This is a genomic window from Parabacteroides sp. 20_3 (genome assembly GCF_964238835.1).
Taxonomy (GTDB): Bacteria; Bacteroidota; Bacteroidia; order Bacteroidales; family Tannerellaceae; genus Parabacteroides; species Parabacteroides distasonis.
Genome location: NZ_CAXSNO010000008.1, coordinates 173015 through 288357, shown reverse-complemented (window position 1 = coordinate 288357; position 115343 = coordinate 173015). Strand labels below are relative to the sequence as shown.

Sequence of the window (115343 nt, the reverse complement as noted above, 5' to 3'; positions counted from 1 at the left end):
GATTACAGGTACCAGCCTAGGTGGGTTCCCTGCCGCTTACGCTGAAACACAAGCGGAATACATGGCTTCGGGAAAAGCGACTGAACAGGAAAAGTTGGTTGCCGGATGCCCGGAGTACGCATTTAATGAATACTTGCAGATTGGATTAGAACAGGGGTTAGTAGGATTAGCCCTATTTATAGGCTGGCTGGGGCTTCTATTTTATAAAGGAATAAAGAACAAAAGGTATGCTTGTTGCGGGGGATTGATGTCTCTGGCTATATTCGCCTTCTCTTCTTATCCATTACAATTGCCGGAGTTTTGGGTAGTATTGATATTCCTAGGGGTGATGAGCGTAACACCGGACAAGGATGAGATCCGTGAGAACCAAGCCGAATCAAATGGCCATAGATGGGGCAAACAGATATTTTTTATGGGAATCGCTATCCTTGGAATTGGTTTGTTCTGGATGCAAAAAGATCATTATAAGGCTTATCAACAATGGAATAAGGCGCAAATGTTTTACAATAATAAAGCTTACGAAGCGGCCTTGGAGGTATATGAACCTTTGTATCCATTATTGAAGCATAAACCGGAATTCCTTTTCGAGGCCGCTCAATCTCTTAGCAAAACCGGACAATATGAGAAAGCGAATGAATATCTGGAGAGAGCTGTCTTATTAAGCTCCGATCCCATGCTTTATTACGTAATGGCTAAAAATGAGCAGTGTTTAGGTGAATACCGACAAGCGGAAAAGCACCTGTTACATGCCATTGATATTTTACCGGAACGTATCTATCCGTATTATCTGTTAATGAATCTTTATACGGAACCATCTTATTTTCAACCTGCAAAATTGAAAATGGCGATTGATTCCGTATTAACTAAGAAACCCAAAGTGGAAAGTTCCGCTATTAAAGAAATGAAAGAGAAAGCACGAAGTATGTTAAACAACACATCAATATGAATACAATATCCTTATTTTTATAGCAATTACGACTACATCGTAACAATAAATACTTATATTTGCGAATGACAAATTGTACAAACCGATCAATCATACGAGTATGAAATACTATAAATTGTTGACCTTTACGCTTTTATTCTGTTTAAGCGCATGCGGCGGAGAAAAGAAAGATACAGATACCACACAGGATTCCGTAGAAACCGTATTGCCGGATGAGGCGAACGAAGTCACGATCATGACTTTGAAGCAAACGGAATTTAATCATGAGTTGATAAGCAATGGTAAACTGTCCGCTCGCAAGTTGGTGGACTTACAATTTGAGTCGGCAGAACCCATCGCCCGCATCTACGTGAAGAACGGAGACCGGGTAAACAAAGGACAGAAAATAGCGGAACTCGCTACTTTCCGGCTCACGAACAAAACAGCGCAAGCCAAGGATGCCCTAGAGAAAGCGAGGCTTGAATTAAAAGACGTATTGATCGGTCAAGGATATATGCTGGAAGACTCAGCGAAAGTCCCGCCTGCGACGCTCAACCTAGCACGGGTAAAAAGTGGATATGATCTGGCGCTCGCCCAATATCAACTTGCCCAATATGAGGAACAGAACGCGACGCTAATCGCGCCTTTCGACGGTATTATCGCAAACCTTTTCGCTAAACAAGAGAACGTGGCGTCTACGACGGACGCATTCTGTACCGTTATCGATCCTCATAGTCTGGAAGCCTCTTTCACCGTATTGGAAAGTGAGTTGCCGCTTATCCAAAACGGAGATAAAGTGGAAGTTACCCCTTTCGCCACCACCAGCTTAAAGACTGAAGGACGTATATCCGAGATCAACCCGCTAGTGGATGAGAACGGGATGGTACAAGTGAAAGCGGCGGTAAACGACAAAGGTAAATTATTCGAAGGCATGAATGTACGGGTTAGCGTACAACGCTCGCTCGGGAAGCAATTGGTCGTACCGAAAACGGCCGTGGTATTACGTTCCGGAAAACAAGTCGTATTTACTTTAATTGATGGGCACGCTTATTGGAACTACGTGCGCACCGGACTGGAAAACGCGGATAGTTATACCCTTTTGGAAGGATTGAAAGAAGCGGATGTCGTGATTACAAGCGGCAATATTAATCTGGCGCATGAGTCACCGGTCAAGGTAATTAAAAATTGAGAATTGAGAATTGAAAATTAGTTGCGTATGATTCGCTTCCTGCTACAACGTCCGATAGCGGTATTGATGGCTTTTACGGCTTGCTTTATCGTGGGGTTGGTGACTTATTTCACCATACCGGTCTCCTTATTGCCTGATATCGCCATACCTGAGATTACCGTTCAGATATCCGGACAAAATACATCCGCACGGGAATTGGAAAACACCGTCGTGAAGCCGGTCCGTTTGCAATTGATGCAAGTGGCAGGATTACGGGATATCCATAGCGAGACTCGTGATGGAGCGGGTATTATCCGCCTTAGCTTCGACTTTGGCACGAACACGGATCTTGCCTTTATAGAGGTCAATGAGAAAATAGACGCCGCCATGAATTACCTGCCCCGTGAGGTAGAACGTCCACGGGTAGTCAAGGCGAGCGCTACGGACATTCCGGTGTTTTGCCTCAACCTCACACTCAAGACAATTGAAAATGATGCCGCTTTCCTCGATCTTTGCCAATTCGCGGAAACAGTAATCAAACGAAGGATCGAACAGTTGCCGGAAGTCGCAATGGTGGATATCACGGGCATATTAGGACGGCAATTACAGATCGTACCGGATATGAAGCTCTTGGATATGGCTGATATTACGTTAAATGAGTTGGAATCAGCCTTGTCTGCCAATAATATAGAGCCGGGAAGCATGACCGTACGGGATGGTTATTATGAGTACAATATCAAATTTTCTACCTTATTACGTACACCGGAAGACGTACAAAATATCTATATCCGTAAGAATGACCGGATCTTCCAGATAAAAGATCTGGCAAAAGTAGCTGTCGTACCGGAAAAAGAAACCGGCTTATCGCTAGCCAACGGGGAAAGGGCCGTCACGTTAGCCGTTATCAAGCAAGCGGATGAGAATATGGACAATATGAAAGAGGCGCTTGCCGAGGTTACCGATTATTTCAAGTCTATTTACCCGGATATTGAATTTACGATCACAAGAAACCAGACCGAGTTATTGGATTATACGATCTCCAACCTCAAACAGAATCTATCGTTAGGTTTCTTATTTATCTGCATCGTGGCGATCCTTTTCCTCGGGGACGTAAAAAGCCCGGCGGTAATCGGACTAAGTATGGTAGTCAGTATCATCATTAGTTTCTTGTTCTTCTACCTTTTCAATATGTCCTTAAATATCATCTCCCTATCCGGATTGATTTTGGCATTGGGTATGATGATAGACAGTTCCATCATCGTGACGGAGAATATAGCGCAATACCGGGCAAAAGGAGATAATCTGGAAGAAGCGTGTATAAAAGGGACCACAGAAGTAATCACCCCCATGCTTAGTTCCACATTTACCACGATCGCCGTATTCGTCCCGCTGGTATTTATGAGTGGTATAGCGGGAGCGATTTTCTTCGATCAGGCGTTTGCTGTTACGGTTGGTTTAATGGTCTCTTATTTCACTGGAATCATGTTACTGCCTGTACTTTACAAATTAGTTTACAGCATACCGGAGATCAAGCATTCCTTTTTCAATCTGAAAATAAACAATTTGATCAAGGAGCATACGCTAGACCGATTCTATGACGGAGGGGTTGATTTCATATTCAGGCATAAAACCACTAGCCTACTATTTGTAGCTGTCACTATCCCCCTTTGCGCGATCCTATTCTATATGATCCCCAAAAGCCGGATGCCGGAAATCGATCAGAATGAGTTAATCGCACATGTTGAATGGAATGAGAACATCCATATTGATGAGAATAGAAAGAGAGTCACCGAATTATTTGGTGAGGCCGATCGGTTAGGCGCGCAACACACGGCCTATATCGGACAGCAACAATTCCTGCTAAACCGAGACAGGGAATTATCCATCTCGGAAGTAGAGCTTTATTTCAAGACAGAAGAGACCGATGCTATCGCTCCTTTACAACAAGAAATCTCCGCTTGGGTAAAGCGAAATTACCCGACAGCCGTATTATCGTTCTCTCCGCCGGAGACTGTGTTTGAGAAACTGTTCGTAACCGGTGAGGCCGATATCGTAGCCGAGTTCTATGCCCGTAACAAAGAACAAGCTCCGGATGCCCCTACTTTGCAAAAACTAGAGAAAACACTAGAGAGTAAGACCGGTCTCGCTCCCGTTGGCGTAGCTTTCGAGAATCAATTAAACATATCCATAGACCATCAGAAACTATTACTTTATAATATCTCCTATGAAGAGGTCTACCGGGTACTTAAGACGGCCTTCAAGGAAAATGAAGTCGCTACCTTACGCTCTTATCAACAGTATTTACCGATCACGCTAGCCGGAAACGAGCAAACGGTCGATCATATCCTACATAATACGTTAATCCGTACGCAACCGGACGAAAACCAAAAGACGAATCATGTCCCTCTTAGCGCAGTAACAAAAATTACTCCCGGAGAGGATTTGAAGATACTCACCGCTGGAAAGAACGGGGAATATATTCCTTTTAGCTTCTATCAAGTAGAGAACGCGGAACAGTTAATGGAAAATATTCGGGAGCTCGTCCGCTGCGAATCCAAAGATAAGACGAATTGGGACATCGATTTCTCGGGAAGCTTCTTCTCGAACCAACAAATGCTGAATGAACTGGTCGTCATCTTGTTCATATCCATTCTCTTGATGTACTTTATCTTAGCGGCGCAATTCGAGAGCTTCTTGCAGCCCTTGATCGTCCTGCTGGAAATACCTATAGACGTAGCCGCCTCCTTACTGGTATTATGGATATGCGGGCATACCTTAAACCTGATGAGTGCTATCGGTATCGTGGTAACTTGCGGTATCATCATAAACGACTCTATCTTGAAACTGGACGCAATCAATGAGCTTCGGAAAGAAGGTGTACCCTTGATGGAAGCGATCCATGAGGCGGGTCGTCGCCGTCTGCGCCCGATTATCATGACCTCATTGACAACTATATTCGGTATGGTACCGCTACTATTCACGTTCGATATGGGAAGTGAGTTGCAAAAGCCACTCTCCATTGCCATGATCTCGGCGATGCTGATCGGTACGGCTGTCAGTTTATTTATTATCCCTTTGGTTTATTGGTTTATCTATAGGAGACATGCATTATGAAAAAAAGATACAAGAGGACATTCCTAGTTTTATATGCGTTCTGTTCGCTATTAGTCGGAGGAGTATCGGCCCAATCGCTCGTCCTTTCCCTTGAGAAGACGATCTCATTGGCCGCCGATAGCTCGCTGGAGGCTTTTCGTACGAAAAACCTATTCTTATCCGGTTACTGGGAGTTTCGCAATTACAAGGCGGAGCGACTGCCTAGTCTTACGTTGAATATCACGCCCGCCGAATATTACCGGGATATCACGAAACGATACGATTCAGAAAAAGACATCGACGAATACCGTAAGCAACAGTCCTTTTATGCGGGAGGAAACTTAAAGATCAAACAGAACTTCGATATGCTGGGTGGTAGTTTCTTCGTGGACACGGATCTGGGGTATATGCGCTATTTCGGCTCGAATACTTATAATCAGTTCACCTCCGTTCCAATCCGTATCGGATACAGCCAAGATTTATTGGGATACAATCCTTTCCGGTGGGAGAAGAAGATAGAGCCTCTAAAATATGAGAAAGTAAAGAAAGAGTTGCTTTATAATATCGAGACCGTCAGCGAGCAAGCCACCACCTACTTTTTCTCTTTAGCCATGGCTCAAGTAGAATATGATATGGCTAAAGAAAATGTAGCGACAACCGATACGTTATACCGTACCGGCCAAGAGCGGCATAAGATCGCGGCTATCAGCCAAGCGGATTTACTGACACTCAAGCTGGATGCGATCAATGCCCGCAACACGTTACAAAACGCCGATATAGCCTTGAAACGAGCCATGTTCAGTCTGGCCTCGTATCTGAATTTCGATAAGAATACGGAGATACGGCTTCGGTTGCCGTCACGCCCCCATGATATGGATATTCCGGTGGATCAAGCATTGACGTTAGCCCGGGAAAATAACCCCAAGTTTCTGGAAGTGCGGCAAGAGGTACTAGAGGCCGAGCAACAAGTAGATAAGACCAAGAAGGAAACCTTATTCAACGCATCCTTAAATGCCAGTATCGGTTTCAATCAAGTAGCGACCCAGTTTAAGGAAGTTTACAAGAATCCGCTGCAGCAGGACTTGGTATCGATATCTATCTCTATTCCCCTTATAGACTGGGGAGTACGGAAGGGTAAATACAATATAGCCAAAAGCAATCTAAATGTTACGCAAATATCCGCACGGCAGACGGAAGTCACTCTGGAGGAAGACGTAATCATGACTGTCGGCGATTTCAATGTACAGCAAAACCTGATCGCCAGTGCCGAAGAGGCTTTGGACATCGCGATCATGGCCTATAACGAGACCAAGCAACGTTTCATGATCGGCAAAGCGGATATCAATAGCCTTACGCTCTCCTTGAACCGACAGCAGGAAGCGCAACGTAATTATATCACGGCCTTGCAAAATTATTGGTTGAGCTATTACAAAATACGTAAGCTCACCTTACATGATTTCGAGACAGGCATCTCATTAGCCAACGAATTTGATTACGAGCATGGGTTCTAAGCCGAACATATCATCCTTTACGATCATCGTCACCTTCCTCTGTATCGCATTGGCGGGGATCGCTTTCGTGCCTTTATTGCCGATCAAGCTATCTCCCTCCCGTACGCTGCCGAAATTAAGTATCAGCTATAATATGCCCTCCAACTCAGCGAGGGTTATCGAGATGGAGGTAACCTCCCGGTTGGAGGCGATGCTTGCCCGTATCAAAGGAATTAAAGAGATCTCCTCGACCTCGGGAAACGGATGGGGAAGGATTACCTTAGAACTAGATAAACATACGAATATAGACGCCGCACGTTTCGAGGCATCAACCATTGTAAGGCAGACGTGGCCGGACCTTCCGGAAGAATTAAGTTATCCGATTTTAGAGATGAGCCGTCCGGACGACAAGGAATCACGCCCGTTCATGAGTTATACCTTGAACGCTTCCGCTACCCCGATATTCATTCAGCGATTCGCCGAGGATCAGATAAAGCCCCGGCTTAGCAGCGTGCAAGGTATTTATCGTATCGATGTTAGCGGGGCAACCCCTATGGAATGGCGCTTGGAATACGATAGCCGCCAGCTACGGGATCTGGGGATCACGATAGAGGATATCCAATCGGCGATCAGCCAATATTACAAAAAAGAGTTCCTTGGAACCGCTAATATGGGACAAGGAGATATCGGCAAGGAATGGATTCGTCTGGCGTTAATGCCGGAAAAGATCACGAATGGGTTCGAACCATCGCATATCACCGTCGCAAACAAAGATGGTAGCTTAATCCGGCTGGATCAATTGATAAAGGTAACCCGGCAAGAAGAGGCCCCGCAAAGTTACTACCGGATCAATGGTTTAAACTCTATTTACCTGTCTATCCGTGCGGAAGAGACTGCCAACCAGTTGCAATTAGCCAAGAAAGTGAAGGAAGAAATGGAACATATCCGCACCTTGCTTCCTCCCGGTTACGAGATCCATACCAGTTACGACGCTACCGAATTTATCCAAGAAGAATTGGATAAAATCTACGTCCGTACAGGCTTGACCATCTTGATCCTCTTGCTCTTCGTTCTGCTGATTACCCGGAATGTACATTATCTATTCTTGATCATCATCAGTTTAAGTATCAACCTGTGTATAGCCGTTATCCTTTATTATTTATTAGGGTTGGAGATGCAATTGTACTCGCTGGCGGGTATCACGATCTCTCTCAGCTTGGTGATCGATAATACGATCGTGATGACTGATCACATCCGGCACCATCATGACCGGAAAGCTTTCTTGTCTATTCTGGCGGCAACTTTGACGACTATGGGTGCCCTCGTGATTATCTTCTTCTTGGATGAGAAGATACGGTTGAATTTACAAGATTTCGCCGCTGTCGTGATCATTAATCTGGCCGTATCTTTGTTCATCGCGTTATTCTTGGTTCCGGCATTGATCGATAAGATGAATTTGCACCCGAAGAAAGCCGCTTCTTCTTCCCCAAAAGCTCGAAGTCATTGGAAACAACATCCGGTGGTCCGTCCGATACGGTCGTTCATACACCGTTTCCCAGTCTATTTCTCTCATTATTACCGGGCGCAGATCCGTTTCCTTTGCAATTGGAAAAAGCTGGCTTGCCTTATTCTAGTACTGGCTTTCGGACTACCGATATTTTTATTGCCGGAGAAGATCGAGCCGGAAGAGAAGGATCTATCCGCAAGGGACTCTTTGTGGATCGCCCGCTACAATGAATTCGCAGCGAAAGATATTTGGAAGGAAACGATAAAACCTATCGTCGATAAGAGTTTGGGAGGAACCTTGCGGCTATTTGTCCAAAAGGTATACGAGGGAAGTTATTTTACCCGGAATGAAGAAACGGTATTAAGTATCAGCGCTTCCATGCCAAACGGTACGACCCTTGATCAAATGAACCACTTGATCAACCGAATGGAGGCTTACTTGAGTACCTATAAGGAAATACGGCAGTTCCAGACCAGTATCTATAACGCACGTCAAGCCAGTATCAACGTCTATTTCACCCGTGAGAACGAGCGAAGTGGTTTCCCCTACACCTTGAAAAGCAGGGTGATTAGCAAAGCGTTGGAATTAGGTGGTGGAAGTTGGGGCGTATGGGGACTTATGGACCAAGGTTTCAGCAATGATGTCCGTGAGAACGCAGGTTCTTTCCGGATCGAGATGTACGGATATAATTATGACGAGCTATACGAATGGGCGGAGAAACTGCGGGAGAAATTGCTTACGTATCGCCGTATCAAGGAAGTATTGATCAATTCCGAGTTTTCTTGGTGGAAGGATGATTATCAGGAATTCTACTTCAACTTGAATAAATCCCGTATGGCGCAAGCGGATATATTGCCTATCGATTTATTCGCGTCTATCCGGCCTGTTTTCGGTAAAGATATCTACGCAGGTACCATCGTCGTTGATAACGAGACGGAAAAGCTAAAACTTTCTTCCCGCCAATCAAAGGAGTTCGATATATGGAGTATGCAATATGTACCTCAAACCATCCGTGATAAATCCTATAAGTTGTCCGAACTCGCTATCGTCGAGAAAAGCCAGACCCCTCAACAGATAGCGAAAGTAAACCAGCAATACAGGCTCTGCCTGCAATATGAATATATCGGAGCTTCCTCACAAGGCGAGAAGATACAGAAAAGGGAACTTAGAGAGTTTAACAAGATCCTGCCTATGGGGTATACGGCTAAAGCGGAAAAGAACTATTGGTCATGGGATCAGAAAGATAATAAACAATATGCGTTATTATTCTTGATCATCGTTATTATTTTCTTTACGACCAGTATCTTGTTTAATTCCTTGAAACAACCGCTGGCGGTCATTTTTGTCATACCGATCTCTTATATCGGGGTATTCCTGACCTTCTATTGGTTCAAACTGAACTTCGACCAAGGTGGATTCGCCTCCTTCGTTTTATTATGCGGTATCACGGTAAACGCCAGTATCTATATCTTAAACGAATATAACCAAATTCGGGAACGGATACCCGCTATTTCCCCAATCCGTGCTTATCTAAAGGCATGGAACGCCAAGATCACGCCGATTTTCCTAACCGTTATATCGACCATACTCGGATTTATCCCGTTCATGCTAGGCACCGATAAAGAAGCCTTTTGGTTCCCGCTCGCCGCCGGAACGATAGGCGGCCTTATCATGTCTATCCTAGGCATCTTCTTTTATTTACCGATATTTACGCTGAAAAAAGAACGGCATTAAACAGGAATACGTATCTTTAACGGATAAATCGTTAATCAAATTCATTAAACTTATGAGACACATAAATTATTTAGTATTGCTTCTGGTAGCTTGCTGCGTAGGTGCTTGCAGTTCCCCGAAAAATGATACGAAAGATGCTTATCCGATGTTCTGGACTTGGTTGGATTACCAGCCCGGAATGAATTTCGACTCCATCTGCACGATCATGAATGAGGCGGGGATAGACGGTGTCATGCTAAACGCCCCTACTCCGGATGATTATCGGGCCGCTATTCCCATCGCCCAAAAACATGGGATAGAGGTCTACGCTTGGTTATGGACGATGAATCTGGAACATGACCGAGACGCTATCTTAAAAGAACATCCCGAATGGTTCAGCGTAAACCGTAACGGACAAAGCTTGGCCGATACGACCGCTTACGTGGATTACTACAAATTTATGTGCCCTGCCTTACCCGAGGTACGGGAGTTTATCAAGAAGAAAATAGAGGCTTACTGCGAGGTAGAGGGTTTGAACGGTATCGCTATCGATTACAACCGTTTCGTGGACGTTATCCTGCCGACTACCCTTTGGCCGAAATACGGTATCGTGCAAGATCAAGAATATCCGCAATGGGATTTTGGCTATCACCCGGCTATGATCGAGAAGTTCAAGGCCGCTTACGGATATGATCCAAGGGAACAAGAAGATCCCTCGCAAGACGAGAAATGGCTTCAATTCCGTTGTGACCAGATTACCGAGGTTGCCAATATGATCGCCGACGTGGTTCACTCCTATGGAAAGAAAATGGCAGCCTCCCCTTTCCCAACCCCCAAGATGGCGTCCAAAATGGTTCGTCAAGACTGGGGTAAATGGAATCTGGACATTGTCTTCCCCATGGTATACCATAACTTCTACACGGAAGATATTAGTTTTATCTCAGACTGTATGATAGAGGATGTCCGGGATAAGAACCCGAAAACTACGCTTTACTGCGGCTTAATGGTTTCAGACGATATGCAAGCCAGCATGGACGCCGCGCTAAATCATGGGGCGGAAGGAATCTCTATCTTTACCGTATCCGCTTTACGCACTCCGGAAAGCCGTGCGATGTTCAAGGCTTACGCGGATAGTGTTCGTTCGGTTCGTGCCGAGAACAATGGGGTGAATCCGGCTTTATCCAAGAGTACCAAAGTAACGAATCCTTTCGAGAACATGGATATCTTGAACATGATAAACGCAAAGATCAAGGAGCTCGCCAACGTGCCTATTCCGAATATCGCCGATTATAAATTGGTGAACGAAAAAGGTGCCACGAAATACTACGAGGTCAAAGAGCTAAACACAGGAAAAACATTCTGCGTAGACTTTTACTTCTACGGAGGTATTCTTTCCGGATGGAATGTTACGGTTAAATAAGTACTTGATAATAGCTATTTTTATGCGGCCTACCTCGTAAATTCATGAGGTAGGCCGCACGCGTAAACACCCCTATTCCAGAACGCCGAAACAAACAATCACCTTTAACAAGAATACTTAATAAAGCCCGACGAGACGGCCTATTGGCAGATCATCAGCCCGAGACACCTCGCCTCATTGAAGGGAACTTGCCCTTATTACCGTCCGAACAAGAAAGTACGCTATGCCGCGGGATTCGTAAGCCTATTGGAGAGCTTGCCGCACAAACAGATGCTCTCCGTTATCCCGGGACTCATGAGGCACTTCAGCCGGCGTACTTACTACCGTGTCCGCAAGGGAGAAAGGCCGCTCTCACCCTCCGAGCAACAGGTCGTATTGAATGCGCTCAAACGCTGTGGGGTAAAAGAGCCAAAAGGTTTCGACGCTTATTTCTAGGAGTACGACTGGTAAACCAAGGAAGAGAGGCTTGTGCCACTACCCATGTTACGAACGTGCCAATAGCATGGCACATCATTGGCACCACAAAGTACTATTAATAAAGCAATTGGATTGATATCACGGAGTCACCTCCCAGCATTTCCATCCTTTGTTGGCACAGATATATACAATGTAGGAACGGACATGGTAGTACGGGAACTTCTCCTTGGTATCCTTGGCGTAGGCGAGTACTTGCGCCACGTCCTCGGGACGGGGATCGCTGAGCGCCAGCATGCGCTCCGCCTCCTTCGCCTTGAAATACTTGAATTCCACCAACCGGTCATCCTTGTAATAGTCCGTACCGGGGATACCGGTCATCTCGAAATCCGAACGGCCCGCCGAATTGTTCTGCTCGATGGCGAACGTATAGTAGCTGCTCAGGTAACGGGAACAAAGCTCGAAGAAGGAGCAACGGATGAAATTCTCGTTGATCCTGTCGAACACCTGCGCCGGGAACTGCCCGAGGTATTGCTCGAAGTAGTTTTGTACCAGCGGCTCGAAACGACGCTCTTCCGTGAAACGCTCGTAAGTAGGCACATAGCGTTGGGCGTTTCCCTCTATATGATTCATCTCGTTATAATAGTCCATGTAGATGCTGCGCATCGTAAGGTTGGGTAGCACCATGCGGTAATTATTCCGCAGCGTGGTCATACCCAGATAAAAGAGGCTGACCGGATAGAAGTTCTTGTCGAAGAATTTCCTCTTGTTGAACTTGCTCGACAGGTCGGAAACGTTATAGGATAACTCGTCGTCAATCACCAACGCATCCAGCATCTCCTTGGAGTTCTCTTGCGAGAGGGTCAAGCGACGGATCCAACCGATATCCGTACGCAGGTTCTCATCCACCAGCTCACTCGGGATCATACCATCCATCGTGGCGAAGTTCTTAAAGAAATAGGTCAAGATCGTGGAATTGAACAAAGGCTCCGCGCCGGGACGGAAACGATAGCCGTCGTAGTTGTTCACGATCAGTTGCCAAAGTTCCTCAAAAGAGTCCTGCCCCGTACCGTATTTGTCAAGGACATAACGAAGATAAGCGCTCGCTTCCTCATACGTAAAACCAAGCATATCCAGAAACCTCGGATGCAAGGTCAGGATCTCCGCTATATTATATCCGCTTGTCAAATCGTCCATCGTGACGGGAAGAACCCCCGTGCAGAAACATGTACGGATACTACCTTCGCCGATACCCGCTTTGATCACCTTGAAGAAAGTGCGCAGGAAACTATCCTTCGTGGTTACCTGCTCATAGAGCGGATCCTTGTAGGCCGTCAACAACTGATTGGTGAAATTATCGTACTCATCGATCAACACATACACTTTAGGCAGTCCATGCTCACGGGCGTACCCCAAAGCTTCCTCAAGCATCTTGGAGGCCTCTTTCTTGCTGGAGAACTGAAAATCCTTAAACAAGTCCCGGTTATGCGTTACCATGATCTCCACGGGAGAACGATTCAGATCGTTGAAATTCCGCTCCAACCCTTCCATGTCATCGGCCATCACCATCTTGGAAAAATCATAGCGCACGATCATATAACGATTATGCTCCTCCGTCGGGTGCTCCCCGATCCAAGTCCCGCCGAACAGTTCCTCGAACCGGTCGGCCTTGGTACGGTCGTAGTAACAAGCCAAGGTAGAGATAAACAGGCTTTTCCCGAAACGACGGGGACGCAAGAAGACTGGAGCCTTATAGTCTTCCAAGCCCGGAATGAAATCGGTCTTGTCCACATAGTAGAAATTGCGTTCCCGCATCTCTACAAAATCCGCTACCGCATAAGGAATCGTTATTCGTGCCATAAGCTTTCTTTTTTCTGATACAATACTACAAATTTAAGAAAATAACTTGTTCTTTCAAACAAAAGCCCTATCTTTGCCGAAATTTTGAAGAGAGAGCAGATGACAAACAAGACACATAAGGATAATCCGAAGTTCTATTCCGGTTATATGTCGGAGGTTGAGGCTCTTTTCTCTATTTTACGGGATTATAATTTGGTTATATAAGATGCGTTGGTTACTTTTACTAACGCATTTTTTTTGTGTCCATCGGTCCGGTGATATAATATAAAGTATAATATTCTAAAATCATTATAATAAACAAAACAACCCAAATTACTATGTCGAAAAGTGATATCAAAAAGGTGATTGTTCTGGGCTCGGGTGCCCTGAAGATCGGACAGGCCGGGGAGTTTGACTACTCTGGTTCGCAAGCGTTAAAGGCTCTGAAAGAAGAAGGGATCAGTACCGTATTGCTAAATCCGAATATCGCGACTATCCAAACATCCGAGGGAGTAGCCGATAAGGTATATTTCTTGCCTATCACTCCTTACTTCGTGGAGGAAGTTATCAAAAAAGAACAACCGGACGGAATCCTATTGGCGTTTGGCGGGCAGACCGCTTTGAACTGCGGTACTCAACTTTACACCAGCGGCACGTTGGCTAAATATGGCGTGAAAGTATTGGGTACATCCGTTGAGGCTATCATGTACACCGAGGACCGTGACCTATTTGTTAAGAAACTGAACGAGATAGAAGTGAAGACCCCGATCAGCCAAGCCGTAGAAAGCATGGACGACGCCGTGGCTGCCGCTTATAAGATCGGTTTCCCCGTAATGATCCGTTCCGCTTACGCATTAGGTGGTATGGGCAGTGGTATCTGTAAGGACGAGGCCGAGCTTCGCACCTTGGCGGAAAGCGCTTTCGCTTACTCATCCCAGATCTTGGTCGAGGAATCTTTGAAGGGTTGGAAAGAGATCGAGTTCGAGGTGATCCGCGACAAGAACGACCATTGCTTCACGGTAGTGAGCATGGAGAACGTAGACCCGCTAGGCGTACACACCGGCGAGAGTATCGTAGTAGCTCCGACTTGCTCCTTGACCGAGAAAGAATTAGATTTATTGAAAGAACTTTCTACCAAGACGATCCGCCACTTAGGTATCGTGGGTGAATGTAATATCCAATACGCTTTCAACTCCGAGACTTGCGATTACCGCGTGATCGAGGTGAACGCTCGCTTGAGCCGTTCTTCCGCCTTGGCATCCAAGGCCAGCGGTTATCCATTGGCTTTCGTCGCCGCTAAGTTGGCGTTGGGCTACGGATTGGACGAGATCGGCGAGATGGGTACTCCGAACTCCGCGTACAAAGCGCCGGAGGTAGATTATATGATCGTGAAGATCCCGCGTTGGGACTTGACGAAGTTCGTGGGTGTCAGCCGCCAGATCGGTTCCAGCATGAAATCCGTCGGCGAGATCATGTCGATCGGTAAGAGCTTCGAGGAAATCATGCAGAAAGGTCTTCGTATGATCGGACAAGGAATGCATGGTTTCGTAGGTAACAACGATATCCATTTCGATAACTTGGACGAGGAGTTGGCGAACCCTACCGACTTGCGTATCTTCGCCGTGGCGCAAGCCTTGGAACAGGGATATAGCGTAGACAAGATCCATGAGTTGTCAAAGATCACACGCTGGTTCTTGGAGGGCTTGAAGAATATCGTGGATTACGCCAACGTATTGAAAGGTTACAACAAGATCGAGGATCTTCCGGAAGATGTATTGAAAGAGGCGAAACGCCTTGGTTTCTCAGACTTCCAGATCGCTCGTTACGTAGAGAACCCGGAAGGAAATATGGAGAAAGAGAATATCCGCGTACGCAACTTGCGTAAGAAAATGGGCATTCTCCCTACCGTGAAACGTATCAACACGATCGCTTCCGAACACCCGGAATTGACCAACTATCTATATATGACTTACGACGGCACGCCGCACGATATCACCTACTACCCGAATGAGAAGAGCGTGATTATCTTGGGGTCCGGAGCTTACCGTATCGGCTCGTCCGTTGAGTTCGACTGGTGTTCGGTGAATGCCGCCCAGACCGCTCGTAAGCTAGGTTATAAATCGATCATGATCAACTATAACCCGGAGACCGTATCTACCGACTACGATATGTGCGACCGTCTTTACTTCGACGAGCTTTCATTCGAACGCGTGCTAGACGTGATCGATCTGGAATTGCCGAAGGGCGTAATCGTCTCCGTAGGTGGACAGATCCCGAACAACTTGGCGATGAAACTGTACCGCCAGAATGTTCCGGTATTGGGTACTTCCCCGTTATCGATCGACCGTGCCGAGAACCGTCATAAATTCTCCGCGATGTTGGATTCGCTAGGTATCGACCAACCTCGTTGGGCAGAGCTTACCAGCATGGAAGAGATCGACGCGTTTATCGAGAAAGTAGGTTTCCCGATCTTGATCCGTCCGTCTTACGTATTGTCCGGAGCGGCGATGAACGTTTGCCATACGAAAGAGCAGATGATCGAGTTCTTGGATTTGGCCGCTAAGGTTTCCAAGGAATATCCGGTGGTCGTATCCGAGTTCATGCAAGGAACGAAAGAGATCGAGTTCGACGCTGTCGCTATGAATGGCGAGGTGGTTGAGTACGCGATCTCCGAGCATATCGAGTTCGCCGGTGTTCACTCCGGTGACGCTACCTTGGTGTTCCCGGCTCAGAAGATTTACTTCGAGACAGCCCGCCGTATCAAGAAAGTAAGCAAGATGATCGCGAAGGAGTTAAATATCAGCGGTCCGTTCAATATCCAGTTCTTGGCGAAGAATAACTTCGTGAAAGTAATCGAATGTAACTTACGTGCCTCACGTAGTTTCCCGTTTGTATCTAAAGTATTGAAACGCAACTTTATCGAGACGGCTACCCGCATCATGCTGGACGCTCCGTACACGAAACCGGATAAGAGCGCGTTCGATATCGACTGGATCGGAATCAAGGCTTCCCAGTTCTCATTCGCCCGTTTGCACAAGGCAGACCCTGTATTAGGTGTAGACATGAGCTCCACCGGCGAGGTAGGTTGTATCGGCGACGATTTCAACGAGGCTTTGCTTTCCGCTATGATCGCCGTAGGCAACAGTATTCCTAAGAAGAACATTTTAGTATCTTCCGGCGCAGCTAAGAGCAAGGTCGATTTATTGGAGCCTTGCCGCATGCTGGATGCCAAGGGTTACACGATCTATGGTACGCACGGAACCGCCAAGTTCCTGAACGATAACGGAATCAAGGCAACCGCCGTTTGCTGGCCGGATGAGGAAGGTGATTTGAATATCATGGATATGTTCAGCAATCACGCTTTCGAATTGGTAGTAAATATCCCGAAAGATCATAGCAAACGTGAGTTGACCAATGGCTATAAGATCCGCCGTGCGGCGATCGATCATAACATTCCATTGATCACGAACGCCCGTCTGGCTAGCGCCTTTATCGACGCTTTCTGCAATATGAACGTAGAAGATATACAGATTAAGAGCTGGCAGGAGTACAAGTAATCAAAATTTGATTATATTTGCATGTGTGTAATATAAAGAGACAAGGCTTTATGCCTTGTCTCTATAGTTTAAAGACCATGTACAGACGGCTACCTTTTATCATATTATTATCTATACTGGCGGTTTTCGCCTTGCGTGCGTCTGTGGTCGCTCCCTCTATCCTCGTACAAAATTATTCCGTAGACGATTATAAGGCTAGTTGCCAGAATTGGGATTTAGCGGTTTCCTATCATGGCATCTTATATGTAGCTAATAATTCCGGTCTGGTTACTTTTGACGGGAATACATGGAACACATATCCATTACCGGATAAAACCCCTATTTATAAAGTATCTTTCCAGAACGATTCTATCTATACCCAAGGCAAATCATCGTTAGGCTATTGGCTATACGACGAACTCGGGAATCTGGAATACCATCCGATCGATACGCTCCCATCGCACGTCGGTTTCGATAACCCCGAGACGAACTACACGATCCCGAAAGAAATCGAGGAAAAGCACCCTACTTCTTTCGCTAGCGCCGGAGGTCTCAATTTCACGGGAACATCTACGTCCGGCATTTATATCACCAACGACGAAGGGGAGATCTTTCAACATCTCAACATCAATAATCAGTTACAAGATAATATCGTACGTTCCATCTGCGTACAGGATAATAACTTAATCTGGGTCGCCTTGGATAATGGTATCTCCCAAATAGATATCAATCCTCCCATCGCCATGTTAGGTAAAAGAAGCCAGATCGGAAAGTTGGAAGACGCTGTAAAAGAGGATAACCGCCTCTATATCCGGACAAATCTCGGCTACTTCAGCCGGAGCTTGATGTTTGGTGATAAGTTTACCCCGATATCCGATGAGATCGGACGTTCATATATCCATCCGGATACGGCCGACAATCATTTATCGGTAAGCACTTTATTTAAGAATAAAGATGTATTGGGCGTATTCGCCAACGCAGAAAGTATTTACCCGGTTCCAGACAATTTGTATTGGCTCACGATCCAGAATGAGGCCGGACTCTTCCATCGGGAAAACGGTACAGGAACTTTAAAATGCCGGATCCTATTCGATAATTACGATCTGAATCTGGTGACCAACGGCAAACGGATCATCCCCTTGAATGATTCTCTTGATTTGGTATCCGCCATGCAAGGAACCCTATTAATCAACACCCGCCAATTAATAGAGGGAAGCCTAGGAGGATTGACGATGCCACGGTTTATGCGCATCGAGTATCAAGATCAAGAAGGTACACATTATTTATATCCAGATACTCAAAGAATCAACATGCCCCATAACTTCCAAGAACTCTCGCTATACATCGGGACAACGGTATTCACCCCTAATCACCAAATCAGTTATAAGCTGGAAGGGGTATCCGCCGATTGGTCTTCTTGGCAGAAAGACGGCAAAATTACCTTCTTACAACTTCCGGAAGGAACTTATGAGCTAAGGGTACGTAAATATGTAACCCGGGGTCCGTTTCCCGAGATCACGATGCAAATCACGGTGCGCCCTCCTTGGTATAATACCGTATGGGCCTATTTGATCTACGTCGCTTTGATATGGTTCGCCATTCAAGAAGGGCTTCGGTATCATTTAAGGAACTTGCGAAAAAAAGAACAAGAAATGTTGGAGGCTGAACGACAAGCCGAACAGCAAAGGCTTCAACAAATGAAAAGCGAGATGCTGGAAACGGAGTTGCAAAACAAAAACAATGAGCTTACTCTCCAGACAACAGCTTTGGTAAAAAGAAACGAGGCAATCCAAGCTTTGTTGGAAGAACTGGATAAACAGAAAGAGACATTGGGTGACCGATATCCCAATAAGTTATATACCCGTTTACGTTCCTTGATCGAATCTACCTTGAACGATCAAGCGGATTGGGTGCAGTTCGAGACCTATTTTAATAGCGCCCACCAGAATTTCATGGATCGTTTACGCCAGCAATACGCAGATATAACGGCAGGCGATTTGCGCATATGTTGTTTACTCCGCATGAACCTTTCCACGAAGGAAATTGCGTCGTTAATGAATGTATCCGTACGAGCTATCGAGCTAAGAAGATACCGCTTAAGAAAGCGATTAGCCCTTGATGGGGATACGAATCTTGTCGATTTCTTAATGAACTACTAAAAATATTTTCTAGAATATGCTTAATATATAATATTCTACATAACAGCATATTAAACGCACATAGAAAGAGATTGAGAAAGTCTTGTAGTAGTCTTATTCAATAAAAAAATCATTTGCGCAAGTCGTGTAGTAGTCATTTTCATGGCTACCGTAATTTATTGTGTTTCCTTTGCCGGCGAATAAAATCTTAAATTCTTTCGACATGATGAAACACGAACTGGAGAAACAATTAGATGCGCTAGAAAAGAAAGGTGTCGACAGACGACATTTCTTTAAGTTATTAGCGGCGACAGGACTGATCGCGGGAGCTAATACCGGAAAAGCAAACGCTTTTTCAAGCAGCGCAAAAGGTAAAATCGTTATTATCGGTGGAGGAGCCGCTGGTATCAGTATGGCTGCCCGATTAAAACATTGGCTTGATGAACCGGATATCACTCTGATTGACCCCAGCGATCGTCAGTTTTATCAACCGGGATTCACTCTGATCGCCTCAGGTGTGTACCAACCGGAAGATGTTTGGAAGAAGCAAGAGGATTGTATGCCTAGCGGTATAAAATGGATAAAGGACTCGGTCGCTGCGGTTGATCCCGTATGGAATCAAGTAACGACCAAAAGTAACGGAAAGATTCCATACGACTTTTTAGTACTGACCCCGGGATTACAATGTAACTGGGAAAAAGTAGAGGGTATTACCCACGATACCTTGGGACAAGGAAACGCAAACTCTATTTACGATTTCGAAGGAGCCCAAAAGACATGGAAAGCTCTTCAAGAATTCGCGAAAAAAGGAGGCAAAGGTATTTATACCGATACCTATACAAAACATAAATGTGGCGGCGCCCCCAAAAAGATCTGTTTATTATCCGAGCATTACGCAAGGAAACAAGGGACACGCGACAAACTGCAATTGAATTATTTTACCGCATCGAAGGAACTATACGATATCCCGTATTTCACACCTCGCTTGCTAGAAATATATAATGAACGTAACATACCTATTAACTTGAATGTACGTGTAAAAGGTGTAGACACATCCGCAAAGCAAGTACATTTTGAGAAGATAGAGACAAAAGGCGAAGAAAAGATCGTAACGCCGTTCGTAGAGGATTACGATTTCTTACACTTCACCCCGCCTATGTCCGCTCCCGATTTCGTTCGTGATGCCGGATTAGGTTGGACAGAAGGTAAATTGGCCGCGGACGCATGGGTAATGGTCGATAAAGAGACCTTGGTACATAAGAAATACCAGAACATCGTTTCTCTGGGTGATGTAGCCGGTATCCCGACCAGTAAAACATCTGCCGCTATCCGTAAGCAAGTACCTATCGCCGCCAAGAACCTGATCGCGCTCATGGAAGGCAAAGAGCCGACCGAGAAATACAACGGTTATGCCGCTTGCCCGATCGTCACGGATTACGGCCATGTGTTGCTTTGTGAGTTTGACTACGAAAAGAAACCCGACGTTTCATTCCCATTCTCAATGATTGATACATCAAAAGAGCAATGGCTTGCTTGGATCTTAAAGGTATATATTTTAAAACCGATGTATTTCAACGGAATGCTTAACGGTTACGCATAATATGAATAAAAAAAATCTATGAAATAAAACTCCCTATAATTTCGAATGCCAAACTACAAAGCCCCGGGTTTCAGTTGTACGAAACCGGGGTTTTTGATTTTTAACGAGTAGCCTTTTCCACTAAATATACGATCGATTTATAGGATATCCCACTATTCATCGTCAAACCGATCTCGCACGTACGGCTATTGCTATATCCTTCCGTCGCCCCATGCAAGTTCGGTTTCAAGTAATGAAGACCGGAAGCGTTTAGTTCCGGATAGAAGAAACCACGATCGCCCGCCCAACCGCAACAAGTAACTTGAGCGGGAGAGACCACCCGGTTCGCGCATAAGCCCGCCAGTTCCACCAGCTTGTCTTGTACTCCCATCTTCGTTGTACTACAAGTAGAGTGTACCGCTACCGTAACCGGCAACTTAGTAAAGTTCAGACGATCACGCATAAAGTCATAGATAAACTCCACAGGTTCATATAATCGTAAACGTTTATCCAAGGTTTCCCTCATATGCAGCAAGCAAGGGCTCATGTCACACAAAATAGGCAAGCGGCCGTTATCGCTCGCTCGTAAAAGAGCCTCATTCAATTCCTTTGCCTTCTGCGCCGCTTGCTTCCGAAACCCTTTACTGCTAAAAGCCATGCCGCAACAAAGCTTACTTAGATTCTCAGGATAACGAATCGTAAAGTCCGCTCTTGTCAATAAAGCGATTGTTTGTTCCGTTACACTTACAAAATCCACATCTTCATAATCAGCTGAAGCTCCCATCGTACGGGTAATACAAGACGGGAAATAAACCATTTCCATCCCATTCTCTACACCTGTCAGTTCCTTGAACTTTGATGCGCCAGAAGGTGTATGCCGAGTCCAAAGCGGGAATTTATGAGCGGAAGCCCTAAACAAGAAAGAGGCAAATCTCTCGAATGCGTTATACCCCACCAGCTTTGAAAGCACATGAGGCAGCTTAAGCAAAGGACGAAGCATACCCGTTACGGTTCCCATATTCCCGGCGATGCCCGAAGCGATAGCATTCGCCAAGGCACCATTCTCTTTCCACCGTAACTCTTTGATCAATAAACCGGTATTAATGCCAACCGGACATGCCGTAGCACATAGGCCATCGGTAGCGCAGGTAGCGTTTCCTTTATAGTTAAAGGCTTTCTTGAGTTCTTTATATCGCTTAGAGTTTGTTTCCCCCTGTTCCGCCAAAGCCGATAATTCCCTATAGATCACGATACGTTGCCGGGGTGTCAATGTCACATGCCTTGACGGACATTGTATCTCACAAAAACCACACTCGATGCATTTATCGATCAGCTCATTCGCCAACGGTATTTGCTTTAAGTTCTTTATAAACACATCCGGGTCCCGATTTAAAAGGACACCCGGATTTAATATATTTTCCGGGTCAAAGAGCCTTTTGATCTTCCACATCAACTCATAAATCTCCTCACCCCATTCATCTTTAACAAATGGAGCCATATTTCGTCCCGTGCCATGCTCCGCTTTCAAGCTACCGTCGTAGTAAAGTACCACATCTACAAGGCTACGCATAAAAGAAGCGTAATGATCGATACCTTCCTGTGCGTTTATATCCGGAAAAATCGTGAAATGAACGTTTCCATCCAATAAATGTCCCCACATCACCGCATTTCCGTATCCATAATCCGACAAGACCCCACGCACTTGTTCCAAAGCCTCTCCTAAAACCTCTTCCCGGAAAGCAATATCTTCAATAATAGATACTGTCCCCCGTGGCCGTCTTCCCGCAGCGGAAGTAAATAAACCGTTTCGTACCCGCCAATAAGTAGCGTAAAGCTTCGGATCGGTCGTAAATGATACCGGACATAAGGTCTGTATATCTGCTAGCCGCTCCTCTATATCCCGGAATTGGATTTGAAGTTCTTCTTCCGAATTAGAAGACGTGTCGATCAGCAACGCTACCGCATCCTCGGGTAAAGAATGTAATATCTCCGGCATCCCCGGTTCATCCTCTACCGCATGTAAGGCGTTTCTATCCATCAACTCGGCGGCGGACACTTTGCATTGGCGTAACGGGGCTATGGCTCTGCACGCCTCCATCAAAGAGGGGAAATAAATCAAGGCGGAAGCTTTTAAAGACTCATCCGGGACTGTCTCGAAAGTAACCGAAGAAATAAACCCTAAGGTTCCTTCCGAGCCAACCATTAAATGCATGAGTATATCGTATGGATCAGTATAATCCAAGAAAGAGTTCATTCCATAACCGCAGGTATTCTTCAACTCATATTTAGATAGAATCCGGTCTTCCATGTCCGGATTCAACAAGATCTCCAAACGGAAATTCATCAACTTTTCCAATAAGCCTATATGCGTTTGCATGAAATCCCTGCGACTCGCTAACGAAGAAGTATCCAAAAAGGCTCCATCCGCGAAGATAATTTCCATATCCCGAATCGTATTATACGAGTTATGGATAATACCATAGCTAGAACCACTCGAGTTATTCGCTACGATCCCACCTATACGCGCGGATTTGATGGAGGCAGGGCTAGGACCCAGTTTGCGGCCATAAGGCCTCAGCCACCGGTTCGCCTCTTCTCCAGTTATACCACAGGGGAATTTAGCTAAACTCCCATCTCCTGAAATCTTAACCTTTCCATAATCAGGACTGATTTCCATCAATACAGAATCTGTGATAGTCTGGCCGGATAAAGAAGTCCCCCCAGCTTTAAAGGTTACAGATTTACCAGTCTTCTCACATTCAGCAAGAACACGTTTTACATCCTGCTCACAACTCACGATTTCAACTCGTTTGGGATTCAACCTGTAAATCCCGGCATCTGTTCCCTTCGCTAATGTAGTTAAAGCATCAGCATATACCTTTTTTATCTTCATAGTCTAATACCTTTATTTGTCTAGAAACGACATTTCAACAAAGATATGAAACCTTTAAGACAATCAGGGCATTTCTCTAAAATAACGAGGAGAATACCCGAATACTAGCTCCGGATGGAAAATCCAGATTAAATCTTTCAATAGATATTCCGGATGTATAGGGAATTCCTCGTAATAAGGAACTGCACCTGTATTACAGGTATAAATCCGTTTTTTTTTAAAAGCGTCGAAATTCTCGTAAGGAGTATATTCGGAGCGTAAATCGTTATAGGTCATCTCAGAAGACTGATTATATTTAACAAGCCAAATATCCGCATGGATCGCTTTATCAAACACGGTCTCAAACGCTAAGGGGGTACTTCCGGCACCCGGTAAATCCTTAAACATATAATCAGCTCCGGCGTCCTCGATAAGATGAGCCATATAACTATCTCCGGATGGTACATACCACGAAGAGCCGAACTTTTTCTCCGACAAAACAGTAGGACGATTATCTATATTTGCGGTTAAGTCCTTTAGAGACAAATAGGCTTGCTCTGTTTCTTTAAATATAGAATCGGCCATCTCTTCCTTTCCGAATAGCAAACCATAAAAGCGAATCCACTCCGTACGCCCCAAAGGAAATGCCTCCATATAGTCGGCTCCTTCGATAATGGGTATCCCTATCTTCTCGACAGGCCCATAACTACTGTTCTGGAATGGGGAAGCTATCACGAGTTCCGCGCCGATCTCTATCATTTTCTCTATATTCGGAGAGGTAGCCTCACCTAAATCAGCGATTCTTCCGGCCTGTATACCCTCTTGTATGGCAGGAGTATCCATATAACGAGGCTCACAAACGCCTATAACCTTATCGGTTTCGTGCAGTTGATCAATAATAGCCGCATGGACAGAAGTATAAATCACAATATCTTTTACCGGGACCTTCACGATCGTCCCTTTGGGTAATCCGCCGGGAACCGACTTTGTCCGGTCTACCAATAAATAGCGTTGAAGCAGACGGGTGCTATCCCACGGATCACGAACTTCCACCATTATATAGGTATCAAAGCGCTGAACCGTGAAACCTTGGGCATATTGAATACTATCAGAGGAAAGAGCTTCCTTGGAAGAAGTTTGCTTTCCGGATGGCGTACATGCCACCATCCAGAAAGCGAACCCTAAGAGAATCAGTAATCGCATTAGATATTATCTTTTTGAGCGAGGACTACTTTCATGGGATTTAAACCGGCCTCAAACTTCTTGAACAATTTACCGTCACCTCCGAAACAATAGATATCGCCATTATTCTTATAATCAGACTCTGCGACATAGACATTTCCACCCACGGCACTGATTGAATAAGGGGATTGTATTGAGGTTCCATCTGTAATAAAGCTCGTTCCCGCAGATTGGCTCTTTGTATCAAATGTTAAAAATGCAGGGCTAGACATTCCCCATTGCGCATAGAACAGAAATAGCTTGCCATCCTCATAGGCCATCTCCGTTGCGTTTGGACAATTCGTAAGGGAAGTAACCTCATAAGTCTCCGTATTTATCTTTTGTACCGTATTGGGTATATCCGCATAGTTACCCATAGAAACCACATATACATTTCCTTGCTCATCCGCCTGTATCCGTGTGGGATTCAATACTACATCCAACTTCTTTATCTCTGTAAAAGTAGACAGATCAACCACTGATACCGTTTTATCATACCCAACCTCGGTACTGTAATCCATACCTCCGGAGTTTGAGACAAACAATTTATTAGAAGATACCGCCAATTGTTCCGGATTCCGTCCGACCTTTACTTTCGCCTCAACCTCCAAGGATGCGGTATCCAAACGAGCGACATATCCATTATAATAGCTAATATAGACTTTTCCACCCTCTGATACCATATAACGGGGCTGCCCCTCTGTCTTGACTTGCTTAATGGATTTTGCCTTCAGATCTGTCACTTCTATCGTAGACTCTCCATATACCGCGATATACATCTTATCGCCATACACGATCATATCCTGTGCCGTATCTCCCAGCCCCCTGCCATTTTGAGCCAAGAAATAATCGGGGACAACCTCATCCTTTTCTATGTCGTACATATATAAAGAAGAGTTGTTATTTCCCATATTGCCCGAATTCAAGAAATATAAAGCCATGAAAGAACTATCCTTCACAAAATCAATAACTCTTACGGAAGCATAAACAGAAGACTCACCTTCCGCATTTGCGGCTATAACTAATAAATAGCCTATATTTACGACATCCGTAATAGCATATGAATGTGTTCCAACTTCTACCTCCGCAATTTTCATATCTTTAGCGGTTCCATCAGAGGAACCATAAATCACGTACTTTGTTACATTGTCAACAGAAGACGGAGCTGTCCAATTTAAGGTTCCGCTAACTTTTAAAGCTTCCGGATTCTCATCCGTAAAACTGACATTAGTTACAGATACATTTGGTATGTTCAGTGAAGGCTCATTGTCATCATCACAGCTGACAAACGAGAAAGACATCAATGCACACAAGGCAGAGACACAAACTAAATTCTTCTTTTTCATTACTTTACTTTTATAGTTTACTAATAGGATAAACAAATACTTAAACGCCAAGAACGGCCCGGCATGGGATAATACTGAATAACATCATAATTCACGTTCGCAAGATTTAACAATTCACCTTGCAAACGCAAACCGAAATATCGAAAACGAAAATCTCGATTTATAGAAATACTCTGTTCTATATAAGAATCAATCCTGTTCCGATCTATATTTTGCGGCAATGCATAACGATCACCAACCGCAGTCAGTATATAAGAGACATTTACCCATGGATTTTCCAAGGTTACGGAAACCGTGCCAGAATGACGAGGTGTATAAGGAATCTGATCCTTATAATTCTTAGCTTCCGGATCTGTCACATCAACCGCGTATTGAAAAGAATAAGTGGAAGCCAAAAGCAAGCTCATTCGTAAGGGCAATCGGAATTGTGTAGATAAATTTACATCTACCCCTTTAATATCCACTTCGCCCATATTCATCATCTTCCAAACATACATGGTAGGTAAAGCCACGATCTTATCTTTCACCGTATTATAATATCCATCCGCCGAAATACTGAAATGCCGCAGCCAATCCCCACAGGAAGAACTCCATGTTACCCCTACATTATATTGGGAAGTTTCTTCCGGTTTCAAATTTGTATTTCCCATACGGAGGTAATACAAGTCCGTAAATGTAGGAACCCGGAATATATCTTTGTAAGAGGCACGTATCCGCAAAGTACTTTCCGAGAATGGCCGCCAAGACAAACTTACAGCCGGGGATAAACGCCTCTTATCATCCGGTTTTTCCCCTTGCTCCACTTTATCAGTGATATATGTTCCCAATAAACTAGCGGTAGCCGTGAATCGACTGTTCTTATATTGCACCGCTAGTACTGATTGAGAGGCCATTCGCTTTGGATTAGGGCCGTTCACAAAATTATTGTCCAGCATAGAGCGAGTTAAATCCGTAGTCAACGTCGCCGATACATACTTTATAGGAGTATACAGCAAACCTACAGAGCCATAATACTCATTCTGTGTATTCAAATCGACTTGTTCGCCCGCAGCATATTTATCATTTATATCTAAATAACGAGTAAAAGCATAATTATACTTAGCCATGGCCCGTAGCGTAAATTTCTCATTAAGAACATTCTTATACCCCGATTGCACGAAAAAGTTATTATCCCATAATCGTTCAGAAGTGTTCTTGTTATATAAATTAACAGAACCGGGAAGCCCCCGCTCCGAATCAAAATAGTACGCCTTAAAGGAAAGTTCGCCTCCCCTTCCAAAATCGCCGAATAGATTACCTTCCAAATGGAAAGAATGGATATCGCTATTTCTTCGCTTCTCTCTCGTTTCCAATTCCCCATTAATTAATGTATAGGGATATTGTCCATCCGCACGCACGAAATCACCATGTAAGGATGCGCTCCAACGCTTTCCTAATTTTTGATCATAATGCAGCACAGGATTAAAAAGCCCGAAGGAACCTCCCTTAACCTTAAGATAAGTATGAAACGATTTGTCTTTAAACGTGGGCTTTCCGGTTTGTATATTCAAGGCGCCTGCCGAAGCATACACCCTTGCCGTTTGGAAAATGTCATCCGACTGCCCGATTGACAAGGAAACCATCTCCACATTATCCAACGAGAAACGGCTGATATCGACTTGCCCGCTTTGCGCGTCCGTAATCGTCACCCCATCGTAACTGACGGCGGTATGCTTCGCCCCCAAGCTACGTACCGAGACCGTTTTCAATCCTCCGATCCCCCCATAATCCTGTACCGTAACTCCCGAGAAGCGTTTCACGGCCTCGGATAGGTCTTGTACTCCCAAGCGATCGATTCCCGCCCGGTCCATAATTTGCAAAGGCGTACCTTCACGGGTGACCGACGGACGTACCTTCTCCACCACTTCCACCCCGGAAAGCTCGTGATAGGCCGTCGTATCGATCTGTTGACCGTAAGCGACACCCAAAGAGAATAACCATGCGCTAAAAACGCATAGGCATCTTATAAGATATAAATCTCGCATAGCAACATTTAGATTTACCAACGTCTTCACCCGAAACGTCGCATAACAAAATCATGGCAGGTTTTCTGGCTCGTCCACCCTCTGTCGGCTACCTTCCCGCCTATCCGATAGGCAGTGGCAACAAGATTTGCCGGGGCTCCAAGGACTTACAGCTACGGGTACAGCTCCGGACTCGCACCGGATTCCCTTTTACTGATTATTATCGGAATCGATAACATCTACACCTTGATTGGCCGCAAAGATACATGTTTACTTTTTGATTAGCAACAAAAAAGCCCCCCGGCGAATCACTTCGGCGGAAGGCTAGGGAGTTTACACTTTTCTAAACATTACTAACAACAAAATATTTATTCTATGTATAAAAGAATAATATCATTAACTGTGCGGTCAACACACGCAAAAACATGGTCAATGGATAAACCGTCGCATATCCAACCGCCGGCGCATCATTTCCTGCCGCCATATTGGAATAGGCTAACGCAGGAGGATCGGTCGTACTTCCCGCAATCAATCCCATCAACGTAAAATAATTCAGTTTATAAAAATACCTTCCCACACAACCGATAATCAGTAGAGGCAATAACGTTATTATAAAACCATAACCGATCCAAGCTACACCACCCTTATTGACTATCGTATCGACAAAACCTTCACCCGCACTCAATCCCACGCAGGCGAGAAACAACGTGATTCCTAATTCCCTCAATAGTAAATTAGAACTTTGCGTGGTATAAGTAACCAATTTATAACGATAACCGAACCGGCTTATCAATATCGCAACGATCAACGGACCTCCCGCTAATCCTAATTTCACCGGTTGAGGAATACCCGGAAAACTAATAGGAAGACTTCCCACGATAATACCCAAAACTATACCAACAAAAATAGTCACCAAATTAGGTTCATTCAAGCGTTTCATTGAATTACCCAGCGTCTCGGCAACTTTCTCCACCGCCAATTCACTACCGACCACTGTCACCCGGTCGCCTATTTGCAAGACCAGATTAGGAGTAGCTACCAACTCCAGCCCCGCACGATTGATCCGAGTCACGTTAATTCCATGTAAACGGCGTAACTGCAAAGCCCCTAATTGCTTACCGTTGATTTCAGACCGGGTAACCAAAATACGCCGGCTGATAAACTGGCTTTCCGCCGGAATCCATTGCTTACGATCCATCTGTATTTCTTGACCGATAAAAGTCTTTATCGCCTCCACGTCATGCTCTGCGGTAATAACAAAAATCTTATCATCCCCATTCAATACCGTGTTCCCCGCCACGATCTCTATCCGATTCGTATCGTTACGTAAAATACGGGAAATAACAAATTCACGGTGTTCCAACAATTTAGATAGCTCACTTACGCTACGACCAAAAATCGCCGGATTCTTCACCACCAAAGAGATAGGTACAGCCTCTCCTCCCGATTCCGTATCCGTCTCTTCTTCCAATTGTTCCGTCTCCTTCGCAAAAGAGATACGGAAAACATAACGGATAAAAATCATCGACAAGATAATGCCGATCACACCTAACGGATAGGCAACCGCATATCCTAAAGCGATCGTTTCATCCGAGATCCCCGTCATATCTGAATAAGCCTGTTGAGCAGCGCCCAATCCCGGTGTATTCGTCACTGCTCCGGATAAGATACCTACCATTGTCGGTATAGGAATGCCTGTAATATAATGTATAATCAAGGCAGTAATCACCCCTAGAAAAACAATACCGCAAGCAAGCATATTCAACGTGATCCCTCCCTTTCGAAACGAAGAGAAAAATCCGGGGCCTACTTGCATACCTACCGAGTAAACAAATAAGATCAAACCAAACTCTCTAAAAAAATGAACGACCGACGGATTCGCCGTAAAACCGAAATGCCCGAGAAAGATCCCGACAAACAGTACCATGGTAATCCCTAAAGAGATACCGAATAGCTTCAGTTTACCAAGCTGGATCCCCAGAGCGATCACAACGGATAACAAAAGGATAGAATGCCCTACCCCTTCTCCCCATAACAATTCATTAATCCATTCCATATCTATTCATGTATATATTAATTTAAGATAAAAAAGTACCTCTGGCGAATCACTTCGGCAGAGATACACATATTGAACATTTAGTATCCCAGTTTAATCTGGCATCCATTCTAACAACATTTACTAATATATTTTCTATTTCTTATGCTGATAATTTAGACAAACTTTCCTCTTCCGGCAAAAGGGTTACCGGCCATTCAAATGTCGCACGACAGTGCGAACAGATCCTTTTCATACGTCTTTGTTCCTTTTAAGATATTGCTTATCTTTTCGTACTGCTTTCCTAATCCCTCGAGCAAAAACAGCCTTTAATGAATGGCAGGTCTTCTGACTGACTCCCATCTTGAAGCCTTCCCGGTCGCTAGAACCAGTGGCGATAGTGTTGTTTCAAGATGTTCTTCGGAGCTTCACAGCAGCGGGACTGTCCGGGATTTACACCCGATTCCCTTTTAATCCACATACCCGAATGGTATATGCGGAACCGATTCGGGAACAAAGATAGCATGTTTTCCGTATATATCATATCTTTTCGCTTTTTTGTTTACTTTTATTATCCAAATAAAAAAATCCCGGGACAAAACAATTGAACCGGGATCTTTTAACCTCTAAGCTATCCTCCCGACAGGAAGAGGCTTTGATTTTCCTTAAATAATAATTACTACAAGGGAATATTTCCATGTTTTTTAGGAGGATTACTCTGGCTCTTATTTTTCGCCATTTCCAACGCCTGAATCAATTTAAAACGTGTGTCTCTAGGTTGTATGACTTCATCTATAAATCCTTGCTCGGCTGCCCGGTAAGGATTTGAGAATTTCTCGGTGTATTCACGAATTGCTTGTTTCTTCTCCTCATCGTTGGCTTTCCGGTATAATATATTCACGGCACCTTCAGCCCCCATCACCGCAATCTCAGCCATCGGATATGCCAAGTTTATATCGGCACCGGTAGGCTTACTTGCCATTACGATATAGGCTCCCCCGTAAGCCTTCCGGGTAATCAACGTGATTTTGGGAACCGTGGCCTCCGCATAAGCGTAGACAATTTTTGCCCCGTGGCGTATAATTCCCGCATGTTCTTGCGTACAGCCCGGCAAGAAGCCCGGCACATCCTCGAACGTGATCAATGGAATATTGAAGCAATCGCAGAAGCGAATGAAACGTGCGGCCTTATCAGAAGCATCGATATCCAAGACTCCCGCTAAAAAGGCAGGTTGGTTCCCTACGATACCTATGGTACGGCCTCCCAAACGAGCGAATCCCACTACAATATTGCGAGCGAAATGAGGCATAACCTCGAAAAAGTAATGATTATCCACTATCGGCTCTATAATATCCTTGATGTCATAAGGGACATTAGGATCTTCCGGAATCACATGCTGCAACGACTCTTCTACCCGACGCACATCGTCAGCACAAGCTATAACTGGAGCGTCTTCCATATTATTAGAAGGCAGGAAACTCAGAAGTTCCCGGATACTCATCAAAGTCTCCTCTTCCGTATCACACACAAAATGTGCGACCCCGCTTTTTCCGCTATGTACCTGCGCCCCGCCCAGCTCTTCCTTATCGATCACCTCGTGAGTCACCGCCTTTACGACATCCGGCCCCGTGATAAACATATGACTTTGCTCTTTGACCATAAAAATAAAATCGGTCAAAGCCGGGGAATAACAAGCGCCCCCCGCACAAGGCCCCAAAATAGCCGATAATTGGGGAACGACTCCCGAGGCCATCGTATTTTGGTAAAAGATAGAAGCATAACCAGCCAAGCTATTCACCCCTTCTTGAATCCGGGCACCCCCCGAGTCATTCAAGGCGATGATCGGCGCTCCGTTCTTTAAGGCTAATTGTTGCACTTTCACGATCTTAGCGGCATTCGTGGCACTCAAGGTCCCACCGTATGCGGTAAAATCATAAGCGTAAACAAATACCAAACGACCATCGATCTTTCCATAACCACTTACCATTCCATCACCGGGAATCTTATTCTTATCCATCCCGAAGTTTGTACACCGATGCACCACGAATTTATCCAGCTCATTGAAAGTCCCTTTATCCAACAGCATCTCGATTCGTTCACGGGCGGTCATACGCCCGCAAGCATGTTGTTTCTCAATGCGATTCAATCCTCCTCCCAACGAGGCCTCTTTATTCAAAGCCTCAAAATCTTTATATAATTGCTCGTTATTCATATGAATCATCTTTTAATAGGTCTAAAGTCATAAGCACTTGATTGTTATCAACGGAATCTCCCTCGGATACCAATATATCTTTTACCACGCATGCTGAGCTTACCTTATAGTTACTCTGCATCTTCATCGCCTCAAGTACGACCACGGTATCCCCCGTTTCCAAGCGATCTCCTTTCCGCACAGGTATTTTCACGACTTTACCCGGCATCGGGGCGACAATCTTGTCATCTTGCTTCTCTTCCGCACTTTTACGCATACGCAAATATTTCTTTTGGGTATCTACGATATCCACATGATAGGAACGGTAGAACATATTCACGTCATAACTCCGATGATCTTCTCCGGAGATGATCTCCGCGTTAAATGAGTTCCCATCGTGCAAGACAGAACAACTGCCGTTCTCCGTCATCACGATATCCACATCATACGGCTTCCCGTCGATAGAAAGCCGGACTTTATTCCCTTCTTTACTGACCAATGTCACATCGGCCACACGATTTCCGATATGTATTTCCATAACCAATACCCGTTAAATCCGTAAGACACCTTTTTGTAAACCAAACTCCCGCCAACGGCTGATAGGACGTGTATCCACCAATTGGGTAGAAGTATTTTCCTCTAAATTCATCAAATAATCCATATAAGCGGCGATCATGGCGATATTCTCGATTTCCTCGTTATTACCGTTAGACCGTTGTAGCATCCGGGCATTCTTAGCGATAAATAATGTATTATATTCCCCTTTCACGAAATCAGGATTATGCATGATACGTTTCAAATAACTGAGGTTCGTCTTTAAGCCCGTGATTTTATATTCATATAGAACCCGGCGCATACGCTCGATCGCATACGCACGTGTCGTTGCCCATACGATTAATTTACCGATCATAGGGTCATAATAGACCGGAATCTCATACCCTTCATATACATAGCTATCGATACGTACCCCGATACCATTCGGTTCCGTTAATTGCCGGATAATACCCGGGGAAGGCATGAAATTATTTTCCGTATCCTCCGCACAGATCCGGCACTCGATGGCATGTCCTCGTTGGAAAAGATCTTCTTGACGAAGATGCAAAACCTCATTATTGGCGATACGGATTTGTTCCTTTACCAAATCCACCCCTACCACTTCTTCCGTGATAGGATGCTCTACTTGTAGCCGGGTATTCATTTCCAAAAAATAAAAATGGCGGTCCTTATCTACAAGGAACTCTATCGTTCCCGCTCCGGAATAATGAACCGCTTTAGCCGCAGCCACAGCCTTTTCCCCCATTTCTTTACGTAAGTCCGCTGTTAGGAATGGAGACGGGCTTTCCTCTACTATTTTCTGGTTACGACGTTGAACCGAACATTCCCGGTCAAATAGATGAATGACATTACCATGGTTATCTCCCAATATCTGGAATTCTATATGATGCGGCTCCTCTACGAATTTCTCTATATATACCGTATCATCACCAAATGAGGACAACGATTCTGAACGAGCCGTATGATAAGCCTCGACAACCTCGCCCTTCTCATGTATCAGGCGCATCCCTTTTCCTCCACCTCCCATAGAAGCTTTCAGCATAACAGGGAAACCAATTTCTTCGCAAACCCGAAGCGCTTCTTCCGCACTTTGCAACGGTTGCTCCGTACCGGGAACCACAGGAACCTCTGCGGCGATCATGCGTTTGCGTGCGGCGATCTTATCTCCCATCGCTTCCATCGTCTCCGCTGACGGGCCGATAAATATCAATCCTTCTTGCTTACAACAGCGTGCGAAGTCCGCGTTCTCCGACAAGAAACCATAACCGGGATGTATCGCATCGGCATGGTGCCGTTTCGCCGCAGCGATCAGATTGTCTATATTCAAATAACTTTCCTTGGAAGCCGCCGGGCCTATCAAGGCTGCCTCATCCGCATACATTACATGCCGAGCGGTACGATCGGTCTCCGAATATACGGCAACAGTGCGAATCCCCATCTCCTTACATGAGCGCATCACACGGATAGCGATCTCACCTCGATTCGCAACAAGCACTTTACGGATCATGTCGCCACGAGGACATAAATTCTCCATAAATCATTAACTATTGATTCTTATTCTTTTCGTACTGCTTTCCTAATCCCTCGAGCAAAAACAGCCTTTAATGAATGGCAGGTCTTCTGACTGACTCCCATCTTGAGGCCTTCCCGGTCGCTAGAACCAGTGGCGATAGTGTTGTTTCAAGATGTTCTTCGGAGCTTCACAGCAGCGGGACTGTCCGGGATTCACACCCGATTCCCTTTTAATCCACATACCCGAATGGTATATGCGGAACCGATTCGGGGGCAAAGATAGTATTTTTTATTTAACTATCCACTTCAGCCAGGCCGGAATATACGGAATACACGGATCCCAAGTAAAATTCCGTACAATAAGCTCACAAGAGAAGCTTATGCATAAAGCATTAAAAATCAAAATTAAAAAAACAGGATAATCTTTCTGCGAAAACACATACATGTTTTTGAAAAAAGTCGTACGTGTTTTCTGGAAAGGTCGTACGTGTTTTCCTGAATCCTTCCACCGAAAACAATAGCGCATGCTAAAATTTACAAGAAGCTCCACTTAAATGAGATGTTAAATGAAAAAGCCTTACTTTTTGTAGAGTCAACAGGCAAGTACAGTTTTTATACATTTCGTTTGTTCGTGTTCTCAGCTATTTTGTGTAACTTTGCGTATGCTTGAAGGCATATCAATTTGAAGCTGCCTATTCTTGCTTGCGTTACCTTGTCGTAATAATTGGCTCAAATAAAGAATAAGACTCTACAATGAGATGAATTGAACACATGAAAACTGAATATCAAAAATGTATGGATGAGGAGCCTTTCGACGGCTCATCGCCCGAAATAACGGAAATGACTGTCCGTAACAAAAGGCTACTACACCAACTCAGAGAAACGGATTATGCCGACAATGAGGCAAAGCAGCGCATCTATCGGCAGATGTTCGGAAGTATCGGCAAGGATGTTTACATCGACATAGACTTCCGATGCGAGTATGGGAAAAACATCTATTTCGGGAACAAGGTGATCGTGAACATGAACTGTACGTTCCTCGATAATAACAATATCATTATCGGTAACAACGTGATGATAGCCCCCGATGTGAAAATATATACCGCAACTCATTCCGTTCACCTTGCGGAAAGGATGCCGGAAAGGACACATCCCGGAGCGTCCATCTGCGACACAATTGCCCGACCTGTCCTTATAGAAGATGGTGTATGGATAGGAGGCGGCTCTACAATCCTTCCGGGTGTGACCATCGGTAAAAACTCTGTCATCGGAGCAGGCAGTGTTGTCGTGAAAGATATTCCTGCCAATTCCATAGCTGTCGGCAATCCTTGCCGTGTAATTAAAAATATCGAAGATAATGATTAAAAACCTCATTTTTGATTTTGGCAAGGTCCTCGTAAATCACGATTTGCAACCCTTGCTTGAACGACATTTCGGGGATGATGAAGTGTCACTAATCGGTTTTCACAAAATTCTATCAGATCCGAAATTTATAAACATGTGCGACCGTGGAATAATCCCGTTTGATAAAATGATTGACGGAGCGATAAAAAGGTATCCTGAATATAGTGATGCCTTCACGTTTTTCAAAGATAATTATCTAGAAGAGATAACAGGAGAGATTGAAGGTATGCGTGTACTTCTAAAAAAGTTAAAGCAATCTGGATTCAAACTATATGGGTTGACGAACTGGAGCGACACAATCTACCGGGTCATGGAGAAATTCGACATATTCCGGTTACTTGACGGTATGGTAATATCATGTGAGGAACACTTCATCAAGCCAGAAAAGGAAATTTATCTTCGCCTTCGTGACAAATATGGCCTTAAACCGTCGGAATGTTTGTTTACGGATGACAGAATGGTGAATGTGTTGGGTGCAAAGGCGATTGGAATGGAAGCTGTATTGTTCACAACACCCAAAGAATATATTTTTGAAATAGAGCGAATTTGCGGTATCAAAATTGAACAATGATGAATACCAGAAATTGCAACAGCCGGAGATGCGTTTAGAGAATAGCGAATATCGCACCATTGATTAACGACAAATAAAACAAAGAAGAATATGGGTATCGGAAAATGGATAGGCGGTGTCTTGGGGTTTATGGCATTCGGACCACTGGGCGCTTTAGCCGGTATTATATTAGGCTCTTTCTTTGAGGAAGAGGCAAACATGACGGGACAGCCCTTCGGTGGCAGAACCAATTACGATGATCAATATACACGAAGAGACCCATACGCCGGGGAGCGTAACAGTTTCCTTTTCTCCATGTTGGTAATGGCCTCCTATATCATCCGTGCCGATGGGAAAATCATGCACAGCGAGATGGAATATGTCCGTCAATTCCTCCGAAGGAACTTCGGCGAGATCGCCGTAGGCCAAGGTGAAGAGATATTGCTAAAGCTTTTCGACCAAGCCAAACGCATGGAGCAAGAGAATAGCATAGGATTCAAGAATACCATCCGGGAATGCGGAACCCAGATCGCATACAACCTAAGTTATGAGGAGCGGCTGCAACTGCTGGCGTTCCTCGCCGAGATCGCTAAGAGCGACGGTAATGTTTGCGCCACCGAGATCAACGCTTTAAAAGAGGTAGCCATAGCGATGGGAATGTCTGAAAAGGAAGTTGAATCCATGTTAAATCTTCAGGAAAACTCCCTAGATAACGCCTATAAAGTATTAGAGATAGAACCCACGGCTACGGACGATGAGGTGCGTGCCGCTTACCGCCGCATGGCTATCAAACATCATCCGGACAAAGTAGCCAACCTTGGTGAAGATATCCGCAAGGCCGCCAATGAGAAACTCCAAAAGATCAATGAGGCTAAGGAGCGTATCTATAAAGCGAGAGGCATGAAGTAAATAAGAAAATGGAAATATTTTCTCAATGTCTGTATTATTTAATTAAAAAGACCTACCTTTGCCCACGATTTTAGTAACCAAGCTATCACATAGTTTGGTGAGAGGGAATCCGGTGTGAATCCGGAGCTGTTCCTGCAGCTGTAATCCTCATTAAGTTGGTTAGAAGTTCAAAAGCCACTGTTCCAGAATTGGAATGGGAAGGTTTCTAACCAGAGGAGAGCCAGAATACCTGCTAAAGTCTTACAATAACATCAAGCTTCCAGGATAGAAGTATGTGTCATACAAAAAACGATTCAATTTATTTTTTGAGACATAACCAGATAGAGGCTTGTTGTTTTATTTCGTGTATAAATAAAACACTATATGAGGCTTTTAGCATTCGCTATTCTGGTGGCATGCGTACAATCCGTATGCGCCCAAAGCATATTGAAAGATCCGAAGGAACTTTCCGTGCTATTGAACGAGGTCGTGGTCACCGGTACGGGTACCGAACACTATCTGAAAGACGCCCCTGTGCAAACAGAGGTAATCACTGGCAAAGCCCTTGACAGTTACCAAGGACGCAGTATGCAAGATATTCTGGAAGGGCTGAACGCTTCCATCACCTTTAATCCGAGCGACATGGGTAGTGGCATCCAGATGAACGGATTAGGCAACGATTACATCTTGATCCTTATCAATGGCAAACGGATCAACGGAGATACCGGCGGACAAAACGACTTGAGTATTATCAACCCCGCCAATATCGAACGTATCGAGATCGTAAAAGGTGCCGCCTCTTCCCTGTATGGCTCGGACGCTATCGCCGGTGTTATCAATATTATCACGAAAAAGAACCGGGATAAAGTGAGCCTATCGAATACGACTCGTGTCGGATCATATGGAGATATATTGGAAAGCGTACAAATCGGCTTTGGGCATAAGAGAATGAATTCCAACACCTCACTTAGTACGACCCATACGGACGGCTGGCAAAATACGACCCAAGAATGGGACCATCACGAGGTAATGGATGGAACCGTGACACGAACCGTAAACCGATCCACGAACTTTACGCTAAGGGAGAACTTAACCTACAAAGTGAACGACCGGCTGAGCCTTTCGGCCGATGGCTCTTTTTACCAGAAATGGAATTATCGTCCGCACGGCGCATTCAAGTATTATACCTATGATCAATTCTACCGGAACTTCGATGTAGCCGGAGGAGCTAAATACGCATTGGGAGGGCAGAACTTCCTTTCGGTAGATCTAACGTATGGTAACTATAGCTATTTCTATAATTACCATCATAAAGATGTCACGAACTTCTTCGATCCGGAGACGGGTTTACGTATTACCCGTTATCCGGGGGAACATATTCTGGAAACCTCTCAACAACGTTTCCTAGGACAAGCCAAAAGCGTATTCCACCTCGGGGAAAACAATATCCTAAGCGCCGGACTCGAATATCAATACGATCATTTGAAATCTCCCCGGCGTATCGAGAACGGGAAAGCCTCCGTATTTACGGCTTCCGCTTATGTACAAGACGAATGGAATCCGACGGATCGGTTGAATGTGACGGTAGGTGGGCGCTTCGTCGTGCACCAAGAGTTCGGGGCTACGTTTACCCCTAAAGTCTCCGCCATGTACAAACTAGGCGACTTCAATATCCGAGCCACATACTCAAATGGATTTAAGGCTCCTACCTTAAAGGAGTTGCACGATGATTATATCACGCAGATCGGCGGCGGCCCGTGGAAACATTATTATGGTAATAAGGATTTAAAACCGCAAAAGTCCAATTATTATTCGGCGAGCGTAGAATATCATGCGTCGAACCTGCAGATCACGGTAACAGGATTCTACAACCGTATCAAGAACATGATCGCCTTGACCGAGATCCCGACAAGCGCCGAAGACCGATTGGATGAGATCGAGGCCAGCATGCAACACAAGAACTTATCCAAAGCCCGCTCTTTCGGGGGAGATATATCGCTCACCTATCAAATCCTATCTTCCTTGGCTATTGGTGGAGGCTATAGCTATACGGATGCCAAAGCGCAATATACGGATGATCCAGCCGACCCGAATTATATGCTCTACACCCCGATCAACGGAACCTCATTCCATAATGCCAATTGGAAACTAGCATGGAACCATGCGTGGAAAAAGTATAAATTGGATGTCACCTTGTTCGGCCGATACCAATCCACCCGCTTTTATATCACGGACGGTGATGGAAAAAGTTATCAGCTATGGCGATTGAATACCCGTCATAACGTATTGAAAAAGAAAAAATGGAACCTAGATATCAATGTCGGTATCGATAATATCTTCGATTATGTGGATCGTACCCCGTTCGGACGCCATCGTGGAACTACGTCTCCCGGACGGACTTGGTACGCCTCCTTTATCGTGAAATTTCAGAATAAACATAAACTATAAACAATCTTAAAAGTTAAATGCGATGAACAAATTTAAGTACCTTTTGCTTGCGGCGAGTCTATTTGCCTCAAGCGCAGTTTTTACCTCCTGTGATGATGGAGACGACGACAATACCGCAAACCCGGCGGAAGAAGTCGTAAAGACAAGTAAGAAACATGACACGGCGATCTTGTTGTGTACATTCGGTAGCACATTCAAGGAGTCTATCAAGACTTACGACGCAACATTGGCCGATTTCCAGAACGCATTTCCCGATGCGGACATCTATTTGTCATTTACCTCCCGTACTTGCGTGAATCGTGTAGAGGCAGAGACCGGTATCGCACGTTACCAACCGGACCTTTGGTTACAAGCTCTAGGAAATGCCGGTTACAAGAAGGTAGCGGTACAGTCCTTACACATCATCCCGGGTGAGGAATACCTAAGCTTGATGAATACGGACGTGAAGAAGAAATTCATGATCGAGTCTTTCCCGAGTGTTCAAGTCGTAAAAAGCCCTTGTTTGGTATACGACGAGGATGATGTGGAAGCCGTAGCGAAAGTCCTATACAGCCACTACAGTGATAAATTGGCTGATAACAAGAACATCCTTTTATTAATGGGACATGGTAACCCGGATAAAAACTATAACGCAAATACGAAATACACGGAAACAGAAGAGGCTATGCAAGCCTTGGCCGCTAACAAGAATGTATTCGTAGGTACCGTTGATTACGGAGATATGTTGTTCTGGCCGGAAGAAGGCGAACCAAATGAGGAATGTGTCTACTCCAAACTTACCAAATACTGCGAGGATCATAACTTAAAACCGGAAGAGATCACGATCTCCTTAGCTCCGTTCATGTCTATCGCCGGAGACCATGCGCATAATGACCTTTGGGGTATCGAGGAGGGTGATGATTTCAGCGCTGCCGCTCCTAACGCCGACGCTTGCTGGAGACTAAAACTTTTGAAGATGGGCTTCAAGATTGACACGAAAGAAAGCCATAACGGAAGTTTAGAGAACTGTAAGATCATAGGCTTAGGCGATTACGACGCTGTTCGTCAGATCTGGGTGAACCATCTAAAAGCATTATATAATGATGCGGAGGCTTGGGAAACCGGAGAAGACTACCAGTAAATAATTGAGAATTGAGAATTGAAAATTGGTTCAGTAAGTACTCACTAATTTTCAATTCTCAATTTTCAATTGTTCAGTGTGTATATAATTTCTTTCGATCAAAAATCGTCACCCGTTTATATTTCATGGCGAAACGGATGTGATCGATAAATAAAGACCGGATCGCCGGATTCTCACCTAGAGGCTTTAAATAAATATCCACATCGAAACCCTGTTGACGTAGCCCTTTCTGCCAGAAATCCGTAACCGTATTTTCCGTACCTCGAATCAGTACGAACATAAAAGGAATCAACTGCACACGCTTATGACCGGCTTGGCGCATTTGCTCACCTACATCCTCGATCGTAGGGAAACCCTCACGGGTTCCGGTATAATAATCTTTCATTCCTTTGGTCTGGAACATATACCCCAATTTCGCGTAAGCCGAGTTACTGGCATGATAAGTTCCGTGCGCCACCAATAACTTAGCCCCATTTTTAGTCACTCCAGAAGGTGAGGAAACCGCTTTCATCACCGCCTCATAATCGGTATCATCATATAACAAGGGATTACCTACACGCAAATCCTTAAACAAACCTTTTCGCTGTTCCGCCTCTTTGCGGATCGCTTCCATCTCCACACCCTCTATAATGATAGTCGGTTGGATAATTACATGGGTAAACCCTTGATCACGCAACTCCACCAAGGCGTCCGCCGGCAACTGAACCCAAACACCTTGCGCCCTCAACCGACTCACTACGCTACGGGCGCTATAAGCCTGCCGGACTTCCACGTCTGGGAAAGCCTCCTTGACACGCTTGTTCATCACATCGATTACTTGGGTACGAGCTTCCGGGTAAGCACTCCCGAAATGTACCATCAAGATCGCTAACTTATCTCCCTTTTCCATGCTCTCCCGGATATCGGAAGCGTAAAACTCCCGCCCGGGTTTCGCCCATAATGAACAGGCGAGCCCGAGCAGGAGTGAACAAACAAACATGGATCGTAAAAATCCCCTATACATTATTATATTAGTTAATAGTTGACATGTGACAGTTTACTGCTTGAAACGGACCAGAAGGCTGACGTAATAGGTACGGCCCGGGGTCAATGTAGCGTAATTGTAATTAAAGGGACGATCATCTACATAATCAAAAAGGTTCTCGATACCTACTCCCGGTTCCAACAAGAAATCGCCGGCTCTAAACGTATGGCTCGTATTGAGATTCCACAAGGAATATTTCGGTGCGTATCCATAAGAAGTAGAATAACGTTCCCCTTGGATACGTCCGTTAAAATTCACGTTCAGCTTATACTTATTCCAAGTATGAGACCACATAGCCGCTACCGTACCACTATGCTTAACGGTCTTATCCAAAGGTTCATCCTCGTATACGTTCTTTCCATCCATGAAACTATAGCCACCATTCAAGGTAAAGCCCGCTCCCAGATAACTATTGAAGGTTACGTTAATACCTTTGATCTTCGCTTTATCGATATTCGCACGCATCTGTATCTCATCATAGTCCGTACCATGGGCGGTGTTATAAGCATCCCGTTCCGCCGTATCCAACATCTTATAGTTAATCATGCTACGTACGTTATTCATAAAAGCGGACACGGACAAAGAGAAATACCTCATCGTATATTCAGCGCTCAACGTGAAATTGTCGCTCTTCTCCGGGTCCAGATCCGGATTACCGATCGTAAGGCGAGTCGCTCCGGACGCTTTCTTCTCCGATTCCGTATACAACTCTTTCAATTCAGGTGTACGGAAACCAGCCGCATACGATCCGCGGAAATTAAAACCGCCTACCTTATACAGCAAAGCCACGTTAGGAGTCGCATAACTCTTAAAATTCTCATGGTAAATATAGCGCAAACCCGCGTACGCTTGGAAATGCTCATTGATATTGATCTCGTCTTGCGCATAAAGCGCGGTCGTGTACATACTTTTACCCGCTATGTTATCCGTCTCGCTACTCAGTAACTCTTTAATGAACTCCGTACCAGCCGAAAGCTTATTATATTTGCCCAAACGAAAGATTCCCTTGACATTCAAGTTATGGTAATGAATCCGTTTCGTCATATCACTCTCTCCGCTTTTCTTTCCATCAAAGAAATCCTTATACGTACTATGATTGTCCGACAGATAATCAGCGTTCAAATAAGAGTTCTTATTAATCATGTATTGAGCGCCCGCCCCATAAGTGAACGTCTCTTTTCTCATATCATAGTTGGTCGTATTCACTTTATCCATTGGCATCGGACGATCGCTGGAACGTCCGAAGAAAGTACCACGCACATAAAAAGACAAACGATCCGTAGCGTCGTACGTGAAACGTTGGTTGATCACGTTCCGGTGAAATCCCTCGGAAGCTTGCTTATTGGTAGGAACCAACTCACCTTTACTCTCCGTATAGGGATTTAATTGCCAACCATCGGCCCGTTGATATTGATAAGAAGTATATGAACCGAACTTCCCTACATTCACGTCCGCGTTGACCGACTGCAAGAATTGGTTCTTGCTACCATAACGGCTATTGCTCGTCACGTTCACCTTATTGCGGGAATCATCCGTGATGATATTGATAACGCCGGCGATCGCGTCGCTACCATACAAAGCGGAAGCGGCCCCGTTCAAGATCTCTACCCGCTTTACGTTAGACATATCGATACGGGAATAGGTATCATCGCCGGCCAAACGCTTACCGTTTTCCAAGATAACCACGTATTTCTCTGTCAATCCGTTCATATTCATCGTAGCCCCCTGTCCGTTTTCCATAAATACGATACTCGGATTCAGCTTGGTCATCGCATCTTGGAAATTGGTTACGCTCGCCTCTTTCAAGTCTTTTCCCGTAAGCACTTTCACGGGAATAGGGGAATTACTCATGCGGCGATGCGAACCGGTACCGGTTACCACCACTTGATCGATATTCACATACTTTTCTTTCAGCTTAATAACGACATCTTTTTCCGAGTGATCCGTTTGATACACGCCTTGCTCATAGCCAAGGTAAGTCACACGAATACGATGTCTACCATCGGGAAGGTTCAGCTCAAATTTTCCGCTGGCATCCGTGGTTGTTCCATTCAAGGATTCCGACACGCGGATATTCGCGCCCGGAATTGGTTCATTACTTTCATCCACGACCTTACCCTGTAAACGTACCTGCGCAAATGATACGTTTATCGCACAACTTACAGCTAAAGCCGCGCACAAACACTTTCTTTTCATAAACGATTTGTTATTATGTATATTTCCGCTTTCCTGACCCCGAGAAAAACAGCAATAAAACGCTTGGCAGGTTTCCTGACTTACCTCGTAGAAAACGACCTTCCCGTCTTTTACAGACAGTGGTATGAGAAATGTTTTCTACTTTACAAAAGCTTACAGTAGCGGGCACTGCTCCGGATTCACACCGGATTCCCTCTTTATGACGAAACCGGATGGTTTTACGTCATCACCAAAACGGGGGCAAAAGTATGAATTATTTTATATAAACAAAAATATATCCCGGCTTATGTTCTTTAAAAGCTTTACAAAGAGAAGCTTATAACACATCACATCACCAAAAAGGAAAACAAAAGCAATCATACAAGACACAAAGTTTTCCAAAACTTTTTACAACACACTGCAAATTAACACCTTAACATAATTTAATCAGCAAAAAGTTTTCCAAAAAGAAAATCATATAGTGTAATAAGATACCTTTGCACGCATAATCAATCACAAATTAATCGACATCATGATACAGACAGTTGTTAAACGGGACGGGCGTATCGTTGGCTTCAACGAGGAGAAGATAGTAACCGCTATCCGTAAAGCCATGTTGCATACAGACAAGGGAGAAGATATGCAACTGATTCGCCAGATCACAGATCATATCTCATTCAAGGGAGAACCTCAAATGACCGTAGAGGCGATTCAAGATGCCGTGGAACTGGAATTGATGGCCAGTAGCCGGAAGGACGTAGCGCAGAAATATATCGCTTACCGAAATCAGCGAAGCGTAGCCCGCAAGGCGAAAACACGGGATATGTTCTTGGAGATTATCAATATCAAATCCAACGACATCACCCGTGAGAACGCGAATATGAACGCCGATACACCCGCCGGCATGATGATGAAATTCTCCAGCGAGACCACCAAGCCGTTTGTCGATGACTATTTATTGAGCGAAGAGGTCAAGGAAGCCGTATCAAACAACTATCTCCATATTCATGATAAAGATTATTATCCGACTAAAAGCTTGACCTGCGTACAACACCCGTTGGATCGCATCCTAAAATACGGGTTCTCCGCCGGTCATGGCGAATCACGTCCGGCTAAACGAATCGAAACCGCTAGTATCCTTGGCTGTATCTCTCTAGAGACCGCCCAAAACGAGATGCATGGCGGACAGGCGATACCGGCGTTCGACTTCTACCTAGCTCCTTACGTACGTAATAGCTTTATCGAGGAAGTAAAGACCTTAGAGGATTTATACGGACAGGATTTCTCCCACTTATATAATAAGCCTATCGACGATTACCAGACACAGACCTTGGATGGATTAAGCGGTGATAGACGCGTCATACAACATGCCATCAACCGCACGGTAAGCCGTGTACACCAATCGATGGAGGCTTTTATCCATAATATGAACACGATCCATTCCCGTGGAGGCAACCAAGTGGTATTCAGCTCCATCAATTATGGAACCGACACCTCGGCGGAAGGTCGTTGTATCATCCGGGAGTTATTAAAAAGCACTTACAGAGGCGTAGGTAACGGCGAGACCGCTATCTTCCCGATCCAGATATGGAAAAAGAAACGAGGCGTAAGCTATCTGCCGGAAGACCGTAACTACGATCTTTACCAATTGGCCTGCAAGGTCACCGCCCGTCGTTTCTTCCCGAACTTCTTGAATCTCGACGCAACCTTCAACCAAAGCGAGGATTGGAAAGCGGACGATCCTCAGCGCTATATCCACGAGGTAGCGACCATGGGATGCCGTACCCGTGTATTCGAGAATCGTTTCGGACCAAAGACTTCTATCGGACGAGGTAATCTCTCTTTCTCGACGATCAATATCGTGCGATTGGCTATCGAGTGCATGCAGGTGGAGAACAAGGAGGAACGTATCGCCCTATTTTTCGCTAAACTGGATCATATGCTGGAACTTACGGCTTGTCAGTTGCATGAGCGTATGGAGTTCCAGAAAACCGCTTACGCGAAGCAATTCCCGTTGTTGATGTCTTCCTTATGGCTAGGCTCGGAAAAATTGAAGCCTAACGATTCGATTGCCTCCGTTATCAACCAAGGCACCTTGGGTATCGGCTTTATCGGACTGGCCGAATGCTTGGTAGCCCTTACCGGGAAGCATCATGGAGAAGATGAGGATTCGCAAGCCTTAGGCGTAAGGATCGTTACGTATATCCGGGATCGCGCCAACCAATTCTCTGAGCAATACCAACACAATTATAGCGTACTGGCAACTCCGGCTGAAGGCTTGTCCGGCAAGTTCACGGGAAAAGATCGTAAGAAGTTCGGATCGCTTCCGGGTATCACGGATCGGGATTATTATACGAACTCTAATCACGTCCCGGTATATTATAAGTGCAGTGCCCGTCATAAAGCCGAAGTGGAAGCTCCTTATCATGATTTGACTCGTGGTGGCCATATCTTCTACGTAGAGATGGATGGCGACGCTACCCATAACCCCGAAGCGATCATGCGTGTCGTGGATATGATGGATAAATACAATATCGGATACGGTTCCGTAAACCATAATCGTAACCGTTGTCTGGATTGTGGCTACGAGAACTCCACCCCGAATCTGGAAGCCTGCCCGAAATGCGGCAGCAAACACTTGGACAAACTTCAACGCATCACCGGTTACTTGGTAGGAACCACCGACCGTTGGAACAACGCCAAGCTATCCGAGCTGAACGACCGCATCACCCACAACTAATTTTCAATTGTCAATTGTCAATTTTCAATTACCATGTTGTCTATCATAGATATCATCGAAGATACCACCGTAGACGGTCCGGGATTCCGGACCGCCATCTATGCGGCGGGTTGCCCGAACAAATGCCCGGGTTGCCACAACCCCGAATCATGGGATATCCATAAAGGGAAGAAAGTAAGAACGGAAGAGATCGTGGAGAAAGTGCTGGCTGACGAGTTCGCCAACGTCACCTTCAGTGGTGGAGATCCCATGTTCCAGCCGGAAGGCTTCACCGAGGTAGCCAAGGCGATCAAGGAAAAAAGCCAAAAGACGATCTGGTGCTACACGGGATATAAATTCGAGGACCTGATAAAGAACCCGGCACAAGCCGCCTTATTATCCTATATCGACGTATTGGTAGATGGCCGCTACAAACAAACCCTTCGGGATGAGAGCCTTTTATTCCGGGGAAGCAGCAACCAACGGTTAATTGACGTACAAGCTTCTTTAAATAAAAAGGAAATCGTAACATACAAGTACAACCCTTTCATTTAAGGAAATTCTCCAATTATAGCCCGGATATTAACAAGATTTCATACCTTTGTCCCGAATTGGTTCCGTTTCACCCAACCGGGGTTACGGATTAAATGGGAATCAGGTGTAATTCCTGAACAGTCCCGTTGCTGTGAAGCTCTATTTCAAACATTCCGGAAACACTTTCGCCACTGGTATATAAGGATATATATCGGGAAGGCTTTCGGGATGGGAGTCAGTCAGAAGACCTGCCAGTTAGGGAGAAGTCGTTCGCGAGGACAGAGCGGCTTGGTACGAATCATTTTCTAAACAGGTTTTAAATAATGGTGTTATCCTTTGCTAGAAAGGGATACCTCGCTTGCGTATTATCGATGCTGGCGATAGGTATGTCCCATGGACAAAGCAAACTCGACTCTATCCAACACTTGGACGAAGTTACGGTCACGGCCCGGAGTTTCAGCTTTAAAGAGGTAATTCCTTCCCAAAAACTATCGGGGAAAGAATTACAAAATTTGAACAGCCACACGGTAGCGGATGCTTTACGCTACTTCTCGGGCGTCCAATTGAAAGACTATGGGGGCGTAGGAGGTATCAAGACCGTAAACATCCGAAGCATGGGAACGAACCATATGGGTGTTTTCTACGACGGTATCGAATTAAGCAACGCGCAAAACGGACAAGTAGACCTCGGAATGTATTCCTTAGACAATATCGAGGAGATTTCTTTATACAATGGCCAGAAGAGCGATATCTTCCAATCCGCGAAAGATTTCGGTGCGGCCGGTACGCTTTATCTGCGTTCTCGTCGTCCTCGTTTCGAAGAAGGAAAAACAACGAATATCCGTGCCACGATGAAAGTCGGTTCCTTCGACGTTATCAATCCCTCGGCCCTGTTCGAATATAAGATATCAGAAAACGTAGCCGCCTCTTTCAGCGCCGAATGGTTAAGCGGAAGCGGTAAATACAAATTTCGTTACCGCCGTATCAACCCTGCCGGAGAGATCGCTTACGATACGACCGCCGTCCGGGAAAACGGGGATATCAACGCCACCCGCCTAGAGGCCGGATTGTATGGCAAGATGAGCGACGGTACTTGGAATCTTAAGTTCTACAACTACAATTCCGAACGAGGTATCCCGGGGGCTATCGTAAACAACGTATGGCGACGCGGCGAACGAGTATGGGATACGAACTCTTTCATGCAAGGCTCCTATATCAAAGAAATCAATAGTAAATTCAAGACACAGGTCAATGCGAAATACGCTTTCTACCGTACGCATTATGTGAACAACGACGACAAGCTGATTCATGTAGATAACCTGTATAAGCAACGGGAGATTTACCTATCTTCCGCTAATGTCTACTCCATCCTCTCGAACTGGGATGTCTCTGCTTCTTACGACTTGCAATGGAACAAGATGAACGCCGATATGTATGGATTCGTTTACCCGGAACGCTTCACCAACCTCCTTTCGGTCGCTACGGCGCTCCGGTTAGGAAAAGTAAAATTACAGGCCAGCGGACTGGCGACTTTTATCAACGACCGTGTAGAAGAAGGCCCCGCACCGGAAGCCCGGCAAATCCTCACACCCGCCGTGTTCGCCTCCTATAAGCCGTTCGAGAAACAAGACTTTAATGTACGCGCTTTCTATAAACGGATCTTCCGCATGCCCACCTTCAACGATTTGTATTACGCCGATATGGGAAACTCCAAATTAAACCCGGAATACGTAACCCAATATGATGCCGGCTTCGCTTACACGAAAACATGGGAGAACCATCTTTTCTATCGCTTCAAGATACAGGCGGATGGTTATTACAACAAGGTGAAAGACAAGATCATCGCTTACCCCAAAGGCCAGCAGTTCCGTTGGACGATGCTGAATTTGGGTAAGGTAGAAATCAAAGGTATAGATGTCAGTACGGAAACGACCGTCAATCCGGTAAAAGATTTGTTCGTCACGCTACGCGTACAATACACCTATCAAAAGGCCCAAGACTTCACGGATCCCTCGGATACCTATTACGGAGATCAAATCCCTTATATCCCTTGGCATAGCGGCTCCGCCATCGCACAAGCCTCTTTCAAGGGATGGAACCTCAACTATAGTTTCATATATGTGGGAGAGCGGTATAACCAGCAGGAAAATATCAAATACAATTATACGCAACCGTGGTACACCAGCGACATCTCCTTGTCGAAAGATTTGAAATTCAAATTCGGACTTATCAAGGCTGCCGTAGAGGTAAACAACCTGTTAAGCCAAGACTACGACGTGATCCTGAATTATCCGATGCCGAAACGAAATTACAAAGTGTCTTTAACGATCGAGATATGAAAAGACATACATTATATATAATAGGTATCCTGATCGGTTGCGCTTTTTCATCCTGCCGTAAGATCGAGATCGTAGTTCCATCGGAATACGAGCTGGTCTCCGATGGTATCCACCCCGAGGCGAATCCTCAAGGGATGTATTTAGTGAACGAGGGGAATATGGGAAGCAATAAATGTACGCTGGATTATCTGGATTACGTGAACGGTTATTATATCCGTAACCTCTACTCGGAACGGAACCCAAACGTGGTCAAGGAGTTGGGCGATGTAGGCAATGATATCCAGATTTACGGAAGTAAGCTATATGTTGTAGTCAATTGTTCCCATAAAGTAGAAGTATTGGACGCCCGGACTTGTGAGCGGATCACGCAAATAGACATTCCTAACTGCCGGTACATCCGTTTTTACCGGGGAAACGCCTATGTAACCTCTTATGTCGGCCCCGTGCAAATCGACCCGAATGCTCCACAAGGAGCCGTATATCGGGTAGACACGACCAGCCTGAAAATAGACGCTAAAGTCATTGTCGGCTACCAGCCGGATGAATTAGAGATTTTGGGTGAATATATCTACGTAGTGAATTCCGGAGGCTATCGTGCCCCGGAGTACGACAATACGGTTTCCGTCATCGAACTAAACCGTTTCAAGCAAGTCCAAAAGATTCCGGTAGGGATCAATCTGCACCGTATCCGTGCGGATAAATACGGTAAATTATGGGTAACTTCTCGGGGAGATTACGATACGGTACATTCCAACCTGTATGTACTGGAAAAGCGAAAAGGATATAATGAGATGGTGGTTACCGATACCCTGAATATCCCTTGCTCCAACCTTTGCATCAGCGGAGATTCCCTCTTCTATTACAGTACGGAATGGAACGTGAATACGCAGAGTAACAGCATCTCGTACGGAATCATAGATGTCCGTACCAAAGAGGTGATCAGCACGAACTTTATCACCGACGGTAGCGAGAAAGACATTCGTATCCCATACGGGATCATGGTCCATCCCTATACGAAAGACATCTTCGTCACCGATGCCAAGAATTACGTATCCAGCGGGACCCTCTATTGCTACGATAAGAACGGGATACGAAAATGGGGCGTACGTACCGGGGATATCCCCGCCCATATGGTTTTCCTTTATAAATAGAACAGCGTTATGAGACAAGTTTTATATCTATTCATTTCAGGTTTCCTAGCATTTCTATCCTGTACCCAAGACAAGATACAGATGGTTAGCTTGGGTATCGATGATGTCTATTATCTGCCCCGCATGAAAACCTATCTACTCAGCCCGGCCTTTACCGGCGACGAGTATCGGTGGACACTGCACCGGAACGGGACGGACTCTCTCGTATCTACCGAACGTTCTTATATCTTCCTTGCGAAAGATACGGGCACCTATCAGATGACCTTCGAGATCATCGATAAGGAGACCCCCTATAAGCACGATTTTCGTTTCGAGGTGATGCAGGAGGATATAGAGTACAGTCCTTACCTATCCAAGGTATACGACTTTTGTCCCGCACCGGGTCAGTTCGTCAATACGATGCCCGAATACGAGGAAGGCGATACGAAAGAAACCATCCTGAAAAAGGTAGAGGAGAATATCTCCGGTACGAATGACGTGATGATCTCCCTCGGAGGATACGGAGGATACGTTATCTTCGGCTTCGACCATACGGTCATCAACGTCAAAGGGAAGAAGGACTTTATGATCCTTGGGAACTCTTTCTATTCCGACCTGCCGGAATATCAAGAGAAAAAGGGAGGCAGCTGCGAGCCCGGTATTGTCATGGTCTCTTTCGACACGAACCTGAACGGCTTACTGGACGATGAATGGTACGAACTGGCCGGTAGTGAATACTATAAACCGGAAACCATCAAGAATTATCGCATTACCTATGATCGTCCAGATCCCAACAAGATCCCCGAGCCAGACATGGGCCAGCAATGGAGTGACGCTACTTATGTACCATGGAAAGATAATCAAGGCAATACCGGTTATATAGCGAAAAATATATATCATACGCAAAGTTATTATCCGAAATGGATTGAAGAGAATTCCTTGACTTTCTCCGGTACCCGGTTAAAGGATAACGCTACGGACGAGAGTGATACGGGTAAATACTACGTACTCTATTCGTATCCATGGGGATACGTGGATAACCATCCGAACGATTACAAGGATCTGAACAGCTTCGATATCGAATGGGCCGTGGACGCGGAAGGCAATAAGGTGGAATTACCCGGCGTGGACTTTATCAAGGTATACACGGCGGTAAACCAATATTGCGGTTGGATCGGAGAGACCTCGACGGAGATTATCCGTGCGCAGGATTTACACATCGCCACCCCTTCCATCATCGTACCCGATCCGGTAAGCGAACAAATGAAATTACAATACGATCAAGCAATCTTAAAAATAAAAGGCTTATGAAAAAGACGATTACCTTACTTCTCTGTACGTTCGCCACGAGCGGCCTAATGGCCCAAGGCAATACCTCATGGATCGCCGCCGGCATCGATCGGGTCCAAATGAGGGATGTACCGTCACAATCTTCCATCCTGCGTTCCACGGATATGGATTACAGTCAAGGTACATTTATCGTAAACGAGGATTGGTACGGCCATCAGAACAGTACCGTCAATTTCCTTACTCAAGATGGAGAATGGCACTATCGTGTCTTCCAGACCGAGAATCCGGGGCATGAGTTAGGATGTACCACGCAATTCGGTACGATCTATGGCGATAAGTTCTACCTAGTCTCTAAGCAAGAACGAGATCCCGGGGCAAAAATCACCGGAAGCCGGTTTGCCGTATGCGATGCCAAGACCATGAAGGTGATCAAGGAATTCAAGTATATCGCCCAAAACGCCGAGGGCAAATCCATAGCCGACGGCCGTTCCTATCTTCCGGTAGACGAGCACAAAGGCTATATAGGAACCAGCAACGGTATCTGGATCTACGATAGCGATAAGATGGCGATCGGCAAACAAATAGAAGGTTCCGGAAATCCGAACGCCGATGGATACGGTGAGTTGTATTATGCCCAGATCGGTACCATGGTACGTGCTAACGACCTTGTCTTTGCCGTCCATCAACAATATGGTTTATTAATAATAGATCCGAAAACCGATAAAATTATCCGTACCATCGCCGCCCCGATCGAGAAAGAGACTGTAAAAGGGCTAGAGAAGGAGATTCAACGAGGTTTCGGCTCTATCGTTCAATCCAAGGATGGTACGCTCTGGATCAGCATGACCCAGAATACGGCCGGGGATGGTTCCGCCTTGGAATATATGCTGAACTTGAACCCCTATACCTTTAAGGTGGACACGGTAAAGATCCCGTTAAGCGAGACCATCGGTGTCGTTCCAAACTCTTGGTACGCATGGACCGCCGACGGTTTCTGCGCCAGTGCCAAAGAAAATAAGATTTACTGGAACGGACAACCGAAAGAAGGCAGTTGGTTCACGGGGTATCAAATCTGTGGGTATGATATTGACAAGAAACAATTCTTCCAGCTAATCGACCTCCGAAAACAGGACTGGGATTGGCGCTTGTACGGAACCGGATTTCGCCTTAACCCAAAAACCGACGAGCTATACACCTTCTTGTATCATGAGTTCCAAGATCCTACGCACATGTTAGCTCGTATAAATAACAAAGGCGAAGTGGTACAAGAATATTCGATGATCGTCAACTATTGGTTCCCGGCTATCCCGGTTTTCCCGGATAACGCCGCACCGGTAGTATCTTCCGGTTTCCCTTCCTCTATCGTATTAACCGAGGAAAAGCCAGTCTATAAACTCGCTTTAGGCAATATGGTGACCGATGAGGACAATATGGATGCCGCCATCGTAAAATCAGTCTCATCCGTTACTCCCTCCAGCCCGATTAACGCGATCGTTCGTAATGACTCCTTAATCATCAGTACGACCTCAGATATCAAGGAATATCAGAAGGCTACAATAACCGTCCGCTTCAACTCGAACGGAAAGATCGTCACCAAGAACATGGTCGTAACAACCGAAGAAGCACCGACAAGCATAGAAGAGGTCTCGCAGCCGACCTTGAAAATCTATCCGAACCCGGCGGTTAACTCGATACAAATCAATATCGATACCCCGGCGAAGATAGAGATCTATACATCTCGCGGAACAATGGTCCGGAAATCCACGATCAATCCCGGAGAATCCATCAACGTAAGCGATCTATCCCAAGGCCTCTATTTCATCCGTATCATAACCGGAGGAAAGACAGAGTCTCTACGGATGATTAAGAAGTAAATATAAAAAAAATTCCGTACATTTGCGCCCGAATTGGTTCCGTAGTGCCTATTCGGGCGTACGGATTAAAAGGGAATCCGGTGAGAATCCGGGACAGTCCCGCTGCTGTGAAGCTCTGTTGAACATTCTAATACTACTTTCGCCACTGACGCGATAGGGTCGGGAAGGCATTAGGATGGGAGCTAGTCAGAAGACCTGCCATTCATTTCAGATTCATGTCCTCGTGGGTTAGGACATAGGATACACAGACAATATAAGAACAAAAAGAAAATGATGACAGACAAGGAAGTATTGTTGTTACGGCGCAAACTGGATCTTTTGCTCCGTACAGGAAAGTTGTTGATGGAAAGCGCCGCCGACACGAATCGTATCGAGCGAAACATGAAACGAGTTGCCGCCTTTATGGGGATCCCCGAGGAGAAGTTGCATATCGATATCCGGTGGACCATGATCATGGTAAACGTAAGCGATGAGCGAAACTCATTCTCCAAATTCCAGAAATGCGAGAAGCATGGCATTAACATGACGACAATCTCACAGGTAAGCAAGCTTTCATGGCGGGCGATCGAGCAAGATTATTCCTTGGATAAATATGAGGAAGAACTGGAGAAGATCGTTCACCAACCCCGGAATTATACCCCTTATATCGTAGCTATCGGAGCGGGATTCGCATGCGGAGGATTCTGTAAGCTATTCGGATGCGACTGGATGGCATTCCTATTCGCTTCCATTTGCGCTTTCGTCGGGTTTAGGGTACGGGCCCGCTGTGTCGAGGCTGGACTTAACGTATATATGAGTATCGCCGCGGCCGCTTTCGTATCCACCTGCTTGGCATACGCATCCTCCTTCTCCGGGCTATCCGACACTCCTTATCATCCATTATTAGCCTGCGCTTTATTTATCGTGCCGGGCGTACCCTTGATTAACTTCGTGGATGATATGCTAGACAATCATTTGCTTGTCGGCATCACCCGGGCCTCCAATACGGTCATGATGGTAGCCGCCATGACTTTCGGTATCGCATTCGCCATGCGGGTACTTGTCATGAATGATGTCGAGATAGATCATAAGTTCAGTGAATTAAATATGGTTCCACATGACCCGTACTACATATATGCATTAGCGGCAGCTATCTCCGCCATAGGCTTCTCCATGATATTCAATATTCAACGCCGATTATTATGGGTGGTAGCCGTAGGAGGTATCATTGCGGTATGTACCCGTAACTTTGTGAACTTCGAATTAGGTTATGGTCCTGTGATCGGCTCGTTTATGGGAAGCTTCGTAGTCAGCCTCCTTGCCGTAAAAGCGGTTCATTGGTGCCATGTTCCCAATCACGTATTGACGATTCCATCTGTCATTCCTATGATTCCGGGAGTACTCATGTATCGCTCATTACTGGCATTTATAAACCTGCATGGAGTAGTCGGTGAGGTCACAAACGCATTCTTCAACGGGATCAATTCCGCACTCATCATTCTTTGTATCTCACTCGGTGTAGCTGTCCCGAACATCTTCGCCCGTCGTTACATCGCCAAAGATCGCCAACGACATTTACAAGAGGAACTGGAAAAGCGCCGGGAAAGAGGAAAGTTCATTGAATGGTGAAAAAACTTTTCCATAAAGATTAGTCCGGGAAAAACTATCGCATAAGGATATGCCAAATTGTTTAACACGTTCAATATATTTAACATATTTCATTAAAAAAAGCCCTATCAATACTATACTTTTGTGATGTCTTGGTGATAGACGTTGCATTCTGCAAGTCTATAAAAGGGAATTTCGGTTAGATTCCGGAACAGAGCCCGCTACTGTAAAACCCGTAAAGAGGAAAGCTTCTTCATGCCACTGTCTTTTCTAAAGATGGGAAGGTCGCTTTCCGGGTTAGTCAGGAAACCTGCCAGATAAAAAAAGAAATAGATTCTCCCGGGATTTGGGGAACTAGTGGAACGATTACATTAGAGATGTAAACTGCGTAATTAATTTTTATACATTATGAGACACTTTTATTTGTTCCTGCTAATTGTTAGCGGGATTGTTTTGTGTGGCACCCGGACGGTCGCTCAAAGTAGGCCATCCGAGGGAAGTTCCAGAGTCATATCCGGTACGGTCGTAGATGAAGACAACAAGGCGATGGCAAACATTGTCATTTACATTAAGGGTACGGATATACGGGTTATTTCAGATACGGATGGGTATTTCTCCTTATCACTAAAGGACACGAAGGACCACGTACTAATCACCAACAGTTACAACACCGTCTCGGCGATCCGGGATATTCCCGCGGGAGAAGGAAATTACGAGATGGAGATTCAGTTATCTTACAAACTATTAGGATTACCCGAGGTAGATATCGTCGGGGCAAAACCACAGAGTTATAACTCCGACATCGCTAATTCGGCTACCCGTATGGATATCCCCGTGATGGAAATACCCGGAACCGTAGGCATAGCGACCCGGAAATTATTGGAAGACCAACAGGCTACCACCATGACCGAGGCCGTAAGGAACCTGGGCGGCGTGAAAGGCGGACCTTCCGGCGAGGCTTCCAACATCAACGAGGTCTTCTCTTCCCGTGGTTTCTCCATGACGAACTCCCGTAACTATTTCAGGAACGGGGTACGATACCTAAAGTTCTCGAACGACGCGCTATCCAGTATCGAGCGTATAGAGATCCTCAAAGGCCCGGCATCTGTCCTTTATGGAGCGGTAGAGCCCGGAGGTATCATCAACTTTATCACCAAGCCGACCTTATATACGCCCCGGTATGGCGCTACGATCAGATACGGCAGTTACGACTATAAGCAAGCCTCTATCGACATTTCCGGCCCGCTGAACACCAAAAAGACCATCCGTTACCGCTTGAACGGAATGTATGAAGATGCCGACAAATTCAGGAAACCGCAAAACAGCAAACGATACGACATCACCCCAGTCATCGACATTGACTTAGGACGCAAGACCACCCTTAATATCGATGCCGATATCTTCCGGGATAAAAGGACACAGGATCCGGGCGTTTTGCATATCAACAATGAGGTGATAGATAACGGATTCAAGACATTCCTTGGCGAACCGTGGGCCTATGGCAAGTTTACCAATAATAGCGTTGGTTTCCAGTTGACCCACCGTTTCAACCAGAACTGGTCATTCAGAAGTTCCGCCCGCCAATATTTCACGCATGAGGATCGTCTGTATTTCCAGATGAAAACCCCTCAGAAGGACAGCACGATTACCCGCCGTTTGGCACATTGGGACGCAAAAATCAATTATACCAATGTATTGGAGGAATTGAACGGCAGCTTCAAGACGGGCTTCATCCAGCATAAAGTAATAGCGGGCTTGGAATACGGATGGCTTACCAACCGAAGGAAAGTAAAAGGGAATATGTACACCCCGATTAGTTATGTTCATCCGGAATATTCCGAAGAACCAGTTGATTTCGAGATGGAACAGAGTACAGACTTACGTATCACCCAACGTACCTACGCAATCTATCTACAAGACCAAGTAAGCTTTTCCGATCAATGGAAGTTATTGCTTGGTGCCCGTGCGGACTGGGTGAACGATAAACAAGATAATTATATTAAGGATAAAAAAACGGATGAAAACAACTTTGCCATCTCGCCTCGTGTGGGTCTTGTTTATCTGCCCATGCCCGACTTGAGCCTATATGCTACCTACAGTCAGTCTTTTGTCCCTCAATCCGGGCAAACGAAGGATGGCGAGGCATTCGACCCGATTACCTCTAAACAATGGGAAGCGGGAGTCAAGAAATCATTCTTCAACGATCGCTTGAGCACCGGCCTAGCCTTCTATACCTTGTCGAAGACCAACTTGCCGACGATAGACCCAGAAGACGAGGAATATAAGATACTGATCGGCAAGCAGACCAGCAAAGGTATAGAGTTTTCGGTAAACGGAGAGATCACTCCCAGTTGGAGCGTAGCCTTCAATTACGCATATACGCATGCCGAGGTAACGAAAACGAACGACGAGACCTATCCCGTAGGTACGCAACTGGCCAATATCTCACCAAGCCAGTTCAACCTATGGACCTCCTACCTAATCCGTAAAGGCCCGGTTAAAGGCTTATCTTTCGGCGGTGGTTGGTACTTCCAAGGTAAATCCTACGGAAACATGGCACATACGATCGATCTGGACGCCTATCATCTGGTTGACTGTTTCGTGGCTTACAAGCGCAGTTTCTACAAGATCTCGGCGAACTTGAAAAACGTATTCAACCAAGAATATTATACCGGATCCCAAGGGAACTATCTTTTATTCCCCGGCTCGGCCAGGACGCTGATGGTTATGCTAGCGGTCAACTTCTAAAAAAGGCACAAGACATGTCGCATAATTCGATCATTAGAAAGATCATAGTAAAGTTACATTTATACACCGGACTCATATTAGGGCTAATAATAACCCTAATATGCCTCTCCGGCACAGCGATCGTGTACAAGCCGGAACTTGAAAAACTATCTGTCAAGGATATCGCTTTTGTCAAGCCAGCCTCCCGAACCGTGTCGCCGCAAACTTTGCTAGAGAACGTAAGGCACGAATATCCACAAGCTAAGATCAATAATATGGTCTTATACGGAGGCGAGGATTGCGCCTACAGTTTCCGTACTACATTCCCGGATGAGAAAGGCCGTATCCAGATCTATGTCAATCCCTATACAGGGGAAGTTACGGGAGTGGACAGATACCGGCATAAGGTTTTTCAATGGTTATACGACTTTCACGTGAACCTGCTATTGAAAAAGCAAGGAGCGACCATCGTCGCCTTATCGGGATTCCTGTTGATTTTCCTAACTCTCTCCGGCTTTCTATTATTACCCAAGCGTCGTATCTTCTCCGTGAACCGAAAGATGGGCTTGAGAGCCAAGCTTTTCAAGTCGCATTCCATCATAGGTATATGTACATCCCTCTTTTTGCTGGTCATCGCTTTTACCGGCTCTTATTTCGGGTTCAAGAAAGAATATCAATCTTTCTTTGAATCCATATCCGCAGGAAAAGCAGTCGCACCGGCACCAAAAACAGATAAATACACAGGTGATTGGGTATCATTGGATTCCGTTTTAGCGACCGCCCAAGAAGAGTTCAAAGAGGGAACCCCGACAATGATCTTCTTCCCGAAAGACAACACGTCTGTCTTCTCCGTACGGATGTATCAGGAAGGGGACTTCGAAAGAACGGGAAGCAACCATATCTACATCCATCCTATCACCGGAAAGGTCGTCGCCACAAACCTATGGAAAGACAAACCGGCCGCCGAGAAGCTTGTCCGCTCCATGTACTTTGTCCACTTCGGCACTTTCCTCGGGCACTTCTCCAGAATCCTATGGATCCTCATAAGCCTAGCCGTACCGTTTCTCTATTTCACTGGTTTTTACATTTGGGTTATTCGCCATCGGCAGAAACAATACCCTTTCCGGAAAACATAAGTCCAGGAAATCTCATCGCATAAGGAATTTTTATATATTTGTAGTATTGTGTAATATACGAAAAAAGAAATGTCATGGAACGAATAACGATTCCTTATGCGGTAGCGGATTTTATAGATTTACGGGAGCGTAAGTTCTATTATGTGGATAAAACGAGCTTTATCCCCGGATTGGAGAACTACAACGCCCCGGTCTTCCTGCGTCCCCGTCGTTTCGGGAAAAGCCTACTCGTATCCACTCTTGCCTGTTACTACGATCGCACCAAGGCCGATCGTTTCGAGGAATTGTTCGGCGGCACTTGGATCGGGGAACACCCGACGGAGGAACATAGCCGCTACATGATCGTACGCTATGATTTCTCCGCTATGGCCATGGCAGATGACATGGAGGGGTTGGAGCGGAATTTCAACCGCTTGAATTGCTCTCCCGTGGAGATCATGGTGACACACAACCGGGACTTATTCCAAGACTTCCAGTTTACCACCAAAGGCAATGCCTCCCAAATGCTGGAAGAGGCCTTGGGGTATGCCCGTGAGCATGACCTCCCGAAGGTTTACATATTGATAGACGAATATGATAATTTCACCAATCAATTATTAACCGCCTATAAGGATCCGCTCTATGAGCAAGTAACCACGAAGGACAGCTTCCTGCGTACCTTCTTCAAGGTAATAAAGAAAGGTATTGGCGAAGGCAGTATCCGAACTTGTTTCTGCACGGGTGTCCTTCCCGTAACGATGGACGACCTGACGAGCGGGTACAATATAGCGGAGATCCTCACCTTGCAGCCACGCTTCCTAAATATGCTGGGATTTACCTATGAGGAGGCCAACGCTTACCTAAGGTATGTCATCGACAAATATGGTATGGGGCAAGACTCCTTTGAGGAGCTTTGGCAACTCATCGTAAATAATTATGATGGTTATCGTTTCCGTCCGGGAGCCGAGCCTTTGTTCAACTCTACGATATTGACTTATTTCTTTAAGAACTTCGCGGCGCTGAATGGCTTTATCCCCTCTGAACTGGTCGATGAGAACCTGCGTACCGATATCAGCTGGATCCGTCGTCTGACCCTATCCATGGAAAACGCAAAAGAAATGCTTGATGCTTTGGTTATCAATGATGAGTTATCTTACAACATCGCCGACCTATCCAGTAAGTTCAACAAGAAGAAATTCTTCGATAAGAACTTCTATCCGGTCAGCCTCTTCTATCTGGGCATGACCACGCTGAGGAATAATTACCGTATGGTGTTACCCAACCTCACGATGCGCAGCATCTACATGGACTATTACAACGAGATGAACCATATAGAAGGTGGCGCTCCCCGTTATGTACCCACCTACGAACGCTTCACGGAAGACCGCCGTTTCGAACCGTTGGTACAAAACTACTTCGAGCAGTATCTCGGGCAGTTCCCGGCGCAGGTATTCGACAAGATCAACGAGAACTTCATCCGTTGCTCCTTCTTCGAGCTTTGCTCACGCTACTTGAGTAGTTACTATACGTTCGCCATCGAACAGAACAACTCGGCGGGCCGCTCCGATTTCGAGATGACCGGCATACCCGGCACGGATTATTACAAAGACGATCGCATCGTGGAATTCAAGTATTTCAAGGCGAAAGAGGCCGAACACATGCTGGCGCTAAACGATCCTCGCCCCGAGGACGTGGCGCAAGTACGTGCTTACGCCAAGGATACCAAACTGAAATTCCCTATATATAATGTACGCTCGTACATTGTATATATCTGCGCCAATAAAGGATGGAAATGCTGGGAGGTTACCGAATAAATAAAGCCTAGCCGTACCACTCCTCCATTTCACGGAGTTAACTTCATCGGCAAAGTAAGTTAACTCCATCGACGAAGTAAGTTAACTTACCAAATCGGGGTTTCCCTATCAGATAAGAATCCACTAACCAGAAGTAAATATTCCGGCAAATTCCGATTCTCGGACCACTTCATCTCTATACCGAACAACTCCGAGGTAGTACGTCCCAGATCGAACCCACAGGCTTCAAGGGAACGACGAATCCGCGAGGGGTAGCGGCAAGCCTTACCAGATCTACGTGCACACTCTTCCCAAGGGCAAAGGATACAACTACCGGCATAAAACGCCCGCCCATTATATTCCTCCTCCAACGCAAGAAGACGTTTATCCAATCGGCTCCTTTCCCGGTGCATCAACTCTTGCCCCGCTTCCACCGCATCCGGTACATCCAATACGACAGGAGTAATCCGCGTACAAACAATCAATAGATTCCGAAACCCGGATAAATAGTCCTCCGAATCATTAAAAGGCGGACAACTCCAACTGTTTCCATACCTACGACACTCCCGGCAATAGGCCATGAAACGCCGCTCATCCCGATAACGTAAGATATAATCATCCACAGGGATGGTTCTTGTATAATCGTAGCTTTTATATTCGATCATATGAAAAGAAAATTTTCTTGTAAAGAAATAAAAAAATCAGCAACTACATACATTATAATACAGGGAACACAGTACAGCTACACGTGAAGCTTTCAATGAAAAAACAATGGCATGGTATTATGGTGATATACTCCGGGATCGTCGCAAGGAACGCAAATTAACCCAAAAGAAGCTAGCTTGTAGTCCGATAAAAAGATATATGATCTTACCATTATAAGATGTATGATCTTACCGTTGTAAGATGTATAATCTTATCGCCGTAAGATCATACATCTTTCACGGAATCTGTAACGCTAGAGTACTCTCATGAGTAAGAGAGAGCGCTCTAGCGAAATCAAGAGATGATTTACTTCACGACAAACTTAACAGAGACTTTCTCTGTACCTTTTACCGCTGTAAAGCCATAAACACCTTTATTCAAGTTTACTGTTTTCACGTCATCAGAAGAGGTGATCGCATAAGTAGATACTACAGAACCTGCGGTGTTCGTGATGTAACCGGTATAACCGGCTAGATCTTTTACATGCAAGGTATTGTCGGAATAAGAGATGTTTGCGGTTGCGGCCGCTGATTTCGTGGCTGTACCGGTTACGGTTACTTTACAGTACGTGTTATATTTACCATTAGCTGTAATTAATTTGATTTCAGTTGTACCCGGAGCTACAGCCGTAACTTTACCCGTTTGATCAACTGTCGCAACAGCAGTATTCTTAGAAGACCATACCGCACCCGTTAAAGAAGCATAAGCAGATTGTACAGACGCAACTAATTGATAGGTTCCACTTCCACTCAAAGAAATAGCTTTCTTATTAAGCCAAATGATAGGAGTTGCCGCTACTAAATTATCACCCGGTTCTGTTCCCGATGTCGTTCCCATAAAACTATTCCAGCTCCAAGCATCCCAAGTACCATTCTGGACTTTTCGGCTTGATGCCCCGTATCCGGAATAAGAGAAATCTTGAGTATAGGAATCACGAACGAAATAACTCCAATAACCGGAATACCAACCAGCGAACCAGTGGTTAGTTGCCGTAGCCGTAGCCACCCAATAGTCATAATCATAAGCAGGATAACTTGTTCCATTTGAACCAAATGGATGATAAATAACACCTGATGATTTTCCTTGGTTTATAGCAGTTCTTGCAAGTGTTGCTGCATTATCTGGATAAGTATAACTAACATGAGCTTTAGCGCTGTCTAACTGAAAAGATATTTGCATTGAAGTCGCTCTTGGTTCACAGTATCCAATGCCATTAATCGTATAACCCATTGAACCTGTATATTGAACCAATCCAACCAAACGGGGATCAGCTTTCATCACAGACTCAAATAGGCTCAATCCAGAAATGGTATCTACATCAGCAGACCATCGATATCCCCATACCATATTATCGGGTACGGTTTTATCAGTGTCATGCCAAGTCAAAACTATAGCCGCACGGTTTTCACCATCACCTACCCAGAAATCAATACTGTCAAAAGAAAAAGTACGGTTACTCCTTGCGGACATCAAAGCCGCTTTCTGTTTTTCCGCCGGTAAATCCGAACGTAACACACCTTGTACCATACGCTGTGCGCTGATACTTCCCGCCATTAAGATTAATGCGAGAAAAAGATAAAGCTTTTTCATGCTCATCAATGTTTAATTTGTTAATACATTATTTATTTAACAACGATCGTCTTGCTCATCCGATCATTATCTTTTACCACTACTATAATATAAGCACCTCTTGAATATTGGATTGGATGAGACTCGTTAATTCCCGATATCTTAAAAAGATCCAATATAGCGCCATTCATATTTACAATATAGCAAGAATAACCTTCCAGATTATTCAAATGCAATCGACCTTCATAGTAATAAATCATCGCTTCACCAACACCGATAGCCTCATTACCCACCGGACCGGATGTGGAGAATGGCTCACTATAGAATGTTCCTAATATCTCTTGCCTACCATCACCTTCCTTGATAGCTGTAACTTTTACGATATATTCTGAACTTCCATCTAATTCAGGAATAGAGACCTTGATCTTTTCTTGTTCCCCAGAACGAAGCTCACTCATCAAGCCAGTAAGGATATTACCCTCTGCATCAACCGTGTAAACACCAAATAATACAGGTATCCCATTTACGTACTTATAAATAAACACCTCGTAGAAAGTAGCCTCCGGAACTTTCGGAAATATTAATATAGCCGTGGAATCTTTTACTTCAACCACGGGATTTTCCAAATTCGGATCTATTACCGTTACTTCACAAGTAGCGGTATAACCACCTTCATCTGTTGTCACCGTAATTGTAGCTACACCGGCGATACCGGCCTTAACCGTACCGTCGTTAGTTACTGTGGCTACCGTGGCATCCGAAGAACTCCAAGTTACTGATTTATTAATCGCATTGGATGGAGATACCACCGCTGCTAATACAGCCTCCTCACCTTTATTCAAAGACAAAGAAGACGCATTTAGGCTAACACCCGTAACATTTGCCCCCGGTTTTTCCAGTTCCGCAGAAACAATCACTTTACAAGTAGCTGTATAGCCTCCATCAAGGGTTGTTACCGTGATCGTAGCAGTTCCTTCCTCATATGCGGAAACATTGCCATCTTCATCGACTTCCGCAACCAATCGATTATCACTTGACCAGTTTACAGTTTTTGTTTTAGCATTTTCCGGAAGAACTGTCGCTATTAATTGAGCAGAACGCCCTATTAGCAACTCCAGCCGATCTTGATTTAAAGAAACACCTGTCACTTTTATAATACCCTTTCCCACAGACAATGTGCACGTCGCAACAAACCCACCAGTATCAGTCTTCACTCGAATTGCCGTTTCACCGTCAGCTAATGCTTGGATCTCTCCTGTTTTAGAATTAACTGTCGCAACATTTTCATCACTGCTAGTCCATGTCACACTTTTTTCCACATCCGGCTTTGTTGGATCAGTTTGTACTTCATAAGATAAAGTGAAATGCTCACCAATAGCCGCTACTCTTTGAGAAGACTCTAAAGTCACACCCCAAACCCCTAAGCTCTTATCAGTCACATGGATTTGAACAGAATCTTTAAAACCGCCATCTATCGCCTCAAACACAACTCCTGTTGTCCCAACCTTTGATGGTTTATAACCTCCGTTCAATCCTGAGGGATCCGGTTTTACATAAGTAATAATATCCTCATCTTCGATAACCACTTCAGGAAGCATTGTACTAGAAGCGCAAGACGCATTCATTGGATAATAATTAAATTTAAATTTAGAGCGCAAATCATAAACCTGTCCATCATTTATATCCCATAATATATCTTTAGGTTCTACACTAAAGGATTCTAGAGGTATTTCTCCTTGTACATAAACCATACACGTGTCAGACGCTTGACCATCTTCCGATGTTGCTATGATTGTATGCTTAGACATATTGCGACATTGAAATAAACCATTTTCATCAATATAAGTAGAACCACTCCATTTTACCGAAGAGAAACTAACATCATCAGGATAAACTTTTGCGGTGAACTGAAACCTTTCATTTTGTCCCACTTTCACAATTCTATCTGGTACAAGAATTGTTAATCTGGCAGCAGCAACTTTTGCAACAGTTATCTGACATTCTGTAGAAGCCAAACCATTTTCAAGATATACTTCAATATTTGCTTTCCCTTCTTTATGGGCCGTAACCAATCCTCCATCATCAACAGAAGCTATCGTTTCATCCGATGAAACATATAAGACTTTTACAGGTTCTACGTCTCCCCACTCTATTTGAGGTTTTAACTGAAAAGTTTCATCGGTTTTCATAAACAATGAACTTTTTTCCAATTCGAACTTAGTTAAATCATTTGCACTACACAGAAGACAAGAGATTTCACTCGTTTCCCCTGTCTGCGAGTCCTGGACTGTCGCTATAAGTGTTCCTGTCCCTTGAGTATCATCATAACAGTTCAAAACTAAATTCTCACCGTCAAAACTGTCAAATCCCCAACGATCCGCTAAATCTCCTTCAACTCTAGCATCTATAATATCAATATAATCAGGCTTAGCTGGTTTAAAAACAACAGGAATTTCCAAAAACCACTCTCCGGCACCATCATTATAATTATATTTTACAGTCTTATTTTTAAAGGCCGCACCTTCATACTCAAACGAACAAGAAAGTTGACACGAAGCTAAAGCATCACTACCCGCAGCTGAAACAGTAATAGTCACTTCACCACTACCCTTTGCTTGTATCACTCCTGCATTACTAACAGAAAAAACAGTTTCATCACTAGAAGACCATTTCAAGTCCTTCGAACTGGCATTGTCCGGCCTAACAATAGCGGAAAGCTGTAGCTTGTCATTCAGGTTCATCGTTATGACATCTTCTGGCAGCAACTCTCCTGAAGATGCGAATCGCAATTCTATTTTTTCGACAGGTATAAATGTTTCTACCGTTACCTTACGTTTAGTTACAGACAAAGTTTCTCCGGTTATTTCCGATTTAATTGTCGCAATAATTTCAGCGACACCAGCAGAATGAGCAGTAACATTCGCATAATATGCCGTTCCTTCCACCGTTACGATATTTTCATCGGATGAAGTCCACTCTATCTTTTCTCCTAATTCTATTCTATTATCTACAGGAGTCAGCACTCTTTCTTTTGTTTCTCCAACATATAATTCTACAGAAGATTCCTTTAATGTCATTGCTGGACGCTTGACAGTAACAGAACATTTCGCAGAAAGTGTCGGGCGTATCTTACTCTTCGCTGTAATTATCGCAGTACCATAAGTGACACCAATGACAGTACCATCTTCCGAAACCCTCACAATTTCAGGATGAGAACTACTCCATTCTATTGTCTCTTCCGCTAATCCTGTAACAGCCAATGTTAAAGTTTTTTCTTTTCCTTCCAGTGTCACCTCTTTTTCATTAAACTCAAAAGGAGCTACTGTTGAAGTTGTCAACTTTACGACAACTTGTTTATTTACGATCTTACCATTTGAGTTAAACTCAAAATTAAGTTGAATTTCTTTCACTTCTTGGATACTCTCCACGATCGGAGCAATAGTCAACGTGTTATTTATCACCTCCACACTAATTAGTTCCGGATTCGGATTCACAATCGTAGTAACAACCGCTGAAATCATATTATCACCATCTTCTATAATCTCATCCATTGATTTACTATACTTCGTTTTTTCAGCGGAAAACGTAATTTCGCTAGGTAAACCGTCTGTGATTGTCGGAGCCATGTTATCCGGGAACACAGGCAAAGCAGGGAACCAATAATTCACTTTCTCATAAGGATAGCGACCTACCATTGTTCCGTTCGTATCCCCTCTTCCGTCTGTTTTAATTACCGCTAATTCATGTTCCGGGTTTAAGAATTCATGATAAAGGAAACAATACATATTATCATCCACCGGATCAATACGGAATCCCGTACCATAAAGACGCCAATCTCCTTTATCTAGCTTTGTAAAGTCGAATACTTGATAAAAAGAATCCTTATCTATGTCATAACAGAAAATCTTATATCCCGTGAACCAACTACCGGAGCCTTGTCCTTTCCAATAGATCTTATTCTCTTTCGTACTGGCACAGAAACCATCGGCGGTCCATGCATACCAAGAGTTGGGAATCTCCTCAATACCATCCGTTGTTGGTATATCTACCTTTTGCGTTGTTAACGTATATGGATTCACTTTCCACATATAAGGCATTGTCGCTCCGGTACCAGTTAACTCGAATGTCACGCTAGCCCATAAATTACCATCTTTAGAAAGCACGATAGAGCCCAAGCCATGATTACTATCCTCCTCGGGCTTCAATATCATATTGATAACTTTATCTTCTTTCGGATCGATCACCAACAATCCTTTCGTTTGATGTACCGCAAATACATATTTTCCAACACGGATCATGGTTCCAATCTGTGAATGATACAAATCGCTGGAAGAAATTCCCGTCGTTCCTTCGATTGCGCTGGCCTCGATAGACATCTGGTTTTCATCATATTTTCCGGTCTTTTCATCGTATCCTGTATGAAAAACATAAATACCATTACTCGTTCCGATATAACCTTTCGTCAGATCCACTCCTAAAAAAGAACGTCCATCAGCTCCTGCGCTGTTGATCGTCTGAAATTCCTTCTTCACTTGCATCGTTTTCGCGTCAATTACCGCTAAGCGACTTCCCTCTACAGATGCCGCACCATCTTTTGATTGCTTGGACACGATATACAACAAATCCCCATAAATCGTACCGAACTGGCTCGTACATCCCAATTCATGTCCCGGATTCTCTCTTTGGAACGCGTTATATGTCCAAGTCCCATCATCCGACAGGAAGTTCACCGAACTGTTTTGGTGCCCGTACCAATCTTCGTTTACGATAAAGGTACCTTTCGTGTAATCCACGCTTTCATTGGATCGAAGCATCGAGGCTCGTGCCTGCGAACCGGGTAATTCAGGTAATTGCAATTTCTGTTTCTCTATCGGATTCAGATCCCGCGAACCGGTTTGGCCTACTACCGACAGAGCCGATAGCAAACAGACCATACTTAAGTAAAGTGTTCGTCTCATGTTAATAAATTTAATTATTGAGTAATATGAATTTTAAATGTCTTTTTATCGCCATCCTTTTCGCCTATCAGTAGATAATTCCCGGATGGAAGAGATATTGGATGAAGTTCCTCCCGGACTATGGAAATATTCATGATTATTTGATCTTTCTTTTATATTCCCTCTTGATCGTTTTTTGGAGTTTTACATTTAATATAAAAGCTTATGAGAAAAATTCTATCTCTTTTCTTTGTAATGGCTTTGTGTGTAGTAGGTCTTTCGGCGCAAGGATTGGTTCAAGGGCAACCACATCCCTCGGCTCCGAATGTGCTGGCGAAAACAAAGTCCCAGTTAAGGGCTGACGCCAGCTTTTCTTTTGATGACATCCAGTTTTGGGTAGGAAGCGGCAGCAAGAGAGCCGCTTTAGTGATCGAATGGCATGATGGGAATCGACCGGATGCTATGGTTTGGGGATATCGCTGGGATGGCGAGGCTACCGGACACGATATGATCGTGGCGATAGCGAAGGCCGATCAGAAACTTCTTTTATTAACCCAATATACGGGTTGGATGGGTTATACGATCGATGGTATTGGATATGGGGATAATCTGGACGTCCGATATGATTTGGATGTGGCCAAGAATGAACCGAATAATGCTTTCAAATTTGAACCTCCCATTACGAATCCTTTGTTGGGGCAGACTGGTTTTCCTGAAAATCCGGCGGGGGACGTAGCGGCGGCTATTCGACAAGGCGTACAAACCGGGGTTATCTATCACCCGATAAATGCGGAAAGATATGGATATCCATCTTATGACTATGACCATTGGAGTTGTAGCAATGGCATTCATTGGCAAGCCGGTTGGTATTATGGTTATTGGAGTTATTTTGTGAGAAGTAGTCAAACCTCGAATTTTAGTTATTCAGGTTTAGGTGCTACAAGCCGTGTATTGACGGATGGTTGTTGGGATGCGTGGAGTTGGAATGGAAATATGAATACATCAGAAGGAACTCAGCCCGGAGATGTCTTTGTCGCAGCGACAATACCCTCTGGAGGTGGAGGGGATGAACCCGAGATCCCGGTGATACACGTAACATCCATTTCTCTCAATAAGTCTTCTTTGCGTTTACAAGCAGGAGCAAATGCAATCCTTGCAGCTAGTATCTCTCCTGTAAACGCTGATAATAAGCAGGTTACTTGGAGTAGTTCCGATACAGGTATAGCAACGGTAGAAGATGGGGTCGTAACAGGTGCCAAGCCCGATGTGGTGAAAATAACAGCCCGATCGGTAGATGGCGGATATACCGCTGTTTGCGAGGTGACGGTAACGGAGACGGTTACTCCTGAGATCGATTTTGAAGGGACCGGGGCGGTTATCTCATTCCCTAAAGTGGAGGAAGCCACCTCCTATGAGGTTCGTGTCTACAGATATGAGAATGGAAGTTATAAAAAGATAGGCACTTACGTAGCGGATGCGGAAGGCAATATCATTACTGAACTACTGACGAAAGGCTTACGGGCTACTTCCGGCACTATATCCGTCCCACTGAAGAACCTAGGGAGGGATGACGCTTATCGGATAGAGATCCAAGTCATGAATGGCTTGGACGTGATCGATACCTATATGGTAGAAAAATCTTCTGATCCGGTGAGCAATGAGACTATGGCTCCCGTTATCCCAAAGGTTTCCTATCAGAATGGAGCGTTGCGCTTTGAGCATTTAGCCGGATATCAAATCTATTTAATGCAGATAAACGGGAAAATGTTGGAACGTTTTGTGATTCAAGTTCGGGAGGTACTAAGTCACGATTCACCCGATCAATCCTTCATGTAAAGCAATATTCACTTCGTATATTTCCCCTTTTTGAATCCTACGCTAAACCCCGGTAGCGTAAAATCGCGGCGGTTATCCGGCATTGGCAGGTCTTCTGACTTACTCCACTTTAGAACTTCCTTCCCGTTCCTTCCGGAAACAGTGGCAATGAGTTGATGTCTAAAGCTTTTTTGGAGCTTACAGCAGCGGGACTGTCCAGGTTTCTCACCTGATTCCCTTTTAATCGCCGTACCCTGAATAAAGTAGGCGAACCAATACGGCAGCAAATTTATAAAAAACAATTCAAAATATACACAATATTATTAAATGCTTTTTTTTGACTATACTGCATATTGTATAAATTAAAAAATAAGGACGAGGGAAATACCGACTACTATCCATAAAAAATGCGGTTACTATCAATAGTAATCCGATTTAATATAGATACCCACATGATCAGTTCGGATGAAAACAGGGGAGATCGATGAGCGTGCTACCGCCAGAGGATTGTCGGAAGCACTAGAGAAATTACGGATCGAAAAGTTTAGCCCTTCCGAGAAATTTATATCTAGTTGTAGAGACGTAATATGCCGCATTAGAGCCCGGTCTCTGAGCTGGATGAAAATTGACTCATACCGAAAAATCATCGAAATAAATCGATAGGTTCTTATTCCTGCCGATAAAACAGTTTTTCATTATCCAACTATTTTCCTTAGGATTCATCATTATAATCGTTTTTCTTTCCGGGAGCAGGTATAAATTGTTTTCGCAATATATAATGAAAGGAATATCAGATATATTGGTTACCTCCAAACACGTATTCCTCATTCGCTTAACCCGGATACAGGCCTTGACCAATGGGGCCAAGTATTTTTCTTCTCCCGCGATTTTCCCATCGAATAACGCGGCCGTACGACCGGCGAACAATGCCTCCCGTATCCCTTTCTCACTTCTTTCTTCCGAGAATACCAGCGTCAGGGGACGTAGTCCTTTCCTGTATATCCCGGAAAGAACACAATGAGCGTCGCTACTTGCCATAAACGCTTTCTTAAAACCGGAACACCATTCTAATGCAATCGGGTAAAAGTCCTTGTAAGACATGACTTCTATACCATCGATCATGTTCTCTTGAATCAGTTTTTCATGTATGGGATATAAAGTGGCCTTATGATTCGGCCAGCCGGGATGATTCCACACAATAAATGCCCCTTGCCTTTTTGCCTCGGCAATAGATTCCACAGGATTTTCTTTCTCCATAAGATTGACATCTTGTACAAACAAGGCGTTTAGGTGTCCCAAGGGCTTGGAACGTGTTATTTCCGCTCCGGGAATCACGATAAAGTCCATGTCGTCAGCGGCTTTTTTAGCGATTTTGTAAGATTCGTTTAAATCTCCTTTCAAAATAACCTTGTTGATCCGGTGCTCGATATGGTCAGTAATCGCTATCGCATCCAATCCCTCCTGCCAAGCCTCATATATCCGGGCATCGGGCCATACCAAGCCGTCGGAGAATACCGTATGGGTATGAAAGTCACATTTTAACGTCTCGTAATTACTGAATCCCGGAATCTCGATCCGGTCTCTTATAAACAAGTGATCGATATGCGTTAGCTCGTAAACATCCTCTTCCTCAGAGGTTTCGTCCGGCAATGCGGGAACTATGAATCTTTTCATGCTTAAAATTGCTCAATAACGGGGTACTAAGATAGAAATAAACAACAAAATTTTCTCATAAGCTAATTAATTTAAAATGTCATTCATATCACATTGTTATAACGATAGGAAGGAGAGCCTTTTGACTCTCCTTCACCTTGTTTCGATATTACTTGATTACGAACTTCCTCGTTATCCGATCATTGCCATTGATGGCAGTGATGATATAAGATCCTTTGGAAAAACTCATCAAACGGCTCTCATTCAAATCGGTCACCTCAAAAGCATCCAATACCGTACCGTTGAATCCTACGATATAGCAACGATAGCCTTCCAGATTATTCAAATGCAGATAGCCGGCGTAATAATAGATACGGGCCTCACCCGCACCTATCGTCTCATTGCTGACCGTCCCGGAAGAGGTAGAGAACGGTTCACTATAGAATGTGCCTACCACCTCTTTCTTTCCGTCTTTCTCTTTAACAGCCGTAATTTTCACGATATAATCAGAATCTTCATCCAAATCCCGCAAGGATATAGCGATCTTATCCGGAGTACCTAAACGCAGATCGCTTCGCAAGCTGGTGAGGATATTCCCGTCCGCATCCATCGTGTAAACACCAAACAATACGGGAACCTCATTCACATATTTGTATACGGAGACCTCATAGAAGGTAGCCTCTGGCACTTTCGGGAAGGTCAGCGTAGCCGTGGAATCAGCGGCCTCAACCACAGGTTTATCCAAGTCTGGGTCGGTTACCGTAACCTCGCAAGTGGCCGTATAACCACCGTCATCCGTTGTTACGGTTATCGTAACGACACCGGCAATTCCGGCGGTAACCGTACCATCGTCGGCTACAGAAGCAACAGTAATATCCGAGCTACTCCATGACACGGATTTATTTTCCGCATTTGAAGGAGTGACAATCGCAGCTAAAACAGCCGTCTCGCCCTTATCTAAAGACAAAGAAGAAGCATTTAAAGAAACCCCTGTAACTGAAGAGGAAGGAGCCTCCGTAACCGGAACTACCGTGACATCACAATAGGCAGGAATATCTCCGTAATTCGTATATACCCAAATGCGAGTAGAACCTCCTGAAATAGCGGTCACTACACCGTCCACAACGGTAGCGATCTCCTTATTATCACTTTTCCAATAAACTGTTTGATCCACTTCTTCCGGATTCTCTACGGTTGGTTTTACTTTAACTGTCGGAGTTAACGTTATCGTACGACCTAGTTCTATCGTAGCTTGATTCTTATTCAACGTTACAGTATCTATATCACATACGACATGGACTAAACAAGAATCGACAAACTTGCCATTTTCCATATTCGCATAGACCCAAGTAGAGCCCGCCTTTTCTCCACGAATACGTCCATCATAATAAATATATAATATATCTTCATCAGCGGCCGTTATATCGGGCATTGTCTGAGATGCGTCATCAGGCGCATAAATCCATTCTAAGCGACCAGACTTCGAGATATCGATTGTCATCTCATGCTGTTTTAATTCAAAAGATTCCACATGGATTGAATCAACGATTATTACGCAAGTATCGGTTATTCCTCCGTATTTTGAAGTAACGACGACATTTGATTTACCCGGACGAACGAAAGAAACCTTGCCATCGCTAGACACGCGCACGGGGCTCATACTGGTAGACTTCCATGTCAGTTCTTGGAATGTAGCATCCCCCGGATTAATAGTTGCGGTCAATTGAGCGAAAGTGTTCGGTTTCTGGCAAATCGTATCTTTATCCAATTGGATGCTCGTTACAGGAATCTCAACCGCAACTTTACAAGTCGCTTTTACATCCGCACCACTTAACGGAGACACCGTAATGATTGCCTCACCATATTTTTTTGCGGTCAATACACCATTCTTATCAACCGTAACAACATCCGGCGTATCAGAAACATACTTCATTGGTACGGCACCTATCGAATCTGGTGTTGTCGTTATCGTCAATTGCTGCGTGTTACCCGGTTTCATAGAAACAAATGTCAAATCCAATTTAACCGCATCCGGCCATTGTACACAATTCACTTTACATTCCGCAGTTTTCGATCCATCCTCCGTAGTCACCGTAATGGTAGCTTCACCTGCTTTAATAGCCGTAATTAAGCCTTTCTCTGAAACCGTGACAATATCCTCATTCGAAGATTTCCAACTAACAACCGTATTTGTAGGCTTAGCAGGTATAAACGTAGGTTTCAATGTATAAGTATGTTGCTTTCCATTCGAATTCGTATTTAGGGATATTGATTCCGGTAAACTCACGGATTGAATATTGGCTAGAACCTTGATAACACAGCTATCCATTTTGGATGAATCTGCACTCATAACCTTAATAACAGCTAGTCCATCCGCAAAAGCCGTAACCAATCCCTTATTATTCACATGACCGACCTTTGTGTTCGAGGAGTTCCAAAGCAATTCAGGTAGAACCGCTCCTTCAGGATGTAATTTAACTTTTAACTGGAGTGTACCATCACGCTGTACACGGGTCGTATCACTCTCGACATCTAAAGTCAAACTTTGGACTGAAAGAGAAACATTTACAAGACAAGTGTCCTTCTCATTACCTGCTGACACGATAATTTTGGCAGAACCTTGAGCAACAGCGGTTATTTCTCCATTTACCACACTCGCCACATTGCTGTTCGAAGAAGTCCATACGGCAGAAACACCTTCGGGAACAGTCACCTTTAATGTGGATTTTTCACCCACATTCTGAGATAACTCATGCTTATCTAAATAAACTGCTTTTCCTTTCACCGTCACTTTCAAATCCTTTGTGACAATCTTTCCATTCGAATCGAAATTAACGGAGACGGTAGCTTCTCCTGTTTGATCCGGCTTCAATGTTAGAGTCAGATTATCACCTAAAATAGATGCAGATAACAGACTCTCATTCGATACTGATTTAACGGATTTATAGATAGCTTCAGCTATATTGTCTTTATCCGTAGCCATATCTTTTAAAGATACAGTTATAGGCGCATCATTAATACCAGCCTCTATCGAAGTAAAATCTTTAACAACCGGAGCCTCATTATCAGGGAAGATATGCATGGCAGGGAACCAATAGCTGGGTTCTAGCGGATAACACCCTAATTGACGGCCAGTTTTAGCATCTACAACATATTGCCAATAGTTTATAGAGCCAAAATTCTCAAAAGCGGAAATATACAATTTGTCATCTGGACTTACACGTAAACCGGCACCCACATACAATACGCGTCCCTTCTCCGGAATGGTATAAAACGGTTTATCCATAGAAGAAGGATTACCGATCTCATAACGATAAATCTCATTACCACTGCTAAAACCACCTCCCTTTGTCCAATAAATAGCATTTTCTTGCGTACTTGCACAAAGAACACCCGCAGTCCAAGCATACCATGAATCCGGTATAGTCAAGCCATCGGGTAATGATAGATAAGTTTCTTCCAAAGTCTCCGGATCAATACATAACAGGCGTGATCCAGCACCTACCCAAACACTGCCATCCTTACTTTGTGTCAAAGTGCTGAAACTTCCTTCTATCAATTTGATAATCTCATGTTTTAGAGGATCTATCACTAAAACGCCTTTACTTTGCTGAACCGCAAACACATATGTTTTTGTCCGGACCATCATTCCTACTTGACCATTATAAAGTCCCCCGGAATTTGAGGCACCTTTCAATTGGTCTCCAACCGTCAAGTTCTTTATATCAAACAAAAAAATACCGTTTGAAGCGCCAATATAGCCAACAGAGTCATTCACGCCTAAAAAAGCACGCCCATCGCCTCCGCCTATATCCGTAAATTGAGCTTTCACTTTCATTGTCTTGGCATCCACCACATTCAGGCGACCTCCTTCAATACTGGCTCCACCATCCTTTGGCTGTTTAGAAGTAATAAACATATTATCTCCAAAAATAGTACCAAACTGAGATGTACAACCTAATTCTTTACCAGGGTTTGCTGTCTGGAAAATCCTATAAGCAAAATCACCAGAAGAAGTCATAAAATTAATAGTACTGTTGTTATGACCAAACCAGTCCTCGTTCAAAATAAAGACTCCCTGTGTATAATCTACGTTTTCACTTGAACGTAGTAGCGTGACTCGGCTTTGCGAAGCCGGAAGTTCAGGCAATTGCAGTTTCTGCTTCTCTATCGGATTCAGCCCCCGCAAACCGGTTTGCCCCACAGCCGAAAAGGCCGATAGTAAGCAAACCATACTTAAGTAAAGTGTTCTTTTCATGTAAATGAATTTAATTATTAATTAATACGGAATTTAAAGACCTTCCGGTCTCCATCCTTTTCTCCTGTCAACAGATAATTCCCGGAGGGAAGCGATATAGGATAAAGTTCGTGGGGAACTCGAGTTATAAAGGTTCTCAATATTTTTCCTTCCATTGTCATTAAATAAAAATGATATCCATCCAAATGCTCCAAAGACAATGTCCCATTTTGATAAATTACCCGACTACCACTTGCGGATAAATATTCATTACTTACTGGATTCGATATTTTTTCTACTGTATAGGTATCTATTATATCCAACCCATTCAGCACCTGTATCTCTATCGTATAAACACCGTCTATGTCTAAATTTTTCAATGGAACCAAAATTTTCCCAGAAGAGCCTTGTAAGCTCACCGCTCTTAATTCTGTGATTATATTACCTTCGGCATCGATTACATAAGTAGCGATTCTTTTATGACCACTATCCTCATTTCTATAAACACGAACTTCATAAGAGGTGGCTTCCTCTACTTTCGGAAAAGTTAAAACAGCATCAAGACCATTGAAATCTATTTCCGGAATAACAACTTCCGTTATCGTTACCTCGCAAACAGCGGTATATCCGCCATCTACCGATTGGGCTGTTATTTTCACCACACCGGGCTTGACACCTGTTACGACCCCATTTTCTACGGTTGCTATGCCTGTATCGGAACTACTCCAAATAACCTGCTTATTATCAGCGTTTACAGGAGAGATACTAGCTACAAGGGTTGCGTTTGCTCCTGCTTGTAAACGCAAAGAAGACTTATTGAGAGAAATGGATGTTACGTGTATCACCGGGATCTCGGGTTCATCCCCTCCACCTCCAGAGGGTATTGTCGCAGCGACAAAGACATCCCCGGGCTGAGTTCCTTCTGATGTATTCATATTTCCATTCCAGCTCCACGCATCCCAACAACCATCCGTCAATACACGGCTTGTCGCACCTAAACCAGAATAGCTAAAATTAGAGGTTTGGCTACTTCTCACAAAATAACTCCAATAGCCATAATACCAACCGGCTTGCCAATGAATGCCATTGCTACAACTCCAATAGTCATAGTCATAAGATGGATATCCATATCTTTCCGCATTTATCGGGTGATAAATAACTCCTGTTTGAACCCCTTGCCGAATGGCGGCCGCAACATCCTCTGCCGGATGCTCTGGATGAGAAGTTTGCCCCAACAGCGGATTTGTGATAGGAGGTTCAAATTTAAACGCATTTTTAGGCTCAGACTTCGCTCCCTCTAGATCATAAGAAATATTAAGTCTACTTTCACCATACCCGATTCCATCGATCGTATATCCCATCCAGCCAGTGTATTGGGTGAGCAATACCAATCGAGGATCTGCTTGAGCAATCGCCACGATCATATCATGTCCGGTTGCCTCGCCATCCCAGCGATATCCCCAAACCATGGCATCCGGGCGATTCCCATCATGCCATTCAATCACTAAAGCGGCTTTATTGCTACCGTTACCAACCCAATATTGGATGTCATCGAAAGTAAAACTGGCATCAGCTCTTAACTGAGACTCCTGCTTTGTTGAGATATTCCTTGCGGAAGGATGCGGTTGACCTTGGACCAATACTTGCGCATAGGCTCCAACTACGTAAAAAGTCATTACAAAGAAAAAAGATAAAAACTTTCTCATAAGCATAATATTAATGTAAAACTCCAAAAAACAAATACACTGAATGATATAAAAAGACATGGCTTTAACAGGTTAACACAAAATAAATTACCCATAGTTCCCCACGAACTACGGCATAACTTACCCTATCAAAATTACCTCTTTAGAGCAATGTTCTCTGTATTCCATATTTGAATCATACGCTAAACCCCGGTAGCGTAAAATTGCGGCGGTTATCCGGCATTGGCAGGTCTTCTGACTTACTCCACTTTAGAACTTCCTTCCCGTTCCTTCCGGAAACAGTGGCAATGAGTTGATGTCTAAAGCTTTTTTGGAGCTTACAGCAGCGGGACTGTCCAGGTTTCTCACCTGATTCCCTTTTAATCGCCGTACCTGAATAGGGTAGGCGAACCAATACGATGGCAAATTTATAAAAAAACAATTCAAAATATACACAATTTTATCAAAACCTTTATTCCCTCAACCATCGCTGGCCATTCGTGGGTATTCGCAACCCTCAAAATACATATTTGTAGGTATTGCCGAGACTAATAAGATATCGGATATTTGTCTTCGTTATTAAACTATAAAAACAAATAGAAATGAAGACTATAGGAATATTCTACGGCTCGTCTACAGGAACGACGGAAGGGATCGCGAAACGTATCGCAGAGAAGCTGGGTGTGGAAGACAAAGATATTCATGACGTATCTAACGCTTCTCCCGCTGATGTAGCGCCTTATGAAATCTTGTTATTGGGCTGTTCCACTTGGGGCGCCGGAGATTTGCAAGATGATTGGGATAGTTATCTAGGGAAGCTGAAAAAGCTGGACTTAAGTGAGAAAACCGTCGCATTATTCGGTTGCGGAGACTCAGCCTCTTTTAGCGACACTTTCTGTGACGCCATCGGTACGATCTATTCCGACCTGCGAAATACAGGTTGCAAGTTCATCGGCGCTGTAGATGCCTCGGGATATTCATTTGACAGTTCCACCGCCTGCATAAACGGTATGTTCGTCGGACTTCCTCTGGATGAAATGAATGAAGACGATCAAACAGAAGGGCGGATCGACCAGTGGTTGGCATCTATAAGGAAAGAAGGAATTGAATAGACGCACACTTTTACATACATAACTGTTTAACCTTAATATTACAACGTTTGCGTATTCAACTTGATTGGTTTAGATTTATGAAGAGGTATGTGGGTCAAACATACCTCTTTCTTTTCATCTCAGTTTCCTGAATTGTTTCTTTATCCAAAAATAATAGCCGGTTATCGCGAAGATCGTCCCCAACAAGGAAACTAAGCAAGTCAATATACGGGTAGTCATTCCCCCCCACGAGCCGACGTGTACGGAATAAATCCATCCTCTTATCTTCCCCGATTTTGGGAGATCTTTATATAATTGGACTTCCGTAATCTCACCCGTAGCAGGATCAAAGGAGTAACGGTCGCTTCCTCTTGTATTCCCATAACGGGCCGTAGAAACCGTAGCGGAGCCATCTTGGATCGTGATTGAGTTAAAGTCCGGATAATGGCTTTTCAATGCCGATAACACCTCAGCCCATTGTGTGTAATCCGTCTTTTTCTTCGCGGGTTTCTTCGCGCCGGAAGAAGCTGGAGCATGATGCGCTTGAGGCGGGTTTGCACTAATACCGAAGACACTATAAAAGGCATTTCGATACCAACCAAACGACCATGTTAATCCGGTTAACGCTAAGATAAGCAGGAGCAATGCCGCATAGAATCCCCCGGAGACATGTAAATCATAGAAGAAACGGAACCAACCAGCCTTGGTCTTTACTTTCAACCGGTTTCTCAATACTTTTTTATTACGAGGATACCAAATTACGATTCCACTTATAATAATAATCGCCAAGACCAAAGTCGCATAGCCAACTATTGATTTTCCCCAAGAAAAACTTCCATCCCGTTTATACTCATCAAGTAACCAACGATGAAGACGCATCATTTTCAGGAAAAAACCTTGTCCGTCATCCATCCCGGTCACCTCCCCGGTGTAGGGATCAATAAAACCCGCGGCCTTTTTCCCCGGTAATACCAGTTGATAAGTTCGTCTCGGGTCAGACGATACCCGAATACCGTTTATTCGAACCGAATCGGGTAATTGTTGGCGCGCCGATTCTATCAAGGCGGCAGGTGAGAGAGGTTCCCCTTTTACTTCCTTTACAAAATAACGGGAAGGGTAGCCTAATTCTAATATCTCTGTCTCAAAGACGAGAATCGCCCCGGTCAGGCAGACAATCGCAATAATAATGCCAAAAGGTATCGATAGCCATAAATGTACTTTCGCAAAGAATTTTCTCATTTTCCGAATAATTGTTTAATCCCGTCATATATACCCGGAACCGCTACCGTTCCATGGTTCTCGTCGGGAAATGATTTACTAAAGAAACGCAGGTTCTCCGCTTGTGGCAAAACCTCCGAAAGAAGATAACTCACTTTGTCAAGATGAATGTCCACCCGGTTCGTCCTTTTTTTAGACGCGACACCGATATACAGGCTTTTCCCTTTAAAATCACGGCCTGCAACCAAAGCCTCCGCCTCCCGGACCAACCGCCCCTGATCCCACCACAAACTAGGGTCGACCGCTAGATAGGTATCAAATAATTCCGTATGACGAAGAAACGTATTCAAGGTGAAAAGCCCCGCATACGAATGACCGATAAGCATATTCCAGCCGTTCGTGCGATAGGCACTATCGATAGCAGGACGAAGTTCTTCCGTAAGAAACTTACTGAAAGCCTCACTTCCCCCTCCTTGCGGAATCGCATCTATGGAGATTTTACCATCCCGTCCGGCGGCTGAAGCGGTAGGCGTAAAATCACGTGTCCGATCCGTATTTAATACCCCGACAATAATACAGGGAGGTAGATATTTACCTCTACCGGATGCCAACGTTTTCCTTATGCCTACCAGCGAATGAAAGAAAGAATCTCCATCTAGCAGGTAAACAACCGGATAGCGTTGTTTCGTATCCATATTATAATGCTCCGGCAGGTTTATCCAATAACTCCGGTCTTCTTGCAATACGGTAGAGTACAAAACCAGTTCCTTTCCTATACAAATATCCTCCTGGCTCCGCAGGGTTAGCGGGAGCAGGAGGAATATTAAAAGAATGTGAGTCCGACTCATACTTGCTTATTACTCTTGAGCGGCAGTCAATTTACCTACACCACTGATTTGCTCTGCCTCAACGGTAAGACCTTTTGTTGCGGTAGCTGTCTTCGGATCGATACGATACACGGCAGGTTGACTTCCATCGGTAGTCGTAACCGCCATATAAGCGATACCATCCTCCGAGAACGGAGTATTGCCAAATCCGGAAATAACATCCGTGGAAGGCAGCCCCTTCACGTAAGTAAGACTCTTATCCTCTCCTTTATAAATAGCCAACTCTTTCGCGGCGAATCCGGATTCAGTCAACGGACGATCATACATCAACAACAAGAAATAATCTTCCGTGATATGCCAACAACGCAAGAATGCCTTACCACCCGTCTGTGCCTCCAAATTACAATAATAATCAGGATCAAACTCCTCCGCATTAGCCTTAATACGAACTACACCGGCCGGCAAAGTCGTTTTCTGTACCTCCGCGGTCATCGTCTTGGCATAGCTGGGCGAGAACACATACACATCGCCGTTGTCTGCCGTCCAAATGGTCTGGTAGTATTGAGAACGGTTACGTCCGCAAGCATAACTGATCTTATCCGTCTTTATCAGTTTCGGGTTCTCGAATTTCTCGTTCGCATAAATAGCGACCCAAGCCTCGTTCGGATATTGCGTCCATTGCAATTCCCCTTTTTCGTAAGCGCCACTACCGCTTCCTCCGGATTCTGTCTTTACCAGCTCCGGGTATTTAACATATTTACCTCCCTCCGCTTTCACGCCGTACTTACTCAATCCCATCGGGATAGCCGCGGAATAGATCCGGCCGTTCGCTTGGAGAATACCCGCTAACGTAACGAACTCGCCATTTCCCAAATAATTCTCCGACAAGATCGTATTCGTGTTTGTCGTAAACGTCTCTTTGGCCACATCCAGATAAGAGAGCAAGAAGCCTTTAGGCAGATAACCATTCTCGTCCGCATATTCCTCACCCAGATCACCGGTAGAAGATGTAATGATATAGTCGCCATAGATACCATAAGAAGTAAATCGCTTGATCTCGTAAGTATTATCACGCTCTTTAATCTTACCTTCCGCATTCAGTACGTATGAAGAAGTAACACCGGCATTTCCTTGATTGTAAACCAAACGATACAAATATTTATCCTTATAGAAGATCCATTGCGTACCGCTTTCCGTAGTGAGTCCGTTGTTTTTAGCGGAGATAGAGCCATCCCCCAGCGTATCGGCTGTCAACAAGTAATTTGCGTCACCGACAGAAGCGGCGACTACATAGCTCGAAACCGCCTCCGAGGTCGATCCTCCGCCATTTCCATTCCCGTTGCCTCCGTTATCCGGGTTTACAGGATCGTCGTCACTACAAGAAGTAAATACTCCCCCAACTAATAACGCGGCGGCAAGACCTGTCATTAAATAATTCTTCTTCATGTTGTTTTAATCTATTATGTTTTGAATTAATTATTGATAAATAAAAGATAGTCACACTTTAAATTAATTACCGAAATAAACCCTCACCTTACCATAGAAAGCCCTGCCAGCCTTCTGCAAGCTGAAGTTATCGTATAATTTCTCGTTCGTGAGATTCCTGCACTCGAAAGAGATATTGTAACGCCCGTTCTGTATACCATAAGAGAGTGTCAGATTATGCGAGAATTGAGTTGGTACCACAAATTCGGATTCACTGCCTACCGCCTCCGAATACAGCGGGAAACTATGCATATATAAATTATCGTAAGTGACACTTAGCGTATTGCCTTTCTTCCACAAATTGCGCCAGTAGAAGGTCACATCCGAGTTGGCAAACTGATAAGGAAGATTCGGCATACGTGCGCCATATGTCAAGCTCTCTTGGTTCGTCCCGCTGGTAACCGTCTTCACGTTATCCCTTACATTCATCTGCGTAAAGTTTCCTCCTACGCTTACCCAGTTAGCGAAACCGTAGCGAACCGAGATATTGTAACCCTTGGTCTCTACACGACCATGATTCACATAGGTAGCGCCATATTTACCGCCGCTCAAATCCGATATATTCCGTTGGATATAATCTTTCGTATTTCGGTAGATCAATCCGCCTTCCACATATACGGAATGCTTACCGAATGTCTCGTTGTAGCTTAAATTCAGATTCACGTTATCGCTGTTCTCCGGTCTCAAGGAAATATCGCCGGTCTCAAGGTCCTCATCGCCAAACATCTCCTCATTGGTCGGCAGGCGATAGGCTTTCTCATAGGACAATTTCGCTTGCAAGCTTTTCAAGATAAAGTAAGTTCCCGCGGCCCCATATCCCATCGCGCTTACCGAATTGGTCGTACGTATATAGTCATCTTGAGCCGAGGAAGTAGCGACAGGCCCCGCAATAAACTGGTTGTAATATTTACCGAACACAGACAAGTTCCAATGTTCCGTCGGCATCAAGCGATACGAAAGACCGCTGATATTTTTACGGGTTTCCTTCGGGATAGCGTTCGCTTCCGAGTCCTCGTTCAAAAGAGACTGATTCGAACGCCGGAACGCGTTGATCACGTGATTGAACGTGAACGTATGCGCCTTACCGATACGGTAGTTAGCTGTTAAGGTTCCGTTCCAGTTATTATTATCCGACCGGGTGTTCTGATAAGATTGCTCACCGGGCATCCGGAGCGGACGCATCTCGCCACGCCAATTATATTCATAGGAAGAGGTATCTACATTGTTCGTCATGTTCTTATTATAATTCGCCGTCAATACCACATCCAAGCCCCTAACGAAGAAATCACGCTTGCGATAGTCCAACGACGGCATGATCGAGTATCCCTTCCGATATTTGCCGCCAAACACCACTTCTTGGCGTACGCCCGTCTGTATATCTTTATACATATGTGAATAGGTAAACCCGAACATCAAACGATCCGCCCATTTCTTATCCACGAAACCGATTTTCCCGATAACGGCCTCGTTATGATACGTATCATGAAAACGCTTCACATGCTCGATCTTTTTCTTATTGATCGCTCCGGTCGTAAAGTCCTTCACCGGAGTATCCACATAGTAATTATTATCCGAATAATTCTGGAAAACGTTGATCTCATACGTGAGTCCGCTCCGGAAAGTCTGTCCGAAGTTCACATAAGATTTATGCGTATTGAAAGACCCGTATGAATAAGAAGCATCCAAGAACCATTTGTTCCGGTTCTTCTTGGTGATGATATTGATAACACCTCCGATAGCGTCTGTTCCGAAACCCACCGGTACCACACCCTTATAGACCTCTATACGCTCGGCATAATTCACCGGAATGTTATTCAGTCCGAAAGAACTGCCGACACCTTCTTGCGGAACCCCATCGATAAAGATCTTGATATGCTTGCCGGTAAATCCATCCATCATCAGTTGCATATCCGAGCCGACACCGCCAGACTCCCGGATCTTCATTCCGGGCGCTTGAGCCAAGGCTTCACTCAAGTTCTGGGTTGAATTTTGCAAGGCTTTCGTATCGAGGGCCACGGCATTGAACGCAGAACGCTTGAGCCGGGTCACGCCATTAGAAACGACAACCACCTCATCCAACTCCGTAGCTTGAGGGCTGATTACCACATTCATCTTCGTCCGTTCCCCACGCATCAGTTTCACGGGTTTCTCTACCGTCTTATATCCGATAGCCGATACTACTAATGTATATTCTCCCGCGGGAGCTTGAAGATGATAGATACCTTCCTCATTCGTAGTCCCGCCGTAATTCGTACCTTTTAGATAAACGGTAGCGAAATCCACGGTTGTTTTTTCCGTGGACAGGACTTTACCCGATATCATTGTTTTATGTTGAGAAAAAGCCGAGATGGAAATAAGCAACAGTAAAAAGGAGAGGAAAAGCCCTCTGATTTTCTTCATCATCATTTAATCAATTATGTTATTTAAAACGCTGCAAAGTTACGATCAGAGACTACCGTCCCACAATACCTAAGAATGGGTAAAATCACATTAAAAATCCACGGAGGTATACCAAACAATCCCCTTATTCAGGTAATTGGATGTATGGAGTAAGTTCGTAAAATTGAGTTATGTCAAATTTTAAATCTATTTAAACCCAATCGCAAGTTTTTGAGAGACATTTTCTTAATAAACTTCAAAAAGGTTAACTATATTTGCGAGAAACAGATGTTTAATTTTAATTCTTTATCACCATGACAGACAGAAGAACATTTTTGAGAAACATTTCATTACTTACTTTAGGGGGCATAGCCAGCCAAAAAGTAATGGCTTCAAATCCCACCAGATCCATACCCGCCACGGATGCGATATCCTCGGCAACCGCCGGGAAAAAGATGGGATTGCAAACCTATTCGCTCGGACAGGAGTTACTGCAAGATATGCCTAACGGATTGAACCGATTGGCAAAAGCGGGATATACCGATCTGGAGATTTTCGGATATAGGGAAGACACTGGTAAATTCGGTGATTATAATCCTAAAAATACGACATTCATCGCCTCCAAGGATTATAAGAAAATGGTGGATGATGCCGGTTTGAGAATCAGTAGCTCACACCTGACCCCTTCTCTTCGTGAGTACACGAAAGAGAATATGCCCAAATTCGACGAGTTCTGGAAAAAGGCAACCGATATCCATGCCGAGCTAGGTGTTAGTTGTATGGTACAACCGAGTTTACCCCGTATCGAAAACGAGGATGACGCCAAAGTAGTATCGGAGATCTTCAACCGTGCCGGAGAGATCACGAAGAAAGCCGGAATCCTATGGGGTTACCATAATCATAGCAATGAGTTCAAACGGGTATTGAAAGCCGGCGAGAAACCGGAACAGAACCCGAATCCGTGGGCACCTCCTAAAGGTACTTATATCGAGGAGTTATTCCTAAAAAATACCGATCCGGATAAGGTTATGTTCGAGTTGGATGTATATTGGGCCGTTATGGGGCAGCAAGATCCCGTGGAATGGATGGAGAATTATCCGAATCGTTTTAAGTTATTGCACATCAAGGATCGTTGGATCATCGGTGATTCCGGTATGATGAATTTCCCGAATATATTCAAGAAAGCGTACGAGATCGGTATCCTCGGCTACTACGTGGAACTGGAAGGCGACAAGAAAGGCCGTACCCAGTTCGAGGGCGTAGAGAAGAGCGCCGCTTATTTGCAAGCCGCTCCGTTCGTTAAATAAAACATCCCGATTTATCCCATAAAAAAGACAGTGTTTCCGTAGGGCGATCATATGCTTGGGAACACTGTCTTTTTGTTTATTTTGCCTTCAAAAAAACACGTACGTCTTTTTTCGGAAACACGTACGTGTTTTTCACGAAACACGTACATGTTTTTTCAAAGGGCATTACATGATTAAAAGCTCATCTTTACACCGGCAAAATAACTTCTCGGGCTAGCCGGGCCATAGATATAGGAGGAATCCCGGTTCTTACCTTGGTCAAAGTCGGATTGGTAAGCGTTGAACAGATTCTGCACGCCCCCATTTACTTCTAGTTTCAGCTCTTTGTAAAGCGGGAACTCATACGCAAGCTTGATATTCATATCAAAGAAATCCGGAGTCTCCACCGCCTTATCCAAAGGTATATATCCCGCCAAATGCTGCACCAACATACTTCCCGTATAGGTTCCCGACAGGGAAGCCGTGAAACGTTTGAAAGGCGTGAGAGTAGCCGTAAAATAACCATAGATATCCGGCGTACGGAACATCTTTGTCTCGGCTGGCACATTCTCGTCATCGCTCCATTTCTCGGCCTCTTTATAACGGCTTCGCTGGAAAGTAGCGCCCGCTTGCAAAGATAGCCATGAAGTTAACACCGACTTTCCTTCCAAGGTTAATCCCATCACTTTCGCCCCGGAACCGTTACGACGTTCCTTAATCAGATTGCCTTGCTCATCTTTCCCAATATCTTCCAAGACAAACACATCACTTAAGCTGGTGTAAAAACCTTCCACCAAGAAGTTCAACTGGATACCATTCTTAAAACGATGGTAAAAATCGACCGAAGCACTCAAGCTCTGCGATTTCTCCTCGGATAAATCTTTCGCACGCTGGATCATAGCGACCTCTCCGCCGACCGCCGAGATATGCATATCCTCATCGAACGCTTGCGGGGCACGGAAACCACTGGAATAACTAGCCCGGATATTGATATCTTCCGTCGGGTTAAAACGGATATTCGCACGAGGGCTGAATATTACATGATCCATCATATTATGTTTATCCAAACGACCGCCAATCAAGAAGCTCCATCGCTTATTTTTCCACTCATTCTGCAAAAATGCGCTCTCGATATGCACCTTCTGATTCGTAAAGCGATTATACCCGATCATCTCGTCTTTCAAATGATCGAAACTATACTCCAAACCGGCAGTCAAATCCGATGGCATAAATAAGAATTTATCAAAACTATAAGCATATTGCGTACCGGCCATAACCGTCAGGTCCGTAGTCTTGCCGTAAGCGTTCGGATCTTGGTTCGTCCCGTAATAACTATCCCGGTCTGTATTCTGGGCAGAAGTGAAAACACTCCATTTATGTTTGTAATCCTTGGAGAAAAGATCGAATTTCAGACCTCCTCCATCAATCGAATGCTCCAACTGTTCGGCGATATCCGCTTCATGAGGCGGACGATCCAACAGATTTCCTCCCCTGCGGTATTCATTCATATGATGATACTCGAATGTCAATTTACTATAAGTACTCGTTTTCAGGTACGAACGGAAACCAACCGTTTGATTCTTCAATTTAGGCAACTCCGTAAAACCATCTCCATCCTGATCAAAACCGGAACGATGACGGTTCTGGCCAAAAAGATATAAGCCCGCTTTCCCATTTTCCGATACCAAAGAGGCATTTAGGGTCGTATTATTATCGAAAGCGGATGTCCCACCGATCGAGGTTAACGTATGCGACAATTCCCCGGAATTTCTCAAGGGCTCCTTCGTGATGATATTAATTGTCCCGGCGATAGCGGACGAGCCGAACAGTGCCGATCCCCCTCCTCGCATCACCTCTACCCGCTCGATCATATTCGCCGGTATTTGCTCAAGCCCATATACGCCGGATAAAGCGCTGAATATGGGACGTGAATCAATCAGTATTTGGGTATAAGGTCCGTCTAATCCATTGATCCGGACTTGCTGGAAACCGCAATTCTGGCAATTCGTCTCTACCCGTACACCCGGTTGGAAATTTAGTCCCTGTGCCAAATTCACCGCATTGGTCGTAGTAAAAACCTTCGCATCCAATACATTCACTAATGTGGGAGCCAACCGGCGGGAAGTTTCCGCACGATTCGCAGATACCACCACGCCATCCAAGGCGATCTGGTCTTCTTCCAGTTCTACATTAATCTCTAAGGTTTTTCCTTTCTTTAGGGTCACTTCTTTAGAGATAGTCTTATACCCGAGCGCTTTATATTCTAGCGTAAATTTACCTTCCGGCAGATTCTTCAGGAAATAATGTCCCGAGTTATCGGTGGTCGTACCGATCGTGGTACCTTTTAACAATACGTTGATAAAGGGAAGATGTTCCCCTGTTTTCTTATCCAATACATGTCCGAAAACATTTGCGTCTGAGTCGTTTAGACGGTCCTCTCCCGTGGCCTGAGCTACCGTTAGGGCACAGCACAGGCATAGTATAAAGATGAAAAATTTATTCATTTTAATTTATTCTGATAAGTAATACAATGTTATTAATCTCACAATATCAGAATATGGGAGGAGCCCGAAGCGTACGTCTTCCCCGGAAGGGAACGATATAGTCCGGATAGACCGGAGCGAAAGATAAGTTACGGATAAAGGAATAAAAAGCCGCCAGCAGAATAGCGACGAAAGCCGCACCTGTTATCTGCAAGACAGATAACTGATGAAGCAACTGAAACTCGGCGTAGCCATGTTCATGGTCCGGACGACCATCGTCCGTTTTATGATACGGGTGAGAATGGACGATCGTTACCCCGTTGACAATATGAACGTGGGTAAACGCGATAATACATCCCAAATAGGCTATGAACAGCGCAGGGAGTAATATCCTCAGATATTTTCTTAATCTATCCATCTCTTTTCTCTCGATCGCAAATATAGTAATATAACCGATAAAAGAGATACGCTGTTCAAAAATTACCTATTTGTAGGTATTTCATCAACCGAGTACACCACGTACCCGATCTTCAAAGGCCGAAAGGGCCGCTTTGGCGCCTTCTCCCATAGAAATAATGATTTGCTTAAAGGGTACGGTGGAAACGTCGCCCGCTGCATAAATACCCGGGACATTCGTCCGGCAATGTGCGTCAATCACGATCTCACCGGGACGATTTGTTTCGACAATCTCCTTAAAGACACCACTATTAGCGGCTAAGCCGATTTGAACAAAAATACCGTCTAAATGAATAACACGCTCTTCCCCTGTCTTACGATCCTTTGTACGGATACCGGTTACCTTGTCGCCATTTCCAACCACCTCGGTTGTTTGTGAACGAACAAAGATCTCGACATTCGGCAAACTCTTCGCTTTCTCTTGCAAGACTTGATCCGCTTTTAACTCATCCATAAACTCCAAAACGGTTACTTTCGAACAGATCCCCGCCAAATCAATAGCCGCCTCGATACCGGAATTTCCACCGCCAACTACGGCGACATGTTTTCCCTTATAAAACGGACCGTCGCAATGAGGACAAAAAGCCACTCCACGTCCTATATACTCTGTCTCACCCGGTACATTCAATTTACGCCAGCTAGCGCCCGTAGCGACAATAACCGCCGGAGCCTTGAATATCTCACCTCCAGCCGTAGACAAAACCTTCTCGTTTCCTTCTATCGTAACCTTCTCTATACGACGATGCTCCAGCAGGTCAATCGGATATTGCCGCATATGCAAGCGCAGATTGTCAGCCAACTGGGTACCTGTTGTCTCCGGAACTGAAATCAGATTCTCAATTCCTACCGTCTCCTTCACCTGCCCGCCGATACGCTCCGCCACGACAGCGACACTCAGCCCCTTTCGTGCGGAATAAATAGCGGAAGAAGCACCAGCCGGCCCTCCACCGACCACAACCACGTCATATCGTTTTACCGTCTTCTCTGTCAGGCTCTCATTGATTCCATACTGAGCTTCCAGCTTCGATAACAATTCACCGAATTCCCCACGTCCTACATGGATCAGTTTTCCATCCGCAAAGACAGAGGGGACGCCTTGTATCTTCAAGGCATCAACTTCCGCCTGATTGATAGCCCCATCTACCATCTCATGATGGATCTGAGGATTTAAAGTCGTCATAGCGTTTAATGCCTGTACCACATCCGGGCAATTCGTACAAGTCAAAGAGACATAGGTCGTCAGATGTATCGGGCCATTCAAGGCTTTAACACGATTACAAATACTCTCGTCCGGAAAATTCTTGCCTTTCCCATCTGAATTCAAGATCGCCAACAGCAAGGAAGTAAACTCGTGTCCATTAGGTACTCCACGAAACTTAATCCCCGTTTTCGCTCCATCCTTTAATAAAATGAATTCCAATCCCTCCCCATCAGATACCTGCATAGATATTTTATCCGAACAAGAGGCAACATCACCTAATAAATCCAACAATTCCTGTCTACTTTCATGCGCATGAGAGATCGATATATCAAAGGTATAATTCGCATTTAACCCTGCGAATATACCTTTTAATTGTTCTTTTAATATTGATTCTAACACGATCTATACTCTTAATTATTTAGATTTTCCCTACCAAGTCAATGCTAGGTTTCAAGGTAGCCTCCCCTTTCTTCCATTTAGCGGGACAAACCTCACCATCATGTGAAGCGACAAACTGAGCGGCTTCAACTTTACGAAGTAACTCGGAAGCGTCACGACCGATATTGTTATCATGAATCTCGGCCACTTTGATCTTTCCTTCCGGATTTACCAAGAAAGTGCCACGGTATGCCATACCCTCTTCCTCAATCATCACACCAAACGCACGACTCAGTGCTCCAGTGGGATCCGCCAACATCGGATATTGGATCTTACGGATAGTCTCGGAAGCGTCATGCCAAGCTTTATGTACAAAATGAGAGTCTGTACTTACAGAGTAAATTTCTACTCCCATTGATTTAAACTGCTCATACTTTTCAGCCATATCGACCAACTCTGTTGGACAAACAAATGTAAAATCGGCCGGGTAGAAGAAAAAGATAGCCCACTTACCCAAGACGTCCTCGTTGGTTACAGTCTTGAAATTACCATTTTGAAAAGCTTGTACTTTAAACTCCGGAAGTTGAGAATTAATAATCGGTTCCATACTTGTTTCTATTTTTAAATGAATACTATTTGTTTTTATTTCCGATACAAAAATATAACATATTTCTTCATTAAAACAATTTTCCTAATCGATATATTTTATGAGGTTATAGATAATACTTTATCAATCAATAAAAAGGGCCTATCCTCACGGATAAGCCCTTCAATATCTTGGGTTTTGGATTACTACATAATTAGCGATTATAATTTACTTTATATACTTAATTGATTCTTTTGTATCCGTATACGGCACGGTCTCCCAATTCCTCCTCGATACGAAGCAGCTGGTTATATTTAGCCATACGGTCCGAACGACTTAATGATCCCGTCTTGATCTGTCCGCTATTGGTAGCGACAGCGATATCGGCGATCGTAGCGTCTTCCGTCTCACCGGAACGGTGTGAAGTAACGGTCGTGTATCCATGACGGTGAGCCATCTCGATAGCGTTCAGTGTCTCCGTCAAGGAACCGATCTGATTTACCTTGATCAAGATTGAGTTACCGCAACCTTCTTTAATACCCCTTGAAAGGAACTCTACATTTGTCACGAACAAATCATCTCCGACTAATTGGCAATGGTTACCGATACGATCTGTCAGTTTCTTCCAACCAGCCCAATCATTCTCACTCATACCATCCTCAATGGAATCGATTGGGTATTCGTTGATCAGCTTTTCCAGATAATCCACTTGTTCGTCGGAAGTACGTTTCACTCCTTTTTCTCCTTCAAACTTCGTGTAATCGTAGATTCCATCCTTATAAAACTCAGAAGAAGCGCAATCCATACCGATCATCACATCCTTGCCCGGTTCATAACCAGCCGCCTTGATAGCGGCGATAATTGAGTTCAAGGCATCTTCCGTACCTTCCAAATTCGGGGCGAAACCACCCTCATCACCAACAGCGGTACTTAACCCACGATCGTGCAATACCTTTTTCAACGCATGGAATACCTCAGCGCCCATACGTAAGCCTTCCTTGAAAGAAGCGGCACCTACCGGACGAATCATAAACTCTTGGAAAGCGATCGGAGCGTCGCTATGCGAACCGCCATTGATTATATTCATCATCGGAACAGGCATCACGTAGGTATTCGTTCCACCAATATATCTATATAAAGGAATATCCAAATAATTTGCGGCAGCTTTCGCTACAGCTAAAGAAACGCCAAGGATAGCGTTCGCACCTAGTTTCGATTTAGTTTTCGTACCGTCCAAAGCCAACATCGCATGATCGATACCTATCTGATCCAAGGCAGACATCCCCTTCAATGCCGGAGCGATAATCGTATTGATATTCTCAACCGCTTTCAATACGCCTTTACCACCATAACGCTTCTTGTCGCCATCACGCAACTCCAAAGCCTCGTTCTCGCCGGTGGACGCACCGGAAGGCACAGACGCACGGCCCATAACGCCGGACTCTAGTAAAATATCAACCTCTACTGTCGGGTTACCTCTTGAATCTAGGATCTCACGTCCTGTAATCTTTTCTATTTTCATTGCTTCTACGTTTTTTAAACTGACGCAAATATAGATGGATTACTAGAACCGTGAAATCACCACAAATTGCTATTTTCGCCTCAATAATACCTGAATGTAGGTAGAGGCTACAACACTCCCGCCCGCACCCGGCTCAAAGATTCGGGTGTCATCAATAAATACGAGGCGATATGATTGACAGAAGCACGTTTCGCTGCTTCCGGATATTCCTGTTGAAAACGCAGATAACGTTTTCTTGCCGACTCAAAACGCCAAGAGTCCGCTTTCTCTTGCGAAAGCATCAAAGCCCACTCCAGTATTTTCTGGCACAATCTATTAATAGCTAAAGATGTTTTCAATAAATCGCTAAATTCCGAAAAAGAGATCCGGTGATAAACCGTCGGTTCCAATGCCTCGATTAATAAACGCGTCGGTTCTCTTTGGAATGTGCTGGCTATACAAATAACGATATTTCCCTCACAGGAGAAATGCTCGGTAATATCACGTTTATTCTTATAGTAAAACTGGCGTAATAATCCCGATTCCACATAATATAAATATTTAGATATTTGTCCGTTATCCAACAATAATTTTCCTTTCGCAGCCTTACTTGATTCTATGATCGAGGCCAGAGAATCCAAATCCGCATCGGGTAATGGATAAAAACGTTTGGATATCATTTCGGCTATTTCTTGTGGTGTCTTCATACTATTCATCATTTTCTGATCTATATCATTTTTTATCTCCTTACAAAAATAGATATTTGTTGCATATAACAAAACAAACACATATTAAATAGTCAAGGTTAGTCTAGGCAAAAAATTATTACTATCGTTTAAAAGCTAATCGGATTAGATTGTTTTCCCTGATTAGCTGTTGCATAATCGCAAGGCTTGATCGAGAGATCAGGCCTTGTTATTTTCTGGTTTGTAGCGAGAGAATATCGCTTTCGCATTATCTAAACGTTCTTTTGATAAGGGTTCCACCCCCTTTAACGGATAATCGAGGCCTAATTGCTCATATTTATAGGTTCCCATCGTATGATAAGGCAATAATTCCACTTTGCGAACCACTTTATATGAACTGACATACCGAGCTAACGCCTCCAGCCACTCGTCATTATCCGTATATCCGGGGACAATAACATGGCGAATCCAAGTATCTATGCCACGTCTCTCCAATTCATCCAAGAACAGAAGCGTATTATCCTGCTTGACACCCGCCAGTAACGGATGTAAATCCGGGTTTAAGGTTTTGATGTCCAATAACACTAAGTCCGCATAATCCAAGACTTCCCAAGCTTTTGAGGTACATACGAAACCAGATGTGTCCAAAGCTGTGTGAAGACCTTGCTCTTGGCACAAACGGAAAAACTCTTTCAGAAACTCAGGTTGCAATAAAGGTTCCCCACCGGTAACAGTCACCCCCCCACGGGCGATAAAACTCTTATACCGTAAGACTTCCGTCAATAGCTCGCCGGGAGTCATCTGATATTTCACCTTCCCTTTCGGGTTCCAAGTATCCGGGTTATGGCAATACAGGCAACGCAACGGGCAGCCCTGCATAAAAACGACAAAGCGAATTCCGGGACCATCTACGGTCCCGAAACTCTCTAATGAATGTATCTTACCTTTTATCACTTACAGTGAATGGTTAATGGTTCTTGAAATAACATCCAACTGTTGTTCACGAGTCAGTTTCACGAAGTTTACCGCATATCCGGATACACGGATCGTAAGTTGCGGATATTTCTCGGGATGTTCCATAGCGTCGATCAACAAATCCTTATCAAATACGTTAACATTCAGATGCTGACCTCCATCCGGAGTAAAATAGCCATCCAATAAGCTAACCAGATTATTGATCTGCACTTCACGCTCCTTTCCCAACGTAGCCGGAGAAACAGCGAAAGTATAAGAGATACCGTCGTGCGCATGCTGGAATGGAAGCTTCGCTACCGAAGCTAGCGCAGCGATAGCACCTTTCGTATCACGACCGTTCATAGGGTTCGCGCCCGGAGCGAAAGGAGTTCCACCGATACGGCCATCCGGTGTCGTACCAGTCTTCTTACCATATACCACATTAGAGGTGATCGTAAGGATGGACTGCGTAGGTTTCGCATGGCGATAGGTCTCGTGCTGACGCAAATATTCCATGAACTTCTCGGTGATCTCTACAGCGATACTATCCGTACGATCGTCGTTATTACCGAAAGGAACATATTCGCCCTCACGTTCGAAATCAACCGCCAAGCCACGCTCGTCACGGATCACACGTACTTTCGTATCACGGATAGCAGCCAACGAATCGGCAACGATAGAAAGACCGGCGATACCTGTCGCACGGATACGCTCTACATCCCCATCGTGAAGCGACATCTCGAATGCCTCATATGCGTATTTATCATGCATATAATGGATTATCTTCAAGGCGTTCACATACACTTTCGCCAACCAGCGCATCATTTGCTCATACTTAGCCATCACCTCATCGTATTCCAGATACTCGCCGCGAACCGGCTCGAACATCGGGGCTACCTGTACGCCGCTGCGCTCATCCCGTCCTCCGTTGATCGCATATAATAAACATTTCGCCAAATTCGCACGGGCTCCGAAGAACTGCATCTGCTTACCGATCTTCATAGGAGAAACGCAACAAGCGATACCATAATCATCTCCATAATCCGGACGCATCAAATCGTCGTTCTCATATTGGATAGCCGACGTATCGATAGAGACCTTGGCACAGAAACGTTTCCAGTTCTCGGGAGCGTTCTTAAACCACAGAACCGTCAAATTGGGTTCTGGTGCCGGACCTAGATTATATAATGTATGGAGATAACGATAGGAAGTTCTTGTTACCAAAGAACGGCCATCCACTCCTTGGCCGCCCAAGGACTCTGTTACCCAAACCGGATCACCGGAGAACAAATCATTGTATTCCGGCGTACGTAAGAAACGAACGATACGCAACTTGATGATCAGCTGGTCTACCAATTCTTGCGCCTCCTCTTCGGTCAACTTACCCTCACGGATGTCTTTCTCGATATAAATATCCAAAAACGTAGAAGTACGTCCGATAGACATCGCCGCGCCATCTTGGTCTTTTACCGCCGCCAGATAAGCTAAGTACACAAACTGAACTGCCTCACGAGCGTTTTGTGCCGGACGAGTCACATCAAAGCCATAGCTAGCGCACATTTTCTCGAACGCTTTCAAAGCCTTGATCTGTTCGGAAATCTCCTCACGGCTCTGGATGATCTCTTCCGTGATCTCTTGGATATCCAAACGATTCAAGAAACGCTTTTTCTCCTCGATCAAGATTGCCGTACCATATAAAGCGACACGACGATAGTCACCAATAATACGTCCTCTACCATACGCGTCGGGCAGACCGGTGATAATAGCCGAACGACGTGCGGCAATCATCTCTTCCGTATATGCGGAGAAAACACCCTCGTTATGCGTCTTACGATACTTCGTGAAGATCTCTTTCGTCATCGGGTCCAAATGATAACCATAAGCTTCCAAGCTATTCTCAACCATACGGATACCGCCCTTCGGGAAGATACCACGTTTCAGCGGAGCATCGGTTTGTAACCCAACGATTACCTCATTCTCCTTATCAATATAGCCCGGGCCATATACATCGATCCCTTGAGGTAATTTTGTCTCGGCGTCATAAACTCCCTTTTCCCTCTCGACCTTAAACATCTCGGTCAGCTTGTTCCAGACCTTACGGGTCTTCTCGGAAGAAGCGACTAAAAAGGAATCATCCCCTTCATAAGGCGTATAGTTACTCTGGATAAAATCTCTTACATTGATCTCTCTTTTCCAGGTCTCACCCTTAAAGTGATCCCAGCACTCATTCTCAAATTTCATAAACAATCTTATCTAATACCACATTTTTACCGCCGCAAAGGTAGGAGAATTATCGTCATATTTCTGTCACATATGCTACACCAGTTCTAAAATCCCTATAAATTGCGATAAAAAAGCTTCTCATCCTTCACTATTTTAAAAGGACATTACCAATAAATGGGGAGTCAGACCTAAGGGCGAAGAGGCAACCATGCCCAAAAAGTAGATCCGACACCAAGTTTTGAAGTAAAGCCCACTTCTCCCCCTGCCGCTTCTACGATAGCTCTGGAGATCGTCAAGCCAAGTCCGGTACCCTGCGAGAACTCATTCAATTTCTCAAAACGGGTAAATACTTTGTCATGCAAATCATCCGGTATACCGATTCCCGTATCCTCAACATAGATACGAAGACCTTTCCTTTCAATGCCATATCCCATTTTAATATATCCGGATTTGGTGCATTTTACCGCATTAGTGAGGAAATTCATCCATACTTGCTTAAGCCGGTTTCTATCCAGAAGTACCCAGCACTCCGAGTTGGGACCATCTAAACGTAACTCGACATTCGGATTTGTCATCTTCGCCTGAATCGTAACAAATAACTCATTACAAACCTTAGCCAGATTGAAATTCTCCTTCCTACGTTCAATTATGCCTGACTCTATCTTGGAAAGATCAAGGATATCGTTGATCAATCGCAATAACAACTCATTATTGGATTGGATGATATTTATATATTCTTTTTTTTCTTCCGGATCATCACAAGTTACCATTAACTCTGAAAAACCAACAATAGCGTTTAACGGGGTACGTATCTCGTGACTCATATTAGCGAGAAACGCAGACTTGAGACGATCCGAAAGTTCCGCTTTCTCCTTTAATTCCTTCAATTGCTGAATCATCTTCTCCCACTTCGTATTATTGATCGTAATACCGGTATAGCGAGTCACATGGCCTTCTTTATCTCTTTCAACCTGGATTCCAGTAACCAATAAGGTCTGCCACTCGTCATCCCATTTGGTTTTGGAACGATATTTAACGTTGAAATCTTTATCTATGCCCCGGAACATATGCTCCATATATTTCCGCACAAAAACCACATCATCCGGATGTGTAGCGTTCAAATAATCCTCGGGAGTGATTGTCTTTTCCGAATAAAAATCATTAATAGGATCATTAAAAGCACTGAATTTCAGGCTTTTTACATCAAAATCCCAATACGACATACCAACCGTCTTGAAAGAAAGCTCTATCTTGTAATTTCTTTCTTTAAGTTCCCGATTCAATTGCTGGATCTTAGGAATGTTTTGCCTGAATCCCGTATAGCGTATTATATCTCCATTTTCATCTTGATCGAAAGGGACACCCATAAAATCACAATACTGCCAAGTCTCATCATACTTGGTTTGTATGCGACAGGTAAAATTGATGGTGACATTCTTTCCAGCTATCAGGGATTGCATTGCGTCGTAAAAAACAGACCGGTCCTCGGGGTATATAACATCCATATACTCCGAAACGGTCAATAACCGATCTGAAACGTAATCGTTGATCGGATCATTATAAGATTCGAATTTCTGGGAATTTACATCAAAATCCCAATGAACAATATTACTGACTTTCATGGCCAGATCACGTTTTGCGATCAGATCCTGCGCTTTCTTGGCCATTTGCAACCTTTCGGTTATATCCATTTGTGTCCCGATGATCTGCAATTTTCCACGATGTTCTGTCGATAGGCGCATCCGGCTCTCATAATAACGATACATCTCTTCTTGCTCGTTATAGAAACGCAAAGTCATTTGTCCTTGTTCTATCTCATTTCCTATCAATTGAGAGAAGAGCCGGATTAACGGAGCTCGATCTTGGGGATGCAAAATATCCAGTACCGCCTCCATTGGCATATTTTTTTTGGCTACGGTTAGTCCATATAATGGATTAAAAACCTTTTTATTCACATCATATACCCAAGAAGCCATATTAGCCGCTTTCATGGCCATCTCCAGATTTTTCTTGCTTTCTTCCGTACGGAATTCCACCTCTTTCACGGAAGTCATATCATTTGCGAGTAATATATGTCCGATAAGATGTTTTTTTCTACTCCATATCGGGATAACTTTAACCCCATAGATCATCGTGTCTTTATTATAGGAAGAATAATATGCATCCTTATTAACCCGATCAAAATCATACTCAAACTCCAAGGAAATATCTTCACCCGATTGTATCCGAGCTAAAAGTTCTGAATCAACAAATGGACTTTTGTAAAGATTGACTATATTCACCACCGATGTCCGGTCGTCCACACCATACATCCTCAACGCATGGTCGTTTATACTACGCAGCACACCATGTGCGTCATAAATTTCAATACCCACCGGCAGACAAGCATATATACTCTCCGTAAATAAACGCTGTTCTTCTATTAATTTAGAAATTTCTTTCTCTATTATCACATCGTCATTTTCTTGAGAATTCTCTTCACATTGTTCCATCTGTCACTTACTTTATTTCGTATTATCATAGGTCAGACATTCTAATTTATACGAAAGCCCTGCTTTTTGCAAAAGTAAACAAAAAAGTGAATTCTTTTCTGTTCGTTCATAAAGATATTATCTTTGCGCTGAAAACAAACACTAAATCTTAAATACATGAGATTCACAAGGCTTATTCTAGCGTTAACCAGTTTCCTTATATTGATCACGCAAACAGACCTATTTGCCTCAACCGTATTGCATAAAACTTCTATGGTTGATCTCTCAAATAACGCTATTATTTGCATGCATCAAGATCCGGATGGCTATTTGTGGATCGGGACTTACGACGGACTTAACTTATACAACGGAAAAGATACGTATGTATATCGTTTCGAATTAAATAACAAAAACTCTCTTTGTAGTAATATCATTCACAAAATATCCGACGCAGAACCCGGCTTTTTATGGATATCAACCTCTTTAGGTATCAATAAATTCTCACTAAAAGAACGGAAAGTCACCGAGTCTTTCCCCGGATACATGGAATGCGATCTATTAGCGTCCGATTCATCCGGCATCACGCTCGCTATTTGTAAGGAAAACAGGATCTCTTGCTACACCCCATCTAGCGATGGGTTCCGGGACCTGCCGAGAGAAGGAGTAGGCCCTCAAACCGTACGTACCTTATTCGCCGGGACGGACGGACATTTTTATTTATTATTAGCCTCGGGCATACTGAAAAAGTTGACTCCGGATTTCTCCGATACTACTTTTAATTTGCTATCGGAAGAACGCCAATTCCATAATAAACCGATCTTATCCGCATTTTACGAGAATAATCATATTTTCATAGTAGATACCGACAATAAATTATATCGACAGCATGTAGACGGAAAGGGGAAAGAATTCCTGTTCGATCTGCCTGAAATGACAAAACAATATGGTAACATCATCAAGATATGCACCTTCCAATCCAATGTGTATATCGTTTTCCGTAACGGCAATATTCTAGACCTAAGCCAACCGGAAAACACGATAAATATGGGCATCGGTATCTTTTGCCTAATGAACGATAAAAGGCAGGAGATTCTCTGGTTGGGAACAGACGGGCAAGGTATACGGATGTTTTATGACAAACCCGATCTTTTCGGCTCTATCTTACTCAAGGATTTACCGATTAATATACAGAACCCCATACGTTCTTTATATACAGATGACGATCAATCCCTTTGGCTCGGGACAAAAGGAGACGGTATTGTCCGGATACAAGCGTATGACACTTACCATAACAAAAAGATGATCCCACAAAGCGCTATCACGCATTTTACCACCGCCGACGGCCTATCCAGCAACCGTGTGTATTGCTTCCAAAAAAGCGAGTACCATCCATGTATCTGGATTGGCACGGAAGGCCCGGGACTGACCTATTATTCGTATAAAGAGAAACGAATAAAAACGATACCGCAACGAGAAGACACCACCCCTCTACGCTATGTCCACTCTATTTGCGAGGTAGATGATTCCACATTATGGCTAGCGACAACGGGTAACGGATTGCAAAAGGTTACCTTACATATAGATAAAGCCGTACCTACAATCGGGAAGGTACAAACCTTCCCGTTAAAAAACGGAAAGAACATCTGTAAAGAAATCCAATCGATGGTATATGACAACGACTCTACCCTGTTCCTCGGGAGCCGTGGCGGTTACGGAGTCATTCGTTTCAATATTTTCAATCAAGGATATGAATTCCTGCAAACCAACAATTTAAGAAACCCGGCCATTGGAGATGTGCTTTCCGTATGCCAGACCGAAGATTCCACGTTTTATGCAGGCGCCAGCTCCGGTCTCACCCGGATTAAATTCAGAGGGGGAAAGATGCGTTTACGCCAATTCGATAAAAGCGACGGGATCGTAAACGACATGATCCATGGTATCCATGAGGGGAACGATAGCTGTATCTGGCTTAGTACCAATAAAGGTCTCACCAAATATAATCCCCGGAACAACTTTTTCCATAATTATCATCAGCCTTACTTTAGCGTCACGGAATTCTCTGATGACGCTTATTGGAAATGCCCATACTCCGAGCGTTTATTCTTTGGAGGCATCAACGGATTAGTCTGGGTAAATAAACAAACGGAGCCGGAGCATACCTATCAACCCGAATTAAGTTTCTTCGAGTTGCAAATGGATAAACAAATCCTTCCATTATATAAGGACATCAGCCGGAACGGTGTAACGGTTCCGGCTGATGTGCAATCGTTAACGATTGCGTTCGTCGCTCCGGATTACATCAACGGGGAGAATTACGAGTATTCGTATCAGTTGGTCAACTATAATTCCTCTTGGGAAAAATTGCAAAAGACAAACAAGGTAACTTTCATGAACCTACCGTACGGGGAATATTTGCTGAAAGTCCGTTATCGCAACGATGTCATTGATTCGTCAGCAAAAGAATACACTCTACCTATCAAGGTATTACCTCCTATTTATCTAAGCTCGTTAGCCATTTTCACGTATCTTTTTATCGGTACAGTTTTGCTCATCATCGCCACCTATCGTATCCATCACCAAATACTAAAGAAACAGAAGCAGATCGCAGACAAGATCAAGGAGGAGCAAAAAGAGAAGCTATACGAGTCCAAGCTGAATTTCTTTACCCACATTACGCATGAGCTATGCACCCCGCTTACCTTGATCAATGGCGTGGAGAATTATATCCAAGCCTATGCCGCCACCTCAAAAGACAAGACATTAGAAAAATACACTTCAGTCCTCCGGGAAAATGTAGAGGAACTGAACGGACTTATCCAAGAAATCCTTGATTTCCGAAAAGCGGAAGACGCAGGATTCAGTCATACGCACATCCGGAGAGTATCCGTATCCTCTCTTTTGCGAACTCAATTCGAATGGTTTTACCCACTATCCGAGCAACACCAAATCCAATTCAAGATCGATGCTCCCAAAGAGCTTTATTGGAATACGGATTCCGTCTATTTCAAGAAGATCCTAGCAAATCTGATTTCCAACGCATTTAAGTATACGGAAGACGGGGGCACGGTTCGTATCTCCTTACATGAGGAGGAGAACTTCCTCGTCCTTAAAGTTTACAACACCGGCAAAGGAATCGAGGAGGCAGACATGCAAAATATTTTCGACCGATATCGTATCCTTGGCACGATGGATAACGATGATAACAGGCAAAATACGACACGGAATGGCCTCGGCTTATTTATCTGTCACAGCCTCGTACAATCCTTAGGTGGTAAAATCGACATAGAGAGTGAGGTCGGCCAATATGCTGAATTTACAGTTACCTTACCTTTTGGCATCGTAGAGGAGACCTCAGACAACACGATAGACGAAGAGATTCCCGTATCGCTTCCTTCCCCAAACACGGATATACAAGAGCCGCAAATCTCACATACGGCACAAAAAGAGACGGAAGATAAACCGATGATACTCGTTATCGACGATCATAAAGACATCGTCTGGTTAATCACGGAAACCCTCTCTTCCGAATATCAGGTTCAAGAAGCTTATAATGCGGAAAAGGCTCTGGAATTCCTCAAACAATACACTCCGTCCCTTATCATCACCGATATCATGATGCCTAATATGGACGGATTAGAATTGATCTCGCTTATCAAAGAAAATAAATATACCCGCCATATCCCGCTTATTATCATCTCTGCTAAAATATCAGACCAAGAGCAAGCGGCAGGACTTAATATCGGAGCGGATGCCTATCTAACCAAGCCTTTCTCGCCAACAGTTCTCCTATCCGTCGTGAATCGATTGATGACTAACCAAAGAGAATTAAAAGAGTATTTCTATTCTCCGGAAAGTGCTTATCAATATACGGAAGGGCAATTATTACATCAAGAAGACAAGGAATTCCTTGACACCGTAACCTCTATCATCAAAGAAAATGTCAGCAAGGAAGGACTCGGTCCCGAGCTGGTAGCGGACGCATTGAATATAAACACTCGCATCTTATATCGTCGTTTCAAGAAAATATCTACTATGACGCCGAGTGATTTTATAAAGGATTATAGGTTAAACTATGCAGCGCAATTACTCGTGAATACCAACATGAGCGTTCAGGAAATTATTTATAATGTAGGAATTTCTAACAAATCATACTTCTATAGGGAATTTGCCCGTAAATATAACATGACACCTAAGGAATACCGCACAAAAGAGGCATAAATCATTGATTCCTAAATAGTGTCATAATCTACCAAAAGAGTATCATAATCTGCTATATGCATTTCATGACACTTCTTTGGCATTTCAAAGCACTCTTCAATTCGTTAAGACCTATTAATATTGCTGTCGAATAGCAAAGCAAACCGCTTGTGTGTATTCTTCCTTCGGGAAGCACATTATTAACTTTTAATTTAATGTTTTTATGGAAAAAAAGAGTGAAGGTAAGACGAGGAAATGCCTGACTTTATTAGGTGGACGAACCTCTTTGTTACTTTGTTTATCTTTAATGTTTCAGTCCTCTTATGCGGCCGGAGATTCTACTGTTCCTGAAATGGGAAACATGGAGATTCATCAGATCGCACAGCAAAGTTCAACCATTAAAGGTGTAGTAAAAGACCAAAAGGGTGAACCTCTGATTGGCGTTAGTATTGTTGTGAAAGGAACCACGAACGGAACAGCTTCGGACTTTGACGGAAATTTCACCTTGGATGTGCCGGATAACAGCACATTGGTATTTTCCTTCATCGGCTTCAAACCCCAAGAAGTTCGTTATACCGGGCAAAAAACATTGAACATAGTCTTAGCTGAAGACTCTGAGACACTAGACGAGGTAGTAGTCGTTGGCTACGGTTCCCAAAAGAAAGGTGAGATCACCTCATCCGTTACCAGCGTGAAAGCATCCGACTTTAACAAGGCACCGGTAGTGAACCCGATGCAATTGGTGGAAGGACGTGTAGCTGGTCTGACTGTATCACGTGGTAGCACCGACCCGAATGGCGAGGTAAAAGTACAGATGCGTGGTGCCTCATCTCTGAAAGGTAGCAATGAGCCTCTCGTTATTATTGACGGTATGCCGGGTAATATGACTTCTTTGAACGCTATCGCACCCGAGGATATCGAGGCGATCGACGTATTGAAAGACGGTTCCGCAGCCGCTATCTACGGAACCCGGGGTAATAACGGTGTGATCATCGTCTCCACGAGACGTCCGCAAGCCGGAACTACTCAAGTGGATTACTCAGGATATATCATGCACGAGGCGGTTTATAAACGACCGGAAATCTTAAATGGAGACGAGTTCGTCGCTTATGGCAAAGAAACTAACAACGCCAATATCCGCGACTTTGGTGGACGGGATAACCATTACGACGCTTTATTGAATAAGAGTAATTTCACCCATGTACACAACTTGACCGCTACAGGTGGTAATGGTAAGACAAACTATCGCGCTTCTTTAAATTACAAAAAGAATGATGGTATGATCCGTAACACCAGCCGTGAAACGATCAATGGCTCTATCGCCGTGAACCACCGTGCGTTTGATGATAAACTACAGCTTTCTTTCAATCTAGCAAACTCTTTCGTGAAAGTGGACGCAGTTTCCGATGATGTGGATAAGGTAGGAGATATCCCTAATTACGGCATATTATACCAGGCTATCCGTATCAACCCGACGATGCCTATTTATAAGGAAGACGGCTCCTTCTGGGAAACTTACAGCGGTTACGAAGATTTCAACCCGGTAGCCCGCATATACCAGCGTACCAAGAAAAAGGAATTCAAGAATTTATTGGCGAACTTCAAGGCTCAATATGAGATTATCCCCGGTTTGACAGCCGCCGCTTTCTTCGCTATGGAGAAGAACGATGCGTTAACTAACGATTATAGTATGCGTGAGGAATATAGCCAACATAAAGACGGTACAAACGGACGCGCCAAAAAAGAATATTATCAGAATACCAACCGTACCACTGAATGGACAGCAAACTACAATACTTCCATCAACGGCGTACACAATATTACCGGTTTGCTGGGATACAGTTACCAAGATTTTGAATACGAGCAATTCAGCGCCGAGAACAAGAACTTCTTGACGGACGTATTCGGTACCAATAACCTAGAAGCCGGCGGTTACCTAAAAGATGGTAAGGCCGAGATGAAGAGTAAAAAAGAGACCAGCAAACTGATCGCCTTCTTCGCCCGCGCCAACTATAATTACGACGGTAAATACATGGCCAGCGCCTCTATCCGCCGTGAAGGTTCCACGAAGTTCGGAGCGAACAACAAATGGGCTTGGTTCCCCTCTGTCAGCGCAGGCTGGATGATCTCTCGTGAGGACTTCATGGAGAGCCAAGAAGTGTTCGACGTATTGAAATTCCGTGCCGGTTTCGGTATCACGGGTAGTTTGCCTACCGATCCGTATATGTCTCTCGCTACCTACGGTACAGGCGCTGGAGCTTGGAACGCTTACACCGGTTCATGGCTAACCGCCACTTACGGTCCGAATATCAACCCGAATCCAGATTTGAAATGGGAGAAGAATGAATCCTTGAACGTAGGTTTCGACTTCGGCTTGCTAGGTGGACGCCTAAATGGTACGATCGATTGGTATAGTCGTACGACTCGCGACTTGATCAGTAGCTACAATGCCCAACAGCCATCTTTGATCTACAACACGATCACCACCAACGTAGGCACGATGAGAAATAGAGGTATAGAATTAGCATTAAACGCAGAGGTCGTAAAGACTAAGGATTTCTCTTACACGGCTAATTTCACGTTCTCATACGAGAATAATAAATTGACATCTTTGTCTAACGACGTGTACAAATCTTCTTACGAAGATCAATATGACCTGCCCTCTCCGGGTAACCCGGGCAAGGCCTACCGCCTACAAGAAGGACAGCCGATCGCATCATTCTTCGGTTATGTATGCGATGGCATCAACCCGGACGGAACTTGGAATCTTCGCGACATAGACGGAAAGGAAGGTCTGTCTGACGCTGACCGTACCTTTATCGGTAACGGTTTGCCAAAATTCAAGGCTGGTTTGCAGAACACGTTTACCTATAAGAACTTTGACTTCAGCTTCTTCCTGCGCGGTATGTTTGATTATGACGTATTGAACGAGGGTGCTATTTATTTCGGAACGACTGTCAATATCGATCAGTCTGGCACAAACGTATATAAGGATGCCTTGAAGAACAAGGTAACAGAGCAACCATTGTTCTCTTCTTATTATCTAGAGAAAGGGAACTTCTTGAAGATCGATAACGTGACACTAGGTTATACATTCAACTTCAAAAATAATAAATATGTGCGCAACTTACGTATTTATGGTAATGTCACCAATCTTGCGACTATTACAGGATACTCAGGTTTAACCCCTGACGTAAACGTAACAGGACTACAAGCAGGTATAGAGAAGCGCGGATCTTATCCCACCACCCGTACCTTCACGTTTGGCGTTAATTTTGGATTCTAATTAAGTAACAATAGATTTAAGACAATACAATGAAAGCTTTAAAAAATATATGCGCAATTTCATTATTGCTGGGAGCTACCGCATTTACCTCTTGTACGGACCTGACAGAGGAAATACATAGCTCGGTAATCGCTGAAAATTACTACAACAATGCAGGCGAGGTAATGGCCGCCATGATGCGTCCATGGGGGCACTTCTGTGGAACCATGCAAGTAGCCCAATCGCCTTGGTCATGTAACGAGTTATCTTCCGACGGTGCCGCATGGCCTCAAAAAGGTCGCCACGGCTATGACAATGGAGACTGGATTCGCCTACACCGCCATCAATGGATTCCTACGGATGGTCAAGTAGTGGATGCTTGGAAAAAATTATTTGAAGGTATCGGATATGCTAACAACTTCCTTACAGATACAGAGAATATAGATTTTGAAGCACTCCAAGTTCCAATGTCTAAAGCACAAGCACAAGCGGAGATGCGTGTATATCGCGCTTACTGTTATTGGTATGTGATGGATATGTTCGGTACGGCTCCAATTTGCGAGAAAATCGGTGAAATCAATCCTTCCTCCAAATCTCGCGCAGAGTTATTCGCTTGGATCGAAAAAGAGTTAAACGAGAGTATTCCTTCTTTGTCAGAGAGTAAAACAGAGACCTACGGACGTGTATCCAAATGGGGGGCTTACGCATTATTGGCTCGTCTCTATTTGAATGCGGAAATTTATACTGGACAAGCACGCTGGGATGATTGTATCGCTGCTTGCGATGAATTAGCTAAGGGAGGTTTCGCATTGGATAAGAAGTGGAATGACACTTTCCGTGCGGATAACGACAAGCGATCTACCGAGATCATCTGGTCAATCGTGTATGATGAAGTATATGCCAAAGGAATGGGCTGGTATCAACGTTGGTTGCATTACGCACACCAAACTGGCTGGGATTTGCAATCCGGGCCTTGGAACGGTCTGGTGACACAACCTACCTTCTATGACTCATTTGCTGATAACGACTTGAGAAAGGTGGAAGGCTTCTTGATCGGTAAGCAATATCCTCGCAAAGTGGATGAAAACGGTAATTACTACTACGACACGACCGCAGAGCCTTTGAAAGGTTCAGAGGAGTACAATGGGCAGGATTTGGTATTCGTAAACTACATTAAGTCCATGACCGAGGGCGAAGAAAACAGCGGCGCTCGCTCTATCAAGTATGAGATCCAACCGGGTACTACCGGCGATATGAACAACGACTGGGTGATGTTCCGTTATTCCGAGGTTATCTATAACAAAGCGGAGGCCTTGATGCGTAAGAACGGGGGCAAAGCAACGCAAGAAGTGGTAGATATGATCAACAGCGTTCGTCAACGTTCTTTCAAGGCAGAGGATTGGGAGAAAGCGAAATATACGACCGCTACTCTGACCATGGATGAGTTCTTGGCCGAAAAAGGTAGAGAGTTTGCATTCGAAGGAATCCGCCGTACAGACTTGGTTCGTTTCAACAAGTTCGTAACCACTTCTTGGTGGGACAAGACTGCATCCAACGAACCAAAGCGTAATATCTTCCCTATTCCGCAAAGACAATTGGATGCTAACGCAAACTTATCTCCGAACGAGGCTAACTCATTGTTCTAAATATCAACTAAGTATAGTAGAAATCCATTATTAACAAATTAGCACTTGACAATGATAGAGGACTACTATACTTATTGATCTGAAAATATAAAAGGTTACCTTTGTCACTATCAAAGGTTATCCTTGGAACTATCAAAGGTGGCCTTTTATGTTTCATCCTTTTCTAACTAATTGATACGACATGATAAATCTCAAGAAATCGATGTGTTGCCTTTTTCTGGCAGCCAGCTCAACAGTAGCGATCGCACAGACCAATGTAGTTGATCTTGTAAACCCGATCATCGGGACAAATGGAATGGGACATACGTTCCCGGGCGCTTGCGTACCCTTCGGACTCGTGCAACTCAGTCCGGATACGGATACCATACCGCACAACGTAGACGGTAAATACCAGCCACGTTCCTACGAGTATTGCGCCGGCTACCAACATAAGGATAGTAGCATCGTAGGTTTCAGTCACACCCACTTCAGCGGTACCGGCCACTCCGACCTAGGAGACATCTTGATTATGCCTACCACCGGAACGTTGAAGCTAAATCCCGGTACAGCCACGAATCCCGATGGCGGTTACCGTTCCCGCTTCTCGCATGACACCGAGATATCCCGTCCCGGATACTATGAGGTGATGCTCGCCGATTATGGCGTAAAGGCGCAACTGACCACTACCCAACGGGTCGGCATCCACAAATACACATACCCTACAAACATTGAGAACCAACGCATTATCCTTGATATGATTCACGGGATCTATAACTATGACGGCAAAGTTCTTTGGACCAATATTCGTGTAGAAAACGATACGCTGGTAACCGGCTATCGTATTACAAACGGTTGGGCACGTACCAACTATACTTATTTCGCCATGTCTTTCTCCAAACCGATCACGCACTACGGATGCGAAGAGAAAGCGAGAGTTAATTATCGGGGCGGTTATGCCAAGTTCAATATGAAAGAGAACTTCCCGGATATCGGAGGACGTAAGATCGTCGCTTATTTTGATTTCGATCCGAAAACGTCTGATGAGTTGGAAGTGAAAGTCGCCCTTTCCGGAGTCAGCACCGAGGGAGCCTTAAAAAATCTACGTGCCGAGGCTTCCGGTGCGGACTTCGACCAGTTAGCCGCCAAAGCCTCCGATACTTGGAATAAAGCGCTCTCCGTCATCGACGCGAAAGGAAGCGATGACCAATTGGCTATGCTTTACACCTCCTTGTATCACACGATGATCAATCCTTGCGTATACACTGACGTTGACGGTCAATACCGCGGACTCGACCATAATATCCATCAAGCGGACGGATTCACGAACTATACGGTTTTTTCCGTATGGGATACGTATCGTGCCCTACATCCCCTGTTTAATATCATCAACCGACAAGTTAACACGGATATCGCCAAATCTATGTTGAAACATTGCGAGCAAAGCGTTCATCATGCCTTGCCGATCTGGAGCCATATGGCAAACGAGAACTGGTGCATGATCGGTTATCATTCCGTCTCTGTCTTGGCGGATGCTATCGCCAAAGGATTACCGATCGATAAAGACGCCGCGTTAAAAGCGATGATCAGCAGCTCTACGATTCCGTATTATGAGGGAACCAAAGAGTTTATGGAATTAGGTTATGTTCCTTTAGATCGCAACGGTAGCGCAGGCTCCTTGACTTTGGAGTATGCTTATGATGATTGGACAATCTATAACACGGCTTTATTAGCGGGAAACCGATCCGTGGCCGATACCTATAAAAAGCGTGCGTCCAATTACGCGAATGTATTCGATACCTCGATCGGATATGCCCGTCCCCGTTATACGAATGGTAAATTCAAAGAGGACTTCAGTTTGTTAAGCACGCACGGTGAAGGGTTTATCGAGGGAAATGCCTTGAATTATTCCTTCTATGTCCCTCAAGATGTCAATGGTATGATTCAGTTGATGGGAGGCGAGCAAGCATTCATCACTAAAATGGATTCCTTATTCACGATGCATCTTCCTGATGAGTTCTTTGCCGAGACCGAAGACGTAACCAAAGAAGGATTACTAGGAGGTTATGTACACGGCAACGAACCCAGCCATCACATCCCATTCTTATACACATGGACCAGCCAGCCTTGGAAAACCCAATACTGGCAACGTGAGATCATGAATAAGATGTATCGCAACAATATCGACGGCCTTTGCGGTAACGACGACTGCGGCCAGATGTCCGCTTGGTATATCCTTTCCGCCATGGGATTCTATCCGGTTTGCCCGGGTACGGATCAATACGTATTAGGCGCTCCCTACCTTCCATATATGAAGGTTCGCTTGGAGAATGGTAAGACTTTCGAGGTAAAAGCCGATAAAGTCAGCGACAAGAACCGTTATGTAAAAGCGGTAAAGCTAAACGGGAAACCCTATACCAAAGGATACATCACGCAGGATGACATCTTGAACGGCGGAACGCTCACTTTCGAGATGACTTCCAGCCCGAACAAAAAGCGATTGTTCAACGGAGAGGATCGTCCTTATTCACTGACAGATTAGCCTATTTTCACCTAAAAACAGATGAGACTTATGAGATATAAACAATTAATCAGCGGTGCTTTCCTGCTGTGGACTTGCATCGCTTGCTCCGGCAAAAAGGAACAGGCGGCTACCGTAGCGGAAGCTCCCCCTACTCCTTGGGATAATTATTACATCGGAAAGATTGATTTCGAGAATCTTTCCCCCGAGGCTAAGGGCTCGGCGATCTATGCCGCCGTTATCCCTGATCCGGAAGCTTATATTACCAAGCACGCCCGCAAGGTCGTAGAAACGCTTTATTTCACTCCGGAAGATAGTATCCCGGGCATCGAGGAGATCCACTATACATTAAAGGAATACGACGGGGTATCCGCGAAAGACGGAGCGCCCCCTTCCATCAGTATCGTATACAGCACGAAATGGATCGAGAAAAGTTTTGCCAATAATGACACCGCAAAAGTGGATTACGAGACCCGTGGCGTATTATACCATGAGCTGACGCATGGTTTCCAATTGGAGCCTCAAGGCATAGGTAGCTATGGGACTAATAAGACTTTCTGGGCTATGATAGAAGGTGTGGCGGATGCCGTAAGATACCTGAACGGCGGTTTTACCTTGGAAGATCGTCCCAAAGGCGGCCATTATATGGATGGTTACCGCACGACAGGCTTCTTCCTCGCATGGCTTACGCAAACCAAGAGCCCGGATTTCCTGCGGAAGTTCAACCGAAGCACATTAGAGGTTATTCCTTGGTCGTTCGATGGTGGCGTGAAATATGCGCTCGGTAATGATTACGACATAGACTCCTTATGGAAAGAATATATGGCAACGATGGGAGATGAAGCGTAATCGTTTCCCATCTTTCCCACCGATGGGCATTATAAGGTTGTTATACAAGGGAGGCTGTGTCATTTAGCATTTTGACAGCCTCCCTTCGGTTTATTCTCCCAGTAGTTTTTTTACGTAAGCGATGGCTTCTTCGTTAGAGTCGAACACCTTATAGGGGGAATCGGGACGGAGATCGGGTGAAAGATTCTCCTTGTAGGTATTCCGGAAGCCGCCCATGTCATAGTGTAACGGCTCCTTGAACTCGATCCGCAGGGTAAATCCCTTGCCGGATATTCCCTCGATATAATAGGAGCTTCCGCCTTTTTCCCGGACGAGCGACTGGTTGTCGGTGGAGAGACGTCCTGTCAACGGGTCGTACCGGTAATTCGAGCGGACGAATAAGGTGATCTCTTCCCCTCTCTCATGTAGATATTGCCTCCATTTGAAATCGAGGCTGGTCTCCATGATCGCAGACTCGTCGATAACCGCCGGGGTAAGGAGCGTATTCCCGTCGGTGAACCAGAACATGCCGGTGATGACCGGACCCGTACCATCGAGTTGATCATTGATCTCTTGTAAACCAACTTCTGTCTGTCTCAACCAAATACCTGCGTCTATGCTGTCGAAGTACTTCCCGTTGACGAAGGTGTTAAATTCTTCCTGTCCGACTGTCTTATCATCGTTGTCGCAAGAAAGACAGAAAGAACATAACAAGATTACGTATGATGTGAAATAATAAATATGTCTCATATATATTATGTTTTAGAATTATTTTAAGAATTGCCTATTTGTATTAAAGTGATAATCTACATGCCAATCCGAGTTGTCAGATGCGGTAAAATAGGTGTTGTCATAATTCGATCCACTCCATCCCCAATTCATCGAATAGGCATATGAGACTGTTCTGTTTTCTCTGTCGTAGAAAAATGAATGACCAATAACGTTTCCATTTTCATCGTATTCATTTGTGTCTTGCCCATAATTATCGGTGCCGACCCATCCGAATGTGCTAGTAGATGATGTTGTAGTAGCTCTATATCTATCTATGATAAATTGATGGCCACCATCGCTGTTAGAGTCATCGGATCTTGCGTATACCGCTCTGCCGGCGATCAGTTCTTTCGTGACATAGCTATAATCCATGGCGTTGAGCTTGTAGTTATAATTTCCTACGTTGTTGATGAATTTAATAACATCGCTGATAAAAGCGTCACTACTAGAGCTACCATATTTTGTGCTTATGCTTTTTCCTACATAGCCGATTAATGTCGCCGCATGGTTAGTACCTGTATTACTTGATGTTTTTGCCATTTGATCCCAAATGCTAGAACTGCTTCCTGCATAATTATATGTATTGCTAGAAGCTTGATAGGTCGCTGAGGTGACAGTATTCGCTGGCTTATTATTTTTATAATGCAAATAATATAGATATTGTGCGGTCGCTACGGGTGCACAACCTGCCACGCAGTGCTGTGTGGCGCTTCCTTGTACAAATGGCACATAAACATTCCAAGGGTATCCTTGTCCCCATCGGGTCGAGGTCAATCGGTTAGATGTATTCGTGGAGGTGACGGGTGTTGTCGTGCTCAGTAATACCCAATAGCCGGAGCCGGGTTGTGTTCCTGCCGCACGAGGGGCTACTTCTATCATTTGTTGGTCTACCTCGTCGTTTTGTATAGATACCGTTTTCCATAACCCGTATGTCTCTCCCTCGGTTGTATCCATTTGCTTTATTTGATACAACTCTTCCGCTACGCTGTTGAGGTATGATTTGAATGCGGGAGCCATTGTGTTATCATTCATGTCGAATGATCCGGTTTCTGAGGATGCCATGATCAGTGGCGTACGTTGATCTGCGGAATAGAGCTCCCAGCCGGAGGTATAGTTAGCGATATACATGATCGTATCTCCCTTATAAATATAAGGGGTCAATGAATAATTGTTGGATGCCTTTGAGAATGTGCTTGTATTACCAGGTTTTATCTTAGTAATATAATTGCTTATGTCCGTTTCTATCTTCGTCTTTTCCGTAGTAGGAAAGGAGATAGATTCATTGCTCATGGCGATGGCCATGTGCAGTGTTTCTTGCAACTCATTGGAACAGGATAGCAATCCTAAGATCGGGATAAGTAAACAGAATAACTTTTTCATATTCTTATAGTTTTAAGATGATTTTTCAAAGATAGGCAATATAATGGATTTCCAATTATTATTGGGAAAATAGAGTCTTATTTTGAGATGCGTTGGAGTCTACGCAAACGCTCACGAAAACTATTCAAACACATCCGTTTCTGTTTTTCTTCGAAAATATTGAATCCATCCGGCAATATGGCAAGACAACAAATAATATCTTTCATTTCGAAAGTAAACGATATCCCTTTTGCGGAAGGATCAGTCAAATAATTTGAAGCGTTATTTCCATTCCCAGCACCTCCGTTATCTTGTCAAGGATCTCAAGTGAGGGAAAAGCGGCACGAGAGGGCCTCACCAAAATTTAAGCCTTTACTAAACCCGTATCCATGTTCGTATTTTGCCACCAAACCCATCTGTCAATCCACCTAGAGCCACCCTGCTTATTGTGTATTTCTTAAAAACAGGCTCCATGATAGCCGGCTTTACTATCTATAGAAAGCGTAATTAATATTAATAGTAGCTCAAAATAGTATGGATAGAAATCGGCACCCATATAGATATATTTTGATTACATATTGATTATCAGAAATATAAACAACGATCTTTAAATAGTAGACTTATTGTACTTTCTAATAGATTAAATTTGGCGCCCTAATCATTTCATTTAACCATTCGTTAGAAAATAGATCTTGACAGGTAAAAGGAGTGTTTGTCTTTTTGACAATTTGTAATCCTAAGTTCCGGAGAGGCGATTATTTCGGGCAAAGGTACGGCTCGCTTCTAAATACGAGAGAAAAAAACAGCAATCAGCTATCAGGTAATCACTTAACAGAAAAGGGCCTTTCATTCTAGAGAAATTAATTCATCCTAGCTCATGTTTCACCCCTTACCACCCAGTCGTAAGGAGGTAACAATGCCCATTCTTGAGGGGTCACGATGCCCATCATGACCATATGTGTAGCCTGTCATGACTATATGTATGGGTTAACGCGACTATACGTGTGGGTTAACGCGACTATATGTATGGATTCCGATGCCTATTTTCGATGGAAAGTACCGCTTTTTACGTCAAAAAGGAGGCTTAATCGCCTATTTACGCCCGATGTTCCCTCTCGTTGGAGATTATCAGACAAAGGCATTGTCACCGATAAGGGAATATTTCAATCAAAAGGAAAGATTACATGAGATTTTATTGACACATATGCGTATGTATTTTAAAGGCGTGGCATCGGGAACCCGTGGATTTATACAATAGGCTTTTTATTTGCATTTCCGTAAACATATATCTACTTTTGCGAAAAAGTAAATATGGAACTTTATACCCGAATCCTGTTGCCGAAAGCACGATTCTCTTTCTCGTATGAGGACCGGGTCGTGATGATGGGCTCCTGCTTCGCCGAGAATATCGGGCGGAAGCTGGAAGAGAATAAATTCTCCGTAGATATAAACCCATTCGGTACTCTGTATAACCCAGCTTCCGTAGCGGAAGGATTGCGGATGCTGCTACGCCCGGAGCGTTTCACTCCCGGCGATTTATTCCAGCATGAGGGCATATACCATAGTTTTACCCATCATAGCCGTTTCTCCGCTCCCTCGGAAGAAGAATGCCTAGGCCATATAAACAGCCGCTTATCCGAATCCTCCGATTTCCTGCGAAAAGCGACCCGGTTGGTAATC

Annotated in this window: 65 protein-coding genes, 1 pseudogene and 10 riboswitches (2 of these 76 running past the window's edge); of the genes and pseudogenes, 34 read left to right on the top strand and 32 right to left on the bottom strand. The window is 44.4% G+C overall.

What is annotated here, in order from left to right:
- The 7 genes and pseudogenes from ACESPU_RS17075 to ACESPU_RS17045 form a co-directional block, all read left to right on the top strand.
- Positions 1–946: the 3' portion of an O-antigen ligase family protein gene (locus ACESPU_RS17075; RefSeq protein WP_009016859.1), read on the top strand. Its footprint begins 863 nt before the window's first position; the window shows 946 of its 1809 coding nt (coding positions 864–1809); its start codon lies beyond the left edge, outside the window; the stop codon is at positions 944–946.
- Positions 947–1046: 100 nt separating this feature from the next.
- Positions 1047–2114, top strand: coding sequence for an efflux RND transporter periplasmic adaptor subunit (locus ACESPU_RS17070; RefSeq protein WP_373133550.1), 1068 nt, complete (start codon positions 1047–1049; stop codon positions 2112–2114).
- Between the two features lie 27 nt (positions 2115–2141).
- Positions 2142–5207 (top strand): efflux RND transporter permease subunit, encoded by a 3066-nt coding sequence (locus ACESPU_RS17065; protein ID WP_195283892.1) that lies wholly within the window; start codon positions 2142–2144, stop codon positions 5205–5207.
- A complete protein-coding gene (locus ACESPU_RS17060; RefSeq protein WP_008779160.1) occupies positions 5204–6697 on the top strand; it encodes a TolC family protein in 1494 nt (497 codons plus the stop codon). The genes ACESPU_RS17065 and ACESPU_RS17060 overlap by 4 nt, the downstream gene beginning before the upstream one ends.
- Positions 6687–9917, top strand: coding sequence for an efflux RND transporter permease subunit (locus ACESPU_RS17055; RefSeq protein ID WP_121960675.1), 3231 nt, complete (start codon positions 6687–6689; stop codon positions 9915–9917). The genes ACESPU_RS17060 and ACESPU_RS17055 overlap by 11 nt, the downstream gene beginning before the upstream one ends.
- Before the next feature lie 52 nt (positions 9918–9969).
- Complete coding sequence (locus tag ACESPU_RS17050) at positions 9970–11316, top strand: family 10 glycosylhydrolase (protein ID WP_121960676.1); 1347 nt, start codon at positions 9970–9972, stop codon at positions 11314–11316.
- A gap of 74 nt (positions 11317–11390) precedes the next feature.
- Positions 11391–11751 (top strand): annotated as a pseudogene (locus ACESPU_RS17045) (DUF6078 family protein).
- Positions 11752–11871: 120 nt separating this feature from the next.
- Here the strand turns inward: ACESPU_RS17045 and ACESPU_RS17040 are convergent.
- On the bottom strand, positions 11872–13590 hold the full coding sequence (locus tag ACESPU_RS17040; protein ID WP_121961562.1) for an ATP-binding protein: 1719 nt from the start codon (positions 13588–13590) through the stop codon (positions 11872–11874).
- Between the two features lie 317 nt (positions 13591–13907).
- Here ACESPU_RS17040 and carB point away from each other — a divergent pair, with 317 nt between their 5' ends.
- From carB to ACESPU_RS17025, 3 genes are all read left to right on the top strand, one after another.
- Positions 13908–17126, top strand: coding sequence for a carbamoyl-phosphate synthase (glutamine-hydrolyzing) large subunit (gene carB, locus ACESPU_RS17035; protein ID WP_005867460.1), 3219 nt, complete (start codon positions 13908–13910; stop codon positions 17124–17126).
- A 77-nt stretch (positions 17127–17203) separates the two neighbouring features.
- The gene (locus tag ACESPU_RS17030) at positions 17204–19264 is read left to right on the top strand and encodes a transcriptional regulator (RefSeq protein WP_373133549.1); all 2061 of its coding nucleotides are present in this window, start codon (positions 17204–17206) and stop codon (positions 19262–19264) included.
- Between the two features lie 202 nt (positions 19265–19466).
- A complete protein-coding gene (locus ACESPU_RS17025) occupies positions 19467–20843 on the top strand; it encodes an NAD(P)/FAD-dependent oxidoreductase (protein ID WP_005859606.1) in 1377 nt (458 codons plus the stop codon).
- 100 nt (positions 20844–20943) lie between these two features.
- Here the strand turns inward: ACESPU_RS17025 and ACESPU_RS17020 are convergent, their stop codons facing one another.
- The 8 genes from ACESPU_RS17020 to accC form a co-directional block, all read right to left on the bottom strand.
- Positions 20944–23715 carry an FAD-binding and (Fe-S)-binding domain-containing protein gene (locus ACESPU_RS17020; protein ID WP_373133548.1) on the bottom strand — a complete coding sequence of 924 codons (2772 nt, stop codon included), beginning with the start codon at positions 23713–23715 and terminating at the stop codon, positions 20944–20946.
- A gap of 63 nt (positions 23716–23778) precedes the next feature.
- Positions 23779–24897 (bottom strand): ABC transporter substrate-binding protein, encoded by a 1119-nt coding sequence (locus ACESPU_RS17015; RefSeq protein WP_005867452.1) that lies wholly within the window; start codon positions 24895–24897, stop codon positions 23779–23781.
- Entirely contained in the window at positions 24897–26261 is a 1365-nt protein-coding gene (locus ACESPU_RS17010; protein WP_005859612.1) for a DUF5074 domain-containing protein, read from the bottom strand. Before ACESPU_RS17010 ends, ACESPU_RS17015 begins: the two co-directional genes overlap by 1 nt.
- 20 nt (positions 26262–26281) lie before the next feature.
- Positions 26282–28285, bottom strand: coding sequence for a TonB-dependent siderophore receptor (locus tag ACESPU_RS17005; protein WP_034526476.1), 2004 nt, complete (start codon positions 28283–28285; stop codon positions 26282–26284).
- A gap of 37 nt (positions 28286–28322) precedes the next feature.
- A riboswitch (cobalamin riboswitch) is annotated at positions 28323–28528 on the bottom strand.
- Positions 28529–28637: 109 nt separating this feature from the next.
- Positions 28638–30320 carry a putative transporter gene (locus ACESPU_RS17000; RefSeq protein WP_005859616.1) on the bottom strand — a complete coding sequence of 561 codons (1683 nt, stop codon included), beginning with the start codon at positions 30318–30320 and terminating at the stop codon, positions 28638–28640.
- A 299-nt stretch (positions 30321–30619) separates the two neighbouring features.
- Positions 30620–30821, bottom strand: a riboswitch (cobalamin riboswitch).
- A gap of 157 nt (positions 30822–30978) precedes the next feature.
- On the bottom strand, positions 30979–32511 hold the full coding sequence (locus ACESPU_RS16995; protein WP_005859626.1) for an acyl-CoA carboxylase subunit beta: 1533 nt from the start codon (positions 32509–32511) through the stop codon (positions 30979–30981).
- On the bottom strand, positions 32504–33028 hold the full coding sequence (locus tag ACESPU_RS16990; RefSeq protein WP_005859628.1) for a biotin/lipoyl-containing protein: 525 nt from the start codon (positions 33026–33028) through the stop codon (positions 32504–32506). The genes ACESPU_RS16995 and ACESPU_RS16990 overlap by 8 nt, the downstream gene beginning before the upstream one ends.
- Before the next feature lie 12 nt (positions 33029–33040).
- The gene (accC, locus tag ACESPU_RS16985; protein WP_034526645.1) at positions 33041–34552 is read right to left on the bottom strand and encodes an acetyl-CoA carboxylase biotin carboxylase subunit; all 1512 of its coding nucleotides are present in this window, start codon (positions 34550–34552) and stop codon (positions 33041–33043) included.
- Positions 34553–34637: 85 nt separating this feature from the next.
- Positions 34638–34839, bottom strand: a riboswitch (cobalamin riboswitch).
- A gap of 489 nt (positions 34840–35328) precedes the next feature.
- On the opposite strand from accC, the gene ACESPU_RS16980 reads away from it, so the two are divergent.
- The 5 genes from ACESPU_RS16980 to ACESPU_RS16960 all read left to right on the top strand — a co-directional run bounded on the left by ACESPU_RS16980 (position 35329) and on the right by ACESPU_RS16960 (position 40967).
- Positions 35329–35922 (top strand): sugar O-acetyltransferase, encoded by a 594-nt coding sequence (locus tag ACESPU_RS16980; protein WP_008777845.1) that lies wholly within the window; start codon positions 35329–35331, stop codon positions 35920–35922.
- Positions 35915–36532 carry an HAD family phosphatase gene (locus tag ACESPU_RS16975; protein WP_008779151.1) on the top strand — a complete coding sequence of 206 codons (618 nt, stop codon included), beginning with the start codon at positions 35915–35917 and terminating at the stop codon, positions 36530–36532. Before ACESPU_RS16980 ends, ACESPU_RS16975 begins: the two co-directional genes overlap by 8 nt.
- A 90-nt stretch (positions 36533–36622) precedes the next feature.
- A complete protein-coding gene (locus ACESPU_RS16970) occupies positions 36623–37420 on the top strand; it encodes a TerB family tellurite resistance protein (RefSeq protein ID WP_008779150.1) in 798 nt (265 codons plus the stop codon).
- 54 nt (positions 37421–37474) lie between these two features.
- Positions 37475–37672: riboswitch (cobalamin riboswitch) on the top strand.
- 111 nt (positions 37673–37783) lie between these two features.
- Complete coding sequence (locus ACESPU_RS16965) at positions 37784–39847, top strand: TonB-dependent receptor plug domain-containing protein (protein ID WP_373133547.1); 2064 nt, start codon at positions 37784–37786, stop codon at positions 39845–39847.
- A gap of 22 nt (positions 39848–39869) precedes the next feature.
- Complete coding sequence (locus ACESPU_RS16960) at positions 39870–40967, top strand: sirohydrochlorin cobaltochelatase (protein WP_008779148.1); 1098 nt, start codon at positions 39870–39872, stop codon at positions 40965–40967.
- A 73-nt stretch (positions 40968–41040) separates the two neighbouring features.
- Here the strand turns inward: ACESPU_RS16960 and ACESPU_RS16955 are convergent, their stop codons facing one another.
- Complete coding sequence (locus tag ACESPU_RS16955; RefSeq protein ID WP_158532455.1) at positions 41041–41970, bottom strand: sirohydrochlorin cobaltochelatase; 930 nt, start codon at positions 41968–41970, stop codon at positions 41041–41043.
- A 33-nt stretch (positions 41971–42003) separates the two neighbouring features.
- Positions 42004–44187 carry a TonB-dependent receptor gene (locus ACESPU_RS16950; RefSeq protein ID WP_008779146.1) on the bottom strand — a complete coding sequence of 728 codons (2184 nt, stop codon included), beginning with the start codon at positions 44185–44187 and terminating at the stop codon, positions 42004–42006.
- Positions 44188–44234: 47 nt separating this feature from the next.
- Positions 44235–44436, bottom strand: a riboswitch (cobalamin riboswitch).
- Positions 44437–44698: 262 nt separating this feature from the next.
- Here ACESPU_RS16950 and ACESPU_RS16945 point away from each other — a divergent pair.
- From ACESPU_RS16945 to ACESPU_RS16900, 10 genes are all read left to right on the top strand, one after another.
- Positions 44699–46906 (top strand): anaerobic ribonucleoside triphosphate reductase, encoded by a 2208-nt coding sequence (locus ACESPU_RS16945; RefSeq protein WP_158532456.1) that lies wholly within the window; start codon positions 44699–44701, stop codon positions 46904–46906.
- Between the two features lie 33 nt (positions 46907–46939).
- Positions 46940–47440, top strand: coding sequence for an anaerobic ribonucleoside-triphosphate reductase activating protein (nrdG, locus tag ACESPU_RS16940; RefSeq protein ID WP_009016844.1), 501 nt, complete (start codon positions 46940–46942; stop codon positions 47438–47440).
- A 40-nt stretch (positions 47441–47480) separates the two neighbouring features.
- Positions 47481–47690, top strand: a riboswitch (cobalamin riboswitch).
- Between the two features lie 52 nt (positions 47691–47742).
- Positions 47743–49758 (top strand): TonB-dependent receptor, encoded by a 2016-nt coding sequence (locus ACESPU_RS16935; RefSeq protein ID WP_044544883.1) that lies wholly within the window; start codon positions 47743–47745, stop codon positions 49756–49758.
- On the top strand, positions 49755–50909 hold the full coding sequence (locus tag ACESPU_RS16930; RefSeq protein WP_039848533.1) for a YncE family protein: 1155 nt from the start codon (positions 49755–49757) through the stop codon (positions 50907–50909). Before ACESPU_RS16935 ends, ACESPU_RS16930 begins: the two co-directional genes overlap by 4 nt.
- Before the next feature lie 9 nt (positions 50910–50918).
- Positions 50919–52199 (top strand): hypothetical protein, encoded by a 1281-nt coding sequence (locus ACESPU_RS16925; RefSeq protein ID WP_044544884.1) that lies wholly within the window; start codon positions 50919–50921, stop codon positions 52197–52199.
- Complete coding sequence (locus tag ACESPU_RS16920; RefSeq protein ID WP_044544885.1) at positions 52196–54052, top strand: DUF5074 domain-containing protein; 1857 nt, start codon at positions 52196–52198, stop codon at positions 54050–54052. The genes ACESPU_RS16925 and ACESPU_RS16920 overlap by 4 nt, the downstream gene beginning before the upstream one ends.
- A gap of 17 nt (positions 54053–54069) precedes the next feature.
- Positions 54070–54270, top strand: a riboswitch (cobalamin riboswitch).
- Between the two features lie 52 nt (positions 54271–54322).
- A complete protein-coding gene (locus ACESPU_RS16915; RefSeq protein ID WP_044544886.1) occupies positions 54323–55660 on the top strand; it encodes a threonine/serine exporter ThrE family protein in 1338 nt (445 codons plus the stop codon).
- Between the two features lie 115 nt (positions 55661–55775).
- A riboswitch (cobalamin riboswitch) is annotated at positions 55776–55972 on the top strand.
- Positions 55973–56047: 75 nt separating this feature from the next.
- Entirely contained in the window at positions 56048–58387 is a 2340-nt protein-coding gene (locus tag ACESPU_RS16910) for a TonB-dependent siderophore receptor (protein ID WP_009016838.1), read from the top strand.
- A 14-nt stretch (positions 58388–58401) separates the two neighbouring features.
- Positions 58402–59502 (top strand): PepSY domain-containing protein, encoded by a 1101-nt coding sequence (locus tag ACESPU_RS16905; protein ID WP_044544887.1) that lies wholly within the window; start codon positions 58402–58404, stop codon positions 59500–59502.
- 74 nt (positions 59503–59576) lie between these two features.
- Complete coding sequence (locus tag ACESPU_RS16900; RefSeq protein ID WP_009016836.1) at positions 59577–61295, top strand: ATP-binding protein; 1719 nt, start codon at positions 59577–59579, stop codon at positions 61293–61295.
- A gap of 86 nt (positions 61296–61381) precedes the next feature.
- Here ACESPU_RS16900 and ACESPU_RS16895 read toward each other — a convergent pair whose 3' ends face one another.
- The 3 genes from ACESPU_RS16895 to ACESPU_RS16885 form a co-directional block, all read right to left on the bottom strand.
- Positions 61382–61939 (bottom strand): DUF2284 domain-containing protein, encoded by a 558-nt coding sequence (locus ACESPU_RS16895; protein ID WP_009016835.1) that lies wholly within the window; start codon positions 61937–61939, stop codon positions 61382–61384.
- Between the two features lie 346 nt (positions 61940–62285).
- Positions 62286–63569: an Ig-like domain-containing protein gene (locus ACESPU_RS16890; protein WP_227154235.1), complete on the bottom strand. Its 1284-nt coding sequence runs from the start codon at positions 63567–63569 to the stop codon at positions 62286–62288.
- Between the two features lie 32 nt (positions 63570–63601).
- Positions 63602–68506, bottom strand: coding sequence for a DUF5074 domain-containing protein (locus tag ACESPU_RS16885; protein WP_373133546.1), 4905 nt, complete (start codon positions 68504–68506; stop codon positions 63602–63604).
- Positions 68507–68710: 204 nt separating this feature from the next.
- Between ACESPU_RS16885 and ACESPU_RS16880 the strand changes: the two genes are divergently transcribed.
- Positions 68711–70321 carry an Ig domain-containing protein gene (locus ACESPU_RS16880; protein WP_373133545.1) on the top strand — a complete coding sequence of 537 codons (1611 nt, stop codon included), beginning with the start codon at positions 68711–68713 and terminating at the stop codon, positions 70319–70321.
- 66 nt (positions 70322–70387) lie between these two features.
- Positions 70388–70592, bottom strand: a riboswitch (cobalamin riboswitch).
- Positions 70593–70930: 338 nt separating this feature from the next.
- Here ACESPU_RS16880 and ACESPU_RS16875 read toward each other — a convergent pair.
- From ACESPU_RS16875 to ACESPU_RS16865, 3 genes are all read right to left on the bottom strand, one after another.
- Entirely contained in the window at positions 70931–71974 is a 1044-nt protein-coding gene (locus ACESPU_RS16875; protein ID WP_044546544.1) for a PHP domain-containing protein, read from the bottom strand.
- A 148-nt stretch (positions 71975–72122) separates the two neighbouring features.
- Positions 72123–76211: a DUF5074 domain-containing protein gene (locus tag ACESPU_RS16870; protein ID WP_158532459.1), complete on the bottom strand. Its 4089-nt coding sequence runs from the start codon at positions 76209–76211 to the stop codon at positions 72123–72125.
- A gap of 17 nt (positions 76212–76228) precedes the next feature.
- A complete protein-coding gene (locus ACESPU_RS16865; RefSeq protein ID WP_227154236.1) occupies positions 76229–77896 on the bottom strand; it encodes an Ig-like domain-containing protein in 1668 nt (555 codons plus the stop codon).
- 206 nt (positions 77897–78102) lie between these two features.
- Positions 78103–78306, bottom strand: a riboswitch (cobalamin riboswitch).
- A 171-nt stretch (positions 78307–78477) separates the two neighbouring features.
- Between ACESPU_RS16865 and fldA the strand changes: the two genes are divergently transcribed.
- Complete coding sequence (gene fldA, locus ACESPU_RS16860; protein ID WP_005859688.1) at positions 78478–78987, top strand: flavodoxin FldA; 510 nt, start codon at positions 78478–78480, stop codon at positions 78985–78987.
- 114 nt (positions 78988–79101) lie between these two features.
- Here fldA and ACESPU_RS16855 read toward each other — a convergent pair whose 3' ends face one another.
- The 4 genes from ACESPU_RS16855 to ACESPU_RS16840 all read right to left on the bottom strand — a co-directional run bounded on the left by ACESPU_RS16855 (position 79102) and on the right by ACESPU_RS16840 (position 84902).
- On the bottom strand, positions 79102–80205 hold the full coding sequence (locus ACESPU_RS16855; protein WP_057326156.1) for a PepSY domain-containing protein: 1104 nt from the start codon (positions 80203–80205) through the stop codon (positions 79102–79104).
- Positions 80202–81032: an alpha/beta hydrolase gene (locus ACESPU_RS16850; RefSeq protein WP_158532461.1), complete on the bottom strand. Its 831-nt coding sequence runs from the start codon at positions 81030–81032 to the stop codon at positions 80202–80204. The genes ACESPU_RS16855 and ACESPU_RS16850 overlap by 4 nt, the downstream gene beginning before the upstream one ends.
- A gap of 9 nt (positions 81033–81041) precedes the next feature.
- Entirely contained in the window at positions 81042–82457 is a 1416-nt protein-coding gene (locus ACESPU_RS16845) for a DUF4374 domain-containing protein (RefSeq protein WP_044545610.1), read from the bottom strand.
- A gap of 63 nt (positions 82458–82520) precedes the next feature.
- Complete coding sequence (locus ACESPU_RS16840; protein WP_008777751.1) at positions 82521–84902, bottom strand: TonB-dependent receptor; 2382 nt, start codon at positions 84900–84902, stop codon at positions 82521–82523.
- Positions 84903–85189: 287 nt separating this feature from the next.
- Here ACESPU_RS16840 and ACESPU_RS16835 point away from each other — a divergent pair, with 287 nt between their 5' ends.
- Positions 85190–86182: a sugar phosphate isomerase/epimerase gene (locus ACESPU_RS16835; protein ID WP_005859698.1), complete on the top strand. Its 993-nt coding sequence runs from the start codon at positions 85190–85192 to the stop codon at positions 86180–86182.
- Between the two features lie 173 nt (positions 86183–86355).
- Here ACESPU_RS16835 and ACESPU_RS16830 read toward each other — a convergent pair whose 3' ends face one another.
- The 9 genes from ACESPU_RS16830 to ACESPU_RS16790 form a co-directional block, all read right to left on the bottom strand.
- Positions 86356–88665, bottom strand: coding sequence for a TonB-dependent receptor (locus ACESPU_RS16830; protein ID WP_008772879.1), 2310 nt, complete (start codon positions 88663–88665; stop codon positions 86356–86358).
- 46 nt (positions 88666–88711) lie between these two features.
- Positions 88712–89062 (bottom strand): hypothetical protein, encoded by a 351-nt coding sequence (locus ACESPU_RS16825; RefSeq protein ID WP_005867403.1) that lies wholly within the window; start codon positions 89060–89062, stop codon positions 88712–88714.
- Positions 89063–89146: 84 nt separating this feature from the next.
- Complete coding sequence (ahpF, locus tag ACESPU_RS16820) at positions 89147–90700, bottom strand: alkyl hydroperoxide reductase subunit F (RefSeq protein ID WP_217775686.1); 1554 nt, start codon at positions 90698–90700, stop codon at positions 89147–89149.
- 19 nt (positions 90701–90719) lie between these two features.
- Complete coding sequence (gene ahpC, locus ACESPU_RS16815) at positions 90720–91286, bottom strand: alkyl hydroperoxide reductase subunit C (RefSeq protein ID WP_005867400.1); 567 nt, start codon at positions 91284–91286, stop codon at positions 90720–90722.
- A gap of 220 nt (positions 91287–91506) precedes the next feature.
- Complete coding sequence (gene eno, locus ACESPU_RS16810) at positions 91507–92787, bottom strand: phosphopyruvate hydratase (RefSeq protein ID WP_005867398.1); 1281 nt, start codon at positions 92785–92787, stop codon at positions 91507–91509.
- A gap of 107 nt (positions 92788–92894) precedes the next feature.
- Positions 92895–93485, bottom strand: coding sequence for a Crp/Fnr family transcriptional regulator (locus tag ACESPU_RS16805; protein WP_373133541.1), 591 nt, complete (start codon positions 93483–93485; stop codon positions 92895–92897).
- Positions 93486–93671: 186 nt separating this feature from the next.
- Entirely contained in the window at positions 93672–94406 is a 735-nt protein-coding gene (gene pflA / locus ACESPU_RS16800; RefSeq protein WP_005867396.1) for a pyruvate formate-lyase-activating protein, read from the bottom strand.
- Positions 94407–96647, bottom strand: a complete 2241-nt coding sequence (gene pflB / locus ACESPU_RS16795; protein WP_008772883.1) for a formate C-acetyltransferase — start codon at positions 96645–96647, stop codon at positions 94407–94409. It lies immediately after the preceding gene.
- Positions 96648–96817: 170 nt separating this feature from the next.
- Positions 96818–99121, bottom strand: coding sequence for an ATP-binding protein (locus ACESPU_RS16790; protein WP_008777749.1), 2304 nt, complete (start codon positions 99119–99121; stop codon positions 96818–96820).
- A 156-nt stretch (positions 99122–99277) separates the two neighbouring features.
- Between ACESPU_RS16790 and ACESPU_RS16785 the strand changes: the two genes are divergently transcribed.
- From ACESPU_RS16785 to ACESPU_RS16765, 5 genes are all read left to right on the top strand, one after another.
- Positions 99278–103318 carry a hybrid sensor histidine kinase/response regulator transcription factor gene (locus tag ACESPU_RS16785; RefSeq protein ID WP_039848532.1) on the top strand — a complete coding sequence of 1347 codons (4041 nt, stop codon included), beginning with the start codon at positions 99278–99280 and terminating at the stop codon, positions 103316–103318.
- A gap of 202 nt (positions 103319–103520) precedes the next feature.
- Positions 103521–106583, top strand: a complete 3063-nt coding sequence (locus ACESPU_RS16780) for a TonB-dependent receptor (protein WP_009016819.1) — start codon at positions 103521–103523, stop codon at positions 106581–106583.
- Positions 106584–106612: 29 nt separating this feature from the next.
- Complete coding sequence (locus ACESPU_RS16775) at positions 106613–108208, top strand: RagB/SusD family nutrient uptake outer membrane protein (protein WP_005867390.1); 1596 nt, start codon at positions 106613–106615, stop codon at positions 108206–108208.
- A gap of 181 nt (positions 108209–108389) precedes the next feature.
- Positions 108390–110726 (top strand): GH92 family glycosyl hydrolase, encoded by a 2337-nt coding sequence (locus tag ACESPU_RS16770; protein ID WP_122143875.1) that lies wholly within the window; start codon positions 108390–108392, stop codon positions 110724–110726.
- A 30-nt stretch (positions 110727–110756) separates the two neighbouring features.
- Positions 110757–111554, top strand: coding sequence for a basic secretory family protein (locus ACESPU_RS16765; protein WP_122143874.1), 798 nt, complete (start codon positions 110757–110759; stop codon positions 111552–111554).
- Positions 111555–111644: 90 nt separating this feature from the next.
- Here ACESPU_RS16765 and ACESPU_RS16760 read toward each other — a convergent pair whose 3' ends face one another.
- Both ACESPU_RS16760 and ACESPU_RS16755 read right to left on the bottom strand, forming a co-directional pair.
- Positions 111645–112283 carry a hypothetical protein gene (locus ACESPU_RS16760; RefSeq protein ID WP_122378378.1) on the bottom strand — a complete coding sequence of 213 codons (639 nt, stop codon included), beginning with the start codon at positions 112281–112283 and terminating at the stop codon, positions 111645–111647.
- An 18-nt stretch (positions 112284–112301) separates the two neighbouring features.
- On the bottom strand, positions 112302–113684 hold the full coding sequence (locus tag ACESPU_RS16755) for a C10 family peptidase (protein ID WP_122143872.1): 1383 nt from the start codon (positions 113682–113684) through the stop codon (positions 112302–112304).
- Between the two features lie 1290 nt (positions 113685–114974).
- Here ACESPU_RS16755 and ACESPU_RS16750 point away from each other — a divergent pair.
- Positions 114975–115343 carry the beginning of a GSCFA domain-containing protein gene (locus ACESPU_RS16750; RefSeq protein WP_122143870.1) on the top strand. The gene runs 627 nt beyond the window's last position, so the window shows 369 of its 996 coding nt (coding positions 1–369); its start codon is at positions 114975–114977; its stop codon lies off the right edge, out of view.

Excerpts from the sequence above, each read along its gene's own strand:
- ACESPU_RS16765 (WP_122143874.1), top strand. The coding sequence starts at position 110,757 with ATGAGATATAAACAATTAATCAGCGGTGCTTTCCTGCTGTGGACTTGC.
- ACESPU_RS17030 (WP_373133549.1), top strand. The coding sequence starts at position 17,204 with ATGTACAGACGGCTACCTTTTATCATATTATTATCTATACTGGCGGTT.
- ACESPU_RS16785 (WP_039848532.1), top strand. The coding sequence starts at position 99,278 with ATGAGATTCACAAGGCTTATTCTAGCGTTAACCAGTTTCCTTATATTG.
- ACESPU_RS17010 (WP_005859612.1), bottom strand. The coding sequence starts at position 26,261 with ATGAAAAAGAAGAATTTAGTTTGTGTCTCTGCCTTGTGTGCATTGATG.
- ACESPU_RS16975 (WP_008779151.1), top strand. The coding sequence starts at position 35,915 with ATGATTAAAAACCTCATTTTTGATTTTGGCAAGGTCCTCGTAAATCAC.
- ACESPU_RS16855 (WP_057326156.1), bottom strand. The coding sequence starts at position 80,205 with ATGAGAAAATTCTTTGCGAAAGTACATTTATGGCTATCGATACCTTTT.
- ACESPU_RS16935 (WP_044544883.1), top strand. The coding sequence starts at position 47,743 with ATGGTGTTATCCTTTGCTAGAAAGGGATACCTCGCTTGCGTATTATCG.
- ACESPU_RS16950 (WP_008779146.1), bottom strand. The coding sequence starts at position 44,187 with ATGAAAAGAAAGTGTTTGTGCGCGGCTTTAGCTGTAAGTTGTGCGATA.
- accC (WP_034526645.1), bottom strand. The coding sequence starts at position 34,552 with ATGATCCGTAAAGTGCTTGTTGCGAATCGAGGTGAGATCGCTATCCGT.
- ACESPU_RS16965 (WP_373133547.1), top strand. The coding sequence starts at position 37,784 with ATGAGGCTTTTAGCATTCGCTATTCTGGTGGCATGCGTACAATCCGTA.
- ACESPU_RS16905 (WP_044544887.1), top strand. The coding sequence starts at position 58,402 with ATGTCGCATAATTCGATCATTAGAAAGATCATAGTAAAGTTACATTTA.
- ACESPU_RS16890 (WP_227154235.1), bottom strand. The coding sequence starts at position 63,569 with ATGAAAAAGCTTTATCTTTTTCTCGCATTAATCTTAATGGCGGGAAGT.
- ACESPU_RS17020 (WP_373133548.1), bottom strand. The coding sequence starts at position 23,715 with ATGAAGATAAAAAAGGTATATGCTGATGCTTTAACTACATTAGCGAAG.
- ACESPU_RS16760 (WP_122378378.1), bottom strand. The coding sequence starts at position 112,283 with ATGAGACATATTTATTATTTCACATCATACGTAATCTTGTTATGTTCT.
- ACESPU_RS16920 (WP_044544885.1), top strand. The coding sequence starts at position 52,196 with ATGAAAAAGACGATTACCTTACTTCTCTGTACGTTCGCCACGAGCGGC.
- ACESPU_RS17065 (WP_195283892.1), top strand. The coding sequence starts at position 2,142 with ATGATTCGCTTCCTGCTACAACGTCCGATAGCGGTATTGATGGCTTTT.
- ACESPU_RS16925 (WP_044544884.1), top strand. The coding sequence starts at position 50,919 with ATGAGACAAGTTTTATATCTATTCATTTCAGGTTTCCTAGCATTTCTA.
- ahpC (WP_005867400.1), bottom strand. The coding sequence starts at position 91,286 with ATGGAACCGATTATTAATTCTCAACTTCCGGAGTTTAAAGTACAAGCT.
- ACESPU_RS16775 (WP_005867390.1), top strand. The coding sequence starts at position 106,613 with ATGAAAGCTTTAAAAAATATATGCGCAATTTCATTATTGCTGGGAGCT.
- ACESPU_RS17000 (WP_005859616.1), bottom strand. The coding sequence starts at position 30,320 with ATGGAATGGATTAATGAATTGTTATGGGGAGAAGGGGTAGGGCATTCT.
- ACESPU_RS17040 (WP_121961562.1), bottom strand. The coding sequence starts at position 13,590 with ATGGCACGAATAACGATTCCTTATGCGGTAGCGGATTTTGTAGAGATG.
- ACESPU_RS16835 (WP_005859698.1), top strand. The coding sequence starts at position 85,190 with ATGACAGACAGAAGAACATTTTTGAGAAACATTTCATTACTTACTTTA.
- ACESPU_RS16930 (WP_039848533.1), top strand. The coding sequence starts at position 49,755 with ATGAAAAGACATACATTATATATAATAGGTATCCTGATCGGTTGCGCT.
- eno (WP_005867398.1), bottom strand. The coding sequence starts at position 92,787 with ATGAAAATAGAAAAGATTACAGGACGTGAGATCCTAGATTCAAGAGGT.
- ACESPU_RS17055 (WP_121960675.1), top strand. The coding sequence starts at position 6,687 with ATGGGTTCTAAGCCGAACATATCATCCTTTACGATCATCGTCACCTTC.
- ACESPU_RS17015 (WP_005867452.1), bottom strand. The coding sequence starts at position 24,897 with ATGCGATTACTGATTCTCTTAGGGTTCGCTTTCTGGATGGTGGCATGT.
- ACESPU_RS16845 (WP_044545610.1), bottom strand. The coding sequence starts at position 82,457 with ATGAAGAAGAATTATTTAATGACAGGTCTTGCCGCCGCGTTATTAGTT.
- ACESPU_RS16885 (WP_373133546.1), bottom strand. The coding sequence starts at position 68,506 with ATGAGACGAACACTTTACTTAAGTATGGTCTGTTTGCTATCGGCTCTG.
- ACESPU_RS16970 (WP_008779150.1), top strand. The coding sequence starts at position 36,623 with ATGGGTATCGGAAAATGGATAGGCGGTGTCTTGGGGTTTATGGCATTC.
- ACESPU_RS17025 (WP_005859606.1), top strand. The coding sequence starts at position 19,467 with ATGATGAAACACGAACTGGAGAAACAATTAGATGCGCTAGAAAAGAAA.
- ACESPU_RS16805 (WP_373133541.1), bottom strand. The coding sequence starts at position 93,485 with ATGATGAATAGTATGAAGACACCACAAGAAATAGCCGAAATGATATCC.
- ACESPU_RS16790 (WP_008777749.1), bottom strand. The coding sequence starts at position 99,121 with ATGGAACAATGTGAAGAGAATTCTCAAGAAAATGACGATGTGATAATA.
- ACESPU_RS17005 (WP_034526476.1), bottom strand. The coding sequence starts at position 28,285 with ATGCGAGATTTATATCTTATAAGATGCCTATGCGTTTTTAGCGCATGG.
- ACESPU_RS16910 (WP_009016838.1), top strand. The coding sequence starts at position 56,048 with ATGAGACACTTTTATTTGTTCCTGCTAATTGTTAGCGGGATTGTTTTG.
- ACESPU_RS16955 (WP_158532455.1), bottom strand. The coding sequence starts at position 41,970 with ATGTATAGGGGATTTTTACGATCCATGTTTGTTTGTTCACTCCTGCTC.
- ACESPU_RS16780 (WP_009016819.1), top strand. The coding sequence starts at position 103,521 with ATGGAAAAAAAGAGTGAAGGTAAGACGAGGAAATGCCTGACTTTATTA.
- ACESPU_RS16915 (WP_044544886.1), top strand. The coding sequence starts at position 54,323 with ATGATGACAGACAAGGAAGTATTGTTGTTACGGCGCAAACTGGATCTT.
- carB (WP_005867460.1), top strand. The coding sequence starts at position 13,908 with ATGTCGAAAAGTGATATCAAAAAGGTGATTGTTCTGGGCTCGGGTGCC.
- ACESPU_RS17050 (WP_121960676.1), top strand. The coding sequence starts at position 9,970 with ATGAGACACATAAATTATTTAGTATTGCTTCTGGTAGCTTGCTGCGTA.
- ACESPU_RS16980 (WP_008777845.1), top strand. The coding sequence starts at position 35,329 with ATGAAAACTGAATATCAAAAATGTATGGATGAGGAGCCTTTCGACGGC.
- nrdG (WP_009016844.1), top strand. The coding sequence starts at position 46,940 with ATGTTGTCTATCATAGATATCATCGAAGATACCACCGTAGACGGTCCG.
- ACESPU_RS16825 (WP_005867403.1), bottom strand. The coding sequence starts at position 89,062 with ATGGATAGATTAAGAAAATATCTGAGGATATTACTCCCTGCGCTGTTC.
- ACESPU_RS16900 (WP_009016836.1), top strand. The coding sequence starts at position 59,577 with ATGGAACGAATAACGATTCCTTATGCGGTAGCGGATTTTATAGATTTA.
- ACESPU_RS16960 (WP_008779148.1), top strand. The coding sequence starts at position 39,870 with ATGAACAAATTTAAGTACCTTTTGCTTGCGGCGAGTCTATTTGCCTCA.
- ACESPU_RS16995 (WP_005859626.1), bottom strand. The coding sequence starts at position 32,511 with ATGAATAACGAGCAATTATATAAAGATTTTGAGGCTTTGAATAAAGAG.
- ACESPU_RS16770 (WP_122143875.1), top strand. The coding sequence starts at position 108,390 with ATGATAAATCTCAAGAAATCGATGTGTTGCCTTTTTCTGGCAGCCAGC.
- ACESPU_RS16870 (WP_158532459.1), bottom strand. The coding sequence starts at position 76,211 with ATGAAAAGAACACTTTACTTAAGTATGGTTTGCTTACTATCGGCCTTT.
- ACESPU_RS16990 (WP_005859628.1), bottom strand. The coding sequence starts at position 33,028 with ATGGAAATACATATCGGAAATCGTGTGGCCGATGTGACATTGGTCAGT.
- ACESPU_RS16840 (WP_008777751.1), bottom strand. The coding sequence starts at position 84,902 with ATGATGATGAAGAAAATCAGAGGGCTTTTCCTCTCCTTTTTACTGTTG.
- ACESPU_RS16945 (WP_158532456.1), top strand. The coding sequence starts at position 44,699 with ATGATACAGACAGTTGTTAAACGGGACGGGCGTATCGTTGGCTTCAAC.
- ACESPU_RS16830 (WP_008772879.1), bottom strand. The coding sequence starts at position 88,665 with ATGAATAAATTTTTCATCTTTATACTATGCCTGTGCTGTGCCCTAACG.
- ACESPU_RS16880 (WP_373133545.1), top strand. The coding sequence starts at position 68,711 with ATGAGAAAAATTCTATCTCTTTTCTTTGTAATGGCTTTGTGTGTAGTA.
- ACESPU_RS16850 (WP_158532461.1), bottom strand. The coding sequence starts at position 81,032 with ATGAGTCGGACTCACATTCTTTTAATATTCCTCCTGCTCCCGCTAACC.
- ACESPU_RS16895 (WP_009016835.1), bottom strand. The coding sequence starts at position 61,939 with ATGATCGAATATAAAAGCTACGATTATACAAGAACCATCCCTGTGGAT.
- ACESPU_RS17070 (WP_373133550.1), top strand. The coding sequence starts at position 1,047 with ATGAAATACTATAAATTGTTGACCTTTACGCTTTTATTCTGTTTAAGC.
- ACESPU_RS16875 (WP_044546544.1), bottom strand. The coding sequence starts at position 71,974 with ATGAAAAGATTCATAGTTCCCGCATTGCCGGACGAAACCTCTGAGGAA.
- ACESPU_RS16865 (WP_227154236.1), bottom strand. The coding sequence starts at position 77,896 with ATGAGAAAGTTTTTATCTTTTTTCTTTGTAATGACTTTTTACGTAGTT.
- fldA (WP_005859688.1), top strand. The coding sequence starts at position 78,478 with ATGAAGACTATAGGAATATTCTACGGCTCGTCTACAGGAACGACGGAA.
- pflB (WP_008772883.1), bottom strand. The coding sequence starts at position 96,647 with ATGAAATTTGAGAATGAGTGCTGGGATCACTTTAAGGGTGAGACCTGG.
- ACESPU_RS17060 (WP_008779160.1), top strand. The coding sequence starts at position 5,204 with ATGAAAAAAAGATACAAGAGGACATTCCTAGTTTTATATGCGTTCTGT.
- ACESPU_RS16755 (WP_122143872.1), bottom strand. The coding sequence starts at position 113,684 with ATGAAAAAGTTATTCTGTTTACTTATCCCGATCTTAGGATTGCTATCC.